Origin of the sequence: Vibrio sp. 1557, from assembly GCF_033340175.1 — a bacterium.
In the GTDB taxonomy this organism is placed as follows: Bacteria; Pseudomonadota; Gammaproteobacteria; order Enterobacterales; family Vibrionaceae; genus Vibrio; species Vibrio alginolyticus.
In genome coordinates this window covers 1-81,580 of sequence record NZ_JAWOVZ010000020.1, presented here as the reverse complement: position 1 = coordinate 81,580, position 81,580 = coordinate 1, and the positions used below count along the sequence as shown (strand labels likewise).

Here is an 81,580-nt window from a genome sequence, read left to right as displayed (position 1 = left end):
CGGATAAATTTGCATCAAAAGCGGTCAAAAGAGCACGTTATTTCTACAGTTCTCTAAATTTATCTGCGAAAAGAGCCACTTTTTCCCAATTGGTGTACTCCACCTCTTTGGTCGTATCGGTTTCGCCACCCGTCATCGACATAATGAACCTAATCATAGTTCTGTCGAACCAGCTATAACGTGGGTAATAAAGTGCACCAGCAAAAACACCGATTAGCGTTGGTTTCCAAGGCGACTTAATTAGGAACTTGCGAATGTAGGCACTACCTTCAGGTGTATCCTTTCCTTGGTCCTCTTTACGAGCGGTTAGGTTTACGCAGAAAAATGCCACTTTATTTTGCTCCAATTGATTGAGGTTTCGCTCAATAAACTGGTATAGCTTTTTATTAAGATGGCCATAGCGAATAGAGGCGCCTATCAATACTCTGTCGTATTGGCTGAAGTCAATCGTCTCGACATTATGTAAATCCACCAGCTCACAATCGAAATCTGGAAGTTGTTCATCTATATAGTGGAGAATTTTTTTAGTCTGCCCTTCGCGGGAAGAGTATAGAAATAATGCTTTTGCCACGATTTCCCCTTAGCTACGCCAAAACGTCGGCGTAAGTAGAATAAGTAAGGTAAAGATTTCCAAACGACCAAACAGCATAGAAACTATTAATACCCATTTTGCTTTGTCGTTAACATCACCAAAGTGAAGCGCCACTTCTCCCAAGCCAGGACCGAGGTTGTTCAGAGTCGCAGCCACCGCCGAGAACGCACTGAGCTCATCCATTCCTGTTGCTATCAACCCCAACATACAAACCACAAATACCAATGCGTATGCGGAGAAGAAACCCCAAACCGCATCGACAACACGTTGCGGTAGGGCACTGCCACCTACTTTGATGGTGTAAACCGCGCGTGGATGGACTAAACGTTTTAGTTCACGCGCACCTTGTAAGGTAAGAAGCAGGATACGGATCACTTTCATGCCGCCGCCTGTTGAACCAGCACAACCACCTATAAAGGAAGAGAACAATAACAGCACAGGTAAGAAGAGCGGCCAATCCGCAAAACCTGTTGTCGTAAAGCCCGCTGTTGTGGATATTGATACGGTTTGGAACAGAGCCTGATCGAAAGCATCGTATGTCGATGTGTAAGAGTGATGTTTCAGTAATAATAGAAAGCAAATGATAAATAGCAGCACTTGAATAAACAAGAAGGCGCGAAACTCAGGATCTTTCCAGTAATACTTGGGATGTACGCCACCTGATGCAAATGCAGCAAAGTGCAGTGTGTAATTACATGCAGATATAAGCAGAAAAACCACCGTAATCAGGTTAATCGCGTAACTATCAAAGTATCCGATGCTGGCATCGTGGGTAGAGAAGCCACCAATGGCAATGGTGGAAAAGCTGTGACTGATGGCATCAAATGGCGTCATACCAGCTAACCAAAAAGCCGAAGCACAGGCGATAGTCAGGCTCAAATAGATGTACCAAAGCGCCTTAGCAGTTTCTGCTATGCGCGGCGTCACTTTAGTATCCTTGACTGGACCTGGGATCTCGGCGCGGTAAAGCTGCATACCACCGATGCCAAGTACTGGCAAAATCGCCACCGCTAATACGATGATTCCCATACCGCCGAACCACTGCAGTAACTGTCGATAGAATAGAATCGCTTTAGGTAACTCATCCAAACCAACAATAACGGTCGCCCCGGTCGTCGTGAGAGCAGAAAACGATTCAAAAAACGCATCTGTCACTGAGACGTTCGGATTGTCAGCAATGAGAAAGGGGATCGAGCCTGCACTGCCAAGTACTGTCCAGAATAAGACGACAATAAGAAAGCCATCTCGAGCTTTAAGCTCGTGCTTATACCTGCGGTTTGGGTACCAACAAACGGCCCCACAAAACAGCAGAACAAAAAATGTCGTGACAAAAGGCACACCAGCACCATCTCGATAGATCAGCGCAACGAGTGCTGGCGCAAGCATAGTGACACTAAAGAGTGCGAGCAGTAGCCCGACGATTCGAATAATTGAACGAAATTGCATGGATAAATTGACTAGCGAAGCTGTCCCTGTTGCTTCCTGTTTTTCATTATTGTCCGTCTAGCGGAGTGACAATTGCCTTTGCCCCGCTTTTATTGATGATTGCTTGGGTAAACGCGCTCACTTCTCGAAGCTCAATTTCCACCACTAATACGACCTGATCGCTGTATTCAGCCTCGACTTCTATCGCACCAAATTGCGGCATGATTGATTGTGCGATAGGCATAAACCCATAGTCTAACGTTAGTCTGAGCTTTGTGGTTATTTTTTTCTCAATAGTTTGAAGCAGCTTGAGCGCTTGTTGAACCCCACCCCCATACGCTTTAACCAAGCCGCCTGTACCTAACTTGATTCCACCAGAGTATCGCGTGACCACAGCCGTGATCTCCCCCACCCCAGATCCAGACAGCTGCGCCAGGATTGGTTTGCCTGCCGTCCCTGAAGGTTCTCCATCATCACTAAAGCCCCACTTCATCGAATCTTCTGGTCGACCAGCAACAAAGCCCCAACAGTTATGTCTAGCATCAGCGTGTTTAGCTTTGATTTGATCAACAAATGCTTTTGCAGCTTCGATACTTGGCGTGTGTGCCAAATAAGTAATGAAGACGCTCTTTTTAATTTCTTCTTCAAATTGAGCGGGCTCTGCTGGAATCAGATAAGGCTTGTCATTCATAGGATTATGGATTCATGTCTATTTGCCTGAAGTCTATCACGAGTGTGATTTACCCGTCGCATAAGATCTGCCACAGCGCACAATGTTAAACACTTGTTTAAAAAATGTATTGAAATTAAACAATCCACGATCCAAACTAACTTTACTGGTCAAACCAGAACAAAAATAAAACGACTTCCTCGATACCTATTTGCCGAGGTACACGGCGTCGTTGAAATAGGTATACAGACAATCCACGATTGTATGTCATGGAGATAGACAATGATTTACCAAGCCGAAACCCTACAGGTAAAGGAAATACAAGATGGTATTGCAGAGCTAAGCTTCTGCTCTCCAAAATCCGTCAACAAACTCGACCTAGCGACATTAGAATCGCTAGATAAAGCTCTTGATGCGCTCATTGCCCATCAAGGCCTCAAGGGGTTGTTGCTCACTTCAGATAAAGACGCATTCATTGTAGGCGCAGACATTACCGAGTTTTTAGGTCTGTTTGCTAAAACGGATGCCGAGCTCGACCAATGGCTGCAATTTGCTAATAGCATCTTTAACAAATTAGAAGACTTACCCGTTCCGACCATCTCAGTGATCAAAGGCCACGCTCTTGGTGGCGGTTGTGAATGTGTGCTAGCAACAGACATGCGTATTGGTGACAAAACCACCAGCATCGGCCTACCAGAAACGAAACTGGGAATCATGCCTGGCTTTGGTGGTTGTGTACGCTTGCCTCGCGTTATTGGCGCAGACAGCGCAATGGAAATCATCACCCAAGGTAAAGCATGCCGAGCTGATGAAGCATTGAAAATTGGCTTACTCGATGCTGTTGTAGAGACTGATGCTTTATACGAATCAGCACTACAAACTCTTAACTCTGCAATTAACGAGACACTTGACTGGCAAGCACGCCGAGCACAGAAAACATCTCCGCTAACGCTGAGTAAGCTTGAATCAATGATGAGCTTCACCATGGCGAAGGGTCTGGTGGCACAAAAAGCAGGTCCTCACTACCCTGCCCCAATGACAGCCGTTATCACGATTGAAGAAGGTGCTCGCTTTGCACGTAATGAAGCGTTAGACATTGAACGTAAGCACTTCGTGAAATTGGCTAAATCGGAAGAAGCAAAATCACTCGTTGGCCTATTCCTTAATGATCAATACATCAAAGGCATTGCGAAAAAAGCAGCGAAGTCAGCAAGTAAAGACACGCAACGTGCAGCCGTATTAGGTGCAGGTATCATGGGTGGCGGCATTGCTTACCAATCAGCGCTAAAAGGTGTGCCAGTCTTAATGAAAGACATCGCGCAAGGGTCGCTCGACCTAGGCATGACTGAAGCATCTAAGCTGCTGAATAAACGCTTATCTCGCGGTCGCATTGATGGCTTTAAGATGGCGGGTATTTTAGCGTCAATCACACCGAGCTTACATTACGCAGGTATTGAAAACTCTGATGTGATTGTTGAAGCTGTCGTTGAAAACCCGAAAGTAAAAGCAGCAGTTTTAAGTGAAGTTGAATCCCATGTCGGTGACGACACCGTTATCACCTCAAACACCTCAACGATTCCTATCAACCTATTGGCAAAATCACTAAAACGCCCAGAAAACTTCTGTGGTATGCACTTCTTCAACCCAGTGCATCGTATGCCTCTTGTTGAGATCATCCGTGGTGAGCACACCTCTGATGAAACCATCAATCGTGTTGTGGCGTATGCTGCGAAAATGGGCAAATCACCAATTGTCGTTAATGACTGCCCAGGGTTCTTCGTTAACCGCGTATTGTTCCCATACTTTGGCGGCTTCAGCATGCTACTTCGTGATGGTGCTGACTTTACGAAAATCGACAAAGTCATGGAGCGTAAGTTTGGCTGGCCGATGGGACCGGCGTACTTGCTTGACGTAGTCGGCATTGATACCGCGCACCACGCACAAGCTGTGATGGCTGACGGTTTCCCTGAGCGTATGGGTAAACAAGGTCGTGATGCGATTGATGCACTGTTCGAAGCAGACAAATATGGTCAGAAAAATGGTAATGGCTTCTACAGCTACACCATAGATAAAAAAGGTAAGCCGAAGAAAACCTTCTCCGAAGCGATCTTACCGGTACTTGCTGACGTTTGTGCCGATAAGCAGGACTTTGACGATCAGACCATCATTCAACGTATGATGATTCCAATGATCAACGAAGTGGTGCTGTGCCTACAAGAAGGCATCATCGCAACTCCGCAGGAAGCAGATATGGCATTGGTTTATGGTCTTGGTTTCCCTCCATTCCGCGGTGGCGTATTCCGCTATCTAGACAGCGTGGGTATTGCTGAATACGTTGAAATGGCAAAACAACACGCCGAGCTAGGTGCGATGTACCAAGTACCGCAAATGCTGATTGATATGGCGGCGAAAGGTGAAAGCTTTTACGGTGCACAACAGCAAGGTTCTATCTAAGGAGGGATTCTAAAATGACTAATCAAACAAGAAATGTTGTCGTAGTCGATTGTCTACGTACTCCAATGGGTCGCTCTAAAGGTGGTGCTTTCCGTCATACACGAGCAGAAGATCTATCTGCGCGCCTAATGAAAGGCATTCTTGCGCGTAACCCACAAGTGAACCCAAGCGAGATTGAAGACATCTACTGGGGCTGTGTACAGCAAACACTAGAGCAAGGCTTTAACGTTGCACGTAATGCGGCGCTGCTTGCTGGTCTGCCGATTGAAATTGGCGCCGTGACGGTGAACCGCTTGTGTGGCTCATCAATGCAAGCGCTTCACGACGGTACACGTGCCATCATGACTGGCGATGCTGAAATCTGCCTAATTGGTGGTGTTGAGCACATGGGGCATGTGCCAATGAACCACGGTGTAGACTTTCACCCAGGTATGTCAAAGAACGTAGCAAAAGCTGCGGGCATGATGGGCTTAACGGCTGAAATGCTTGGTAAATTACATGGTATTAGCCGTGAGCAACAAGACGAGTTTGCCGCTCGCTCTCACACTCGTGCGCACGCAGCAACCGTAGAGGGTCGTTTTAAAAACGAAATTCTACCAATTGAAGGCCACGCAGCAGACGGCACACTGTTCACTCTGGATTACGACGAAGTGATTCGCCCTGAAACATCCATTGAAGGTCTATCTCAACTTCGCCCAGTGTTCGACCCTGCAAACGGTACAGTAACAGCCGGTACATCATCGGCTCTGTCCGATGGTGCATCAGCGATGTTGATCATGAGCGAAGAGAAAGCCAATGAGCTTGGCTTGAATATTCGTGCACGTATTAAAGGCATGGCCATTGCGGGCTGCGATCCTTCTATTATGGGTTACGGTCCTGTACCTGCGACGAAAAAAGCGCTCAAGCGTGCCGGTCTTTCAATTGAAGACATGGATGTGGTTGAGCTAAACGAAGCATTTGCCGCGCAGTCTCTGCCGTGTGCTAAAGACTTAGGCCTGCTTGATGTTATGGATGAGAAGGTCAACCTTAACGGTGGTGCGATAGCATTGGGTCATCCACTAGGCTGTTCTGGTTCACGTATCTCAACAACGTTAATCAACCTAATGGAAGCGAAAGACGCGAAATACGGTCTGGCCACCATGTGTATCGGTTTGGGTCAGGGCATTGCGACAGTATTTGAACGACCATAACAGTTCAAGACGTTGTTGTAGTGATCGAGCCAACAATCATAAGCAAATGAACTAGTACTAAAATTTTTAGTATTACACTTAAGGGCGACAATTGATGTCGCCCTTTGTTTTACATCAAACATGCATGAAGAGCATACATTAAATGCTCAAGTTTCATTTTATTCATAGACAAAGAAGACATACACTTAGACCAGTTGATATCTTGCTGCATGTGACCCAGAGTCATGCTACCGCACAATCGGAGAACCTTATGTTTAATGCTCTAGTTCTAAATCAAGAAGACAAACGTACTATCGCTAACATCGAGCAAATCGATGAAACACAACTGCCTGAAGGCGACGTTCTGATTGACGTTGATTACTCATCGTTAAACTACAAAGACGGTCTTGCGATCACAGGTAAAGGTAAAATCATCCGTAACTTCCCGATGGTGCCAGGTATTGACCTAGCAGGTACGGTAGTAAGCTCAGAAGACGGCCGCTACCAAGCTGGTGACAAAGTTGTCCTTACTGGCTGGGGCGTGGGTGAAAACCACTGGGGTGGTATGTCTCAGCGTGCTCGTCTAAAAGCGGATTGGCTAGTACCACTACCAAAAGGTCTAGACAGCAAGAAAGCAATGATGGTTGGTACTGCTGGCTTCACTGGTATGCTGTGTGTTCAAGCACTGCTTGATGCAGGCATCAAACCTGAAAATGGCGAAATCCTAGTAACTGGCGCAAGTGGCGGTGTAGGCTCAGTCGCAGTAACGCTTCTAGCACAGCTTGGCTACAAAGTTGCTGCAGTGACAGGTCGTGTAGAGAAAAACGGCCCGCTACTTGAAAAACTAGGTGCTAGCCGCATCATCGACCGTACTGAATTTGAAGAACCAGCACGTCCACTTGAAAAGCAAGTATGGGCAGGTGCGGTTGATACTGTAGGCAGCAAAGTACTAGCAAAAGTATTGGCGCAAATGGATTACAACAGTGCAGTCGCAGCTTGTGGTCTTGCTGGTGGTTTTGATCTACCAACCACAGTGATGCCGTTCATCCTACGTAATGTTCGCCTACAAGGTGTGGACTCAGTAATGTGCCCAACAGAGAAACGTATCGCAGCATGGGAAAAGCTGGTCGAGCTACTACCAGACAGCTACTTCGAGCAAGCGTGTACTGAAGTTGCTCTTGCTGAAGCACCGAAATATGCAGAAGACATCACCAACGGTCAAGTAACGGGTCGTGTGGTTATCAAGCTATAAACACTGACTCAGTGTAAACAGACGAAGAGCCGGCATTGCTGGCTCTTTTTTGTTAGCAGTTCAGTCCCATATCTTCGATACGTTTAGCTATCAGACGGCTACACTCTTCACGCACAATCGTTCTTAACCATTCTTGAGCGGGAGAATGCTCGCAACGCGCATGCCAAATCATCGAGTATTCAAACGGCGTGAATTGGAATGGTAACGGTTTCACCACCAAGTCATAACGCTCGGCAACCAGATACGCCAAGTCCGCTGGCACTGTGATGATAATTGGCAAGGTATCCATGATCGCCAATGCGGCTTCTAAATGATAAGCCCGCAGAACCATTTTACGCTTAGGTTTCTCCATCAAAGCTTGTTCGATCAGTGCCTTAACACCATCACTGATGGCGATCATGGCATGTGGATGACTCAGATAATCATCCAAGCTCATTTCTTTATCCGCTAATGGATGCTGTTTTGAAAGCATACACAGCACCCCCACTCGCCCCAACACTTCACTGCGTAGAGGCTCCACCGGGCCAGTCGGACGACAAATCGCTAAGTCTGCACCTTCATAAGTGAGCTGATCTGATAAACGGTCGTGTTGCAGTGGTAAGAAGTTGAAAGACACGTTTGGCGCTTCTTGGTAAATTCTCGGCAAAGCGAACGGTAAGATCGTTTGCATGGCATAGTCGGTGGTCACGATGTTGAAAGTCTGTACGCATTGCAATGGGTCAAACTCAACCGGAGATAACAACTGACGTAAAGACTCTAATGGCTCGCCCAATGAGCGATCGATCTCTAACGCTTTCTGAGTTGGGATCAAATGCTGTCCCTGACGAGTAAACAGCGGGTCTCCCAACAAGTCACGTAGACGACCAAGCACACGACTCATTGCCGATTGACTCAAGTTCAGACGTGTTGCCGCCTTACTGACACTGTTTTCTTCTATCAGTACTCGCAACGCAACCAGTAAATTTAAATCTCGGCGATAGATGTCTTCCAGTTCCACGAATTAGCCACTTATTTTGTATGTGTTTGGGTAAATTGTACTCTTTAGGCAAAAAAAATCCCGCCTTTCAGCGGGGAAGCCCAAGAAAAATGGGGATAGTGTCGGAATGAAGTGTCGGTAAAAAATAGGTGAGCGTTATTAAAAGCATTCTGATCCAAGCAAGAAGCGCTAATTTTCTTGCTCAGATGCGCCAGACCATCTGCGCATCTCGATCCAAATCCCAATAATAGTGGCAACCATGCCTACTAGAGGCGTCAAAGAGGTGTCAGCTGGCGTCCTGAGTACCAATGCACAAAACGAGATAAAACACAGCACTGAGTAAATCGTAAGTCTGTCTAACGCTGTTAACATTGCCTCTCCCTTGCCAGTTGTTACCAAATTGTTAATTTAAGGTAAAACAAAAAATTCGGTTTGCCAAGTGGTTATTGAATATTTTTTCAACGAAAGTAAAATTCAACGCTCAGTTAGTTACGAGAATCACACTATGAGCTTTAATCCTGAACTGGCAAACAAGACATTAGAGGCGGAAGGACTGCGCTGCCCAGAGCCAGTGATGATGGTCAGGAAGACAATTCGCAACATGCAAGATGGTGAGATTTTGCTGGTCAAAGCAGACGATCCATCCACAACTCGAGACATTCCGAGTTTCTGCCGCTTTATGGACCACCAATTAGTTGCGGCACAAACGGAGCAAGTTCCGTATCAGTACCTGATCAAGAAAGGATTGGAATAATCTGGTCGAACTAAAAACGGCAGCCTATATTGGCTGCCGTTTGTTTATTCGTCGTATTCGAGTGTGCGAACTTCTGATTGGAGCTTGTTAAGTTGTTTCTTCATTGCCCGCATCTCTTCATGCATAGGAATGATGTGAGCGACACGAATCCACGCTTCTACTGTCAATCCAGTAAGAACGAACGATCCTGCTACAATCGGTAACCACATATCAGTTAGCACCATCGCTAGTAAACACAGCGCTAAACCAAAAGTGAATAAATAACTCTGACTCTTCGGGGACATCCCCATGTAACGTGTAAGCATAAACTTGCCCTCTCGCTATCATTCACACCATTAAACTACCATGACAAGTATGACACTTATATGTCATCCGTCACGCAACGGAACGATTTAGAGTCAGAGTTTGAACTCGCGCAGCACGCCACTAATGATTGATAACTCACATAATTTCACGTGCAAAAAATCAGAACAGTGCAGCCCCTATTGCCAGAGCAATAAACAAAAATGCGGTAATTTTACGGATCAGCCCTAAAGGCATCTTGTCGGCCGACAATTTACCAATCAGGACCACAGGTACATTCGCCAGCAGCATACCGATTGTGGTACCGATAATCACCAAACTTAACGCATCCGCGTATTGCGCCCCTAAGATGGAAGTGGCGATCTGAGTTTTATCGCCTATCTCCGCAACGAAGAACGCGATAAAGCTGGCAATAAATGGGCCTCGATTAGAAATCTGCTCGTCATCATCCAGTTTGTCCGGGATCAGAACCCAAGCCGCCATCGCGACAAAACTGACCACCAGCACCCACTTTAAAATCTCAGGTGATAGATAGTCTGCGACAACCACACCTAACCATGCAGCCAAAGCGTGGTTGGCAATAGTTGCCAAAAAGATTGCTGCAATAATTGGGATTGGTTTTCGGTAACGACTTGCGAGTAATAGAGATAGCAATTGGGTCTTATCGCCAATTTCTGCTAACGCTACAGTAGTAATTGAAATAGCTAAAACGCTCACGACATGCTCATTGGGGCAGGGATTATTATTTTTAACCGAAGACAAACCTCACGCCCCTACCCCGGTTCGTGATGATTTGTCTAAGGTCTTGCTAAACTTGAAAGGCTTCAAGTCTCGAACGCCATGGTGATTTTGCACCAATTATGTTGACGGACGAACCAGATGAAACAGAAACTTCATCAGGTAAGCTACTCCCCAAAGACAGGCGCAATTCTAGCCACCTTTGTTGCGCTTCTCAAGAGCCAAAGCAGGCAAAAACTCCCTTTTAGGAAAAATACAGCAGATAACGCGGTAAAAATTCATTAAAGGAGAAAATCGCCCACGAATTAATCAAGATTAGCTCTACTCCCATGCTCAATATCTGGTTATACTAGATTGTTAATTTATTCAACCGTAATTACTCTTTATCGCCGTTGTTAGAGTTGAAAAACTCGGCATAGATGACGAATTAACGAGTAACAAGAGAATCGCGCGAACCTGACTTATGCAAAAATACGATATCAAAACCTTCCAGGGAATGATCCTCGCGCTGCAGGATTATTGGGCTCAAAATGGTTGTACCATTGTTCAACCGCTAGATATGGAAGTGGGTGCGGGTACCTCTCACCCAATGACCTGTCTACGAGCGCTTGGCCCAGAGCCAATGTCGACAGCTTACGTACAACCTTCACGTCGTCCTACTGATGGCCGTTACGGTGAAAACCCTAACCGTCTTCAGCACTACTACCAATTCCAAGTAGCGCTAAAACCATCGCCTGACAATATTCAAGAGTTGTACCTTGGCTCCCTTGAAGTTCTTGGTATTGACCCTCTTGTACACGACATCCGTTTCGTAGAAGACAACTGGGAAAACCCAACACTAGGCGCATGGGGTCTGGGCTGGGAAGTTTGGCTAAACGGCATGGAAGTGACCCAGTTTACTTACTTCCAGCAAGTTGGTGGTCTTGAGTGTAAACCAGTAACTGGTGAAATCACTTACGGTATCGAACGTCTAGCAATGTACATCCAAGAAGTAGACTCTGTTTACGACCTAGTTTGGAACATCGCACCAGACGGCAGCAAAGTGACTTACGGTGACATCTTCCACCAAAATGAAGTAGAGCAATCGACTTACAACTTCGAGCACGCAGACGTTGAATTCCTATTTGGCTTCTTCGAACAGTGTGAAAAAGAGTGTAAAGAGCTACTTGAGCTTGAAAAGCCACTCCCACTACCTGCTTACGAGCGCATCCTAAAAGCCGGTCACGCATTCAACCTACTAGACGCACGTAAAGCGATCTCAGTAACTGAACGCCAACGTTACATCCTACGCATCCGCAACCTGACTAAAGCAGTTGCAGAAGCATACTACGCATCGCGTGAAGCTCTTGGCTTCCCAATGTGTAAGAAAGAACAAGCGTAAGGGGTAGAGTAACATGGCAAAAGAATTTCTAATCGAGCTAGGTACAGAAGAGCTACCACCAACGCAACTTCGCACTCTAGCTGAAGCATTCGCAGCAAACTTCGAAGCAGAACTAAAAGGCGCTGAGCTTGCTCACGAGGGCGTGAAATGGTTCGCGGCACCTCGTCGTCTTGCACTTAAAGTCGCAGCACTAGCAGACAGCCAGTCTGACAAAGTTGTTGAAAAGCGTGGCCCTGCGGTTTCTGCAGCGTTTGACGCGGAAGGCAACCCAACAAAAGCAGCTCAAGGCTGGGCACGCGGTTGTGGCATCACGGTTGACCAAGCAGAACGCATGGTTACAGACAAAGGTGAATGGCTACTGTTCAAACAAGAAGTGAAAGGTCAGCCAACGTCTGAGATCGTCGTTGAACTTGCAGCGAAAGCACTAGCAAACCTACCTATCGCAAAACCAATGCGCTGGGGTAACAAAACGACTCAATTTATCCGTCCAGTTAAGACGCTAACCATGCTAATGGGCAGCGATCTAATCGAAGGCGAGATCCTTGGTGTCGCTTCAGACCGCACTATCCGTGGTCACCGCTTCATGGGTGAGCAAGAGTTCACTATCGATTCTGCTGAACAATACCCTGCGATCCTAGAAGAGCGCGGTAAAGTAATGGCAGATTACGAAGCGCGTAAAGCAATCATCCTAGCTGACGCACAAAAAGCGGCAGCAGCGGTTGGCGGTATCGCTGACCTAGAAGATGACCTAGTAGAAGAAGTAACGTCTCTGGTTGAATGGCCAGTGGTACTAACAGCGAAGTTTGAAGAAGAGTTCCTAAAAGTGCCTTCTGAAGCGTTGGTATACACCATGAAAGGTGATCAAAAATACTTCCCTGTTTACGATGAAAACAAGAAGCTACTACCTAACTTCATCTTCGTATCGAACATCGAATCAAAAGAGCCTCGTTACGTAATCGAAGGTAACGAGAAAGTAGTTCGCCCTCGTCTTGCAGACGCAGAGTTCTTCTTCAACACAGACCGTAAGCGTCCGCTTATCGACCGTCTGCCAGAACTAGAACAAGCGATCTTCCAAAAGCAACTGGGTACGATCAAAGACAAAACAGACCGCATCACTGAACTTGCTGGCTACATTGCTGAGCAAATCGGTGCTGACGTTGAGAAATCAAAGCGTGCTGGTCTACTAGCAAAATGTGACCTAATGACCTCAATGGTATTCGAATTCACGGATACTCAAGGTGTTATGGGTATGCACTATGCTCGCCACGACGGTGAAGCAGAAGAAGTTGCAGTCGCACTGAACGAGCAATACATGCCTCGTTTCGCAGGTGATGAACTGCCATCTAACGGCGTTTCAACTGCAGTTGCAATGGCAGACAAGCTAGACACTATCGTCGGTATCTTCGGTATTGGTCAAGCGCCTAAAGGCAGCGACCCATTCGCACTACGCCGCGCATCTCTAGGTGTACTACGTATCATCGTTGAATACGGCTACAACCTAGATCTTGTTGACCTAGTAGCGAAAGCGAAGTCACTGTTTGGCGACCGCCTAACCAACGACAACGTTGAACAAGACGTTATCGAGTTCATGCTTGGTCGTTTCCGTGCTTGGTACCAAGACGAAGGCTTCAGCGTAGACATCATTCAAGCGGTTCTAGCGCGTCGCCCGACGAAACCAGCAGACTTCGATCAACGAGTTAAAGCGGTTTCTCACTTCCGTGAACTAGAAGCAGCTGAGTCTCTAGCAGCAGCGAACAAACGTGTAGGTAACATCCTAGCGAAATTCGACGGCGAACTAGCAGCAGACATCGACCTAGCACTTCTACAAGAAGACGCAGAGAAAGCACTAGCAGAAAGCGTTGAAGTAATGACGGAAGCGCTAGAGCCAGCATTTGCTACAGGTAACTACCAAGAAGCCCTAAGCAAGCTAGCTGACCTACGTGAACCAGTTGATGCGTTCTTTGATAACGTAATGGTAATGGCAGACGACGAAGCACTTAAGAAGAACCGTCTGACACTACTGAACAACCTGCGTAACCTGTTCCTACAGATCGCAGACATTTCTTTGCTTCAAAAGTAATTCATTACTCTTCGAAGTGATTAAGAAATAACTAAAAGGGAAGCAGATGCTTCCCTTTTTTGTTGCCTTCAAACCGATGAAGGTGACGCTTATTATTCATTTTGTGAACAAGACTAAAATTTGTAGGGTGAGACGCGTTTAACTTGTTGGTGTAGAGCTCGGATTGTAGAGGCACAGTTTTGCTATAACTGGACTGTTTATTCGGGGGAAGGACACAATGAAAAAAACAATTCTCGCACTCTCTATCGGTCTACTGAGCGCCTGCAGCCAGATACCAGAAAATGCCATCGTATTAAACGTTGGTGATGACACTGCTGTTTTTGAGGAAAACTCACAAGGCTTACTTGTCGCTGAGCAAAAACTCGAAAAAGGCAGCTACACCTTTACCATTGCCGACAGTAATCAAAGCTGTGGCAGTAGCTTTGCCTTAGCAGAAGAAGATCGCATCAAATTCAATCGTCCATTAAAAATGGATAACTGCGCCACTGACGCACAAATGCCGCTGCGCATCTTCAAAGCCAATACCTATCAATTTACGCTCAATCCAACCACCAATGAGCTGACGGTAAAAATCAAACCAAAACAGAGTCAGGACATCACCTACTCTTGCCCTGTCGCAACTGACACGCCAAAAACCATCAACGTTGCCCAAACCTTTAATGATGGCACTGTCGTTCGTGATGCCTTAACCGGACAAGAAACCACTGTCGCCAATGGCAGCGTCACCATGCAACCGGGTCCTATGAGCCAAGGTCTATTGCTGCTAGAAGAAGTTGAACAGCAAGCCGACAAACCGTTCAGTTGGGACAATGCGACGGTGTACTTCGTCATGACCGACCGCTTCTACAATGGCAACCCAGACAACGACAACAGCTACGGTCGCAGCAAAGACGGAAAATATGAGATTGGTACCTTCCACGGTGGTGACTTAGCGGGTCTAACGAAAAAACTCGATTACATCGAATCACTTGGTGTGAATGCTATCTGGATAACCTCACCACTGGAACAAATCCACGGCTGGGTTGGCGGCGGCGATAAAGGCGACTTTAAGCACTACGGCTACCACGGCTACTACCATCAAGACTGGACCAAGCTTGATGCCAACATGGGTACCGAAGATGAACTCAGAACCTTCGTCGATACCGCCCACAAGAAAGGTATCCGCGTGATTTGGGATGTGGTCATGAACCACACAGGTTATGCGACATTAGCAGACATGCAGGAATTCGGATTTGGTCAGCTTTACCTTGATGACCAAGAAGCCAAAGAAGTCCTTGGTGAAAAATGGACCGACTGGCAGCCAAAATCAGGACAAAGCTGGCACAGCTTCAACGACTACATCAAATACGGTGATAGCGAAGCGTGGGATAAATGGTGGGGCAAAGATTGGATCCGCACCGATATTGGCGACTACGATGCTCCGGGCTACAACGACATCACCATGTCTTTGAACTACCTACCGGATCTCAAAACCGAATCAACTCAGAAAACCGGATTACCAAACTTCTTCCGCAATAAAGACACCAATGCGCAAGATGAGCTGCAAACCCCACGTGAACACCTGATTACCTGGTTATCCGATTGGGTGCGCGACTATGGCATTGACGGCTTCCGTGTCGACACCGCTAAACACGTTAAAATGGAAGCGTGGGCAGAGTTGAAAGCCAGCACCACCCAAGCGCTTGCTCAATGGAAACAAAACAACCCGGACAAAGCCTTGGATGACCTACCTTTCTGGATGACAGGTGAAGTATGGGCACACAGCGTGGTGAAAAGCCCATATTTCGATAACGGCTTCGACTCCATCATCAACTTCGAGTTCCAATCTGATGTAGCACCAAAAGCGCTGAAGTGTTTCGCTCAACTTGATAATGATTACCGCCGTTATGCAGAACGCATCAATACCGATCCTGAGTTCAATGTGTTGAGCTACCTGTCTTCACACGATACACAGCTGTTTTGGTCGGCTCGCAGCCGCAGTTTTGATGACCAAGCTCGTGCCGCGAATGCACTGATGCTGGCTCCCGGTGCAGTACAGATCTATTACGGTGATGAGATAGCTCGTGATTTTGGCATTACTGGTTCAGACACCCACCAAGGCACACGCTCAGATATGCCATGGGATAAGATTCATGGCGAGCGAGAAGATCTACTGCAACATTGGCAAAAGTTGGGCGAATTCCGTAAACGCCACCCAGCGGTAGCTCAAGGTAAGCACATCACTCGCAACCAAGAAGGTTACTACGCGTTCGAACGCCAATACCAAGACGACAAGGTGCTGATTGTTTACACCGGTGAGTAAATCACACTCTCTCCACCAGCAAGGGAAGCATAAGCTTCCCTTTTTTATTGTTCTTTTTGCCATTTAGTCTCGTCCCTCTGGTCTGATGACGCACTTTTTTCTTTTTCGGCTTAATTCACACTTTGCGTTAATTACACATTGAGGTAAGGTCAAGGATTACTCGATAAGCCGATAAAACATCGGCATAAACATACACAAAGCAATCACAATGAATTAGGTATAAGTCAGCATGCAGTTCTCAAAGTTTGGTGAAAAATTTAATCAGTATTCAGGTATTACGCAGTTAATGGACGATTTGAATGATGGTCTGCGCACACCAGGTGCCATCATGCTCGGTGGAGGTAATCCTGCCGCCATTCCTGCCATGCTCGATTACTTTCACCAAGCCAGTGAGGAAATGCTCGCCAGTGGGGAGCTCGTCGCCGCCCTCGCCAACTACGATGGCCCGCAGGGTAAAGACGCGTTCGTCAAAGCGCTAGCTCAGTTATTCCGTGAAACTTACGGCTGGGATATTTCCGAAAAGAACATCAGCCTAACTAACGGTAGCCAGAGTGGCTTCTTCTACTTGTTCAACTTGTTGGCAGGTAAACAGCCAGACGGTTCGCACAAGAAAGTGCTACTGCCTATCGCGCCTGAATACATCGGTTATGGTGATGCTGGCATTGATGAAGATATCTTTATCTCTTACCACCCAGAAATCGAGCTGTTAGATAACGGCCTGTTTAAATACCACGTCGATTTTGAGCAACTCGCCGTCGACGACTCTGTTGCGGCAATCTGCGCGTCTCGCCCAACTAACCCAACGGGTAATGTACTGACAGATGAAGAAGTACGTAAGCTGGACAAGCTAGCACGTGAGAACAACATCCCACTGATCATCGATAACGCCTACGGTCTACCTTTCCCGAACATCATCTTTGAAGATGTCGAACCGTTCTGGAATGAAAACACCATCCTATGCATGAGCCTATCTAAGCTTGGTTTACCGGGCGTGCGTTGTGGCATTGTGATTGCGAGTGAAGAAATCACTCAAGCGTTAACCAATATGAACGGCATCATCAGCCTAGCGCCGGGCAGTGTTGGTCCAGCGCTGGCAAACCATATAATTGGCAAAGGCGATCTGCTTAAACTGAGTTCAGAGGTGATTAAGCCGTTCTACAAGCAAAAATCACAACGTGCGGTTGAACTGCTCCAACAAGCAATTACCGATGAGCGATTCCGCATCCACAAGCCGGAAGGCGCTATCTTCTTGTGGTTATGGTTTGATGAACTGCCAATCACAACAATGGAACTGTACCAACGCTTGAAAGCGCGTGGCGTATTGATTGTCCCTGGTGAATATTTCTTTATTGGTCAGCAAGACGAGTGGGATCACGCGCACCAATGCCTGCGTATGAACTACGTTCAAGATGATGAGGTGATGCAAAAAGGCATTGAGATTATCGCTGAAGAAGTGGAAAAGGCTTACCGCGAAGGTAAATAGACGGATTGAACTCAGCCGTTCTTCTCTTTGAAATTACAGCTTTAAAATAGCGGATTTGAAAACCCCCAAACTAAAAAGAGCGCCCATATGGCGCTCTTTCTCATTCTATAACCGGGTGGTTAACTGATTAGTTGTTCTCAATCAGGTTGTTGCCACCGATAGCAATCTTACGTGGTTGCATGGCTTCAGGGATTTCACGAACTAAATCGATATGAAGCAGACCGTTTTCCATTGATGCACCCACGACTTTTACGTAATCCGCTAGCTGGAATTTACGTTCAAAATCACGTTCTGCAATACCTTGGTAAACGTAGTTTTTGCCTTCTTCTGCTTTACGTTCGCCCTTCACAATCAACATGTTTTCGTTTTGAGTCAGATCGAGCTGTTCTTCAGCAAAGCCAGCAACGGCCATAGTAATACGGTAGTTGTGCTCGTCTTTTTGCTCAATGTTGTATGGAGGGTAACCGCCAGAAGTATTTTTCGCTGTATTCGCTTCCATCAGGTTTAGCAGACGATCAAAGCCAATTGCATTACGGTATAGTGGTGAGAAATCTACATTACGCATAAATCTATCCTCTTAATTAAGCAATAGTCTTAGTTCAGATGAGTTTCATCCTACTGGCGTGTTTATGCAAAAACCAACGCCGAACTAAGAGATTCTTATCATTCCACTGGCCTTGGTTTGGCTCGGAGACATGATATTGAATCTAAAGGTTTAAGTTGTGTGCTAAAACGCCATATCCTCTTCTGAGCGATCTCGTTTTAGCGATTTCAGAGGGCTGGTCTTCTAGTCTCTAGCAAGCCAGTCACCCTCTTCACAACTAGATATAAGGTCGTCAAAAATGACTTTCAAGGGAAAAAATAAAAAATTTTTAAAGCATCCACTATCCCCTTGAACAGCTTAGTTCCTCATCACTTCGCGATCAGTGATAAACAGCCCGCCGCTCTGGAGGGCTCAGTCTACACTTTACTTGCGGGAGGATTTACGCGCTTTTACAACGCCCTTTTCTGCCGCCTTTTCCTGCTTTAGTTTGCGCTTTTCTTTTAGACTCAACTGCGGTTGTTTCTTTTCTTTCTTACTCATGACTTCACCTCTATTTATTGGCACAACAGACAACCACACAGCATTTTCTGAGCTGCTGGCTGCGATTGATGAACAATTTCAGTAATCACAAAGCAGCGTCGCTGATTAAAAATTTCCACTTCGAGCGCATCATTTTTAGCTCGACCTAACAGTCGAGATCCCAAATAAGAATCGACCGCGAGCATACCTGTCATGGGTTGCCCTTTGCGCGAGCTGACCAATGTCATGCGATATTGATAGGCGCGTTCAACATCCACTAAGCGAACCGTGTCACCAACCGCAATACGAGCTCGGTTACGGCAATGGGCTTGTTGCTCGCAGATTTCAAATAGCGATAACAACCTTAGTGGTGATTGATAGGTTAAAAAGCGACTGGTTAACCACCAAGTTCGCAGCGCCAAGCAGTACGCTGAGAACCAGCGTTCAAACATGATTATTTCCTTCTTAATGCCTTGTCTTACAAATAAATTCAGTGCATTGAACCGGAAGTGCATCACTTCCGGCTTAGTACAGGAAAGTCATCACCATTTTCTTAGTCTCCTTATTCATCAGCTCTTCAGCACTATAGCGAGCAGAAAAAAGAAAGCAAAAACGCTCAAGCGAACAAAATGGCGAGAAAAAAAGAAAACAGAAATAAAATGGCAGGCTTGATCGGGTTGTTGGCAGTTAGTACCAGAAAAACATCAGCTTTGGCAGAAAGTGGCGATTTTAGCTGGTGGTAAAACAAAAAAAGCAGCGATTTCTCGCTGCTTTTTACTATCACGAACAGTGTCGTTATACGTCTAGGTTCGCTACTTTCAGTGCGTTCTCTTCGATGAAGTTACGACGAGGTTCTACTTGGTCACCCATTAGCGTAGTGAACAGTTGATCTGCGCCTACCGCATCTTCAATCGTTACCTGCATCATACGACGAGTTTCTGGGTCCATGGTGGTTTCCCAAAGTTGGTCTGGGTTCATCTCACCTAGACCTTTGTAGCGCTGACGGCTTAAGCCACGCATAGACTCTTTCACTAACCAGTCAAGCGCTTCTGCAAAGTTTGCCACTGGCATAGTACGCTCACCACGTTTGATGTACGCGCCTTCTTCCAGAAGTCCATCAAGTGCTTCTGATAGATCAGCCAACTTGCCGTACTCTTTCGAGTTTAGGAAGTCGATGCTAATTGCATGTTCGTGCGTCACGCCGTGAGTACGAACCACAATCTTAGGCAAGTTTAAGCCTAGCTCTTCGTGCTGCTCAACTTCGTAGCTGTACTGGCTTGCACCCACTTCTTTCGCATTCAGCTGTTCAATAAGCTGCTTCGTCCAAGCTTCCACAACTGATGCGTCATGGCATTGCTCTGGCGTTAGGCGAGGAGTGTAAATCAACTCGTTTACCAAAGCACTTGGGTAGCGACGGCTCATACGTTCCGCAAGTTTAATACCCGCATTGTACTGTTGAACAAGCTTCTCTAGTGCTTCACCAGCCAATGCTGGTGCTTCTGCGTTTACGTGTAGCGATGCATTGTCCAGAGCCAATGATACTTGGTATTGGTTCATCGCTTCTTCATCTTTGATGTACTGCTCTTGTTTGCCTTTTTTCACTTTGTATAGTGGTGGCTGAGCGATGTACACATAGCCACGCTCAATAAGCTCTGGCATTTGACGGTAGAAGAAGGTCAACAGTAGCGTACGGATGTGCGAACCATCGACATCGGCATCGGTCATGATGATGATGTTGTGGTAACGAAGCTTGTCCGGGTTGTACTCGTCACGACCGATACCACAACCTAGTGCGGTGATCAGTGTTGCTACTTCTTGAGAAGATAGCATCTTGTCGAAACGTGCTTTTTCTACGTTAAGAATCTTACCTTTTAGCGGTAGGATTGCTTGGTTCTTACGGTTACGGCCTTGTTTTGCGGAGCCGCCTGCCGAATCACCCTCCACTATGTATAGTTCAGAGAGTGCCGGATCTTTTTCCTGACAGTCTGCAAGTTTACCTGGAAGGCCAGCTAGGTCTAGTGCACCTTTACGGCGCGTCATTTCACGAGCTTTACGCGCTGCTTCACGAGCACGTGCTGCATCGATGATTTTCGAACAAACCATCTTCGCTTCTGTCGGGTTCTCAATCAAGAACTCAGACAGTTTTTCACCCATTGCAGACTCAACAGCTGATTTCACTTCAGAAGAAACCAGTTTGTCTTTTGTTTGGCTTGAGAACTTAGGATCAGGCACTTTCACCGAAACAACCGCAGTTAGACCTTCACGCGCATCGTCGCCTGAAGTCGCTGTTTTCGCTTTCTTCGAGAAACCTTCTTTATCCATAAAGCTGTTCAATGTACGTGTTAGCGCAGCACGGAAACCAGCAAGGTGAGTACCACCATCACGCTGTGGGATATTGTTGGTAAAGCAGAAGATGTTCTCTTGGAAACCATCGTTCCATTGCATCGCCACTTCAACTGAAATGCCGTCTTCACGCTCAGAGTTAAAGTGGAAGATTTTTTCGATGATTGGCGTTTTGTTGGTGTTTAGGTGATCAACGAACGCTTGAATACCACCTTCATACATGAAGTGATCATGTTTGTCCGCTTCACGTTCATCAACCAATTTGATCGACACACCAGAGTTCAGGAATGACAGTTCACGCAGGCGTTTCGCCAGAATGTCATAGTGGAACTCAGTGTTAGAGAACGTCTCGGCACTTGGCCAGAAACGAATTTGTGTACCGGTTTTATCCGTATCACCCACAACGGCTAGTGGCGCTTGAGGCTCACCATGGCGGTAGGTTTGCGTATGGATATGGCCACCACGATGAATCGTTAGCTCAACTTTCTCTGATAGTGCGTTTACTACTGAAACACCTACCCCGTGAAGACCACCCGATACTTTGTATGAGTTATCGTCGAACTTACCACCCGCGTGAAGAACCGTCATAATTACTTCTGCTGCAGAGACATTTTCCTCTGAGTGGATTTCTGTTGGAATGCCACGACCATCATCGCTAACGGAAACCGAGTTATCCTCATGAATTGTCACAACGATGTCTTTACAGTGACCTGCCAACGCTTCATCAATTGAGTTATCCACCACCTCGAAAACCATGTGGTGAAGGCCGGTGCCGTCGTCCGTATCGCCGATGTACATTCCTGGACGCTTACGTACCGCATCCAGACCCTTCAGTACCTTAATACTCGATGAATCGTAATTTTCAGACATGAGTTTCTCTCTTCTAGTTTGACTCTATCCTGCCATGTTCCACATGAAACAATTTACCGTTATCGTCCAACATATCGGCGATTTGGCTTTCAGTGATAGAGCTTACAAATACTTGTGCGCCCGTCTCTTTTAAGCAGTCAGCAAGACGCTTGCGACGTTGGCTATCTAATTCCGACGCGAAGTCATCAATTAGGTAAATGCATTGTTTACCGGCCATCTCTGTCAGGTGTTGCCCTTGCGCGACACGCAATGCACACACCATGAGTTTTAATTGACCGCGTGACAGAACATCTTCAACGGGCGTTCCGTTCACTTTAATGCGCAAATCAGCTTTGTTTGGGCCACTAAAGGTGTATCCCAAAGCCTGATCACGCTCAAAATTCTTTTCTAGTATCTCGTGGTATGGAGTGTCTTTATCCCAGCCACGATAATACTTCAATTGGATCTCAAATTCTGGCAAAAATGTCTGACAGATAGTTTCTGCGACGGTTTTCATCTGCTCGATGTAACTTGCTCGCCATTGGCTGATGTTTTCAGCCAATCCTGCCATTTCCTGATCCCAATAACTGAGCTCACGATAACTATTGGCGGTTTTCAACAACGCGTTGCGCTGCTTGTTCAGGCGCTTGAACCTTCCCCATGCTTGATAAAAAGCGGGCTCGGTATGAAACACGCCCCAATCAATAAACGCACGACGATGTTTAGGGCCATCTGTCAGTAAATCAAACCCTTCTGGGTGTATCAACTGCAGAGGCAGAACTTGTGCCAACTGCGCTAATTTTTGTCCAGATTGACCGCCTATTTTAACCTCTGTTGAGCCATCACGCTGCTTATTAATGCCGATAGGTAGCTCAAATTGATCCGAGTTCAAAAAACGACCATGAACAAACAGTTCGTCACACTCATTTTGTATCACTCGTCCGGTGAGAGAGCTCTTGAATGAGCGGCCATGCCCGAGCAGATAAACCGCTTCTAAGACACTGGTTTTACCGCTGCCGTTCGGCCCGATAAGAAAGTTAAAGCCTGCTGATAACTCAATATCACAGGCTTTAATGTTTCGAAACTGCTGAATGATGAGACGAGAAAGAGGCATTCAGTTGGCTTATAGACGAATTGGCATCACCACGTACATGGCACTGTCATCGTCGGCATTTTCAATCAACGCGCTAGCGTTAGCATCCGACATCGACACACGTACATTTTCACAACGCAACGTGTTCAGAACATCAAGCACATAGCTTACGTTAAAGCCGATTTCGATGGCGTCACCTTCAAAGGTTACATCAAGCATCTCTTCCGCTTCTTCTTGTTCTGGGTTATTCGCGGTTATGCGCATTTCAGTATCAGCCAGATTCACTCGCACGCCACGGAATTTTTCGTTGGAAAGAATCGCAGCACGAGAGAAGGCTTGGCGCAACTCGTCACAACTTGCTATTAGTGTCTTATTGGTGCTCTGAGGCAATACACGGCGGTAGTCAGGGAAACGACCATCAACCAACTTAGAGGTAAAAGTAAAGTTATTCACCTCAGCACGAACATTGGAGCTACCGATCTGAAGTACTACGGGCTGCTCTGGCGCATCCATCAACTTTACTAATTCTTGCACACCTTTGCGTGGCACGATGATTTGCTTCTGCGCAAAGTCCGCACCTAGCTGAGTTTGCGATACCGCCATACGGTGGCCGTCCGTCGCCACGCTGCGTAGCGTGGTGCCGTCAATTTCAAACAACATGCCGTTGAGGTAGTAACGAACGTCTTGATTCGCCATCGAGAACTGAGTTTTGTCGATCAGCGTACGTAAATCAGCTTGGCTCAGTGATACTTCCACTTCACTTTGCCAGTCTTCAATATTAGGGAAATCGTTCGCAGGAAGCGTTGCCAGCGAGAAACGGCTGCGACCAGAGCGAACTTGTACGCGATCACCTTCTAATACAAATGTGATGATCGCATCGTCCGGTAAACCACGGCAGATATCGAGAAACTTACGCGAAGGAACGGTAATGCTGCCCGCTTCAAAATCACCTTCTAGCGTCACTTTGCTTACTAACTCTACTTCAAGATCGGTTGCCGTCATCGACAATACGTTCTCTTCTACTTTAAGAAGTAGGTTACCCAGGATTGGCAGAGTTGGTCGGCCACCTAAAGCGCCCGAAACCTGCTGTAGCGGTTTGATTAAATGACTACGTTCAATGGTAAATTTCATGCTTGGCTCTTTACGCTGTCAGCTCAATAAATGATTTGCTTAGAATACCGTTATTCTAACCGATTACGAAGACAGGGTGCGAATCAAGTTAGAGTAATCTTCTTTAATGTCGTGGCTCTCTTCACGCAGCTGCTCAATCTTGCGACAAGCATGAAGTACGGTCGTATGATCGCGGCCCCCAAACGCATCGCCAATTTCAGGCAAGCTATGGTTGGTTAGTTCTTTTGCTAACGCCATAGCCAGCTGACGAGGACGCGCTACAGAACGAGAACGACGCTTAGACAGCAAGTCCGCTACTTTAATCTTGTAGTATTCCGCCACGGTCTTTTGAATGTTATCGATCGTCACAAGCTTCTCTTGTAGAGCAAGCAGATCGCGCAGCGCTTCACGAACAAAATCAATCGTAATTGGACGGCCAGTAAAGTTCGCGTTCGCAATAACACGGTTCAGTGCACCTTCGAGCTCACGAACGTTCGAACGCAGACGCTTGGCAATGAAGAATGCCACTTCATCAGCAAGGTGGATTTGGTGATCTTCAGCTTTTTTCATCAAGATCGCCACACGCGTTTCAAGCTCAGGCGGCTCGATCGCAACAGTAAGACCCCAACCAAAGCGAGATTTAAGACGATCTTCAACGCCATTAATTTCTTTAGGATAACGGTCAGACGTTAGAATGATCTGCTGATTACCTTCCAATAGTGCGTTGAAGGTATGGAAGAATTCTTCTTGTGAACGTTCTTTATTAGCAAAGAATTGGATGTCATCGATAAGGAGCGCATCCACGCTGCGGTAGTAGCGTTTGAATTCTTCAATCGCATTGTTTTGCAGCGCTTTTACCATGTCTTGCACAAAACGTTCTGAGTGCATGTAGACCACTTTTGCGTTCGGGTTGTTATCCACAATCGCGTTGCCCACCGCATGCAACAAGTGCGTTTTACCCAAGCCCGTGCCGCCGTATAGGAACAGCGGGTTGTATGCTGCACCAGGATTATCCGATACCTGACGCGCCGCAGCCAAACCCAGTTGGTTCGACTTACCTTCAACAAAGTTATCGAACTTGTGTTTTGGGTTCATGTTTGAGCGGTGATTGATAGCCGCAATCGCTTGAGCGTCGTCATCCCAGGTTTTGTGTACTGGCTTACGCGCCTGTAATTGCGCAGGTGCAGATGACTCGGCAGCCACATCTGCAGGCGTACGTGTCGGCGCTGGTTTTGGTGCAGAGACAGGTCGGCTCCCCACTTCAAAACGTAAGTTAGGAATATCGCCACCGCAGTATTCCTGCAGTAAGCGAGTAATATTGTTCAGATACTTATCACGCACCCAGTCCAACACGAAGCGGTTTGGCGCGAATAGAGTGAGAGTATTGTCATTGAGCTCCGCTTGTAGCGGACGAACCCACATGCTGAATTCTGTAGCTGGTAGCTCTTCTTGAAGCTGCTGCAAACATTGCAGCCAAAGCGAAGATGACACGGTGCCCCCACTGAGTAATTGAATTATCGGAAAAGACTGGCAATTTTACCTGTTGATAACCAAGATCGCCAGCGATTGATCGACGATCCAGTGAATAAGATCCAAGTTATTCACAATTATTTCTGCAAACTTGATGAGATCAACACACCTTGCCCCAAATTTGCCCACACAACGATCCACAATTGGGCAAAGTTCACAAGATCGAGCGATTGGTGATAAGTCTGTGTATTATTTTATTCCCAATGCTGATTTTGTCGATCATTTCGCTAGGTTCAGTTCGCATTTTCGTCACATTTAACATTCTTCTTCTATTATCTAATAACTCACAGGTCTAGGTTATTGCTCTTGGTTATTTATTTAATTGAGCTAACTAACAGTAGTATTTCCAACCATAAAATTATGGAGATGTATTATGAAAAACTGGATTAAGGTTGCCGTTGCAGCCATTGCACTGTCGGCAGCAACCGTACAAGCCGCTACTGAAGTCAAAGTTGGTATGTCAGGTCGCTACTTCCCGTTTACTTTTGTAAAGCAAGACAAGCTACAAGGCTTTGAAGTCGACATGTGGGATGAAATCGGTAAACGTAACGATTACAAAATCGAATACGTAACAGCCAACTTCTCTGGTTTATTTGGTCTTTTAGAAACTGGTCGTATCGATACGATCTCCAACCAAATCACCATGACTGATGAGCGTAAAGCTAAATACCTATTTGCTGACCCTTACGTTGTAGATGGCGCACAAATTACCGTGCGTAAAGGCAACGACAGCATCAAAGGTGTTGACGATCTTGCGGGCAAAACCGTTGCGGTGAACCTAGGCTCTAACTTTGAGCAACTGCTGCGTCAATACGACAAAGACGGCAAGATCAACATTAAAACGTACGACACAGGTATCGAACATGACGTGGCGCTCGGTCGTGCAGACGCGTTTGTAATGGATCGTCTTTCTGCGTTAGAGCTGATTAAGAAAACTGGCCTTCCTCTGGAATTGGCAGGCGAACCGTTTGAGACCATTCAAAACGCATGGCCTTTCGTTGACAACGAGAAAGGTCGTAAGCTGCAAGAAGAAGTAAACAAAGCACTGGCTGAGATGCGCGCAGATGGTACAGTAGAGAAAATTTCCGTGAAGTGGTTTGGCGCTGACATCACGAAATAAGAACTCTTTGTACTTTAGGCCGCAAAGTGGTATCACTCTCGGACTAAAATAAACTTACGTAAAGGTGGAACTTGTTTTCCACCTTTTCTTTTCTCTAGCCTTTAGGTAAGCCGTATGGGATTTGACTTTAATTACATGTTGGAACTGCTGCCGATATTGCTGAAATATCTTGGCACAACCATGGAAATGGCGACATGGGGATTGGTGTTTTCGCTGATTTTATCCGTCATTTTAGCCAATATTCGCGTATTTAAACTGCCAGTTCTGGATCAATTAAGCCAACTGTACATCAGCTTCTTCCGTGGCACCCCACTGTTGGTTCAGCTTTTCCTGCTTTATTACGGCTTACCGCAAATTTTTCCATTGATGGTCGGTATCGACGCCTTTTCAGCAGCGGTTATCGGTTTAACGCTGCACTTTGCCGCTTATATGGCGGAAAGTATTCGTGCCGCCATTATTGGCATTGATCGCAGCCAAATGGAAGCGAGCTTATCGGTCGGTATGACGACATCCCAAGCAATGCGCCGAGTGATTTTACCTCAAGCAACGCGTGTCGCACTGCCTTCATTGATGAACTATTTCATCGATATGATCAAGTCAACGTCTCTCGCTTTCACGCTTGGTGTGGCCGAAATCATGGCGAAAGCACAGATGGAAGCCTCATCAAGTTTCCGTTTCTTTGAAGCTTTCCTTGCGGTTGCTCTTATTTACTGGGGCGTGGTGGTAATTCTGACTCGCGTACAAATCTGGGCAGAAGCAAAACTGAATAAGGCGTACATACGATGATTAAGTTAGAAAATATTCACAAACGTTTTGGTGAGACTGAAGTGCTGAAAGGCATCGACCTCGATATTAAGCAAGGTGAGATCATCGTGATTATCGGCTCAAGTGGTACGGGTAAATCAACCTTGCTGCGTACGGTGAACTTTCTAGAACAAGCAGATGAAGGTCGTATCACGATAGATGACATCTCCGTTGATACTCAAAAACACACTAAAGCCGAAGTATTAGCGCTGCGTCGTCGAACTGGCTTTGTGTTCCAAAACTATGCCCTGTTTGCCCATATGAATGCGCGCCAGAACATTGCCGAAGGTCTAGTGACCGTTCGAGGTTGGAAAAAAGCCGATGCTCTCAAACGAGCGCAACAAATTCTGGATGACATCGGCCTTGGGGATAAAGGCGATAGTTATCCAGCGGCATTATCTGGCGGCCAACAACAACGCGTGGGTATCGGCCGAGCGATGGCGCTGCAACCAGAACTGCTGTTGTTTGACGAACCAACTTCTGCGCTGGATCCTGAATGGGTCGGTGAAGTTCTCTCATTAATGAAGAAGTTAGCTAATCAGCATCAAACCATGCTGGTGGTGACGCACGAGATGCAATTCGCGAAAGAAGTCGCTGATAGAGTGATCTTCATGGCGGAAGGCAATATCGTTGAGCAAGGTTCTCCACAGGATATCTTCGATAATCCACAAGATCCTCGTTTGAAAAAATTCCTTAACCAAGTAGGAATAGAGTAACGATCAAGCATCAGGATCGATTGATCCTTGAGATTTTACTCACACTACGTATAATCGCCCGGCCGGAATTTCGTACTCATTGAGTCATTGACACATTATGTGAGTGTGATTACAATTCCGCCTCTTTGTTGAGAGGCGTCGGTTGTCCTTCTCTATATAAAGAGCTTCTTTATATAAGAAAGCAAATACCCACGCCGGGTTTAACAAGAACCTAAAACTACTGATCAGTAAAGGTAATTATCATGAAACGCACTTTTCAACCTACAGTTCTAAAGCGCAAGCGTACTCACGGCTTCCGTGCTCGCATGGCAACTAAGAACGGTCGTAAAGTTATCAACGCACGTCGTGCAAAAGGCCGTGCGCGCCTATCAAAATAATCGCTAGTTTATTTTGAACACGTACGCGTTTAATCGGGAGTTACGTTTGTTAACTCCCGAGCATTATCAAAACGTCTTCCAGCAAGCTCATCGAGCTGGCTCGCCTCATTTCACCATCATTGCTCGCAATAACAAACTTTCTCACCCACGATTAGGTTTAGCGGTTCCCAAAAAGCAAATCAAAACGGCTGTCGGTCGTAACCGATTTAAGCGTTTGGCTCGTGAAAGCTTTCGTAACAATCAACATCAGCTTCCAAACAAAGATTTTGTTGTGATTGCAAAGAAAAGCGCGCAAGATTTAAGCAATGAGGAAATTTTTAAGTTGTTTGATAAGCTATGGCAACGCCTGTCTCGCCCTTCACGTGGATAGCCATTGGGCTCGTTTATCTGTATCGCTGGTTTATCAGCCCTTTGATTGGTCCTCGTTGCCGGTTCACACCAACCTGTTCCACTTACGCGCTAGAAGCTTTGAGAGCTCACGGTTTTGTAAAAGGATGTTGGTTATCAGGCAAACGTCTATTAAAATGCCACCCTTTGAATGAAGGGGGGTATGACCCCGTTCCACCAGTCCAAAAACAAGACAGAGATAACTAACGATGGATTCTCAACGTAATATCCTGCTCATCGGTTTGGCCCTGGTTTCTTTTTTGCTGTTTCAACAATGGCAAGTTGCAAAGAATCCAGAACCTCAAGCAGTTGAACAGGCTCAATCAAGCAGCACTCTACCTGCACCATCTTTTGCTGATGAACTTGACCCAGTTCCTGGTCAACAGCAAGCTTCTGCAAAAACTATCACAGTAACGACTGATGTTTTAACTCTGTCGATCGACACCGTTGGTGGCGATGTGGTACATGCCAACCTTAACGAATACTCTGCTGAGTTAGATTCATCAGATTCCTTTGTTCTGCTTAAAGACGCTCAAGGTCACCAATTTATCGCTCAAAGCGGTCTAGTGGGTCCTCAAGGTATCGACTTGAGCAGCACAAATCGCCCTCACTACAACGTAAGTGCAGACAGCTTCACAATGGCTGACGGTCAAGATGAACTTCGCGTTCCGATGACATTCACTGCAAACGGCATCGAATACACCAAAACTTACATCTTTAAACGCGGCAGCTACGCGCTTAATGTTGAATACGATGTAGTGAACAACTCAGGCAACAACGCAACATTTGGTATGTACGCTCACCTACGTCAAAACCTAATGGACGATGGTGGTAGCATCACAATGCCTACTTACCGTGGTGGCGCATACTCAACAGAAGATACGCGTTATAAGAAGTACAGCTTTGATGATATGCAGGATCGCAACCTGTCTCTTAACCTAGCCGATGGCCAAGGTTGGGCAGCAATGATTCAGCACTACTTTGCCGCAGCTTGGATCCCACGTAACGAACCAGGTACTAACCTATACACTCGTGTAATTGGCAACCTAGGCGACATCGGCGTTCGTATGCCGAACAAAACTATCGCAACAGGCGATCAGGCTAAGTTTGAAGCAACACTTTGGGTTGGTCCAAAACTGCAAGATGAAATGGCAGAAGTGGCACCTAACCTAGACCTAGTAGTGGACTACGGCTGGTTATGGTTCATTGCGAAGCCTCTTCATATGTTGCTTTCATTCATCCAGAGCTTTGTTGGCAACTGGGGTGTGGCAATCATCTGTCTGACCTTCATCGTTCGTGGTGCAATGTACCCACTAACAAAAGCGCAATACACGTCTATGGCGAAAATGCGTATGCTTCAGCCTAAGCTGCAAGCTATGCGTGAGCGCATCGGTGATGACCGTCAGCGCATGAGCCAAGAAATGATGGAACTGTACAAGAAAGAGAAAGTGAACCCACTAGGTGGTTGTTTACCTCTTATCCTACAGATGCCTATCTTCATCGCGCTTTACTGGGCACTAATGGAATCGGTTGAGCTACGTCACTCTCCATTCTTCGGTTGGATTCATGACCTTTCAGCGCAGGACCCTTACTACATCCTGCCTCTACTGATGGGTGCGTCAATGTTCCTAATCCAGAAGATGAGCCCGACAACGGTAACGGATCCAATGCAGCAGAAGATCATGACCTTTATGCCGGTTATGTTTACCTTCTTCTTCTTGTTCTTCCCATCAGGTCTCGTTCTGTACTGGTTGGTGTCGAACATCGTAACGCTTATCCAGCAAACTCTGATCTACAAAGGATTAGAGAAAAAAGGCTTACACAGCAAGTAACCTTTTAGGAAATGATTGAGAAAGGCGGCCAAAAGGTCGCCTTTTTGTTTTTGGCTGATTACAATTCAGCTAATTAATTGTAATGGCTCCCTAGGTATCTTCCCTATAGCCCAGCTCAAAAGGCAAAATTATGACTACAGATACGATTGTCGCTCAAGCGACCGCGCCTGGTCGTGGCGGTGTCGGTATTATTCGTGTTTCTGGCCCTAAAGCCAACCAAGTGGCGTTAGAAGTCACTGGCAAAACACTAAAGCCCCGCTACGCAGAGTACCTGCCGTTTAAGTCAGAAGATGGCACTGTGCTTGATCAGGGCATCGCACTGTACTTCCCTAATCCGCACTCATTTACAGGTGAAGACGTACTTGAGCTGCAAGGCCATGGCGGCCCCGTCGTGATGGATATGCTGATAAAACGCATTCTAGGTATAGATGGTATTCGAGCTGCTCGCCCTGGTGAGTTCTCTGAACGCGCATTTCTGAACGATAAACTCGACCTCGCTCAAGCCGAGGCGATCGCAGACCTCATTGATGCCAGTTCTGAAGAAGCAGCAAAATCGGCACTGCAATCCTTACAGGGCGCATTTTCAGGCCGCATTAATACCTTAGTTGAGTCGCTGATTCATTTGCGTATCTATGTTGAAGCAGCCATCGACTTCCCTGAAGAAGAGATCGACTTTTTGGCCGACGGTAAAGTGGCTGGTGACCTACAAGCCATCATCGACAACCTAGATGCGGTGCGCAAAGAAGCTAACCAAGGCGCTATTATGCGTGAAGGGATGAAAGTCGTGATTGCGGGTCGTCCAAATGCGGGCAAATCAAGCCTACTGAACGCGCTATCGGGTAAAGAATCTGCAATCGTAACCGACATCGCAGGAACCACGCGTGATGTACTGCGTGAGCATATCCATATTGATGGCATGCCACTACACATCATTGATACAGCAGGTTTGCGTGATGCTTCCGATGAAGTAGAGAAAATCGGTATCGAACGCGCGTGGGATGAAATAGCCCAAGCAGACCGCGTGTTGTTCATGGTGGATGGCACGACAACCGATGCCACCGATCCGAAAGATATCTGGCCAGATTTTGTGGATCGCCTACCAGACAACATTGGCATAACGGTGATCCGTAATAAAGCGGATCAAACGGGTGAAGATATGGGGATCTGCCACGTCAATAACCCTACTCTTATCCGTTTGTCAGCGAAGACTGGTGCAGGGGTTGAAGCTCTGCGCGATCATCTCAAGGAGTGTATGGGCTTCTCTGGCAACAGTGAAGGTGGGTTTATGGCTCGTCGTCGTCATCTCGATGCATTAGAACGTGCCGCACAGCACCTTCAAATAGGCCAGGAGCAGCTTGAAGGCTATATGGCAGGTGAAATATTGGCTGAAGAGCTACGCATCACCCAACAACATCTCAATGAGATTACCGGTGAGTTCAGTTCTGACGACTTACTGGGACGAATCTTCTCTTCATTCTGTATCGGGAAGTAAATAATCGAACGCGCGGTGCTGAGCTTAACTCACACCGCGTTTCTTTTTGTACGGCAAGCCATCCATGAGCTTTAGCCGTCGCATTCAATAAGGAAGAAGTATGATCCACATTATTACAGGCAGCACGTTAGGTGGCGCAGAATACGTAGGGGATCACCTGAGTGATCTACTCAACGAGAATGGATTTGAAACAACGATCCACAACCAGCCTTCCCTCAATGATATCGAAAATCAAGGTACGTGGTTGGTGATCACCTCTACACATGGAGCTGGTGAGTATCCTGATAATATCCAGCCTTTTATCGCAGCATTACAAAATACACCGCCAAAAATGACTGATGTAAAATTTGCGGTGATTGCGATTGGTGACTCTAGCTACGATACGTTCTGTGCCGCTGGTCAACACGCTTATGATTTATTAGAGGATATTGGTGCAACCCCTCTCGCAGATTGCTTTAAAATCGATGTACTGAGCCATGATGTGCCAGAAGACGCCGCAGAGATGTGGTTAAAAGAGAATATCGAACGTTTTTAAACTCACGACTTTCCCTTCAACAGAGTCGAAATTCGGCTCTGTTTTCTCCCATGTGAATAACTCCCACCAAATTATTTTGTTTAACCGCTCAAAAACCAACCAAACAGACTGTGGATAACTACAATAAGATCCAGTGATTTTCCTTTAGTTATCCCAATAACAACTTTGATCAATTTTACCCCCTGTGTATAACCACCACTTTTGATCCCAGGTAATCCTCGATCTGATCCAATCATGATCACAAGATATGATCCAAAGAAGATCCATGATCTTGTTGATCATTTTTAGGTTATCCACAGAGACGGTCGATCCTAATAGTAGATCTAATAAAAGATCATATATATAGATCTTATATATATTTATCTTGAAGCTTAAAACGGATAAAACGAGAAAACGTTTTTCTCTCTGGCATAAAGCAGGTAAAATACGGCTCCTTTATCTGTCCATTAAATCCCTTTGAATACCTGAGGTCAGTTCATGCTTTATCACGAAAACTTTGACGTCATTGTTGTCGGTGGCGGACACGCAGGAACGGAAGCCGCGCTCGCATCTGCACGCACAGGACAAAAAACGCTTCTCCTTACCCATAACATCGATACATTAGGCCAGATGTCTTGTAATCCGGCGATCGGTGGTATTGGTAAAGGTCACTTAGTAAAAGAAGTAGATGCTATGGGCGGTTTGATGGCTGAAGCCATCGACCATGCAGGTATTCAGTTTCGTACACTAAATGCCTCCAAAGGTCCTGCAGTACGAGCAACTCGAGCTCAAGCCGATCGCGCTCTGTACAAAGCGTACGTTCGTAATGCATTAGAAAATGCGCCTAACTTAACGTTGTTCCAGCAATCAGTTGATGATCTGATTGTTGAACAAGATCGCGCAGTTGGTGTGGTAACTCAAATGGGACTTCGCTTCCATGCGAAAGCCGTTGTGCTAACCGTGGGTACCTTCCTTGGTGGTAAGATCCACATAGGTATGGAAAGCTCGTCTGGTGGTCGTGCCGGGGATCCACCATCGATCGCATTAGCGGATCGACTGCGTGAACTGCCGTTCCGTGTGGATCGTTTAAAAACAGGTACTCCACCGCGCATTGATGCTCGTACTGTTGATTTTTCAGTGCTAGAAGCTCAGCACGGTGATAACCCAACGCCTGTATTCTCGTTCATGGGCAAACGTGAACAGCATCCGCGTCAGATTCCATGTTTCATCACCCACACCAATGAACAAACTCACGATGTGATACGTAGTAACTTGGATCGCAGTCCAATGTACGCAGGTGTGATTGAAGGTATTGGTCCGCGTTACTGTCCGTCTATTGAAGACAAAGTGATGCGTTTCGCTGACAAAAACAGCCACCAAATCTTCATTGAGCCAGAAGGCCTAACCACGCACGAGTTATACCCTAATGGTATCTCGACCAGCTTGCCATTTGATGTGCAAGTACAAATCGTGCGCTCAATGAAAGGGTTTGAAAATGCACACATCGTTCGCCCAGGTTATGCGATTGAATATGATTTCTTCGATCCACGTGATTTGAAGCAAACGTACGAGACGAAGTTCATCCATGGTTTGTTCTTTGCTGGCCAGATTAATGGTACGACTGGCTACGAAGAAGCCGCAGCGCAAGGCTTGATGGCCGGTCTAAACGCAAGCTTGTTTAGCCAAGACAAAGAAGGCTGGAGCCCACGTCGTGACCAAGCTTACATGGGCGTGTTGATTGATGACTTATCGACCATGGGTACTAAAGAGCCGTACCGCATGTTCACTTCTCGTGCGGAATACCGCCTGCTACTTCGTGAAGATAACGCCGATTTACGTTTAACGGAAAAAGCGCGCGAGCTAGGCTTGATTGATGATGTTCGTTGGGCTCGCTTTAACGAGAAAATCAACAATATGGAAACGGAGCGTCAGCGTTTGAAAGCAACGTGGATGAATCCGAAGTCAGAGGGTGTTGATGAGCTGAACAAGCTGCTGAAAACCCCAATGGCCCGTGAAGCGAGTGGTGAGGATCTTCTGCGTCGTCCTGAGATCACTTATTCGCAACTGACGCAACTTGAAGCGTTTGCTCCTGCACTTGAAGATCAGCAAGCGGCTGAGCAAGTTGAAATTCAAGTGAAATATGATGGTTACATCAAGCGTCAGCAGGAAGAGATCGAAAAATCACTGCGTCACGAAAATACCAAGTTACCTGCTGATTTGGATTACCGCGATGTAAAAGGTTTATCAAACGAAGTCGTTGCTAAACTGAGCGAGGCCAAACCAGAGAGCATCGGTATTGCATCACGCATTTCTGGTATTACGCCTGCTGCAATTTCTATTCTACTTGTTCACTTGAAAAAGCATGGTTTGCTGAAGAAAGGTGAGGAAGAATAATGAGCGCATTGCGAACAAAGCTGGATTCACTGATCGCGAAAACCGATTTGGAAGTGTCAGAACAGCAACGAGAGCAGTTAGTTGGTTATGTCGAACTGCTCGACAAATGGAACAAAGCGTACAATTTAACATCGGTACGTGATCCGCTTGATATGTTAGTGAAACATATTCTTGATAGTATCGTTGTAAGCGCACACCTGTCCGGTGAGCGCTTCATTGATGTTGGTACTGGTCCGGGGTTACCGGGCATCCCTTTGGCAATCATGAACCCTGAGAAAACCTTCTTTTTGCTCGACAGTCTTGGCAAACGCATCCGTTTTATCAAGCAAGTCGTGCACACATTAGGGCTGAAAAACGTGACACCAATTCAAAGTCGCGTCGAAGAATTCCAACCTGAAGAAAAATTTGATGGCGTTTTGAGTCGAGCTTTTGCTTCAATGATAGACATGGTGGAATGGTGCCACCATTTGCCGAAACAAGAGCACGGGGTGTTTCTAGCGCTGAAAGGACAGCACCCTAAAGATGAAATGGATCAGCTTCCTGAATGGTGCAGTGTGACAGAGATCATATCTTTGGCTGTTCCTGAGTTGGAAGGTGATCGTCATCTAGTAATCTTATCGCGCAAGGAAAATTAGCGAGGTAATCGTGGGTAAAATTGTAGCAATAGCCAACCAGAAAGGTGGGGTCGGCAAAACAACAACGTGCATTAACTTAGCGGCTTCGATGGCGGCAACAAAGCGCAAGGTTTTGGTGATCGATCTCGACCCGCAAGGCAATGCTACGATGGCCAGTGGCGTGGATAAGTATATGGTCGACGCCACCGCATACGATCTTTTGGTCGAAGATACACCGTTCGATCAAGTCGTTTGTACCCAAACAACAGGGAAGTATGATTTGATCGCGGCGAACGGAGACGTAACCGCGGCAGAAATCAAATTGATGGAAGTTTTCGCTCGTGAAGTGCGTCTAAAAAATGCATTGTCGTCAGTTCGCGATAACTATGATTTCATCTTTATTGATTGTCCTCCTTCTCTAAACCTTCTTACAATCAATGCGATGGCGGCAGCTGACTCTGTGTTGGTGCCGATGCAATGTGAATACTTTGCGTTAGAAGGTTTAACTGCTCTTATGGATACAATCAGCAAGTTAGCGGCTGTTGTGAATGAAAACCTCAAAATCGAAGGTTTATTGCGTACCATGTACGACCCACGCAACCGCTTATCGAATGAAGTATCCGATCAACTTAAAAAACACTTTGGGAATAAAGTTTACCGTACTGTCATTCCGCGTAATGTTCGTTTGGCTGAAGCGCCAAGTCACGGTAAGCCAGCAATGTACTACGATAAGTACTCCGCAGGTGCCAAAGCGTATCTTGCTCTAGCGGGCGAAATGCTCCGCCGCGAAGAAATCCCAGTTTAACTCTAACCTAAGGAATTCAATCCCATGTCTAAGCGTGGTCTCGGAAAAGGACTGGATGCGTTATTGTCGACCAGTTCGTTTGCTCGTGAAAAACAGCATATTGCATCGCATAGCCAAGAATTATCGGCAGACGGTGAGTTAACCGATTTAGCGATTGGTCAATTGCAGCCGGGCGTATACCAACCGCGTAAAGATATGGCGCCTGAAGCGCTAGAAGAACTAGCGGCTTCGATTCAATCACAAGGCATTATTCAACCAATCGTGGTTCGCCAGGTCGAAAATGGTCAGTTTGAGATCATCGCAGGTGAGCGCCGCTGGCGTGCTGCAAGGCAGGCGGGTTTAAAGCGCGTGCCGTGTTTGGTGAAAAAAGTTGAAGATCGTGCCGCCATCGCCATGGCGTTGATTGAAAACATTCAACGTGAAGACTTGAATGTGATTGAGGAAGCCCAAGCGCTTGAGCGTCTACAAGATGAATTCACGCTGACACATCAGCAAGTGGCCGATGTGATTGGTAAATCAAGAACGACGGTGAGTAACCTATTACGTCTGAATCAGTTGGAAGTTGATGTAAAAGGTCTGGTTGCAGATAAAAAATTGGAAATGGGTCATGCTCGAGCTCTGTTAGCGTTAGAAGGCGAACAGCAAGTCGAAGTAGCTCAACAAGTGGCTAAGAAGCAAATGACTGTTCGCCAAACCGAACAGTTAGTAAAAAAGTGCTTAGCCCCACAAAATGAGCAAAAAGGGCAACAAGAGGATACCGAAGCCGAGCAAATGTCGCATAAATTGAGTCAGCTGCTTGATGCAAAAGTTTCTCTTACCCGTTCTGCAAACGGAAAAGCGAAATTGACGATAAGTCTTGATGAGCCTCACAAATTGGACCAACTAATTGCCAAGCTTGAGGCCTAGATGAGATAATTGATTTAGGTCAATTAATCGAATTAATCGAATTTTGTGCGAAAGTTGTCGTTTTGTAAACAAAACTGTAAGTTTTTGATGCAATCGAATTGCTTTACGTTGAACTGAACGTATAATTTTCGCCAATTTCCCAGCACAGAGAGTTAAGTGCGAAGTGGATATTACTAGAGGTACGAATACATGGTAGCTGCGTTAGCTAGACCAGGACGAGAGCTCGCAAGGCAATTGTTAATGATCCAGTCTGGCGCGGTTATTTTTGTGGCAGCAGGAATGGCGGTAGCCATAAATCCTGACTGGGGATTTTCAGCGCTGATTGGCGGAGGCATTTTTGTTGTTGCCAATGCAGTATTCGCGCTGTGTGCTTTCATGTTTAGTGGAGCTCGCGCTGCCAAGCGCATCGCTGCTTCCTTCTATACGGGTGAAGTACTGAAAATTCTCATCACGGTTGCACTGTTCTATGTTGCCTACATGTATATGCAGGTGGAACTTGTTCCCCTCAAACTAACCTATTTGCTGGTACTAGGTATTAATATCTGTGCACCAGTGCTATTCATTAACAACAAAAAATAGGATGAGTTATGGCTGCGCCAGGTGAAGCGCTAACATCGTCCGGTTACATTGCCCACCACCTTTCTAACCTATCGCTATACAAGTTGGGTTTAGTAGGGTCGGAGACAAGTTTCTGGAACGTACATATCGATAGCCTGTTTTTTTCTTGGTTTACTGGTTTAATTTTCCTCGGAATTTTTTACAAAGTAGCAAAGAGAACAACAGCGGGTGTACCGGGTAAGCTTCAGTGTGCTGTAGAAATGATCGTTGAATTTGTCGCCGATAACGTCAAAGACACGTTCCATGGACGCAACCCACTGATCGCGCCTTTAGCACTGACTATCTTTTGTTGGGTATTTTTGATGAACGTGATGGACTTAGTTCCTATCGACTTCTTACCATACCCAGCAGAGCATTGGCTAGGTATTCCTTACCTTAAGGTTGTACCGTCTGCTGATGTGAATATCACCATGGCTATGGCTCTAGGCGTTTTTGCATTGATGATTTACTACAGCATCAAAGTAAAAGGTCTAGGTGGATTCGCAAAAGAACTTGCACTACATCCATTCAATCACCCACTGATGATTCCGTTTAACCTACTAATTGAAGTGGTATCGCTATTAGCGAAACCTCTATCACTTGGTATGCGTCTATTCGGTAACATGTTCGCGGGTGAGGTTGTATTCATTCTTTGTGCGGCAATGCTACCATGGTACTTACAATGGATGGGTTCACTACCGTGGGCAATCTTCCATATCTTGGTTATTACGATTCAAGCCTTCGTATTCATGATGTTGACAATTGTTTACCTGTCAATGGCACACGAAGATCCTGATCATTAATTTTTTTAAAGCTTTTTATTTGGGCACTAAGCCAACAACTATAAATTGGAGATAGTAATGGAAACTTTACTGAGCTTTTCTGCAATCGCCGTAGGTATTATCGTCGGTCTTGCTTCTCTTGGTACAGCGATTGGTTTCGCACTGCTAGGTGGTAAATTCCTAGAAGGTGCTGCACGTCAACCAGAAATGGCTCCTATGCTACAAGTTAAGATGTTCATCATCGCGGGTCTACTTGATGCGGTTCCAATGATCGGTATCGTAATCGCGCTACTATTCACTTTCGCAAACCCATTCGTTGGTCAACTAGGTTAATCACCTTTAACTCGGGACGGGCGATTATCGCTTGTCACTGATTAACACTAAGTCCAAATAGAGGGGTAGCTGTTGTGAACATAAACGCAACTCTGCTAGGTCAAGCAATCTCGTTCGCACTATTTGTGTGGTTCTGCATGAAGTATGTATGGCCACCATTGATGCAAGCGATCGAAGAGCGTCAGAAGAAAATTGCTGATGGTCTTCAAGCAGCAGAACGTGCTGCGAAAGACTTGGATCTAGCACAAGCCAACGCTTCTGATCAATTGAAAGAAGCGAAGCGCACAGCAACTGAGATCATCGAACAAGCGAACAAGCGTAAGTCTCAAATTCTTGATGAAGCTCGCGAGGAAGCTCAGGCAGAACGCCAGAAAATCCTAGCGCAAGCAGAAGCAGAACTTGAAGCTGAACGCAATCGTGCACGCGATGAGCTGCGCAAACAAGTTGCTACTCTGGCTGTAGCTGGTGCTGAGAAAATCCTTGAGCGTTCTATCGATAAAGATGCGCAAAAAGATATTCTCGACAACATTACTGCAAAACTTTAAGTCTGGGGGCGCATATGTCTGATTTGACTACTATCGCACGCCCCTATGCTAAAGCAGCCTTCGACTTTGCTTTAGAGAAAGACCAGTTGGACCAATGGGGCCAAATGTTATCTTTTGCTGCTGAAGTGGCCAAAAACGAACAAATGAACGAACTACTAACGGGTTCGGTTTCTGCTGACAAAATGGCAGAAATTTTTGTTGCAGTTTGCGGCGAACAAGTTGATGCGCACGGTCAAAACCTTTTGAAGGTAATGGCTGAGAATGGTCGTTTAGCGGCCCTTCCTGATGTTTGTACGGAGTTTTTTACTCTGAAAAAAGAACATGAGAAAGAAATTGATGTTGAAGTAATTTCAGCAACAGAGCTTTCTGATGAACAACTTGCAAACATTGGCAGCAAACTTGAAAAGCGTCTTGAACGCAAAGTGAAGCTGAATTGCAGTGTAGATGAGACCCTACTTGGTGGGGTTATTATTCGAGCCGGAGACCTAGTCATCGATGACTCAGCGCGTGGTCGTTTGAACCGCCTGAGCGATGCATTGCAGTCTTAATGGGGATTGGAGCATGCAACTTAATTCCACGGAAATTAGCGATCTGATCAAACAACGTATCGAATCTTTCGAAGTTGTTAGTGAAGCTCGCAACGAGGGTACTATCGTATCGGTAAGCGATGGTATCATCCGCATCCACGGCCTAGCGGACGTGATGCAAGGTGAAATGATTGAATTACCGGGTGGCCGTTATGCACTGGCACTTAACCTTGAGCGTGACTCGGTTGGTGCGGTTGTAATGGGCCCATATGCTGACCTTAAGGAAGGCATGAAAGTTACAGGTACTGGCCGCATTCTTGAAGTGCCAGTTGGTCCAGAACTACTAGGCCGCGTAGTAAACACGCTGGGTGAGCCTATCGATGGTAAAGGTCCAATCGAAGCGAAAATGACTTCACCTGTAGAAGTGATCGCACCAGGTGTAATCGACCGTAAATCGGTAGACCAACCTGTGCAAACTGGTTATAAGTCAGTTGACTCTATGATCCCAATCGGTCGTGGTCAGCGTGAGCTTATCATCGGTGACCGTCAGATTGGTAAAACAGCACTGGCGATCGACGCGATCATCAACCAGAAAGACTCTGGTATTTTCTCTATCTACGTAGCAATCGGTCAGAAAGCATCGACTATCGCTAACGTTGTTCGCAAACTAGAAGAGCACGGCGCACTACAAAACACTATCGTTGTAGTTGCATCAGCTTCTGAATCTGCAGCGCTTCAATACCTAGCGCCTTACGCAGGTTGTGCGATGGGTGAATACTTCCGCGATCGCGGTGAAGACGCACTGATTGTTTACGATGATCTATCTAAGCAAGCGGTAGCTTACCGTCAGATCTCTCTACTACTTAAACGTCCACCAGGCCGTGAGGCATTCCCAGGTGACGTATTCTACTTACACTCGCGTCTACTAGAGCGTGCAGCTCGTGTAAACGAAGAGTACGTAGAGCGTTTCACTAACGGTGAAGTGAAAGGTAAGACTGGTTCTTTGACTGCTCTTCCTATCATCGAAACTCAAGCAGGTGACGTTTCAGCATTCGTACCGACTAACGTAATCTCGATTACCGATGGTCAGATCTTCCTACAAACTGAGCTATTCAACGCTGGTGTTCGTCCTGCTGTTGACCCAGGTATCTCAGTATCTCGTGTAGGTGGTTCAGCTCAGACGAAAATCATCAAGAAACTATCAGGTGGTATCCGTACAGCACTAGCTGCATACCGTGAACTAGCGGCATTTGCTCAGTTCTCTTCTGACCTTGATGACGCAACGAAGAAACAGCTAGACCATGGTCAAAAAGTTACAGAACTAATGAAGCAGAAGCAGTACGCTCCAATGTCTGTATTTGACCAAGCTCTAACTATCTTCGCGGCAGAGCGCGGTTACCTTGATGATGTAGAACTTAACAAAGTTCTAGATTTCGAGGCGGCTCTACTATCGTACGCTCGCGGTCAATACGCTGAACTAGCAGCTGAGATCGACAAGTCTGGCGCTTACAACGATGAAATCGAAGCTCAGTTGAAGAAACTGACTGACGACTTCAAAGCAACCCAAACTTGGTAATTAGGTCGGTGGCAGTTTCTGCCACCAACTAACGGAGAGTAACGATGGCCGGCGCAAAAGAGATACGTAATAAAATCGGTAGTGTTAAAAGCACTCAGAAAATTACGAAAGCGATGGAAATGGTAGCAGCTTCAAAAATGCGTCGTTCTCAAGATGCAATGGAAGCTTCTCGTCCATACGCTGAAACAATGCGTAAAGTGATCGGTCATGTGGCTAACGCAAACCTAGAGTACCGTCATCCGTACCTAGAAGAGCGTGAAGCTAAACGTGTTGGTTACATCATCGTTTCGACAGACCGTGGTCTGTGTGGTGGTTTGAACATTAACGTGTTCAAAAAAGCCGTTACAGACATGCAAGCATGGAGAGAGAAAGGTGCTGAGATTGAGCTAGCCGTTGTTGGCTCAAAAGCAACAGCTTTCTTTAAACATGGTGGCGCAAAAGTTGCGGCACAGGTTTCTGGTCTTGGAGATAATCCAAGCCTACAAGACCTAATCGGCTCTGTTGGCGTAATGCTGAAGAAATACGATGAAGGTGAACTGGACCGTCTATATGTAGTATTCAACAAGTTTGTAAATACTATGGTTCAGCAACCAACGATCGATCAATTGCTACCTTTGCCTAAATCGGACAGCGAAGAGATGCAGCGTGAGCATTCATGGGACTACATCTATGAGCCTGAACCAAAACCTCTACTGGATACGCTATTAGTGCGTTATGTAGAGTCTCAGGTATACCAAGGTGTGGTTGAGAACCTTGCTTGTGAGCAAGCGGCTCGAATGATTGCGATGAAGGCTGCAACGGATAACGCAACCAGTTTGATTGACGATTTGGAACTTGTGTACAACAAAGCCCGTCAGGCTGCGATTACACAAGAACTATCAGAAATCGTTGGTGGTGCAGCTGCGGTTTAAGCTTAGGTAAAACGAAATAGTTTAGAGGATTAACGATGGCTACAGGTAAGATCGTACAGATCATCGGTGCGGTAGTCGACGTAGAGTTCCCACAGAGCGATGTACCTAGTGTATATGACGCTCTAAACGTAACGGACTCAAAAGAGCGTCTAGTTCTTGAAGTTCAACAACAGCTAGGCGGTGGCGTAGTTCGTTGTATCGTAATGGGTAGCTCTGATGGTTTACGTCGTGGAGTAGAAGTGGTTAACACTGGCGCTCCAATTTCAGTACCAGTAGGTACTAAAACTCTAGGTCGTATCATGAACGTCCTAGGTGACGCGATTGACGAGCGTGGTGAAGTGGGTGCGGAAGAGGTTTACTCTATCCACCGTAGTGCACCAAGCTACGAAGAGCAATCAAACGAAATTGCACTTCTAGAAACGGGCGTTAAAGTAATCGACCTAATTTGTCCATTCGCTAAGGGTGGTAAAATCGGTCTATTCGGTGGTGCAGGTGTAGGTAAGACCGTTAACATGATGGAACTTATCAACAACATCGCACTACAGCACTCAGGTCTATCAGTATTTGCTGGTGTTGGTGAGCGTACTCGTGAAGGTAACGATTTCTACTACGAGATGCAGGAAGCGGGCGTTGTAAACGTTGAGAAGCCTGAAGAATCAAAAGTAGCGATGGTTTACGGTCAGATGAACGAGCCACCAGGTAACCGTCTACGTGTTGCACTGACTGGTCTAACAATGGCAGAGCGTTTCCGTGACGAAGGTCGTGACGTACTACTGTTCATTGATAACATCTACCGTTACACACTTGCAGGTACAGAGGTATCAGCACTACTAGGTCGTATGCCTTCTGCGGTAGGTTACCAGCCAACTCTTGCAGAAGAGATGGGTGTACTCCAGGAGCGTATCACGTCAACGAAATCAGGTTCTATCACGTCTGTACAGGCGGTATACGTACCAGCGGATGACTTGACTGACCCGTCTCCAGCAACAACGTTCGCGCACTTGGATGCAACGGTTGTACTTAACCGTAACATCGCTGCAATGGGTCTATACCCTGCGATCGACCCGCTAGATTCAACATCTCGTATGCTTGATCCACTAGTCGTTGGTCAAGATCACTACGAAGTTGCTCGTGGTGTTCAGCAGACTCTTCAGCGCTACAAAGAGCTGAAAGATATCATTGCTATCCTAGGTATGGACGAGCTATCTGAAGAAGATAAGCAAGTTGTATCTCGTGCACGTAAGATTGAGCGTTTCCTAACTCAGCCTTACCACGTAGCAGAAGTATTTACAGGTGACCCTGGTATTTACGTACCTCTAAAAGAGACTCTACGTGGCTTTAAAGGCCTACTAGCTGGTGAATACGACGACATTCCTGAGCAGGCATTTATGTACTGCGGTAGCATCGACGATGCTATTGAGAATGCGAAGAAGCTATAAGGCTAACTAGGAGGCGATATGGCAGCAATAACCTTTCACCTAGACGTAGTAAGCGCTGAGAAGAAAATTTTCTCTGGTCGTGTTGAAACGTTTCAGGTGACCGGTAGCGAAGGTGAACTTGGTATTTTCCATGGTCACACACCGCTGCTGACCGCTATCAAGCCTGGTATGGTGCGTATTGTGAAACAGCACGGCCACGAAGAAATTATTTATGTTTCTGGTGGTATGGTAGAGATTCAGCCTGGTACAGCGACTGTACTAGCTGATACAGCTATCCGTGGTGAAGAGCTAGACGCAGCGAAGGCAGAAGAAGCCAAACGCCGCGCTGAGGAGCAAATCCTGAATCAGCATGGTGACATGGACTTCGCACAAGCGGCCAGTGAACTGGCTAAAGCCATTGCTCAGCTACGAGTTATCGAGCTGACAAAAAAGCGTCGCTAAGCTCAATTAGCAACGTTGCATGAAAAAAGGCGGCCAATTGGTCGCCTTTTTGATTAATTTTAGTTGGAAATTTACCTTACTCCATTAACTATTTTAAAAGAGCTGTTTAAAATAACGGCCAATTAACATAAAACGTCAATAGGTTATCAATGAAATTCAGTGCTGTGATTCTTGCTGCGGGTAAAGGTACCCGTATGTATTCAAACATGCCTAAAGTGCTACACACTTTGGCAGGGAAGCCAATGGCAAAACATGTTATCGATACATGTACAGGTCTTGGCGCACAAAACATCCACTTAGTATATGGTCACGGTGGTGATCAAATGCAGCAAACGCTAGCAGAAGAGCCTGTAAACTGGGTACTGCAAGCGGAGCAACTAGGTACAGGTCATGCGGTTGATCAAGCGTCTCCGAAGTTTGAAGACGATGAAAAAGTACTGGTGCTTTACGGTGATGTTCCACTGATTTCAGCTGAAACGATTGAAAACCTATTAGATGCACAGCCAACAGGCGGTATTGCACTACTAACAGTGATTCTAGATAACCCGACAGGCTACGGTCGTATTATCCGTAAGAATGGTCCTGTTGTGGCGATCGTTGAGCAAAAAGATGCAACAGAAGAACAAAAACAAATTAAAGAGATCAATACTGGCGTGATGGTTGCGACTGGTGGGGATCTTAAGCGTTGGTTGTCTGGCTTAAACAACAACAACGCACAAGGCGAATACTACCTAACTGACGTTATTGCAGCTGCACACGATGAAGGTCGTGCCGTTGAGGCAGTACACCCAGTCAATGCCATTGAGGTGGAAGGGGTCAACGACCGCGCACAGCTTGCTCGTCTAGAGCGTGCTTTCCAGTCAATGCAAGCTCAGAAACTACTAGAGCAAGGTGTCATGCTACGCGATCCAGCACGCTTTGATTTGCGTGGTGAGTTACAGTGCGGTATGGACTGTGAAATCGACGTGAATGTTATCATCGAAGGTAAAGTTTCACTGGGTGATAACGTGGTTATCGGTGCGGGTTGTGTACTGAAAGATTGTGAAATCGACGACAACACCATCGTTCGCCCTTACAGTGTGATTGAAGGTGCAACGGTTGGTGAAGAATGTACGGTTGGTCCATTTACTCGCCTTCGTCCTGGTGCTGAAATGCGTAACGATTCCCATGTGGGTAACTTCGTTGAAGTGAAAAATGCGCGCATCGGAGAAGGTTCAAAAGCGAACCACCTAACTTACTTAGGTGATGCAGAGATCGGTCAACGTACTAACATCGGTGCAGGTACTATCACTTGTAACTACGATGGTGCGAACAAGTTTAAAACCATCATCGGTAATGATGTTTTTGTTGGTTCTGATAGCCAGCTGGTGGCGCCTGTCACTATCGCTGATGGCGCAACCATCGGTGCTGGCACGACACTAACAAAAGATGTTGAAGAAGGTGAGTTAGTAATTACTCGCGTCAAAGAGCGCAAAATTACTGGCTGGCAGCGTCCTGTAAAACAGAAATAAGCATTACCTACACTCTGTCTCTATATTGTCAAAGCCGCTCAACAAGAGCGGCTTTGTTGTTTCTAGCTCAGGCTTCATCGCTAGTAGCTAGGAATGGCAATACGTTTTTCGAGCCAACGAACGGCTTGAGATACAAATAGGATGAGCAACAAGTACTCCAAAACGAGGAAGGTATAAATCTCTAAGGGTAAGTACTCATTCACCACCAGCTCATTAGCACGGCGAGTGAGATCGCTTAAACCAATCACGCTGACTAAAGAACTCATCTTGAGAATGTAGACAAATTGATTACCCAGTGGTGGGAGAATTTGCCGAAACGCTTGGGGAAGAATTACCAAGCGCATCTTTTGCCAATAGCTTAAGCCCAAAGACTCAGCTGCTTCATGCTGGCCACGGCTGATAGCTTGTATCCCACCGCGAAACACTTCCGCCATAAACGCACTCTCAGCGATAGTCAGTGCAATAACACCCGCCCAAAAGTGATTGAGTGAGACATCCAATAGCGTAGGCATGCCGTAATACACCCAAAGTAGTAAGACTAAAACTGGCACTGAACGGATCACCTCGACATAAATACGGTTTATCCACTTCAGAGAGGCAGAGTCCGACAGAGCGGGTAACGCAACGATCAGACCCAAGCTCATCGCAAATAACATACTGAGGAGTGATACCTGAATGGTGTCGTTAAACCCAGCGATTAAAAACTTTAGATTGGTGAGCCCTTGATCCGTCGAAGGGTCAAGTACATACCAGCCCCATTGATAATCTGAACAACCAGTGAGTAATAGCAGTGAAAACAGCCATAGAGTTCGAAACGTCACATTTACTCCCTGAATTAACTAAAAAACTTCCTTTGTTGCTGCTATGTTATCAGTAGAGCTCTAATAAAGGTTAATTATTAAACCGTATAAGGTCATTATTTTTAAGGGAATAAAAATGAGAAAGATTTTACTAGTGCTAGGAATGTGTTTGCTTGCTGCGACTCAAGTCGCTCACGCTGAAAGCCGTCTTCAATCCATTTTAGACAATGGCGTACTCCGAGTTGGAACGACGGGAGATTGGAATCCGATGACGATGAAAGACCCTGCGACAAACAGTTATCGTGGCTTCGATATTGATGTAACAACAGAGCTTGCTAAAGATCTTGGTGTAAAAGTGGAGTATGTGCCCACGGATTGGAAGACGCTAGTTAATGGCATTACCGCCAACAAATACGATATTACTGGCAGCGCATCTCTGAACATGTCGCGCGCGAAAGTAGCTGGATACAGCCAGCCGTATTTCTACCTTGCCTTTGTACCTGTGGTGCAAAAGAAAGATCTCGCCAAATTCTCTGATTGGGCGGATTTTAATAAACCAGAAGTAAAAGTCGCGGCGACGTTAGGTACGGTACAAGAAAAAATGGTGAAAGAATTCTTCCCGTCTGCTCAACATATTGTTATTGAAGCGCCAGCGCGCGACTTCCAAGAACTACTAGCTCGCAGGGCCGATGTATCGGTGACGTCCAATGTGGAAGCAGCGACGTTAGTGGACAAGTTTAAACAGTTGGCGATAGTGCCAGTGACCGCACCGCGTAAACCAACCCCAATTGCTATGTTGTTGCCGCAAGACGATCAAGTATGGATTAATTACATCAATCACTGGGTAGAGTTGAAAAAGACTCAAGGCTTTTTTAAGCAGACTGCCAATAAGTGGGGGTTGAAAAGCTTATAAACAGAAAGAGCCGCATTGCGCGGCTCTTTTTATTATCTGAACGATTAAAGTTCGTCTTCACTCACGACTCGGGCGTTGTCAGGAGTCGTAAAGTGCTTGGATAATTCGCGATTCGACAGAATGTATCCCATCCACAGCCCACCCATACAGATGATGATTGCGATGCCAGTAACCATCTGAGCTTGGCTTGCCATTGCGGCTACCAATGCACTTGAGAAGCTACTTACACAGATTTGCAGGCTGTTTTGCAGACCTGCTGCTGTTGCAGGGCTCTGTTGTGCGCTGGCCAGAGCACGGTTTACCACGATTGGGTACAGCGCGCCGTTAGCAACGGCAATCAAACAGAATGGCGCAAGAATAGGCCAAATCGATGACAGCTCCCACTGTGAAGCAATGAAAATCATTAATGCCGCGACACTAAATAGGCCAATCAGTTGGCGCAGAACCTTTTCATCACCAAATTTTCGAACGCCGACTTTACCTAAGTAGCCACCAGCCATAAACGCGATAGTTTGTGGGATAAAGCTCAAACCAATATCTTTTGCTTCGTAGCCCAGTTGCGCCATGATTTCTGGCATCCCAGTTAGGTAAGCAAAGAACGCAGCTGAAGCCGTCGCAAACATAAACACGTTGCCAAGGTATTTTTTAGAACTCAGTAGCGCTTTGATGTCGGAAGACATACTGGTTTGTTTGATTTCTGCTTTCTCGTCTTTTTGTGCCATGGTCGCAAAGACCAAAAAGACACCAACCAGTGTTAGCGTAATAAAGATACTGTGCCAGCCGAAGTTATCTGCCAACACAACCCCTAATTGAGGTGCTAGTGCTGGTGATAGCGCGACGAGTGGCATGATTGTCGCAAAAATTTGTTGGCTACTGCTTGAGTAGCGTTTAATGACCATAGCCTGCCAGATCACGGCTGGTGCACACACACCGATAGCTTGGATAAAGCGCAGTGTGAGTAGTTGCCATACTTGATCACAGAAAGCCAAACCGAATGACGCGATAGTAAATAGCACCAACCCGGCTGCGAGTGTATTACGATGGCCAAATTTATCGGATGCCAATCCCCACATTAGCTGGCCAATCGCCATACCAACGAGGAATACCGTTAAAGAGAGCGCAATTTGCTCAGGGCCTGTTGCAAAGTCGATTTCCATCGCTTTGAATGCTGGCAGATACATATCGGTAGCAACGAAGCCAAGCATCGATAATGCTGCCAGATAAATGAGCTGTAGTTTTGAGATTTTCATGATTCAACCAGTCAAATTATTTAATCATTTTTTAATCAACATCAGTTGGCGCCAACCCTGATTTATTTACCTTATTATTCTATTTTTCGATTTTGAGAAAATAAAACGCTAAAATTGTTGGTTATCAATCAAATTTTTTGAAAGGTTAAATCATGTTCTCTAAAGCGTCTTTGGAAATGCTGGATACGGTTGCCCGTTCAGGCAGTTTCACCGCTGCGGCTGAGGTATTGCATAAAGTCCCCTCAGCCATCAGCTATGGAGTAAGGCAGGTCGAGCAAGATTTAGATGTGGTGCTGTTTCGACGTTTACCAAGGAAAGTCGAGCTAACTCCAGCGGGTGAACTTTTTATGGCCGAGGCGCGCTCTTTGCTGCGTCAAATGGAAGAGGTGAAAGCACAAACGCGGCGAGCGGCTCAAGGATGGAAAAGCACGTTAAAGCTGACCTTAGATAACGTGGTGAAGTTAGAAAAACTCAAACCTTTGGTGGAAGATTTTTATCGCGAGTTTGAATTTGCTGAATTGCAGATAAATATGGAGGTCTTCAATGGTTCTTGGGAAGCCATAGCACAAGGTCGAGCCGACATTGTCGTTGGCGCGACATCTGCGGTTCCCGTTGGGGGAGATTTTGAAGTCAAAGATATGGGCGTATTAGATTGGGCATTTGTAATGTCACCCGCTCATCCTTGCGTTCGACAACAAGTGCTGACTGAAGAGTTTGTGAGTCAATTTCCGGCGATCTGTCTTGATGATACTTCGAACGTGCTGCCAAAACGCCATACTGGCCATTATCCGCAGCAGCGCCGATTATTATTGCCCAATTGGTATAGTGCGATTGAATGTTTAAAAAATGGGGTGGGCGTGGGTTACATGCCACGTCATATTGCAACACCCTTAATCAATGATGGTGTGCTGGTGGAGAAGGTCATGCCGGATGATAAACCGCGCAGTCACTGCTGCTTAGTATGGCGCAAAGATGATAATCATAAATTGATCCAGTGGATGGTGGACTATCTTGGGTCGCCTAATCAGCTACATAAAGATTGGTTACAGTCATAAAAAACACCTCGCATTAGCGAGGTGTTTTCATTGATATGTTTAAAATGTGGCGTTTTATGACAAGAAAAACTTATACGATGGGTTGTCTGTCTCGTCTTTGCATTGATAGCCAAGTTCACGTAAATGTGCAGAAAACTGAGCTAAATCGCTTTCATCTAACTCGAAACCACATAAAACACGTCCGTAGTCAGCGCCGTGGTTACGGTAGTTGAACAAACTGATATTCCAGTGTGTGCCGAGTGTGCTTAAGAACTTAAGTAGCGCCCCAGGGTACTCTGGGAATTCAAAGCTGTAGAGGCGCTCTTTAAGCGGCTTAGACGGCTTACCACCAATCATGTAGCGCACGTGCAGCTTCGCCATTTCATCATCAGACAGGTCAACCACTGGGTAGCCACCATCACGTAAGTCGTGAATGATATGTTCTAGCTCTTCCTGACCGCCTTGCAAACGCACACCGACAAAGATATTTGCTAATGCGTCATCGTTGTAGCGGTAGTTAAACTCTGTCACGGCACGGCCGCCAATGAGGTTACAGAACTCAAAGAAAGCACCTTGACGCTCAGGGATGGTGACGGCAAGCAGACCTTCACGTTTTTCACCAAGCTCGCAGCGTTCAGAAACATAACGCAGACCGTGGAAGTTGGTGTTTGCGCCAGACAATACCGTACCTAGGCTTTTGTCTTTCAGCTTGTTCTGTTCAGCAAACTTCTTCAGCCCCGCCAGAGCAAGCGCCCCCGAAGGCTCAGCAATGGCGCGAGTGTCTTCAAAGATGTCTTTTACTGCTGCGCAGATTTCATCGCTAGAGACTGCAATATGGCCATCAATGTACTTTTGGCATAGACGAAACGTCTCTTCACCAATGCGTTTTACTGCAACGCCATCGGCAAACATGCTGACCTGGTCTAATACTACTGGTTCACCTGCATCCAATGCCGCTTTGAGGCATGAAGAATCTTCTGGCTCGACCGCAATCACTTTGATTTCTGGCATGAGCTGCTTCACGAGTACCGCAACACCGGCAGCCAAACCGCCACCACCGACAGGGACGAAGATGTAATCAAGGTGACCATTTTGCTGCAGCATTTCCATGCCGATGGTGCCTTGACCTGCAATCACCAGTGGGTGATCGAAAGGAGGGACAAATGTGTACCCATGCAGATCAGAAAGGCGTTCCGCTTCCGCTTTTGCCTCATCAAAGTTGCTGCCGTGCAGCACTACATTGCCACCGAAGCCACGTACCGCATCGACTTTGATGTCTGGTGTGGTTTTGGGCATTACGATGGTGGTCTTGATGCCTAGCTTAGTACCAGAGAGCGCCATGCCTTGAGCGTGGTTACCTGCCGATGCTGCAATGACACCAGCGGCTTTTTGTGCTTCAGATAAACTCGCCACCATGTTGTATGCACCGCGCAATTTGAACGAGTGTACGGGTTGGCGATCTTCACGCTTGATCTGCACGTTATTCCCGATACGTGCAGATAAACGAGGCATTTCTTGCAGTGGCGTCACTGTTGCTACTTCATAAACAGGTGCGCGAAGGATTTGGCGCAGATAATCTGCGCCAGTTTGGTTCACTTGTTTTTCGGGTTGAGCTTCCATCATTGCTAGCCCTCTAGCTTCGACTTGTCTCGTACTGCACCCTTGTCAGCACTGGTTGCCATACTCGCGTACGCTTTGAGTGCAAAGGAAACTTCACGTTGGCGGTCAACTGGTTTCCAGCCTAGTTCGTCTTGTTTCGCACGGCGCTCAGCAAGTTCTTGTTCAGATACTTGAAGTGAAATTGAACGGTTTGGAATATCAATCGCAATAATATCGCCTTGCTTCACCAAGCCAATTGCACCGCCGTTTGCCGCTTCAGGAGAAGCGTGGCCGATAGATAGACCTGATGTACCACCAGAGAAACGGCCGTCAGTCAGAAGTGCACACTCTTTACCAAGGCCCATCGATTTTAGGTAAGTGGTTGGGTAGAGCATTTCTTGCATGCCCGGACCACCTTTAGGGCCTTCGTAACGGATAACAACCACGTCGCCAGCTTTTACTTTGCCGCCTAAGATGCCTTCTACGGCGTCTTCTTGGCTTTCGAAAACTACGGCTGGGCCAGTGAATTTATGAATGCTCTCATCCACACCAGCAGTCTTAACGATACAACCATCTAATGCGATGTTGCCTGATAGAACGGCTAGGCCACCTTCTTGGCTAAAGGCATGATCGATAGTACGAATACAGCCTTCCGCACGGTCGTCATCAAGGCGATCCCAGCGGCAATCTTGTGAGAACGCTTGAGTAGTACGAATTCCCGCAGGACCTGCGCGGTAGAACTTAAGTACTTCTTCGTCTTCAGTTTGGATGATGTCGTATTTCGCCAGCTGCTCTTTCATCGAAAGGCCAAGCACGGTGCGCGCATCATTGTGTAGAAGACCTGCACGATCTAACTCACCAAGAATTGCCATGACGCCACCAGCGCGGTGTACGTCTTCCATGTGATATTTCTGGGTAGATGGTGCCACTTTACATAGGTGTGGTACTTGGCGTGATAGGCGATCGATATCTTCCATATCGAAATCCACTTCACCTTCTTGCGCTGCAGCCAACAGGTGCAAAATGGTGTTGGTTGAGCCACCCATTGCAATATCCAGTGCCATCGCATTTTCGAACGCATCAAACGTAGCGATGTTGCGTGGCAGTGCTGATTCGTCATCTTGCTCGTAGTAACGACGAGTCAGTTCAACGATACGACGACCTGCATTAAGGAACAGTTGTTCACGGTCAGCGTGCGTTGCCAGCATAGAACCGTTACCTGGTTGAGAAAGACCCAGTGCTTCCGTTAGACAGTTCATTGAGTTTGCAGTGAACATGCCTGAACACGATCCACACGTTGGACATGCGCTGCGTTCGATCTGCTCGCTTTGCTCATCAGACACTTTTGGATCCGCGCCTTGGATCATCGCATCTACAAGGTCTAGTTTGATGATCTGATCAGAAAGCTTGGTTTTACCCGCTTCCATTGGACCACCAGAAACAAAGATAACCGGGATGTTGAGACGCATAGATGCCATCAACATTCCCGGAGTGATTTTGTCACAGTTAGAGATACATACCATGGCATCGGCACAGTGCGCGTTGACCATGTACTCCACAGAGTCTGCGATCAGTTCGCGTGAAGGCAGTGAGTACAGCATGCCGCCGTGACCCATTGCGATACCATCATCAACCGCGATGGTGTTGAATTCTTTCGCAATACCGCCAGCTTTTTCGATTTCGCGTGCTACAAGCTGACCCATGTCTTTCAGGTGTACGTGACCCGGAACAAATTGAGTAAACGAGTTTACAACGGCGATGATTGGTTTACCGAAGTCTTCTTCTTTCACACCCGTTGCACGCCACAGTGCTCGTGCACCCGCCATGTTACGACCATGTGTGGTGGTAGCTGATCTATATTTTGGCATTTCCTAATCCTTCTTACTTCTGTTCTGGGTACACATAGTCTAACCAGCCCCACTTATCTTCCGTGGTGCCGTCAAATAGGCCAAAGTAGGCTGCTTGTAGTTCTTTAGTGATAGGGCCGCGCTTACCAGTGCCCACTTCAATCTTGTCGATGGTTGCCACTGGTACAATCTCAGCCGCAGTACCTGTCATGAAGACTTCATCGGCAAGGTAAAGGGCTTCACGAGCAATGTTCGCTTCACGGACTTCGTAGCCTTTATCGCGTGCAATTGTCATGATCGAGTCGCGAGTGATGCCCGGTAGAATCGCGCTAGTTGCTGGTGGTGTGGTGATTACGCCATCTTTGATAACGAAGATGTTTTCACCAGCCCCTTCCGATAGGTAACCATCTACGCTTAGCGCAATACCTTCGTCGTAACCGTGACGACGCGCTTCACCACCAACCAGTAGTGAAGATAGGTAGTTACCGCCTGCTTTAGCTGCAGTTGGGATGGTGTTTGGCGCAGCGCGGTTCCAGCTTGAAATCATCGCATCGACACCTTTTTCTAGCGCTTCTTCGCCTAAGTAAGAGCCCCAAGGAAATGCTGCAATGATTAGATCCATCTCAGTGCCAACTGGTGGACATACGCCTAAGCCAACATTACCGACAAAACCCAATGGACGAATGTAAGCGCTGTCGAGTTTGTTTTGGCGCAGTGTTTCGCGGGTCGCTTCCATGATTTCTTCTACAGAGAAAGGGATCGGAAAGCGGTAAATCTTGGCAGAATCTTTTAGACGTTGTGCATGCTCACGGTGACGGAAGACAATTGGGCCTTTTGGTGTGTTGTAACAGCGCACGCCTTCAAACACGGATGTACCATAGTGCATTGCGTGAGTCAGAACGTGAACGTTCGCCTCTGCCCATGGAACCATCTCACCATTAAACCAAATGAAATCTGCAGTTTTCGTTGCCATTTGTTGCCTTCCTTATGCACTTACGTGTTGTTGTAAGTTGTGATTTGGCAGTTCATCGTTGCGGATTTTTAGCACCTCAACCTTACGAACGTCCCACAACTTCTCTATTTGATTGATCAAAAACGAGATTGGTCGATCGCTGTCGACGATGATCTCGACGCTGGCTACTTTGCTTTCGTGGTTTTGCGTAGCAGCGACTTGTTTGATCACGAAGCCTCGGTGACGAATCACACGTAGAACGCGCTCCAACAGTACCGGTTTGTCATCGGCTTTGATGTCGAGTAAATATCTGTCCATGCGATTGTCTCCTATGTATTTTCCAACATATCACTGTTTGATGCGCCAGGTGGCACCAATGGCCACACGTTTTCTTCTTCATCAATCAAAACGTGAAGCATGTAAGAAGTTTCACTCGCTAGCATCTCTTTGAGAGCAGGTTCGACTTCTTCTTTCTTGGTGATGGTTTTGCCCGGGATATCGAACGCTTCTGCTAACATCACGAAATCTGGGTTGTCATCAAGAATGGTTTCACTGTGGCGACCGTCAAAGAACAATGACTGCCATTGGCGAACCATGCCAAGACGTTGGTTATTAAGAAGGACAATCTTCACTGGAATCTGACGACGCTTCAGCGTGCCCAATTCCTGAACGTTCATCATAAATGAACCGTCACCTGTAATAAGGATAGACTGATCATCAGGACGTGCGACTGCAGCACCCATCGCCGCTGGCAAGCCAAAGCCCATGGTGCCAAGGCCAGCAGAAGTGATGAAATTTTGTGGTTCGCGTGGCTGGATATGTTGCGCTGCCCACATCTGGTGCTGACCGACGTCGGTCGAGACAATTGAGCTATCTGGCATCATGTCAGACAGCTGTTTAAGCAATAGCGGTGCGTAGATTAACTCGCCCGGGTGGTCGTAACGCCACTTAAAGCCGCTGCGCAGACTTTCACTGTGATGAACCCACGGTGAGATATCTTGAGTCAGTTCTAGCTGAGGGAGAATGGTGTTGATGTCGCCACGTAATGGTGCGTTGGCGTGGCGCAGTTTATGAATCTCCGCAGCATCAATGTCGATGTGAATCACTTTCGCATTTGGTGCAAACGTATCGAGCTTACCCGTCACACGGTCATCAAAACGCGCGCCAACCACGATCAATAGATCGGCTTCTTGAACCACTAGGTTGGCGGCTTTGGTGCCATGCATACCCAACATACCAAGATAGTGAGGATCATGGCGTTCAATGGTACCGAGGCCTTTTAATGTGCTAACTGCAGGCATTGGGTTTAAGCGAAGAAATTCGCGTACTGCATCGGTTGCTTTCGCAAGTTGCACGCCACCACCAACATACAACACTGGGCGAGTAGATGCTGCCAGCACATCTTGCGCACGTTTGATATCTTCAGCGCTGACATCTTCGATTGCTGGTGCTATGTATGGAGGAAGAAGGTCTGTAGGTGCTTGAGCGAGTTGAACGTCTTTGGCGATATCGACAATGACAGGACCCGGACGACCGGTTTTTGCGACCTCAAAGGCTTCGGCAAGTGTCGGAGCTAGATCTTCAATTTCGGTCACGAGATAGCTGTGCTTAGTACAGGCTAGGGACATTCCGATCACATCCATTTCTTGGAATGCATCGGTACCGATATGAGAGCTAGCAACCTGGCCTGTGATGGCAACTAGAGGTACGGAGTCAAGGAAAGCGTCGGCAAGGCCGGTAACAAGGTTAGTGGCTCCTGGGCCAGAAGTTGCCATGCACACAGCAACGTCTTGAGTGGAACGAGCCATCCCGATAGCTGCCATAGCGGCCCCTTGCTCGTGACGGCATAGGATGTGTTCCACCCCACCGTCATACAAAGCATCATAGATTGGCATGATGGCCCCGCCGGGGTAGCCAAAAACGGTTTCGATGCCTTGCTGTCTTAAAGCGGCTACGACAAGTTGTGCACCAGTCATCGTAAACCTCCTTTGCTACGTTGTGGCTCGTAGCGATTGCCATATTTATTGCACTTCATGTGCACTCCCATTCTTCCCGTTAAACTGTCCGAGGGTTAGACAGATGACAACTTGTAGTTGTAAAAAAACCCCCGGACTTTTCAGTGCGGGGGTTTTTTGTAATTTGTGGTTACCTTTCGCCCACAATACCCCGCGCGGTGCCAATAATGACCACGATAATCAGGGCTAGCAGTGCGTTGATATGAGCGAAAAGGTTCATCTGTCTGTCGTTCTTTTTTCGTTAAAAAATGTTGTGTAATGTTCTACGAAATTGTTTGCGTCATTAGTGGTATCACACAATTCCGCTGCATGACAAGCAAAAAGTCATTCTTTTTTCACATTAACTCTCAATTGGGACGCGGTATATAACATAACCAACTAGATAAAACATTTGTTTACAGAGTGTTCAAAAAAATTGAGGAACGTATGGGGCTGGCAATCATTCATAGTCGAGCAAGCGTCGGGGTGCAAGCGCCATCGGTTAGTGTAGAAGTTCATATCAGCAACGGCATGCCAGGGTTTACCTTAGTAGGCTTGCCAGAGACAACGGTAAAAGAGTCCAAAGATCGCGTACGCAGTGCGATCATTAATTCTAACTTTCAATTTCCTGCTAAGCGGATCACCGTGAACTTGGCTCCGGCAGATCTACCCAAGGAGGGAGGGCGTTTTGATCTTCCTATTGCATTGGGAATTTTGGCCGCTTCGGAGCAAATCGCGACAGATAAGCTCAAAAACTACGAATTTGTTGGTGAGTTAGCGTTATCTGGTGGTCTGAGACCTGTAAAAGGTGTGCTGCCTGCTGCGCTGGAAGCCAGTAAGATTCAACGTCATTTGGTCGTCCCACATGTGAATGGCGATCAGGCGGCGCTGGTGGGGAAGGAACAACATAAATCGGCCCAATCATTACTGGAAGTATGTGCCGAGCTTTGTGGTCAACATCGACTGAATCTTTTTCAAACGCCTAAGCGAAAAACGATCGAAAAACATGGTCGAGACTTACAAGATATTATTGGCCAACAACAAGGTAAGCGAGCACTGGAGATTGCTGCCGCTGGAAACCACAACTTACTTTTCCTTGGCCCGCCAGGTACTGGAAAAACGATGTTGGCTTCGCGTTTGTGTGACTTATTACCGGAAATGAGTGACGAAGAAGCAATGGAAACCGCTTCGGTGGCATCGTTGACTCAGAGTGAAATTAATGAGCATAACTGGAAGTCGCGTCCGTTTCGTTCTCCGCATCATTCAAGTTCAATGGCGGCATTAGTCGGCGGTGGTTCGGTACCCAGACCAGGGGAGATCTCTTTAGCCCACAACGGGTTATTGTTTCTCGATGAAATGCCCGAATTTGATCGTAAAGTTCTGGACTCGTTACGCGAACCGCTCGAATCTGGCGAGATCATTATCTCTCGAGCGCAAGGTAAAACACGCTTTCCGGCTCGTTTCCAATTAGTTGGAGCATTGAACCCAAGCCCGACAGGATATTACGAAGGCAATCAAGCGCGCACCAATCCACAAGCTATTTTGCGCTACCTTGGTCGATTATCTGGACCATTGTTAGATCGCTTTGATATGTCTTTAGAAATCCCAGCTTTGCCCAAAGGGACATTAGCAGAAGGTGGTGATCGCGGTGAGCCGACTGCTATCGTAAAAGCGCGTGTGAGCCATGCGCGTAACAATATGCTAAACCGCAGTGGTAAGGTCAATGCACTGCTAGGTAGTCGAGAAATTGAGGCGTTTTGTCCCTTGCACAAGAGTGATGCTGAGTTTCTTGAAACCGCTTTGCACCGTTTAGGGCTCTCGATTCGTGCATATCATCGTATTATCAAAGTGGCGCGAACAATCGCCGATCTGGATGGGGCGGAGCAAATTGAACGAACGCACTTGGCCGAGGCGCTTGGGTATCGAGCGATGGACCGTTTACTGAAACAGCTTACGGCGCAAGCGGTATAGAGACATGCAAAATGTCATCGCAACAAGTGTTGTGAGCGCCTTGTTGCGATGAAGGACGTTAGAAGGTGTAGTTGAGACCAAGCGACAATAGGTACTCTTTCTCCTCATAAAACGTGATATTCGAGTCAGTTTGGCTATAGCCGGCTAAAGAAATGAACGACCAGTCTTGCCAGTCAAATACGTTTTGATATTCGTAGGCCGCAAATAGGCTGATGGTGTCGTCATTTCGTGTTTTAGCAAAAGTTTGGCTAGCGGCTTGATAGTCTTTCCATGCGTAACCCGCGGTGAGAGCCAATCGATGGCGATTGATAAATTTAAACCAGCTGATGTCAAACCCGTACGAATCAAATGATTCCGCCTTACCGTCGGCATCTTGATTGATGTAGGTGAAAGCGGGTTGCAACATAGACGTTTGGTTGAGTGGAATGCGATAGTCGCCTTTGACATAGTAAAGGTTAGCATCGCGAGCAAGTGAGCGGTCTGTCACTTCCTCCTGCTCGATGTCTTTATCAGCATAAGCAAGATCAAGGTTGAAGTTCTTATCAATTAACCCTTTGATCTGAAAGCGATATGCATTGCCGTCAACATCCGTCTCTTTACGTGCGGTTCCTACTTGATAAGGGTTGCGCCAAGTTTCGCCTTTGAGTACCGTCGGCAGATAGGAAACATCGAGCACGGTGCCAGATTGTAGCTCGTGTTGATAGCCCAACTGAAAAGCGAGTGTACCTACCGCGACATCTGAGCGTGTGGTACCGGCGTAAACTTGGTGGTTGAGTCGGCTACCAAAGGTGTATGTCACACTCCCTAGCGGTGCAGCGATAACGGAACTGTCACTATCGGCACGCTTATCGAGAGAATCGATGGTGTTACTATTTTCTGTATTGAAATTGGATTCTGATGATATGAATCCGGCATTCAGCGAAATTTCACCGCCAAAACCTGCGGTTTCAGCGAGTTGAGCCTGAGCAGAACTGACGACAAAGGCCAAAGGCAAGAGAAGTAGCCTTGGTTTCATTCGTTATCTCCTTGTTGTCGAATGAGTGGTGCACATATTGGTTGCGGTAACAAATCTGACCATTCCCACGCATGTTCCAATGTGGCAAAGGCGCAGTATAATTACACGCTGTTTTATTCTTCACACATTATTACTGTTGTTTGACTATCATGTTGGCATATTTGTTATTTTTTTTTAACGCTTCTTTTGTGATTCTCAATTCTGCGGTTTGTTCACTCGCAATTTGTGTTATCGCTGTATTTAAAATATTGCTTCCTGGCGTAAAGCTAAAAGCGATAGCGACCGCTTGTGCCAATAAGGTGATGTGGTTATGGGCTACCGTTAATGCGTGCATTCTGGCGGTATCTAACCGTGTTGAGTGGGATGTTCAGGGCGGTGAAGCGCTTAAAAAAGACGGGTGGTATCTGCTGATCAGTAACCATCTCAGTTGGACAGATATTGTTGTGCTTTGCTGCGTGTTTAAAGACCGTATTCCCATGCCGAAGTTTTTTCTCAAGCAACAACTGCTGTATGTGCCTTTCATCGGGATGGCGTGTTGGGCGCTCGACATGCCATTTATGCGTCGCTATTCGCGAGAGTATCTGATCCGCAACCCTCATAAGCGAGGTCAAGATTTAGAGACGACACGTCGCTCGTGCGCTAAATTCAAACACACTCCAACCACAGTGGTTAACTATGTCGAAGGAACCCGATTTACCGAAGAAAAGCAGCGTAAGAGTAAAGCAAACTATCAATATTTGCTGCAACCAAAATCGGGCGGGATTGCGTACACGTTAGCGGCGATGGGGGAACAGTTCGAGAGCATTATCGACGTGACGTTGGCGTACCCAAAAAATACGCATAAACCGTTCAAGGATTTATTGATGGGTCGAATGGGCAAGGTGGTTGTGCGTGTGAATGTGTTACCCGTTGATGAACGAGTGCTCGGTGATTACTTCAACGATAAGCCCTATAAGCGGCAATTTCAGCAATGGCTGAGTGATGTGTGGCAAGAAAAAGATCGGTTACTACAAGAGATTTACAAGTAAACAAAAGGGGAGCGACGTGCTCCCCTTTTGATTGATATCGATGTGCTTATTTTAGTGTCAGCAAGTAGTTCACCAGAGAGAAGTACTCATCCATCGTTTTGATGCTTTGTGCTTGAACTAGGTATTTGTTGTTAACGATAACCGCAGGAACGCCGGTTAGACCGCTGTTTTCAAATTGCTTGTCCATACGGCGAACCATTGAATCAACCGCGAAGCCTTTGAATGCAGAATCGAATTTTTTCGCATCTACACCTTCATCAAGGAAGATTTGACGAAGTTCTTCATCATTACGTGGTGCTTTCTTTAGATTGTGGATGCGGTTAAACATCACTGGCACCATTTTGTCTTCCACTTTTAGTGCAACCATCGTTGCGTAGGCTTTGCTCATTGATGGGCCCATGTTGCCACCCATGAAAGAAACGTGGTTTTTTAATAGCTTAGTACCTTCTGGCAACTGCTTTTTCAGTTGCTGGATAACCGGTTCAAAGCTATTACAGTGCGGGCAGTAGAAAGAGAAAAACTCCGTCACAAGAGGTTTTTTTGATGCCTCAAGATCCAATAATTTGTAATGTTCACCTTCTTTGAATTGCGCTGCATGTGCCGACAGGCTTAACATCAGCATAGAAAACAGTGCGAACAGTTTTTTCATCGAAATATCTCCATTTTTGAATTTTTGGCCTGACTTACCATTGAGGCATTAAAGACAGCGGTGCTTCTTCTAAAGCGGCGATCTGCTCTTTAAATGCAAGGACCTGACCTTCCCAGTATTTTGGCTCATTAAACCATGGAAAAGCGAGAGGAAATGCAGGGTCATGCCAACGTTTTGCTAGCCATGCCATATAGTGCACCATTCGTAGACCGCGAAGTGGCTCGATTAGTTTCAATTCTGCAGGATTAAAGTCGCAAAACTCTTGGTAAGCCTCTAAAACAATATCCAACTGCATCAGTTTGTCTTGGCGTTCACCGTTCAATAGCATCCATAAGTCTTGTACTGCAGGGCCGTTACGAGCGTCATCCAAATCAACAAACATAGGGCCATCTCGCCACAAAATATTGCCTGGGTGGCAATCGCCATGCAAACGAATGATATTGAAGCCTTCTTGCCAGTGGCTTTCAATTGATTTGATCAGCATATCCAAGTCATTGAAGAAGCTGTTCTCCAAGTGCATTGGAATCATATTGGCGTTTTGCAGAATCTCTCTTGGTTGATACAGGTATTCTTGTAAGCCGATCGTAGGGCGATGTTGGAAGGCTTGGCGGCTGCCGACTTTATGGATTCGGCCAAGGAAACGCCCTACACCTTCGAGCTGATCTAAATTGTCAACCTCGTATTGGCGACCACCCACGCTATCAAACAGCGCAAAAGCATAGCCTTGATAGTGATGCAGGGTTTCACCGTTGATGCGCACAGGTGGTGCGATGGGGATCTCATTGCCAATCAGCTCTAAAGTAAAGTTGTGCTCCTCTTGGATCTGTTCATTGCTCCAACGTTCAGGACGGTAAAACTTGACGACATAACGACGACGCTCTTCGTCAGTAAATTGATAAACACGGTTTTCGTAGCTATTGAGGGGAAGAAAGCCTGATTCTGCGCGAACGCCGATGCTTTCTAACGCGTACCACATAAAGTCTGGGGTAAGGGCGTCAAAGTTAAACATACTTTGGGACATATAAACAAAAAGGCTCATTACTGAGCCTTTTTCCATTAGTCATCGAAGTTATAGCTTCTTGATAAATCGGCTTTCCACTTCAATGGTGAATTCGTTGCTCTTATCGGTGAGTATAAACTGAATTGTCGTAATCGCAGAGTTTAGCTTGTCAGGATCGGCACCAAGACTCATTGGCAGGTTCAATACCTCACCTGGCTGGACCTGAATTGTCTGCTTACCATACCAGCTTACATCGGATAGCCCTTCAACATCCAACGAGTACTCTTGCACTTGCTGAGTTTTGTTGATCACCTTGAGGGTGTAGGTGTTTTCTACTTCGCCCGAGCTATTAACGCGGAACAGTTGGTTACGGTCGCGAATAACACTCATACCGGCTGGGTCTACCGCTGCAATTTGGGCAAAGAAAAGACCGACCATGACCAGTAGCACAGCTCCATAGCCCAGCAGCTTCGGACGCATGACTTTGGTACTCTTACCCGATAAGCGGTGCTCGGTGGTGTAACTAATTAGGCCCTTCTCGTAGCCCATGCGATCCATGGTGTTGTCACACGCATCAATACAGGCGCCACAGTTGATACATTCATACTGCAAGCCGTCACGAATATCGATACCTGTTGGGCACACCTGCACACACAAGTCACAATCAATACAATCACCCAAACCAAGTTGCTTTGGATCGGCTTTGCGCGGACGTGGGCCACGTTTTTCCCCACGTTTTGCATCGTAGCCAACGATGAAGGTGTCTTTATCAAACATGGCAGACTGGAAGCGCGCGTAAGGACACATGTGAATACACATGATGGAACGCATCCAACCAGCATTACCATAAGTACAAATGGCAAAGAACATTACCCAAAAGACGGGCCAGAAGTTGGCGTTAAAGGTGAAAAAGTCGATAACCAATTGCTTCATTGGTACGAAGTAGCCAACAAAAGTAAAACCAGTGGCGAGTGCAATGGCAAACCAAGCTATATGTTTGACGGTTTTACGCATCGCTAAATTCGCCGTCAGCTTATTGGAGTCTTGTTTACGGCGTTTATTGGCACTACCTTCGAGCTTCTCTTCAAACCAGATATACATGAAGGTCCAGACGGTTTGTGGGCAGAGATAGCCACACCAAACCCGACCTAAGAAGGTGGTAATAAAGAACAACCCAAACGCCGCGATCACAAACAGCAAGGCGAGTAGGGTAAGATCTTGTGGGTACAGGGTGGTACCGAAAAAGTTGAACTGCTGGTTGCCAATATCGAGCAAGATCGCTTGACGTTCACCGTAAGGAATCCACGGTATCAAAGCGAAGAGAAGTAGTAAGAACCAACCACCGTAACGACGTAGTTTCTGGTAAGTTCCTTTACTTTCGCGTACATAGATGCGATTACTTGGGTTAAACCGATCCCCGTTTCCTTTGTGGGTTTTGGGATTATAGGTTTTAGGAGTCACATCTTTGATATCGATCTTGTCCTGACTCATGCACTCATCCTTCTTAGGCTTTTATAATGTACGGCGTCATTTCTATTGATGTCGCTCGATGACATTGCTGCTCGTTCCGTCATAAAGATGACCGAACATAATTATTTTAGTAAATACTGATGAACGGCGATTATACAATCAATAACAATTCCGTTTCTTTAACGCAGTCAATGTTTAACAACAAAAATCAGTACAGTTAACCTGATAATTGGCTGAACAGTTATAACCAATTGTGGGACTAAAAACTTTGGTTATAAAAAAGCGACTCACAGAGAGAGTCGCTTAAAGAATACTGGCTGTTGAGCTGGTTATTTGATGATGCCACGAGCGCGTAGGATCGCCGTTTTAAAATCGTCCTCTTGGTCTTTTTTGAGTCCAGGGATCATTTCATCTTTGCTGCTATTACGCATTTTAAGGTGGTAGATCAGTACATCGTCGGTCAGATCTTCTAGCTTTCCTTCATAGCCTGCTTCTTTTGCCAGCTTAACGATGAACTGCAATAGGTTCAGCTCTTGCTCTTTATGCCATTCAGGCTCTAGTAGCTCAAGCAGCTCTTCAATGCGATGACACTTCATTTCTTTCTCCACAGAATTTATAGGTGTAATTAGCAGTAAAGGTACCAAATTGCTTTGCTAAGACCAAATAGGAAAAACTATCTCTTTCTCTGTAGTTTGTTTTATGTCTTTGAAGTTTTATGAATAGCGCGCAAAGAAAAAAGCGCAGCTGGCGCCGCGCTTTTGATTAAGCTGCTTTGATAACTTTGGCCGGAACACTCGACATCATTGCTGTCTTCTCAACCAATGTCATTGCTGGCGCAACTTGCTTTGCCTTTGGTGCAGTAGTAAAGCCACTGCGGCGGCGCATTGCACTAGTATTAGTGTGTGCGAACCTGACTGTTGTTGGGCGCATTAATTTACCTAACTGTCAGGCATATCCATTGCCGATGTAATGGCCTGAATCATTATGAGCTAGGCTCCAACAAGATTGAAGAATCACTCTTCTGGCTCTCGCCAATCCAGTTAATGAGTCAGGAATACCGATATGCATGCATATCAAGTGTAAGATTAGCATCCTTGTAATAATTGGTCGATAGTTGAGCAATTGAATTGTTTAGATTTTGTCATTTTGTCGCGATGTTCGAGGCAATTTTTGTTTGATCCCACGATCAGCAGTAGTAGTATGAGATCTCGATGAAGGAGGTGCCTATGTCATTTTTGAAGAAGACACTTGCCAGTTTTGGGATTGGGAGCGCGAAGGTCGACTCAATCTTAAACCAAGACGTGCTATACCCAGGTCAAAGTGTGGATGTGTCTATCCATGTATATGGTGGTGCGACTGAACAAGCGATCGACAACATTGATTTAAAACTCTGTTGCCGCTACATCGCAGAAGCCCCTGATGACCGTGGTGCGCGAGAAGGACACAGCATGCGCCGAGTACCTCAAACTCATGTGCTTGCTAAGTGGAGTCTCCCTTACGCATTTACCATCCATTCCGGCGAAGAGCGTACCTTCGATGTTAAGCTCGATGTGCCTTGGAACACGCCTATCACCATTGGTGATGCCAAAGTATGGTTAGAAACCGGCTTAGACGTTGCCGCTGCTTTGGATCCGACTGATAAATACATCCTCACCGTTCGACCTGATCCACTGATGGATGCGGTACTATCTGCATTTGAAGCGCAAGGTTTACGAATTCGCCAGGTGGAATGCGAGGAAGTGAAAGGATTCGATCTACCATTTGTGCAAGAGTTTGAACTGGTGCCAACCGACGGACCTTACCACGGCGTGTGGCGCGAATTAGAATTTGTTGCCCACCGCAGTGAGCAAGAGCTCAAGTTGTGGTTTGAAGTTGACCGCACACGCAAGGGGCAAGGTGGCATGCTCGCGAGCTTACTGAGTAGTGGCAAACTCAAGCGAGAGCTGACCATTCCTGCCACGACTAAGCCAGATCAAGTTGGCGAACTGGTACTCAATTATCTCGATCAAACTACTGCCGTTCATGAGTCTTAATTTAAGCTTACACGTGTAAGCCTAATGTGCCATACTAGAGCAAATTTCAAACTCTAGTATAGGCGCATTGATGTCCGAGCTGCAGAAACCTCAATACAGTCAACGTGAAGAACTGGCCAATACCATCACCCACGGTATAGGGATGATTTTTGGTATTGTTGGCTTGATACTGCTGTTAGTTAAAGCCATAGACCATCAAGCTGACACTTTAACGCTTACCAGTATGGCGATTTATGGTGCGAGTATTATCGTGCTATTTTTGGCCTCGACGCTCTATCATGCGATCCCTCATCCCAAAGCGAAACGTTGGCTAAAAACCTTCGACCACTGTGCTATTTATCTTTTGATAGCAGGCAGCTATACCCCTTTCTTGTTAGTCAGCTTAAGAACACCTCTAGCATTTGGGTTGATGATCGTTATTTGGAGCATTGCGTTGATCGGCATCATCATGAAAGTTGCGTTCGTCTATCGATTTAAAAAGCTTTCTTTGATGACGTATTTGGTGATGGGATGGTTATCGTTGATTGTGATTTATCAGTTGGCGATCAACTTGGATGTCGGCGGACTTACACTGCTTGCCGCTGGTGGAATTGTGTATTCACTGGGCGTGATTTTCTACGTTGCGAAGCGCATTCCCTTTAACCATGCGATTTGGCACGGCTTTGTTTTGGCTGGCTGCGTGTGCCATTTCTTTGCTATTTATTACTTTGTTGAGCCTATCTAGCCGATAGGCTCAACAAAGAATATTAAACACGTATTAGCGAGTTTTTACCTCTAGCACTTTGGCAGAAAACTGGTATTGCTGTGATTGCGGTACAGCCAGTTTTATGCTCTTACCTTGCTCCGCTTGCTGAGGTCGCAGGTAGGTATCCGCCATGCGCTTGATGGATTGCCAAACCGTCACGTTTTCTTTTGCCAGTTGCTGACCAGACATATCAAACACTTGCACCTCAACTTCCACTTGAATGACAGATTGAGAGCTTTGGTTAGTGATTGATGTAGGTAAAACAAGCTCACCGCTTTGATAGCTTGCTGAACCAATCAATACATCCACACCTGAATCTGATAGCTGCATGGTTGGCTTTTTGGCGTTTACCACCACGGTCGTGCCAACGGTTTTCGTTATCACTGGGATTGTCGCAATCGCAGGAGCTGCGATTGTTTCAACTACGCTTGCTGTTGTTTGTGTCTCCGTCGCTTGCTGCGCCGTTTTTTTCATGACGTATTCCCAGGTAAAGTCATCGTTCAACTTCACTTCTCGACCATCGGCTAAAGTGATGACCTCGGCGGCGTATGTGGATGAGGCGGCAAGTAGGGTCGCCAGAGTAATCCATGTTTTCATTGTTATACCTTTTAATTAGAGTCTGCTTAGCGGCGCCAAAACGCAGGAAAGAACAGTACAAGAATAGTCAGAATTTCCAAGCGGCCCATTAACATCCCAAAGCTTAAGAGCCATTTGGCAGTATCGGGCAGAGGCGCGAAGTTGCCTGTCGGGCCAATCACACTGCCCATACCAGGGCCAACATTGGCAACGGCGGTGATTGAGCCAGAAATACTGGTCACAGGGTCGAGGCCAAGTGCACTTAAACAACCCGCGATAAAGATAATGGTGATAAAAAACATCAAGCCAAATGCCACCACTGAGCGAACAATATCATCATTCACCGGTCGCTGGTTATAACGCTGTACAAACACCCCTGAAGGGTGAATCAACTTCATCATTTGTTTGTTTAGCAGCGTCATCGCAATTTGGAAGCGGAAGATTTTGATCCCGCCAGACGTTGATCCTGAGCATGCTCCCGCCATCATTAAGAATGCGAAAAGAGTTGTGGGTAATGCGCCCCATGCGGTGAAGTCTTCTAAGCCAAAGCCAGTTGTGGTGACGACAGAGACAATATTAAACATCGACACTCGCAGGGCATCCAAAATGGTGTACCCATCTCGAATCACTAGCCAAGCTGAAATCACTAAGCTTGAGAATACGAACAGGTACGCAAATCCTCTAACTTGAGCGTCGTTAACCAACACATCAATACGGCGTTTACGTAATGCGGCGATAAAGAGCAAAAACGGCAAACCACCTAAGAACATAAAGGTAGTGGCCACCCAATGTGCGCCATTAGAGAAGTGGTTCATTGACCCATCAGATGTAGAGTATCCACCCGTCGATAGCGTAGTAAAGGCATGGTTGATTGCTTCGAACAGGTTCATGCCGGTGATCAAGTAGCCCAAAATACATAGGCCCGTTAGCATCAAATAAACCGCTACGATGTTTTTGGCGACCGTTTTCGCTCTTGGACTACTTTTATCCGACCAATCTGATGATTCGGTTTGGAATAGCTTCATACCACCGACATTCAGCATAGGTAACACTGCTACCGCCATCACGATAAAACCAATGCCACCAAGCCATTGTAAAATAGAGCGCCACAGCAATATGCTCGGCGCCATGTTGTCTAGGCCACTGAGCACCGTTGAGCCCGTCGTGGTGATACCCGACATCGTTTCGAAGTAGGCGTCGGTGAAGCTGATGTGGTTGATAAACACAAATGGCAAGGCGGCAAACGCACTCGCGATGGTCCAAACCAAACTGGTGATGAGGAACATATCGCGTACGCTGAGTTTGAACTTGGCGGTTCGACCTATCGTTAGGCAGATGAAGGCGGCAAGGTGCGTGATCACAACGGCTTGGGCGAAATCGAGGAATCCCCCCGTACCGGTAAAGAAAGCGACCAAAGTCGGCACGTACATAAACAGGGCCAGTTTGGATAAAACTAGCCCGATAACAAACAGTACGGGACGTAAGTTGACCATAGGAAAATCCTAGAGGAAGAATGGACTCGGCTGGAATAGCGCTTCGACGTCTGATACGTATTTTTTGTTGACCAGGAACATCACCACATGGTCATCCTGTTCGATGACCGTACGGTCGTGGGCAATAAGAACTTCTTCGCCACGAACGATAGCACCAATGGTGGTCCCAGGTGGAAGCTTTATATCTCCAATCGCACGTCCAACCACTTTAGATGTACTTTCATCACCGTGAGCGACGGCTTCAATCGCTTCCGCAGCGCCGCGGCGAAGTGAGGACACGTTTACGATATCAGCGCGACGAACGTGCGTTAGCAAGGCTGAAATAGTGGCTTGCTGAGGTGAGATTGCTACATCAATTACGCCGCCTTGTACCAGGTCTACATAAGCGCCACGTTGGATCAGCACCATCACTTTTTTAGCGCCCATGCGTTTTGCCAACATTGCAGACATGATGTTGGTTTCATCTTCGTTGGTCAGCGCGATGAAGACGTCGACTTGGTCGATGTTCTCTTCCGAGAGAAGCTCTTGGTCTGCCGCATCACCGCAGAACACGATGGTGTTTTCTAGTTGCTCAGAGAGCTTTTCTGCACGCTGGTAGTTACGCTCAATCAGCTTCACGCTGTAAGTTTGCTCTAGGCGTTTTGCCAAGCTTGCGCCGATGTTACCCCCGCCAACAATCATGATGCGGCGGTACGGTTTTTCTAGGCGCTGAAGCTCACTCATCACTGAGCGAATATGATTACTTGCTGCAACGAAGAACACTTCATCGTCGGCTTCAATGATGGTGGTACCTTGTGGGCGAATCGGACGGCCTTGACGGAAAATCGCCGCCACACGGGTATCAATGTGCGGCATGTGCTCACGCAAAGCAGACAACGCATTACCCACCAGCGGGCCACCATAGTAGGCTTTCACCGCCACTAGGCTGACTTTCTGTTCAGCAAAGCTCACCACTTGCAGCGCGCCTGGGTATTGGATCAGACGTTCGATGTAGCTCGTGACGAGTTCTTCTGGTGCGATAAGGTGATCAACAGGAATGGCGCCAGATTTAAACAGGGCTTCTTTTTCTGCCAAGTATTCTGGAGAGCGAATACGCGCAACGCGGTTTGGGGTATTGAATAGAGTGAACGCGACCTGACAGGCGGCCATGTTGGTTTCATCAGTGTTGGTTACTGCGACGAGCATATCGGCGTCTTGCGCGCCAGCTTCGTGTAGCACGTCTGGATGGCTCGCATGGCCATTGACCACACGTAGGTCGTATTTGTCCTGCAATTCACGCAGTCGGTCGGCATTATTGTCGACGATGGTGATGTCGTTGTTTTCACCCACTAGGTTTTCTGCCAGTGTGCCGCCAACCTGACCTGCACCAAGAATAATGATCTTCATACTCTTTTCTCGTATCTGAAAAAGGCGATTGAAATCGCTTCAATCGCCCTATTTAGCATGCTGTTACGCGTGTGTTTTAGTTAGCACTGCGTAGTAGAAACCATCCATATCTTCTTCGCCTGGTAGAATTTGACGACCAGGCTGGTCGGGATCAGAATCCAGCAGTTGCGCATCCGCGGTACGTGCTAAAAACGCTTTTACTTGCTCCACGTTTTCTTGCGGTGTGATTGAACAAGTCGCGTAAACCATGGTGCCGCCGGGCTTCAGTTGCGTCCACATGGCATCAAAAATTTCACTTTGCAGCTCTGCTAATGCGGCGATGTCGTCTGCACGACGTAGCCATTTGATGTCTGGGTGACGACGAATCACGCCAGTCGCAGAACATGGGGCATCCAGCAAAATGCGATCAAATTGCTCGCCTTGCCACCATTCTTGTGGATTACGCGCATCACCGCAAACCACTTTTGCCTGAAGGTTGAGACGCTTCAGGTTTTCATGCACACGTTTCAAGCGTGTGTCGTCGCAGTCAATCGCGACCACTTCACTGCCTGACGTGCGCTCTAGAATGTGCGCCGTCTTGCCACCTGGCGCTGCACAGCAATCTAAAATCAGTTCGCCGTCTTGTGGTTTTAGGTAGTTGATCGAGAGCTGCGCCGCCGCATCTTGGACCGAAACCCAACCTTTTTCAAAACCAGGTAGCTTCATCACATCACATGGTGCGGCCAATTTTATGGCGTCCATTGCTTCTGTGTGTGGCGTGCTATCAATGTTTTCATTTTTGAGCAGCGCAAGGTATTCATCACGAGTGTGGTGTTGATGGTTCACACGCAGCCACATTGGTGCTTTTTGGTTGTTCGCTTCAACAATGCTTTCCCATTGCTGTGGGTAGGCCTCTTGCAGCAGTTTTAGTAACCAGCTTGGGTGACCGTACTTGCCAGCGTTGTTGCTGACGGCCATTTGGTCGAGTTCTTCTTGGTTGCGCTGGTAGTTACGCAATACAGCGTTAATCAAACCACGCAGACGAGGACCTTTCAGCTCTTTAGTGCCTTCAACCGTTTCACCAACTGCTGCGTGCGCAGGAATGCGCATGAAGCTCAGTTGGTAAATACCAACCAGAATTAGGTGATGGAATACACGTTGTTTGCCTTTGAGGGGCTTATCCATCAACTGGTTTGCGATCATTTCTAGGCGAGGGAGGTAACGTAGCGCACCGTAACAGATCTCTTGTAACAGAGCGTGGTCACGAGGTCGTACCGTTTGTTGAGCCGCTGGAAGAGCGCTTGAAAGTGAGTGGCCCTTGTCGACGACAAGATACAGGACGTTAGCAGCCGCAGCGCGAACATTCATGATGAGTACCTTAAAGTAAAGGAGGGCATCTCTGCCCTCTAAAAGTTCGTATAATCGGGGATAATAACCCCTAGTATGGCTTAAACCAGCAGAGTGCCAACTTCAAACCAAGCCGCACGCGAATTCAGAATATCCTGAACTGACATGGCTTTTTTGCCAGGAACTTGCAGTTGCTCTAGCACCAGTACGCCGTTGCCTGTCGCAACATAAATACCAGTTTTATCTGCTTGTACGATGGTGCCGGCTGGCTTGTCACTGGTTTGCTCTGCCACACGGCTTTGCCATACTTTGATGCTGTTTTCTGCCGCCTCAAAGTGGCTCATTGGCCATGGGTTAAATGCACGAACGCAGCGCTCAATGTGCGCCGCATCGTCGTTCCAGTTGATGCGTGCTTCTTCTTTGCTGAGCTTTTTCGCATAGTTCGCTAGCTCATCGTCTTGCTTCACTGGCACTGCTTTACCCGCAGCAATGTCTACTAGGCAGTCAATCAGGGCTTCTGGACCAAGCTCAGCCAATTTTTCGTACATTGAAGCGCTGGTATCTGTCGCTTCGATTGGCAGAGTTGCAATCTTCAGCATATCACCAGTGTCGAGACCGATGTCCATCTGCATGATGGTCACGCCAGTTTCTGCATCGCCCGCCCAAATAGAGCGTTGGATTGGAGCCGCACCACGCCAACGAGGTAGGATAGAACCATGTACGTTGATACAACCCAGTTTAGGTGTATCAAGAACCGCTTGTGGCAGGAGCATACCGTACGCCACGACAACCATGAGATCGGCGTTCAGATCGGCAAGTTCTTGTTTCGCTTCGTCGGACTTAAAGCTTTCAGGTTGGTAAACCGGGATGTTGTGTTCCAGCGCCAGTTGTTTTACCGGTGGCGCAGCCAATTTCTTGCCACGACCCGCTGGACGATCTGGGTTTGTGTAAACCGCGATTACTTCATGCTCCGAAGACAACAACGCCGCCAAGTGACGGGCGGCGAAATCCGGAGTACCTGCAAAGACAATTCGTAAAGACTGACTCAAGGTAGACTTCCTTCTAATTGGTATGGTTCGAGATTAAGCGTTTTGCTGCTTCTCGTTAAAGCGTTTGATTTTTGCTAGCTTGTCCTGAATGCGTTTGCGTTTCAGTGGTGATAGGTAATCCACGAACAGCTTACCTTGTAGGTGATCAAGCTCGTGTTGAACACAAATCGCTAGCAGGTCGTCGGCTTCAAAGGTGAACTCTTTGCCATCACGATCCAGTGCTTTAACGGTAACTTCTGCAGCGCGAGGCACAAGTGCGCGCGCACCTGGTACCGACAGACAGCCTTCTTCGATGCCATCTTCGCCACGCTTTTCCAGAATCTCAGGGTTGATTAGCACCATCGGCTCATCGCGAGTTTCTGAAATATCAATCACTACGATACGTTTGTGGATATCAACCTGCGTTGCAGCAAGGCCAATACCTTCTTCGTCGTACATGGTTTCAATCATGTCATCGACGATTTTTTGAATCTCAGGGGTCACCGCTTCAACAGGCTTTGCGACTGTGCGCAGGCGATCATCCGGGAATGTTAATACTTGTAATACAGACATATTCACTCGAAATATTGAACTGTGCCGAAACAGCACAAACCTTGTTGGCTCAATTCTAGACATTTTATAGCCTAAATGACAGCATCCTTGCACCAATTTCCATTCTGGTTCCTGCTTAATAGACCAAGGACGAGGGTCATGAATCGAATTTTCCGCAACGTTGCCAGTGTTACGTTGCCGTTACTTTTCACTTTCAACGCTGTAGCAAATGTGGATGCGAACCCACTGACTGTTAAAGATGATGCGCCACAAACATATGTAGTTGTGAAGGGCGATACGCTATGGGATATTTCGGCCATGTACTTGGATAGCCCGTGGTTGTGGCCTCGTTTATGGCAAGTAAACCCGGAAATCGATAACCCTCATTTAATTTATCCCGGAGACAAGCTGTCTTTGGTGTGGATTAACGGTCAGCCCGTGTTGAGCCTAAAACCGGTTAAGAAGCTGAGCCCGAAAGCTCGCATCACAGAAAAGAAAGCCGTACCAACGGTCGCGGAAGGTTTGGTGATGCCTTACCTCAAATCGGATCGGTTGCTAGATAAAGATTCGTTGAACAATGCTGCAAAAGTGATGGGTAGCAGCAAAGGCAGTAAGTATCTGACTACAGAAGATGTGCTGTATATCAATGGCAATCAGACCGCGACAGGTTGGGCTATTTACCGACCAGTAGCTACCTTTTCGCGTGACGATGTGTCCGAAGAGATTACCGCGCTGCGTTTGATTGCCAAAGGCGAGCTCGTTGAAGCTTCGAGTGATTATTCAGGTTTGAAGCTTACATCGCAAATGCAAGAAATCCTACGTAACGATATCGCGTTGCCAAATCAATCGGTTGAGAATACTGACTTCACGACTACGTTCTATCCGCTGCCGTCGCCACAAGGCAGTTCTGCAAAGTTGCTAGGTAATATCGAAGGTATTCGCTTTAGTTCAACTAACCAAGTCGTGGTGATTGATAAAGGCACGTCAGACAATCTGAAGCAAGGCAGTGTGTTTGATTTAAAAGAAGACGCGCACCCAGTTTACAAAGACGGCGATGAGTTCAAGAAAGAGTTTGGCGTGCTTGATAAGAAAATTACTTTGCCTCAAAGCAAAGTTGGTGAGTTGCTGGTCATTCGTCCTTATGAGTACTTTAGCTTGGCACTGATCACTAACAGTACGAAACCCATTAACCAAGATATTTCGGTGGTGTCACCGTTGGCGGACGAATTAACCATCGATGAATCGACGAAATAACGATGATCTCGATGCCTGGTTAAAACTGAGTTGTTTACCAGGCATTGGCGGCGTCAAAATGAATAAGCTACTGGCAAGAGACACGCCACGTAACATCGTAAACTTCTCTCCTGAACAGCTACAACAACTTGGGTTAACAACTAAGCAAATTCAAGCTTGGGCTTCAACAGATAAAGAAGTCGATGCTTGTTTAAGTTGGCTTGAGGCTTCTACAAATCATCATATCCTGACACTGACTGACCCGCGTTATCCACCTCAACTCAAACAAATCGTTGCGCCGCCACCTCTACTTTTTGTTCAAGGAAACCCTGCTTGTCTTTCTCTGCCACAAATCGCGATGGTTGGCAGCCGAAATGCGAGTATTGATGGATTACAGCATGCACGTCAGTTCGCTGCAGAGTTTGTTCAGCACGATTTTATTGTCACCAGTGGTCTCGCTTTAGGCATTGATGGTCATGCGCATGATGGTGCGTTGCAAGCGGGTGGTAAGACGATTGCGGTGCTAGGATCTGGCTTAGCAAATATTTATCCGGCACGTCATCGTGGTTTAGCACAACGTGTTATTGAACATGGGGCTTTGGTGTCTGAGTTTCGGCCTAATGCCAAGCCGCGCCCAGAAAACTTCCCGCGTCGTAATCGTATTATTAGTGGATTATCGCTTGGTGTACTGGTCGTCGAGGCGGCGAAAAAGAGCGGCTCGTTAATTACAGCTCGTTACGCGCTTGAGCAAGGTCGAGAAGTATTTGCGCTGCCAGCGTCAATCAATGCCCCCAATGCTTGCGGAGGAAACCAGTTGATACGTCATGGCGCTTGCCTCGTAGAAAAGACGAAAGATGTCTTAGATGAAATACAGTCCTTGCTTGATTGGTCTATTAATCAGAGTACCGATTTATTTTCTACGTTAAATGAAGAAGAAGAATTGCCATTTCCTCAGCTGTTAGCTAACGTAGGAAGTGAAGCTACACCGGTTGATATTCTTGCAAACAGGACCAATATACCTGTCCAAGAAGTCATGATGCAGCTCTTAGAGTTAGAACTCTCTGGGCATGTCGTTGCGGTTTCAGGTGGCTATATTCGAAAGGGGAGGGGCTAGCTATGATGATGGATATACTGATGTATCTATTCGAAACCTACATCCATAGCGATGCAGAGTTACAGGTCGAACAAGACGAGTTGGAAGAAGAATTGCTCCGTGCAGGCTTCCAACAAAAAGATATCTACAAAGCCCTTGTCTGGTTAGAAGAGCTTGCCGCATTGCAGCAAAGTGACACCTCTTCTGCAATCTCGACTTGCATGGCTTCGTCATCAACTCGTATCTACACAGCGAAAGAGATGCAGCGTTTAGATTTGGAATGCCGAGGATTTCTATTGTTTCTCGAGCAAATCAATGTGTTAACCACAGAAACTCGCGAAATGGTGATTGACCGAGTGATGGGATTAGAAACGAGTGAGTTTGAGCTTGAAGACCTCAAATGGATCATTCTGATGGTGCTGTTTAATGTGCCTGGCAACGAAAACGCTTACACGCTAATGGAAGAGCTGTTGTACACCAAGGAACAAGGGATTCTTCACTAACCATCTGGGCAAGTTCGAGTTTAGCCAGAATAAACGCGAGCTTGTCTTTTTGTGTGTTTTTCACGAAACGGTAAGTATGAGTAGTAAAATCGACAACACCCTTTTCTCTGCCCATGAACACGCTTTGGAGCACGAGCCGTGTCCAAAATGTGGTGGTGAGCTGACTCTCAAGCACGGAAAACATGGCCCATTTCTCGGCTGTAACCATTACCCAAGCTGTGATTACATTAAACCGCTACACAGCAATGATGGTCACATCGTGAAAGAGTTGGGTGTGCCTTGTCCTGAGTGTGGCAATGAGTTGGTTCTCCGCCAAGGGCGCTACGGTATGTTCGTTGGTTGTAGCCATTACCCGGCTTGTCATCATATTGAGTCGATTAATCAACCAGAGCCAGAGGCGCAGTCACAAGAGCTACACGCTTGCCCTGAATGTGGCAAAGGACATTTGGTTGAGCGTAAAACCCGATTTGGCAAAACATTCTACGCGTGTGATAACTACCCTAAATGCAAATTTGCTGTGAACCTTGCTCCGGTCAAGGGGCGATGCGAAGAATGTGGTTTTACTTTGTTGGTGGAGAAGAAACTCGCCAGTGGTGTGAAATTGCAATGTGCCAACCGTAAGTGCCAGCACACCCAACAAGGGTAAATACATCAAAGGAATTAAAAAGGGTCGCATCGTGCGACCCTTTTTTTATTTTTTTGCTGCCAAACGTTAGTGTTGAGGCTGTTTAGCGAACGCTTGCACGGCTGGGAAAGCTATTGGGTCTAAGATGTCTGCCAGAGCGCACAACCTACGGTGCAATTCTCCTGGGTAGTCGCCACACACGTTGATGTGTCCCATCTTGCGACCTGCACGTTTCTCTTTGCCATACCAATGAAGGTGGCAACCATCCATTAATAACAATGCTTCTGGTAGTGTGTCTTCACCAAGAATATTAATCATTGAGGTTTCACGAACCAATTTCGTACTGCCTAATGGTAAGCCGCACACTGCGCGCAGATGGTTTTCAAACTGACACGTTTCTGCACCTTGCTGTGTCCAGTGACCAGAGTTGTGCACGCGTGGAGCAATCTCATTCACTAAAAGTGCCCCATCGACATCAAAGAACTCAAGCGCTAATACGCCAACGTAATCTAGGCTATCTGCGACTGCCGTGAACATTTGCTTTGCTTGTTCCTGTAACCCTGGCGCATCAATCGCAGTAGAAAGACTCAATACACCGTTGGTGTGGACGTTCTCTGCCAGAGGATACACTTCCACACTGCCATCTTTGCTTCGAGCACCAACCAGTGATACTTCGCGGTTAAAAGGAACAAACTCTTCAGCAACAATCGCTTGAGTTGGTGTTGCGGCGATGCACTCTGCCATCTCAGTCCAAATGTCGTCGACTTGAGAAGCTTCTTTTAAGCGCCATTGGCCTTTACCATCGTAACCACCTAATGCACTTTTCAGAACCATTGGCATACCAACGTGTTCAATTGCGCGCTCAAAGTCTTCACGAGTTTCAATGACGTAGTATTTCGCGTTGCGCACGCCGGCATCATCAAGCAGTGCTTTTTCAATACGGCGATCACCACCTGCTTTGATGGCTTGCGTACTTGGTAGGAACTTGCCGCTCGCTTCGCAAACTTTGAGCACGTCATGTGGAATATGCTCGAACTCGGCAGTAATCACATCAACTTGCGTAATCGCATTTTCCAAGCCATGGCCAAGTACCTGTTGAGTTAAAGGGTGAACGACATCACCGCTGCTGACATCGTAAGCTGAAATTTGAATATTCAGTGGCGCACCAGCCAGAGACATCATACGAGCCAACTGACCCGCACCAAGAACCAGTACATGCATCTGATTAATCCTCTGCAGGGTTTGGATTTGCGAGAACTGTTTCCGTTTGCTCATTACGGAATGCTTCTACCTTCGCCATGATGTTTTCATCATGAGTGCCTAGGATTTGCGCTGCTAGGATACCGGCGTTTGCTGCGCCCGCTTCGCCAATCGCCAATGTACCAACCGCAATTCCCTTTGGCATCTGTACAATAGAAAGCAATGAATCCATACCTTTCAGTGCACGAGACTGAACGGGAACCCCAAGCACTGGCAAACTAGTAAACGCCGCCGCCATACCTGGTAGGTGGGCTGCACCACCTGCGCCTGCGATGATAACTTTGATGCCGCGTTCTTTTGCGCCACTGGCGTAGTCAGCCAGTAATTGAGGAGTTCGGTGTGCTGACACGACTTTTGTTTCGTAAGGCACGCCAAATTGGTCTAGCATGTCCGCTGCTAGTTTCATGGTTGGCCAATCGGATTTAGAACCCATGATGATACCGACTTTCATCTCAAACTCCTTTAAGCTGCAAAAATTAGGTGAGCTATAAATTTGTGCGCATTATACGGGGATTTTTATCTCAAGCAAACGTTTGCGTCTTGTTGTTGGCGCTATTGATACATTTTATAAAAAAATTGCTTTAGTGTCTGAGAATGAATATTTGTACACTTAGTGAAAACAACACAGTCAAACAAATAGGAAGTAATCGGTGGATAACTTTGAACAAGTGCTCAACGCACTCAAGCAAGGCGAAGTGATTGCCTATCCAACAGAAGGGGTTTTTGGTGTCGGATGTGATCCAGATAACCCAGAAGCAATTCAAAAGCTATTAGAGCTCAAGCAGCGTCCGGTAGAAAAAGGGCTGATTCTCATCGCGGCAAGTTATGATCAGCTCTTGCCTTATATTGATGAATCTCAGTTGACTGAAGAACAATTACAGACTGTTCATGCCACTTGGCCAGGCCCATACACTTGGATCATGCCAGCGAGCGATAAAGTATCCAACTGGGTTTCAGGGCAGTTTGATTCAATTGCGGTTCGTGTGACTGATCATCCTTTGGTGCAAAAAATGTGTAATGCATTCGGAAAGCCGTTAACCTCTACCAGCGCGAATCTTTCCGGCTTACCACCGTGTATGACCACGGAAGAAGTCGAAGAGCAGTTGGGTGATAAGCTGGTCGCCATTCTTCGTGGCGAGACCAGCGGTCGTGATAAACCCAGCGAGATTCGTGACGCCAAAACTTCACAAATATTAAGACAGGGTTAACCCTGCTAGCCAGCCATCATTAGGTTTCACGTAATAGGTAATAACGTATGTCAGCGATCGATAAGCACGCCGTAAAGCAGTTCTTGATGTCACTTCAGGATTCCATTTGTCAGCAGTTAGAACAAGAAGATGGAAAGGCCGTCTTTGTCGAAGATGCATGGCAACGTGAAAAAGGAGAGCGTCTGGGTGGCGGTGGTCGCTCACGTGTTTTGCGTGATGGCCTTGTTTTCGAGCAGGGAGGCGTGAATTTCTCGCATGTGGAAGGGAAAGAAATGCCAGCATCTGCGACAGCGCATCGCCCAGAGCTAGCGGGTCGTCGTTTTGAAGCGATGGGTGTTTCTTTGGTTATTCACCCTAAAAACCCTTACGTACCGACTTCACACGCCAATGTCCGCTTCTTTATTGCAGAAAAAGATGGCGAAGACCCAATTTGGTGGTTTGGTGGTGGTTTTGACCTAACGCCGTTCTACCCATTTGAAGAAGATTGCCAATCATGGCACGACACTGCAAAACAGCTTTGTGCACCATTTGGTGACGATGTTTACCAAGAGCATAAGGCATGGTGTGACAAATATTTCTTCCTACCACATCGTAATGAAACTCGCGGTGTTGGCGGTTTGTTCTTTGATGATCTAAACCAGTGGGAATTTGATAAGTGTTTTGCTTACATCAAAGCAGTCGGTGAAGGCTATTGCCAGGCTTATTTGCCGATCGTTTCTCGTCGTAAAGAGATCGAGTATGGTGAGCGTGAGCGTGAATTCCAACTATATCGTCGCGGCCGTTACGTAGAGTTCAACTTAGTGTATGACCGTGGCACCTTATTTGGTTTACAAAGTGGTGGGCGTACTGAGTCGATTCTGATGTCAATGCCGCCGCTCGCTCGCTGGGAGTACTGCTACGAGCCAGAAGCGGGATCGCCAGAAGCTGAACTTTACGAGCGATACCTAACGCCCCGAGAGTGGTAAGCACGGAATCTCCTTTTCTATATAGATAGATAGTGATAGGGTCATCTGTAATCAGGTGGCCCTGTTTTCTCTATATCTAAGTAAGGAACAAAGGTAAGGAAATGACCCAGCAAATTGATCGCTATGCCGTGTTTGGTAACCCTATCGGACACAGTAAGTCGCCATTCATTCACACCTTGTTTGCCCGTCAAACCAATCAGTCTTTGGTGTACACCGCAGAAAGTGCACCTGTTGATGGCTTTATTGACGCAGCTAAGGTGTTTTTTGCTGAAGGTGGTAAGGGGTGCAACATTACCATGCCATTTAAAGAGGACGCTTATCAATTTGCTAGCCGTCTGACTGAGCGTGCTCAATTGGCGGGCGCAGTGAACACTCTCAAGAAGTTAGATGATGGTGAAATCATTGGTGACAACACCGATGGTGCAGGTCTAGTGCAAGATCTGCTTCAGCATCAGGTTGTATTGGAAGGCGCGCGAATCCTAATTATTGGCGCTGGTGGTGCAGCTCGTGGTGTTATTAAGCCACTACTCGATCAAAAGCCGACCTCTTTAACCATTACCAACCGCACCTTTAGTAAAGCACAAGAGCTCGCAGAGCTGTTTGTCTCTCACGGTCCTATCCTCGCCAAAGAGATGGCAAGTATTGATGAAGAGTATGATGTCATCATTAACTCCACATCCGCTTCTCTAAGTGGTGAACTGCCGACTATTTCATCCTCCATCTTTGCCGCTAACAGTACAAGCTATGACATGATTTATGGCAAAGGGGTGACGAGCTTTAACTTATGGGCAAAAGATAATGGCGCCGCTCATGCGTATGATGGTCTTGGAATGTTAGTTGGGCAGGCTGCGGAAAGCTTTATGCTCTGGCGTGGCTTACGTCCTGGTGCCAAACAAATTCTCAGAGAACTAAGAAAGAACCTTGAAGGTCAATAAGCGATGAATCAATCCATCTTATTCCCAGATATTCAATCATGGGATGAAGTATCACAATCGGTAAACTTTTCGGCGCAACAATCAGGCGCACTAATAGAGTGCTTTGTGACGAAACAAAAGTTAGAAAAGCTCAGTGGTTCACTGATTGAAACTGAGCAAGCGGCAATTAAAGTGTTTACTGATTACCGATTCGACCTAGAAGAAATGGCTGAAGAGCTAATAGAAGATGAAGCCTTCAACGAAGAAGGCCATATCATCATCGGTTAACAGGGCTTTAGTTCAAGTCTTTTACTTCATTTAAGTAGTCGTTTTTGTTTTGCACATAGTTGTTGGCAGACTTTTGCAAGAAAGCTCGTTCTTTTTCTGATAGAGGGCGAGCTTGTTTTGCTGGGCTTCCAACATATAAGTAGCCACTTTCTAATACTTTCCCAGGTGGCACTAAACTGCCTGCTCCGATCATCACCTCTGACTCAATTACAACAGCATCTAAAACAATAGCTCCCATACCAACCAAAACACGATCGTGGATCTGACAACCGTGCAGCATCACTTTGTGGCCAATCGTAACGTCATTACCAATAATCAATGGGTAGCCGTTTGGGTTTTCAGCGTTCTTATGGGTGACATGCAAAACACTGCCATCTTGAATATTCGTTCGATCACCAATGTGAATGTGGTTTACATCGCCTCGCGCTGCTACCAATGGCCAAATGCTAGAATCATCGCCAATTCGGATATCACCGACTAAAACAGAGGTTGGGTCAACGTAAACACGCTCACCAAGTTCAGGCTTTATACCTTTGTAGCTTCTCATTGAGCTCATCTTTTTTCCTTATTCAGGGCGATTACAGGGTGTATGGAGGTAGAATAGTAGTGAAAACTCGCCTTTTAGAATAAAAAACACCCA

The 81,580-nt window shown here is 46.7% G+C and carries 80 protein-coding genes; 45 read left to right on the top strand and 35 right to left on the bottom strand.

The window, feature by feature from the left end; genetic code table 11:
• Nucleotides 1-43: 43 nt before the first annotated feature.
• Genes hemG through R7070_RS19315 form a run of 3 tightly spaced genes read right to left on the bottom strand, consistent with a single transcriptional unit; the run spans nt 44 to nt 2,708 of the window.
• Nucleotides 44-571, bottom strand: a complete 528-nt coding sequence (gene hemG, locus R7070_RS19325; protein ID WP_005378894.1) for a menaquinone-dependent protoporphyrinogen IX dehydrogenase — start codon at nt 569-571, stop codon at nt 44-46.
• 9 nt (nt 572-580) lie between these two features.
• Nucleotides 581-2,038, bottom strand: coding sequence for a TrkH family potassium uptake protein (locus R7070_RS19320; protein ID WP_005378893.1), 1,458 nt, complete (start codon nt 2,036-2,038; stop codon nt 581-583).
• Nucleotides 2,039-2,084: 46 nt separating this feature from the next.
• Complete coding sequence (locus R7070_RS19315) at nt 2,085-2,708, bottom strand: YigZ family protein (RefSeq protein ID WP_005378891.1); 624 nt, start codon at nt 2,706-2,708, stop codon at nt 2,085-2,087.
• Nucleotides 2,709-2,969: 261 nt separating this feature from the next.
• Between R7070_RS19315 and fadB the strand changes: the two genes are divergently transcribed.
• The 3 genes from fadB to R7070_RS19300 all read left to right on the top strand — a co-directional run bounded on the left by fadB (nt 2,970) and on the right by R7070_RS19300 (nt 7,562).
• Nucleotides 2,970-5,141 (top strand): fatty acid oxidation complex subunit alpha FadB, encoded by a 2,172-nt coding sequence (gene fadB / locus R7070_RS19310; protein WP_262668200.1) that lies wholly within the window; start codon nt 2,970-2,972, stop codon nt 5,139-5,141.
• Nucleotides 5,142-5,155: 14 nt separating this feature from the next.
• Nucleotides 5,156-6,331: an acetyl-CoA C-acyltransferase FadA gene (fadA, locus tag R7070_RS19305; RefSeq protein WP_256900658.1), complete on the top strand. Its 1,176-nt coding sequence runs from the start codon at nt 5,156-5,158 to the stop codon at nt 6,329-6,331.
• A 250-nt stretch (nt 6,332-6,581) separates the two neighbouring features.
• Entirely contained in the window at nt 6,582-7,562 is a 981-nt protein-coding gene (locus R7070_RS19300; RefSeq protein ID WP_033906594.1) for an MDR family oxidoreductase, read from the top strand.
• Between the two features lie 52 nt (nt 7,563-7,614).
• Here R7070_RS19300 and R7070_RS19295 read toward each other — a convergent pair whose 3' ends face one another.
• Nucleotides 7,615-8,559 (bottom strand): LysR family transcriptional regulator, encoded by a 945-nt coding sequence (locus R7070_RS19295; RefSeq protein ID WP_005378881.1) that lies wholly within the window; start codon nt 8,557-8,559, stop codon nt 7,615-7,617.
• A 168-nt stretch (nt 8,560-8,727) separates the two neighbouring features.
• Nucleotides 8,728-8,910: a hypothetical protein gene (locus tag R7070_RS19290; RefSeq protein ID WP_005378880.1), complete on the bottom strand. Its 183-nt coding sequence runs from the start codon at nt 8,908-8,910 to the stop codon at nt 8,728-8,730.
• Nucleotides 8,911-9,043: 133 nt separating this feature from the next.
• On the opposite strand from R7070_RS19290, the gene tusA reads away from it, so the two are divergent.
• Nucleotides 9,044-9,292: a sulfurtransferase TusA gene (tusA, locus tag R7070_RS19285; RefSeq protein WP_005378879.1), complete on the top strand. Its 249-nt coding sequence runs from the start codon at nt 9,044-9,046 to the stop codon at nt 9,290-9,292.
• A gap of 44 nt (nt 9,293-9,336) precedes the next feature.
• Here tusA and R7070_RS19280 read toward each other — a convergent pair whose 3' ends face one another.
• Both R7070_RS19280 and R7070_RS19275 read right to left on the bottom strand, forming a co-directional pair.
• Entirely contained in the window at nt 9,337-9,597 is a 261-nt protein-coding gene (locus R7070_RS19280; RefSeq protein ID WP_005378878.1) for a hypothetical protein, read from the bottom strand.
• A 160-nt stretch (nt 9,598-9,757) separates the two neighbouring features.
• Nucleotides 9,758-10,312, bottom strand: coding sequence for a TMEM165/GDT1 family protein (locus R7070_RS19275; RefSeq protein WP_005378877.1), 555 nt, complete (start codon nt 10,310-10,312; stop codon nt 9,758-9,760).
• Between the two features lie 484 nt (nt 10,313-10,796).
• On the opposite strand from R7070_RS19275, the gene glyQ reads away from it, so the two are divergent.
• The 4 genes from glyQ to R7070_RS19255 all read left to right on the top strand — a co-directional run bounded on the left by glyQ (nt 10,797) and on the right by R7070_RS19255 (nt 17,579).
• Complete coding sequence (glyQ, locus tag R7070_RS19270) at nt 10,797-11,714, top strand: glycine--tRNA ligase subunit alpha (protein WP_005383818.1); 918 nt, start codon at nt 10,797-10,799, stop codon at nt 11,712-11,714.
• 13 nt (nt 11,715-11,727) lie between these two features.
• Nucleotides 11,728-13,794 (top strand): glycine--tRNA ligase subunit beta, encoded by a 2,067-nt coding sequence (gene glyS, locus R7070_RS19265; RefSeq protein WP_005378875.1) that lies wholly within the window; start codon nt 11,728-11,730, stop codon nt 13,792-13,794.
• A gap of 217 nt (nt 13,795-14,011) precedes the next feature.
• Nucleotides 14,012-16,096: an alpha-amylase gene (locus tag R7070_RS19260; RefSeq protein ID WP_213896502.1), complete on the top strand. Its 2,085-nt coding sequence runs from the start codon at nt 14,012-14,014 to the stop codon at nt 16,094-16,096.
• Nucleotides 16,097-16,325: 229 nt separating this feature from the next.
• Nucleotides 16,326-17,579: a valine--pyruvate transaminase gene (locus R7070_RS19255; RefSeq protein ID WP_213896501.1), complete on the top strand. Its 1,254-nt coding sequence runs from the start codon at nt 16,326-16,328 to the stop codon at nt 17,577-17,579.
• Between the two features lie 127 nt (nt 17,580-17,706).
• Here R7070_RS19255 and R7070_RS19250 read toward each other — a convergent pair whose 3' ends face one another.
• The 6 genes from R7070_RS19250 to dnaA all read right to left on the bottom strand — a co-directional run bounded on the left by R7070_RS19250 (nt 17,707) and on the right by dnaA (nt 25,528).
• The gene (locus R7070_RS19250; RefSeq protein WP_005378857.1) at nt 17,707-18,144 is read right to left on the bottom strand and encodes an Hsp20 family protein; all 438 of its coding nucleotides are present in this window, start codon (nt 18,142-18,144) and stop codon (nt 17,707-17,709) included.
• 533 nt (nt 18,145-18,677) lie between these two features.
• Nucleotides 18,678-19,094, bottom strand: coding sequence for a GreA/GreB family elongation factor (locus R7070_RS19245; protein WP_213896500.1), 417 nt, complete (start codon nt 19,092-19,094; stop codon nt 18,678-18,680).
• 343 nt (nt 19,095-19,437) lie between these two features.
• Nucleotides 19,438-21,855, bottom strand: a complete 2,418-nt coding sequence (gyrB, locus tag R7070_RS19240; protein WP_005378841.1) for a DNA topoisomerase (ATP-hydrolyzing) subunit B — start codon at nt 21,853-21,855, stop codon at nt 19,438-19,440.
• A gap of 13 nt (nt 21,856-21,868) precedes the next feature.
• On the bottom strand, nt 21,869-22,948 hold the full coding sequence (gene recF / locus R7070_RS19235) for a DNA replication/repair protein RecF (protein ID WP_005378839.1): 1,080 nt from the start codon (nt 22,946-22,948) through the stop codon (nt 21,869-21,871).
• A 9-nt stretch (nt 22,949-22,957) separates the two neighbouring features.
• On the bottom strand, nt 22,958-24,058 hold the full coding sequence (dnaN, locus tag R7070_RS19230) for a DNA polymerase III subunit beta (RefSeq protein ID WP_005394106.1): 1,101 nt from the start codon (nt 24,056-24,058) through the stop codon (nt 22,958-22,960).
• 63 nt (nt 24,059-24,121) lie between these two features.
• Nucleotides 24,122-25,528 (bottom strand): chromosomal replication initiator protein DnaA, encoded by a 1,407-nt coding sequence (gene dnaA / locus R7070_RS19225; protein ID WP_005378835.1) that lies wholly within the window; start codon nt 25,526-25,528, stop codon nt 24,122-24,124.
• Nucleotides 25,529-25,940: 412 nt separating this feature from the next.
• Between dnaA and R7070_RS19220 the strand changes: the two genes are divergently transcribed.
• From R7070_RS19220 to glmU, 23 genes are all read left to right on the top strand, one after another.
• Nucleotides 25,941-26,687 (top strand): amino acid ABC transporter substrate-binding protein, encoded by a 747-nt coding sequence (locus tag R7070_RS19220; protein ID WP_005378831.1) that lies wholly within the window; start codon nt 25,941-25,943, stop codon nt 26,685-26,687.
• A 114-nt stretch (nt 26,688-26,801) separates the two neighbouring features.
• A complete protein-coding gene (locus tag R7070_RS19215; protein ID WP_318141279.1) occupies nt 26,802-27,473 on the top strand; it encodes an amino acid ABC transporter permease in 672 nt (223 codons plus the stop codon).
• Complete coding sequence (locus R7070_RS19210; protein WP_005378827.1) at nt 27,470-28,207, top strand: amino acid ABC transporter ATP-binding protein; 738 nt, start codon at nt 27,470-27,472, stop codon at nt 28,205-28,207. Before R7070_RS19215 ends, R7070_RS19210 begins: the two co-directional genes overlap by 4 nt.
• Nucleotides 28,208-28,449: 242 nt before the next feature.
• The gene (rpmH, locus tag R7070_RS19205) at nt 28,450-28,584 is read left to right on the top strand and encodes a 50S ribosomal protein L34 (RefSeq protein ID WP_005378825.1); all 135 of its coding nucleotides are present in this window, start codon (nt 28,450-28,452) and stop codon (nt 28,582-28,584) included.
• A gap of 46 nt (nt 28,585-28,630) precedes the next feature.
• Nucleotides 28,631-28,954, top strand: a complete 324-nt coding sequence (rnpA, locus tag R7070_RS19200; protein ID WP_005394102.1) for a ribonuclease P protein component — start codon at nt 28,631-28,633, stop codon at nt 28,952-28,954.
• Nucleotides 28,921-29,178 carry a membrane protein insertion efficiency factor YidD gene (yidD, locus tag R7070_RS19195; RefSeq protein WP_005378822.1) on the top strand — a complete coding sequence of 86 codons (258 nt, stop codon included), beginning with the start codon at nt 28,921-28,923 and terminating at the stop codon, nt 29,176-29,178. The genes rnpA and yidD overlap by 34 nt, the downstream gene beginning before the upstream one ends.
• Nucleotides 29,179-29,180: 2 nt before the next feature.
• Complete coding sequence (yidC, locus tag R7070_RS19190) at nt 29,181-30,803, top strand: membrane protein insertase YidC (RefSeq protein ID WP_005383834.1); 1,623 nt, start codon at nt 29,181-29,183, stop codon at nt 30,801-30,803.
• A gap of 130 nt (nt 30,804-30,933) precedes the next feature.
• The gene (mnmE, locus tag R7070_RS19185; RefSeq protein ID WP_005383836.1) at nt 30,934-32,295 is read left to right on the top strand and encodes a tRNA uridine-5-carboxymethylaminomethyl(34) synthesis GTPase MnmE; all 1,362 of its coding nucleotides are present in this window, start codon (nt 30,934-30,936) and stop codon (nt 32,293-32,295) included.
• Nucleotides 32,296-32,395: 100 nt separating this feature from the next.
• A complete protein-coding gene (gene mioC / locus R7070_RS19180) occupies nt 32,396-32,830 on the top strand; it encodes an FMN-binding protein MioC (RefSeq protein WP_053304046.1) in 435 nt (144 codons plus the stop codon).
• A gap of 477 nt (nt 32,831-33,307) precedes the next feature.
• A complete protein-coding gene (gene mnmG, locus R7070_RS19175) occupies nt 33,308-35,203 on the top strand; it encodes a tRNA uridine-5-carboxymethylaminomethyl(34) synthesis enzyme MnmG (protein ID WP_005378901.1) in 1,896 nt (631 codons plus the stop codon).
• Nucleotides 35,203-35,838 carry a 16S rRNA (guanine(527)-N(7))-methyltransferase RsmG gene (gene rsmG, locus R7070_RS19170; protein ID WP_149192460.1) on the top strand — a complete coding sequence of 212 codons (636 nt, stop codon included), beginning with the start codon at nt 35,203-35,205 and terminating at the stop codon, nt 35,836-35,838. Before mnmG ends, rsmG begins: the two co-directional genes overlap by 1 nt.
• 10 nt (nt 35,839-35,848) lie before the next feature.
• Complete coding sequence (locus R7070_RS19165; RefSeq protein ID WP_005383838.1) at nt 35,849-36,622, top strand: ParA family protein; 774 nt, start codon at nt 35,849-35,851, stop codon at nt 36,620-36,622.
• A 24-nt stretch (nt 36,623-36,646) separates the two neighbouring features.
• On the top strand, nt 36,647-37,528 hold the full coding sequence (locus R7070_RS19160; RefSeq protein WP_005383840.1) for a ParB/RepB/Spo0J family partition protein: 882 nt from the start codon (nt 36,647-36,649) through the stop codon (nt 37,526-37,528).
• A 189-nt stretch (nt 37,529-37,717) separates the two neighbouring features.
• The gene (locus tag R7070_RS19155) at nt 37,718-38,107 is read left to right on the top strand and encodes a F0F1 ATP synthase subunit I (protein ID WP_005378921.1); all 390 of its coding nucleotides are present in this window, start codon (nt 37,718-37,720) and stop codon (nt 38,105-38,107) included.
• Nucleotides 38,108-38,115: 8 nt separating this feature from the next.
• Nucleotides 38,116-38,928: a F0F1 ATP synthase subunit A gene (gene atpB, locus R7070_RS19150; RefSeq protein ID WP_005378922.1), complete on the top strand. Its 813-nt coding sequence runs from the start codon at nt 38,116-38,118 to the stop codon at nt 38,926-38,928.
• A 57-nt stretch (nt 38,929-38,985) separates the two neighbouring features.
• The gene (gene atpE, locus R7070_RS19145; RefSeq protein ID WP_002540812.1) at nt 38,986-39,240 is read left to right on the top strand and encodes a F0F1 ATP synthase subunit C; all 255 of its coding nucleotides are present in this window, start codon (nt 38,986-38,988) and stop codon (nt 39,238-39,240) included.
• 74 nt (nt 39,241-39,314) lie between these two features.
• Complete coding sequence (gene atpF / locus R7070_RS19140) at nt 39,315-39,785, top strand: F0F1 ATP synthase subunit B (RefSeq protein ID WP_005378929.1); 471 nt, start codon at nt 39,315-39,317, stop codon at nt 39,783-39,785.
• Nucleotides 39,786-39,799: 14 nt separating this feature from the next.
• The gene (gene atpH, locus R7070_RS19135) at nt 39,800-40,333 is read left to right on the top strand and encodes a F0F1 ATP synthase subunit delta (protein WP_017635596.1); all 534 of its coding nucleotides are present in this window, start codon (nt 39,800-39,802) and stop codon (nt 40,331-40,333) included.
• 13 nt (nt 40,334-40,346) lie between these two features.
• Nucleotides 40,347-41,888 (top strand): F0F1 ATP synthase subunit alpha, encoded by a 1,542-nt coding sequence (gene atpA, locus R7070_RS19130; protein WP_005378931.1) that lies wholly within the window; start codon nt 40,347-40,349, stop codon nt 41,886-41,888.
• 44 nt (nt 41,889-41,932) lie between these two features.
• Nucleotides 41,933-42,799 carry a F0F1 ATP synthase subunit gamma gene (gene atpG / locus R7070_RS19125; RefSeq protein WP_005378932.1) on the top strand — a complete coding sequence of 289 codons (867 nt, stop codon included), beginning with the start codon at nt 41,933-41,935 and terminating at the stop codon, nt 42,797-42,799.
• A 35-nt stretch (nt 42,800-42,834) separates the two neighbouring features.
• The gene (gene atpD, locus R7070_RS19120; RefSeq protein ID WP_005378933.1) at nt 42,835-44,238 is read left to right on the top strand and encodes a F0F1 ATP synthase subunit beta; all 1,404 of its coding nucleotides are present in this window, start codon (nt 42,835-42,837) and stop codon (nt 44,236-44,238) included.
• 18 nt (nt 44,239-44,256) lie between these two features.
• A complete protein-coding gene (locus tag R7070_RS19115; protein WP_256900657.1) occupies nt 44,257-44,679 on the top strand; it encodes a F0F1 ATP synthase subunit epsilon in 423 nt (140 codons plus the stop codon).
• A gap of 149 nt (nt 44,680-44,828) precedes the next feature.
• The gene (gene glmU / locus R7070_RS19110) at nt 44,829-46,190 is read left to right on the top strand and encodes a bifunctional UDP-N-acetylglucosamine diphosphorylase/glucosamine-1-phosphate N-acetyltransferase GlmU (protein ID WP_017635597.1); all 1,362 of its coding nucleotides are present in this window, start codon (nt 44,829-44,831) and stop codon (nt 46,188-46,190) included.
• 80 nt (nt 46,191-46,270) lie between these two features.
• Here the strand turns inward: glmU and R7070_RS19105 are convergent, their stop codons facing one another.
• Complete coding sequence (locus R7070_RS19105; protein WP_005383852.1) at nt 46,271-47,011, bottom strand: amino acid ABC transporter permease; 741 nt, start codon at nt 47,009-47,011, stop codon at nt 46,271-46,273.
• Between the two features lie 115 nt (nt 47,012-47,126).
• Between R7070_RS19105 and R7070_RS19100 the strand changes: the two genes are divergently transcribed.
• Nucleotides 47,127-47,903 carry a transporter substrate-binding domain-containing protein gene (locus tag R7070_RS19100; RefSeq protein WP_213907440.1) on the top strand — a complete coding sequence of 259 codons (777 nt, stop codon included), beginning with the start codon at nt 47,127-47,129 and terminating at the stop codon, nt 47,901-47,903.
• A 44-nt stretch (nt 47,904-47,947) separates the two neighbouring features.
• On the opposite strand, the gene punC is transcribed toward R7070_RS19100, so the two are convergent.
• Nucleotides 47,948-49,153: a purine nucleoside transporter PunC gene (gene punC / locus R7070_RS19095; RefSeq protein ID WP_033906588.1), complete on the bottom strand. Its 1,206-nt coding sequence runs from the start codon at nt 49,151-49,153 to the stop codon at nt 47,948-47,950.
• 152 nt (nt 49,154-49,305) lie between these two features.
• Between punC and punR the strand changes: the two genes are divergently transcribed.
• Complete coding sequence (gene punR / locus R7070_RS19090) at nt 49,306-50,208, top strand: DNA-binding transcriptional activator PunR (RefSeq protein WP_213907441.1); 903 nt, start codon at nt 49,306-49,308, stop codon at nt 50,206-50,208.
• A 54-nt stretch (nt 50,209-50,262) separates the two neighbouring features.
• Here the strand turns inward: punR and ilvA are convergent, their stop codons facing one another.
• The 5 genes from ilvA to ilvG are packed head-to-tail and all read right to left on the bottom strand — an operon-like array spanning nt 50,263 to nt 56,561.
• Nucleotides 50,263-51,810: a threonine ammonia-lyase, biosynthetic gene (gene ilvA / locus R7070_RS19085; RefSeq protein WP_033906586.1), complete on the bottom strand. Its 1,548-nt coding sequence runs from the start codon at nt 51,808-51,810 to the stop codon at nt 50,263-50,265.
• A 2-nt stretch (nt 51,811-51,812) separates the two neighbouring features.
• Nucleotides 51,813-53,654 (bottom strand): dihydroxy-acid dehydratase, encoded by a 1,842-nt coding sequence (gene ilvD, locus R7070_RS19080; RefSeq protein ID WP_256900656.1) that lies wholly within the window; start codon nt 53,652-53,654, stop codon nt 51,813-51,815.
• A gap of 13 nt (nt 53,655-53,667) precedes the next feature.
• Nucleotides 53,668-54,606, bottom strand: coding sequence for a branched-chain-amino-acid transaminase (ilvE, locus tag R7070_RS19075; protein ID WP_005378953.1), 939 nt, complete (start codon nt 54,604-54,606; stop codon nt 53,668-53,670).
• Nucleotides 54,607-54,618: 12 nt separating this feature from the next.
• Complete coding sequence (ilvM, locus tag R7070_RS19070; protein WP_005378958.1) at nt 54,619-54,903, bottom strand: acetolactate synthase 2 small subunit; 285 nt, start codon at nt 54,901-54,903, stop codon at nt 54,619-54,621.
• A gap of 11 nt (nt 54,904-54,914) precedes the next feature.
• On the bottom strand, nt 54,915-56,561 hold the full coding sequence (ilvG, locus tag R7070_RS19065) for an acetolactate synthase 2 catalytic subunit (RefSeq protein ID WP_318141278.1): 1,647 nt from the start codon (nt 56,559-56,561) through the stop codon (nt 54,915-54,917).
• Between the two features lie 465 nt (nt 56,562-57,026).
• Between ilvG and R7070_RS19060 the strand changes: the two genes are divergently transcribed.
• Entirely contained in the window at nt 57,027-58,550 is a 1,524-nt protein-coding gene (locus R7070_RS19060; RefSeq protein ID WP_005383862.1) for a YifB family Mg chelatase-like AAA ATPase, read from the top strand.
• 58 nt (nt 58,551-58,608) lie between these two features.
• On the opposite strand, the gene R7070_RS19055 is transcribed toward R7070_RS19060, so the two are convergent.
• A complete protein-coding gene (locus tag R7070_RS19055) occupies nt 58,609-59,565 on the bottom strand; it encodes a DUF2860 domain-containing protein (protein ID WP_005379034.1) in 957 nt (318 codons plus the stop codon).
• Between the two features lie 149 nt (nt 59,566-59,714).
• Here R7070_RS19055 and R7070_RS19050 point away from each other — a divergent pair, with 149 nt between their 5' ends.
• Nucleotides 59,715-60,593 carry an acyltransferase gene (locus tag R7070_RS19050; protein WP_206959992.1) on the top strand — a complete coding sequence of 293 codons (879 nt, stop codon included), beginning with the start codon at nt 59,715-59,717 and terminating at the stop codon, nt 60,591-60,593.
• 46 nt (nt 60,594-60,639) lie between these two features.
• Here the strand turns inward: R7070_RS19050 and R7070_RS19045 are convergent, their stop codons facing one another.
• The 5 genes from R7070_RS19045 to R7070_RS19025 all read right to left on the bottom strand — a co-directional run bounded on the left by R7070_RS19045 (nt 60,640) and on the right by R7070_RS19025 (nt 64,642).
• Nucleotides 60,640-61,242: a thiol:disulfide interchange protein DsbA/DsbL gene (locus R7070_RS19045; protein ID WP_136976927.1), complete on the bottom strand. Its 603-nt coding sequence runs from the start codon at nt 61,240-61,242 to the stop codon at nt 60,640-60,642.
• Between the two features lie 34 nt (nt 61,243-61,276).
• Nucleotides 61,277-62,263, bottom strand: a complete 987-nt coding sequence (locus R7070_RS19040) for a serine/threonine protein kinase (RefSeq protein WP_172563652.1) — start codon at nt 62,261-62,263, stop codon at nt 61,277-61,279.
• Nucleotides 62,264-62,311: 48 nt separating this feature from the next.
• The gene (gene ccoG / locus R7070_RS19035) at nt 62,312-63,733 is read right to left on the bottom strand and encodes a cytochrome c oxidase accessory protein CcoG (RefSeq protein ID WP_033906581.1); all 1,422 of its coding nucleotides are present in this window, start codon (nt 63,731-63,733) and stop codon (nt 62,312-62,314) included.
• 308 nt (nt 63,734-64,041) lie between these two features.
• A complete protein-coding gene (locus tag R7070_RS19030) occupies nt 64,042-64,308 on the bottom strand; it encodes a YihD family protein (protein ID WP_033906580.1) in 267 nt (88 codons plus the stop codon).
• Nucleotides 64,309-64,474: 166 nt separating this feature from the next.
• Nucleotides 64,475-64,642 carry a hypothetical protein gene (locus tag R7070_RS19025; RefSeq protein WP_005379043.1) on the bottom strand — a complete coding sequence of 56 codons (168 nt, stop codon included), beginning with the start codon at nt 64,640-64,642 and terminating at the stop codon, nt 64,475-64,477.
• 296 nt (nt 64,643-64,938) lie between these two features.
• Between R7070_RS19025 and R7070_RS19020 the strand changes: the two genes are divergently transcribed.
• Entirely contained in the window at nt 64,939-65,745 is an 807-nt protein-coding gene (locus R7070_RS19020) for a sporulation protein (RefSeq protein ID WP_165935395.1), read from the top strand.
• A 70-nt stretch (nt 65,746-65,815) separates the two neighbouring features.
• Nucleotides 65,816-66,469 carry a PAQR family membrane homeostasis protein TrhA gene (trhA, locus tag R7070_RS19015; protein WP_005379047.1) on the top strand — a complete coding sequence of 218 codons (654 nt, stop codon included), beginning with the start codon at nt 65,816-65,818 and terminating at the stop codon, nt 66,467-66,469.
• Nucleotides 66,470-66,502: 33 nt separating this feature from the next.
• Here the strand turns inward: trhA and R7070_RS19010 are convergent, their stop codons facing one another.
• The 6 genes from R7070_RS19010 to def all read right to left on the bottom strand — a co-directional run bounded on the left by R7070_RS19010 (nt 66,503) and on the right by def (nt 72,872).
• Nucleotides 66,503-67,087, bottom strand: a complete 585-nt coding sequence (locus R7070_RS19010; protein ID WP_017821574.1) for a DUF3157 family protein — start codon at nt 67,085-67,087, stop codon at nt 66,503-66,505.
• A gap of 26 nt (nt 67,088-67,113) precedes the next feature.
• The gene (locus R7070_RS19005) at nt 67,114-68,559 is read right to left on the bottom strand and encodes a TrkH family potassium uptake protein (protein ID WP_017821575.1); all 1,446 of its coding nucleotides are present in this window, start codon (nt 68,557-68,559) and stop codon (nt 67,114-67,116) included.
• Nucleotides 68,560-68,568: 9 nt separating this feature from the next.
• Complete coding sequence (gene trkA / locus R7070_RS19000) at nt 68,569-69,945, bottom strand: Trk system potassium transporter TrkA (protein WP_005379062.1); 1,377 nt, start codon at nt 69,943-69,945, stop codon at nt 68,569-68,571.
• Between the two features lie 63 nt (nt 69,946-70,008).
• Complete coding sequence (gene rsmB, locus R7070_RS18995) at nt 70,009-71,292, bottom strand: 16S rRNA (cytosine(967)-C(5))-methyltransferase RsmB (RefSeq protein ID WP_025628789.1); 1,284 nt, start codon at nt 71,290-71,292, stop codon at nt 70,009-70,011.
• 80 nt (nt 71,293-71,372) lie between these two features.
• Entirely contained in the window at nt 71,373-72,320 is a 948-nt protein-coding gene (fmt, locus tag R7070_RS18990; RefSeq protein ID WP_005379066.1) for a methionyl-tRNA formyltransferase, read from the bottom strand.
• A gap of 33 nt (nt 72,321-72,353) precedes the next feature.
• Nucleotides 72,354-72,872, bottom strand: coding sequence for a peptide deformylase (def, locus tag R7070_RS18985; protein WP_005379068.1), 519 nt, complete (start codon nt 72,870-72,872; stop codon nt 72,354-72,356).
• A 138-nt stretch (nt 72,873-73,010) separates the two neighbouring features.
• Between def and R7070_RS18980 the strand changes: the two genes are divergently transcribed.
• The 4 genes from R7070_RS18980 (at nt 73,011) to R7070_RS18965 (ending at nt 76,326) form a co-directional block, all read left to right on the top strand.
• Nucleotides 73,011-74,105 carry a LysM peptidoglycan-binding domain-containing protein gene (locus R7070_RS18980; RefSeq protein ID WP_053350675.1) on the top strand — a complete coding sequence of 365 codons (1,095 nt, stop codon included), beginning with the start codon at nt 73,011-73,013 and terminating at the stop codon, nt 74,103-74,105.
• Entirely contained in the window at nt 74,089-75,198 is a 1,110-nt protein-coding gene (gene dprA, locus R7070_RS18975; protein ID WP_248487139.1) for a DNA-processing protein DprA, read from the top strand. The genes R7070_RS18980 and dprA overlap by 17 nt, the downstream gene beginning before the upstream one ends.
• Before the next feature lie 2 nt (nt 75,199-75,200).
• Complete coding sequence (locus R7070_RS18970) at nt 75,201-75,680, top strand: DUF494 family protein (protein ID WP_005379074.1); 480 nt, start codon at nt 75,201-75,203, stop codon at nt 75,678-75,680.
• Nucleotides 75,681-75,756: 76 nt separating this feature from the next.
• The gene (locus tag R7070_RS18965) at nt 75,757-76,326 is read left to right on the top strand and encodes a type I DNA topoisomerase (RefSeq protein WP_256900645.1); all 570 of its coding nucleotides are present in this window, start codon (nt 75,757-75,759) and stop codon (nt 76,324-76,326) included.
• Between the two features lie 66 nt (nt 76,327-76,392).
• Here R7070_RS18965 and R7070_RS18960 read toward each other — a convergent pair whose 3' ends face one another.
• Together R7070_RS18960 and purE are read right to left on the bottom strand one after the other, a co-directional pair.
• Nucleotides 76,393-77,526, bottom strand: a complete 1,134-nt coding sequence (locus R7070_RS18960; protein WP_054579450.1) for a 5-(carboxyamino)imidazole ribonucleotide synthase — start codon at nt 77,524-77,526, stop codon at nt 76,393-76,395.
• A 4-nt stretch (nt 77,527-77,530) separates the two neighbouring features.
• Nucleotides 77,531-78,016: a 5-(carboxyamino)imidazole ribonucleotide mutase gene (gene purE, locus R7070_RS18955; RefSeq protein WP_005379082.1), complete on the bottom strand. Its 486-nt coding sequence runs from the start codon at nt 78,014-78,016 to the stop codon at nt 77,531-77,533.
• 199 nt (nt 78,017-78,215) lie between these two features.
• Between purE and R7070_RS18950 the strand changes: the two genes are divergently transcribed.
• The 4 genes from R7070_RS18950 (at nt 78,216) to R7070_RS18935 (ending at nt 80,940) form a co-directional block, all read left to right on the top strand.
• Nucleotides 78,216-78,773 carry an L-threonylcarbamoyladenylate synthase gene (locus R7070_RS18950; protein WP_005379084.1) on the top strand — a complete coding sequence of 186 codons (558 nt, stop codon included), beginning with the start codon at nt 78,216-78,218 and terminating at the stop codon, nt 78,771-78,773.
• A 47-nt stretch (nt 78,774-78,820) separates the two neighbouring features.
• Complete coding sequence (hemF, locus tag R7070_RS18945) at nt 78,821-79,738, top strand: oxygen-dependent coproporphyrinogen oxidase (RefSeq protein WP_047104448.1); 918 nt, start codon at nt 78,821-78,823, stop codon at nt 79,736-79,738.
• A 101-nt stretch (nt 79,739-79,839) separates the two neighbouring features.
• The gene (gene aroE / locus R7070_RS18940; protein ID WP_033906569.1) at nt 79,840-80,673 is read left to right on the top strand and encodes a shikimate dehydrogenase; all 834 of its coding nucleotides are present in this window, start codon (nt 79,840-79,842) and stop codon (nt 80,671-80,673) included.
• 3 nt (nt 80,674-80,676) lie between these two features.
• Nucleotides 80,677-80,940, top strand: a complete 264-nt coding sequence (locus R7070_RS18935; RefSeq protein ID WP_005379090.1) for a DUF1488 domain-containing protein — start codon at nt 80,677-80,679, stop codon at nt 80,938-80,940.
• Between the two features lie 7 nt (nt 80,941-80,947).
• Here the strand turns inward: R7070_RS18935 and R7070_RS18930 are convergent, their stop codons facing one another.
• On the bottom strand, nt 80,948-81,496 hold the full coding sequence (locus R7070_RS18930) for a gamma carbonic anhydrase family protein (RefSeq protein ID WP_213915377.1): 549 nt from the start codon (nt 81,494-81,496) through the stop codon (nt 80,948-80,950).
• Nucleotides 81,497-81,580 lie beyond the last annotated feature (84 nt).

What these genes read in the sequence shown, in the direction of transcription:
- R7070_RS19320 (WP_005378893.1), bottom strand. Translation starts at nt 2,038, where the DNA reads ATGCAATTTCGTTCAATTATTCGAATCGTCGGGCTACTGCTCGCACTC.
- R7070_RS19315 (WP_005378891.1), bottom strand. Translation starts at nt 2,708, where the DNA reads ATGAATGACAAGCCTTATCTGATTCCAGCAGAGCCCGCTCAATTTGAA.
- fadB (WP_262668200.1), top strand. Translation starts at nt 2,970, where the DNA reads ATGATTTACCAAGCCGAAACCCTACAGGTAAAGGAAATACAAGATGGT.
- fadA (WP_256900658.1), top strand. Translation starts at nt 5,156, where the DNA reads ATGACTAATCAAACAAGAAATGTTGTCGTAGTCGATTGTCTACGTACT.
- R7070_RS19300 (WP_033906594.1), top strand. Translation starts at nt 6,582, where the DNA reads ATGTTTAATGCTCTAGTTCTAAATCAAGAAGACAAACGTACTATCGCT.
- R7070_RS19290 (WP_005378880.1), bottom strand. Translation starts at nt 8,910, where the DNA reads ATGTTAACAGCGTTAGACAGACTTACGATTTACTCAGTGCTGTGTTTT.
- tusA (WP_005378879.1), top strand. Translation starts at nt 9,044, where the DNA reads ATGAGCTTTAATCCTGAACTGGCAAACAAGACATTAGAGGCGGAAGGA.
- R7070_RS19280 (WP_005378878.1), bottom strand. Translation starts at nt 9,597, where the DNA reads ATGCTTACACGTTACATGGGGATGTCCCCGAAGAGTCAGAGTTATTTA.
- glyQ (WP_005383818.1), top strand. Translation starts at nt 10,797, where the DNA reads ATGCAAAAATACGATATCAAAACCTTCCAGGGAATGATCCTCGCGCTG.
- glyS (WP_005378875.1), top strand. Translation starts at nt 11,728, where the DNA reads ATGGCAAAAGAATTTCTAATCGAGCTAGGTACAGAAGAGCTACCACCA.
- R7070_RS19260 (WP_213896502.1), top strand. Translation starts at nt 14,012, where the DNA reads ATGAAAAAAACAATTCTCGCACTCTCTATCGGTCTACTGAGCGCCTGC.
- R7070_RS19255 (WP_213896501.1), top strand. Translation starts at nt 16,326, where the DNA reads ATGCAGTTCTCAAAGTTTGGTGAAAAATTTAATCAGTATTCAGGTATT.
- R7070_RS19250 (WP_005378857.1), bottom strand. Translation starts at nt 18,144, where the DNA reads ATGCGTAATGTAGATTTCTCACCACTATACCGTAATGCAATTGGCTTT.
- R7070_RS19245 (WP_213896500.1), bottom strand. Translation starts at nt 19,094, where the DNA reads ATGTTTGAACGCTGGTTCTCAGCGTACTGCTTGGCGCTGCGAACTTGG.
- gyrB (WP_005378841.1), bottom strand. Translation starts at nt 21,855, where the DNA reads ATGTCTGAAAATTACGATTCATCGAGTATTAAGGTACTGAAGGGTCTG.
- recF (WP_005378839.1), bottom strand. Translation starts at nt 22,948, where the DNA reads ATGCCTCTTTCTCGTCTCATCATTCAGCAGTTTCGAAACATTAAAGCC.
- dnaN (WP_005394106.1), bottom strand. Translation starts at nt 24,058, where the DNA reads ATGAAATTTACCATTGAACGTAGTCATTTAATCAAACCGCTACAGCAG.
- R7070_RS19220 (WP_005378831.1), top strand. Translation starts at nt 25,941, where the DNA reads ATGAAAAACTGGATTAAGGTTGCCGTTGCAGCCATTGCACTGTCGGCA.
- R7070_RS19215 (WP_318141279.1), top strand. Translation starts at nt 26,802, where the DNA reads ATGGGATTTGACTTTAATTACATGTTGGAACTGCTGCCGATATTGCTG.
- R7070_RS19210 (WP_005378827.1), top strand. Translation starts at nt 27,470, where the DNA reads ATGATTAAGTTAGAAAATATTCACAAACGTTTTGGTGAGACTGAAGTG.
- rpmH (WP_005378825.1), top strand. Translation starts at nt 28,450, where the DNA reads ATGAAACGCACTTTTCAACCTACAGTTCTAAAGCGCAAGCGTACTCAC.
- yidD (WP_005378822.1), top strand. Translation starts at nt 28,921, where the DNA reads ATGGCAACGCCTGTCTCGCCCTTCACGTGGATAGCCATTGGGCTCGTT.
- yidC (WP_005383834.1), top strand. Translation starts at nt 29,181, where the DNA reads ATGGATTCTCAACGTAATATCCTGCTCATCGGTTTGGCCCTGGTTTCT.
- mnmE (WP_005383836.1), top strand. Translation starts at nt 30,934, where the DNA reads ATGACTACAGATACGATTGTCGCTCAAGCGACCGCGCCTGGTCGTGGC.
- mioC (WP_053304046.1), top strand. Translation starts at nt 32,396, where the DNA reads ATGATCCACATTATTACAGGCAGCACGTTAGGTGGCGCAGAATACGTA.
- mnmG (WP_005378901.1), top strand. Translation starts at nt 33,308, where the DNA reads ATGCTTTATCACGAAAACTTTGACGTCATTGTTGTCGGTGGCGGACAC.
- rsmG (WP_149192460.1), top strand. Translation starts at nt 35,203, where the DNA reads ATGAGCGCATTGCGAACAAAGCTGGATTCACTGATCGCGAAAACCGAT.
- R7070_RS19160 (WP_005383840.1), top strand. Translation starts at nt 36,647, where the DNA reads ATGTCTAAGCGTGGTCTCGGAAAAGGACTGGATGCGTTATTGTCGACC.
- R7070_RS19155 (WP_005378921.1), top strand. Translation starts at nt 37,718, where the DNA reads ATGGTAGCTGCGTTAGCTAGACCAGGACGAGAGCTCGCAAGGCAATTG.
- atpB (WP_005378922.1), top strand. Translation starts at nt 38,116, where the DNA reads ATGGCTGCGCCAGGTGAAGCGCTAACATCGTCCGGTTACATTGCCCAC.
- atpE (WP_002540812.1), top strand. Translation starts at nt 38,986, where the DNA reads ATGGAAACTTTACTGAGCTTTTCTGCAATCGCCGTAGGTATTATCGTC.
- atpH (WP_017635596.1), top strand. Translation starts at nt 39,800, where the DNA reads ATGTCTGATTTGACTACTATCGCACGCCCCTATGCTAAAGCAGCCTTC.
- atpA (WP_005378931.1), top strand. Translation starts at nt 40,347, where the DNA reads ATGCAACTTAATTCCACGGAAATTAGCGATCTGATCAAACAACGTATC.
- atpG (WP_005378932.1), top strand. Translation starts at nt 41,933, where the DNA reads ATGGCCGGCGCAAAAGAGATACGTAATAAAATCGGTAGTGTTAAAAGC.
- atpD (WP_005378933.1), top strand. Translation starts at nt 42,835, where the DNA reads ATGGCTACAGGTAAGATCGTACAGATCATCGGTGCGGTAGTCGACGTA.
- R7070_RS19115 (WP_256900657.1), top strand. Translation starts at nt 44,257, where the DNA reads ATGGCAGCAATAACCTTTCACCTAGACGTAGTAAGCGCTGAGAAGAAA.
- glmU (WP_017635597.1), top strand. Translation starts at nt 44,829, where the DNA reads ATGAAATTCAGTGCTGTGATTCTTGCTGCGGGTAAAGGTACCCGTATG.
- R7070_RS19100 (WP_213907440.1), top strand. Translation starts at nt 47,127, where the DNA reads ATGAGAAAGATTTTACTAGTGCTAGGAATGTGTTTGCTTGCTGCGACT.
- punC (WP_033906588.1), bottom strand. Translation starts at nt 49,153, where the DNA reads ATGAAAATCTCAAAACTACAGCTCATTTATCTGGCAGCATTATCGATG.
- punR (WP_213907441.1), top strand. Translation starts at nt 49,306, where the DNA reads ATGTTCTCTAAAGCGTCTTTGGAAATGCTGGATACGGTTGCCCGTTCA.
- ilvA (WP_033906586.1), bottom strand. Translation starts at nt 51,810, where the DNA reads ATGATGGAAGCTCAACCCGAAAAACAAGTGAACCAAACTGGCGCAGAT.
- ilvD (WP_256900656.1), bottom strand. Translation starts at nt 53,654, where the DNA reads ATGCCAAAATATAGATCAGCTACCACCACACATGGTCGTAACATGGCG.
- ilvE (WP_005378953.1), bottom strand. Translation starts at nt 54,606, where the DNA reads ATGGCAACGAAAACTGCAGATTTCATTTGGTTTAATGGTGAGATGGTT.
- ilvM (WP_005378958.1), bottom strand. Translation starts at nt 54,903, where the DNA reads ATGGACAGATATTTACTCGACATCAAAGCCGATGACAAACCGGTACTG.
- ilvG (WP_318141278.1), bottom strand. Translation starts at nt 56,561, where the DNA reads ATGACTGGTGCACAACTTGTCGTAGCCGCTTTAAGACAGCAAGGCATC.
- R7070_RS19060 (WP_005383862.1), top strand. Translation starts at nt 57,027, where the DNA reads ATGGGGCTGGCAATCATTCATAGTCGAGCAAGCGTCGGGGTGCAAGCG.
- R7070_RS19055 (WP_005379034.1), bottom strand. Translation starts at nt 59,565, where the DNA reads ATGAAACCAAGGCTACTTCTCTTGCCTTTGGCCTTTGTCGTCAGTTCT.
- R7070_RS19050 (WP_206959992.1), top strand. Translation starts at nt 59,715, where the DNA reads ATGTTGGCATATTTGTTATTTTTTTTTAACGCTTCTTTTGTGATTCTC.
- R7070_RS19045 (WP_136976927.1), bottom strand. Translation starts at nt 61,242, where the DNA reads ATGAAAAAACTGTTCGCACTGTTTTCTATGCTGATGTTAAGCCTGTCG.
- R7070_RS19040 (WP_172563652.1), bottom strand. Translation starts at nt 62,263, where the DNA reads ATGTCCCAAAGTATGTTTAACTTTGACGCCCTTACCCCAGACTTTATG.
- ccoG (WP_033906581.1), bottom strand. Translation starts at nt 63,733, where the DNA reads ATGAGTCAGGACAAGATCGATATCAAAGATGTGACTCCTAAAACCTAT.
- R7070_RS19030 (WP_033906580.1), bottom strand. Translation starts at nt 64,308, where the DNA reads ATGAAGTGTCATCGCATTGAAGAGCTGCTTGAGCTACTAGAGCCTGAA.
- R7070_RS19025 (WP_005379043.1), bottom strand. Translation starts at nt 64,642, where the DNA reads ATGCGCCCAACAACAGTCAGGTTCGCACACACTAATACTAGTGCAATG.
- R7070_RS19020 (WP_165935395.1), top strand. Translation starts at nt 64,939, where the DNA reads ATGTCATTTTTGAAGAAGACACTTGCCAGTTTTGGGATTGGGAGCGCG.
- trhA (WP_005379047.1), top strand. Translation starts at nt 65,816, where the DNA reads ATGTCCGAGCTGCAGAAACCTCAATACAGTCAACGTGAAGAACTGGCC.
- R7070_RS19010 (WP_017821574.1), bottom strand. Translation starts at nt 67,087, where the DNA reads ATGAAAACATGGATTACTCTGGCGACCCTACTTGCCGCCTCATCCACA.
- R7070_RS19005 (WP_017821575.1), bottom strand. Translation starts at nt 68,559, where the DNA reads ATGGTCAACTTACGTCCCGTACTGTTTGTTATCGGGCTAGTTTTATCC.
- trkA (WP_005379062.1), bottom strand. Translation starts at nt 69,945, where the DNA reads ATGAAGATCATTATTCTTGGTGCAGGTCAGGTTGGCGGCACACTGGCA.
- rsmB (WP_025628789.1), bottom strand. Translation starts at nt 71,292, where the DNA reads ATGAATGTTCGCGCTGCGGCTGCTAACGTCCTGTATCTTGTCGTCGAC.
- def (WP_005379068.1), bottom strand. Translation starts at nt 72,872, where the DNA reads ATGTCTGTATTACAAGTATTAACATTCCCGGATGATCGCCTGCGCACA.
- R7070_RS18980 (WP_053350675.1), top strand. Translation starts at nt 73,011, where the DNA reads ATGAATCGAATTTTCCGCAACGTTGCCAGTGTTACGTTGCCGTTACTT.
- dprA (WP_248487139.1), top strand. Translation starts at nt 74,089, where the DNA reads ATGAATCGACGAAATAACGATGATCTCGATGCCTGGTTAAAACTGAGT.
- R7070_RS18970 (WP_005379074.1), top strand. Translation starts at nt 75,201, where the DNA reads ATGATGATGGATATACTGATGTATCTATTCGAAACCTACATCCATAGC.
- R7070_RS18965 (WP_256900645.1), top strand. Translation starts at nt 75,757, where the DNA reads ATGAGTAGTAAAATCGACAACACCCTTTTCTCTGCCCATGAACACGCT.
- R7070_RS18960 (WP_054579450.1), bottom strand. Translation starts at nt 77,526, where the DNA reads ATGCATGTACTGGTTCTTGGTGCGGGTCAGTTGGCTCGTATGATGTCT.
- purE (WP_005379082.1), bottom strand. Translation starts at nt 78,016, where the DNA reads ATGAAAGTCGGTATCATCATGGGTTCTAAATCCGATTGGCCAACCATG.
- hemF (WP_047104448.1), top strand. Translation starts at nt 78,821, where the DNA reads ATGTCAGCGATCGATAAGCACGCCGTAAAGCAGTTCTTGATGTCACTT.
- aroE (WP_033906569.1), top strand. Translation starts at nt 79,840, where the DNA reads ATGACCCAGCAAATTGATCGCTATGCCGTGTTTGGTAACCCTATCGGA.
- R7070_RS18935 (WP_005379090.1), top strand. Translation starts at nt 80,677, where the DNA reads ATGAATCAATCCATCTTATTCCCAGATATTCAATCATGGGATGAAGTA.
- R7070_RS18930 (WP_213915377.1), bottom strand. Translation starts at nt 81,496, where the DNA reads ATGAGCTCAATGAGAAGCTACAAAGGTATAAAGCCTGAACTTGGTGAG.